At 58.1% G+C, this 113832-nt stretch carries 112 protein-coding genes and 3 pseudogenes (2 of these 115 cut by a window edge); 64 read left to right on the top strand and 51 right to left on the bottom strand.

What is annotated here, in order from left to right; translation table 11 throughout:
• Nucleotides 1-1390: the 3' portion of a fimbria/pilus outer membrane usher protein gene (locus OK411_RS14205; RefSeq protein WP_264365186.1), read on the top strand. 1070 nt of this gene lie to the left of the window's left edge; the window shows 1390 of its 2460 coding nt (coding positions 1071-2460); its start codon lies off the left edge, out of view; its stop codon occupies nucleotides 1388-1390.
• Nucleotides 1391-1526: 136 nt separating this feature from the next.
• Here OK411_RS14205 and OK411_RS14200 read toward each other — a convergent pair whose 3' ends face one another.
• Entirely contained in the window at nucleotides 1527-2432 is a 906-nt protein-coding gene (locus OK411_RS14200) for a LysR family transcriptional regulator (RefSeq protein ID WP_264365185.1), read from the bottom strand.
• Between the two features lie 110 nt (nucleotides 2433-2542).
• On the opposite strand from OK411_RS14200, the gene OK411_RS14195 reads away from it, so the two are divergent.
• Nucleotides 2543-3469, top strand: coding sequence for an alpha/beta hydrolase (locus OK411_RS14195; protein ID WP_264365184.1), 927 nt, complete (start codon nucleotides 2543-2545; stop codon nucleotides 3467-3469).
• Nucleotides 3470-3563: 94 nt separating this feature from the next.
• On the top strand, nucleotides 3564-3773 hold the full coding sequence (locus OK411_RS14190) for a hypothetical protein (protein ID WP_206420356.1): 210 nt from the start codon (nucleotides 3564-3566) through the stop codon (nucleotides 3771-3773).
• Nucleotide 3774: 1 nt separating this feature from the next.
• Here the strand turns inward: OK411_RS14190 and OK411_RS14185 are convergent, their stop codons facing one another.
• The gene (locus OK411_RS14185; RefSeq protein WP_264365183.1) at nucleotides 3775-4749 is read right to left on the bottom strand and encodes an NAD-dependent epimerase; all 975 of its coding nucleotides are present in this window, start codon (nucleotides 4747-4749) and stop codon (nucleotides 3775-3777) included.
• Between the two features lie 681 nt (nucleotides 4750-5430).
• On the opposite strand from OK411_RS14185, the gene rfaH reads away from it, so the two are divergent.
• From rfaH to OK411_RS14115, 14 genes are all read left to right on the top strand, one after another.
• Nucleotides 5431-5949: a transcription/translation regulatory transformer protein RfaH gene (gene rfaH / locus OK411_RS14180; RefSeq protein ID WP_110599474.1), complete on the top strand. Its 519-nt coding sequence runs from the start codon at nucleotides 5431-5433 to the stop codon at nucleotides 5947-5949.
• Nucleotides 5950-6000: 51 nt separating this feature from the next.
• Nucleotides 6001-7161 (top strand): outer membrane beta-barrel protein, encoded by a 1161-nt coding sequence (locus OK411_RS14175; RefSeq protein ID WP_122699309.1) that lies wholly within the window; start codon nucleotides 6001-6003, stop codon nucleotides 7159-7161.
• 12 nt (nucleotides 7162-7173) lie between these two features.
• A complete protein-coding gene (locus OK411_RS14170) occupies nucleotides 7174-7707 on the top strand; it encodes a polysaccharide biosynthesis/export family protein (protein ID WP_071172312.1) in 534 nt (177 codons plus the stop codon).
• A 2-nt stretch (nucleotides 7708-7709) separates the two neighbouring features.
• Nucleotides 7710-10019, top strand: coding sequence for a GumC family protein (locus OK411_RS14165; protein WP_264365182.1), 2310 nt, complete (start codon nucleotides 7710-7712; stop codon nucleotides 10017-10019).
• Between the two features lie 66 nt (nucleotides 10020-10085).
• Entirely contained in the window at nucleotides 10086-11477 is a 1392-nt protein-coding gene (locus tag OK411_RS14160; RefSeq protein WP_122704523.1) for an undecaprenyl-phosphate glucose phosphotransferase, read from the top strand.
• A gap of 46 nt (nucleotides 11478-11523) precedes the next feature.
• Nucleotides 11524-12882: a UDP-glucose dehydrogenase family protein gene (locus tag OK411_RS14155; protein WP_264365181.1), complete on the top strand. Its 1359-nt coding sequence runs from the start codon at nucleotides 11524-11526 to the stop codon at nucleotides 12880-12882.
• Nucleotides 12879-13586, top strand: coding sequence for a WecB/TagA/CpsF family glycosyltransferase (locus tag OK411_RS14150; RefSeq protein WP_264365180.1), 708 nt, complete (start codon nucleotides 12879-12881; stop codon nucleotides 13584-13586). The genes OK411_RS14155 and OK411_RS14150 overlap by 4 nt, the downstream gene beginning before the upstream one ends.
• A gap of 11 nt (nucleotides 13587-13597) precedes the next feature.
• Nucleotides 13598-14677: a glycosyltransferase gene (locus tag OK411_RS14145; protein ID WP_264365179.1), complete on the top strand. Its 1080-nt coding sequence runs from the start codon at nucleotides 13598-13600 to the stop codon at nucleotides 14675-14677.
• The gene (locus OK411_RS14140; protein ID WP_129998626.1) at nucleotides 14674-15780 is read left to right on the top strand and encodes a glycosyltransferase; all 1107 of its coding nucleotides are present in this window, start codon (nucleotides 14674-14676) and stop codon (nucleotides 15778-15780) included. The genes OK411_RS14145 and OK411_RS14140 overlap by 4 nt, the downstream gene beginning before the upstream one ends.
• Before the next feature lies 1 nt (nucleotide 15781).
• Nucleotides 15782-17089 carry an O-antigen ligase family protein gene (locus OK411_RS14135; RefSeq protein ID WP_264365178.1) on the top strand — a complete coding sequence of 436 codons (1308 nt, stop codon included), beginning with the start codon at nucleotides 15782-15784 and terminating at the stop codon, nucleotides 17087-17089.
• Nucleotides 17083-18012, top strand: coding sequence for a glycosyltransferase family 2 protein (locus OK411_RS14130; protein ID WP_264365177.1), 930 nt, complete (start codon nucleotides 17083-17085; stop codon nucleotides 18010-18012). The genes OK411_RS14135 and OK411_RS14130 overlap by 7 nt, the downstream gene beginning before the upstream one ends.
• Nucleotides 18013-18028: 16 nt before the next feature.
• Entirely contained in the window at nucleotides 18029-19447 is a 1419-nt protein-coding gene (locus OK411_RS14125; protein WP_264365176.1) for an oligosaccharide flippase family protein, read from the top strand.
• Between the two features lie 31 nt (nucleotides 19448-19478).
• Nucleotides 19479-20534 (top strand): UDP-glucose 4-epimerase GalE, encoded by a 1056-nt coding sequence (gene galE / locus OK411_RS14120; protein ID WP_264365175.1) that lies wholly within the window; start codon nucleotides 19479-19481, stop codon nucleotides 20532-20534.
• A gap of 30 nt (nucleotides 20535-20564) precedes the next feature.
• On the top strand, nucleotides 20565-22043 hold the full coding sequence (locus OK411_RS14115; RefSeq protein WP_264365174.1) for a family 16 glycosylhydrolase: 1479 nt from the start codon (nucleotides 20565-20567) through the stop codon (nucleotides 22041-22043).
• Nucleotides 22044-22051: 8 nt separating this feature from the next.
• Here the strand turns inward: OK411_RS14115 and OK411_RS14110 are convergent, their stop codons facing one another.
• Genes OK411_RS14110 through OK411_RS14095 form a run of 4 tightly spaced genes read right to left on the bottom strand, consistent with a single transcriptional unit; the run spans nucleotide 22052 to nucleotide 27328 of the window.
• Nucleotides 22052-23812: an ABC transporter ATP-binding protein gene (locus tag OK411_RS14110; protein ID WP_130902507.1), complete on the bottom strand. Its 1761-nt coding sequence runs from the start codon at nucleotides 23810-23812 to the stop codon at nucleotides 22052-22054.
• A complete protein-coding gene (locus tag OK411_RS14105; protein ID WP_264365173.1) occupies nucleotides 23809-25002 on the bottom strand; it encodes a beta-glucosidase in 1194 nt (397 codons plus the stop codon). The genes OK411_RS14110 and OK411_RS14105 overlap by 4 nt, the downstream gene beginning before the upstream one ends.
• Complete coding sequence (gene glf, locus OK411_RS14100; RefSeq protein ID WP_264365172.1) at nucleotides 24999-26171, bottom strand: UDP-galactopyranose mutase; 1173 nt, start codon at nucleotides 26169-26171, stop codon at nucleotides 24999-25001. The genes OK411_RS14105 and glf overlap by 4 nt, the downstream gene beginning before the upstream one ends.
• Nucleotides 26159-27328 (bottom strand): glycosyltransferase family 1 protein, encoded by a 1170-nt coding sequence (locus tag OK411_RS14095; protein ID WP_264365171.1) that lies wholly within the window; start codon nucleotides 27326-27328, stop codon nucleotides 26159-26161. The genes glf and OK411_RS14095 overlap by 13 nt, the downstream gene beginning before the upstream one ends.
• A 317-nt stretch (nucleotides 27329-27645) precedes the next feature.
• On the opposite strand from OK411_RS14095, the gene galE (OK411_RS14090) reads away from it, so the two are divergent.
• Nucleotides 27646-28671 (top strand): UDP-glucose 4-epimerase GalE, encoded by a 1026-nt coding sequence (gene galE, locus OK411_RS14090; RefSeq protein WP_264365196.1) that lies wholly within the window; start codon nucleotides 27646-27648, stop codon nucleotides 28669-28671.
• A 13-nt stretch (nucleotides 28672-28684) separates the two neighbouring features.
• Here galE (OK411_RS14090) and OK411_RS14085 read toward each other — a convergent pair whose 3' ends face one another.
• A complete protein-coding gene (locus OK411_RS14085) occupies nucleotides 28685-28999 on the bottom strand; it encodes a hypothetical protein (RefSeq protein WP_016774554.1) in 315 nt (104 codons plus the stop codon).
• Nucleotides 29000-29319: 320 nt separating this feature from the next.
• Here OK411_RS14085 and cyoA point away from each other — a divergent pair, with 320 nt between their 5' ends.
• From cyoA to OK411_RS14040, 9 genes are all read left to right on the top strand, one after another.
• Nucleotides 29320-30249, top strand: coding sequence for a ubiquinol oxidase subunit II (cyoA, locus tag OK411_RS14080; RefSeq protein WP_264365170.1), 930 nt, complete (start codon nucleotides 29320-29322; stop codon nucleotides 30247-30249).
• 3 nt (nucleotides 30250-30252) lie between these two features.
• Nucleotides 30253-32226 carry a cytochrome o ubiquinol oxidase subunit I gene (cyoB, locus tag OK411_RS14075; RefSeq protein ID WP_207807850.1) on the top strand — a complete coding sequence of 658 codons (1974 nt, stop codon included), beginning with the start codon at nucleotides 30253-30255 and terminating at the stop codon, nucleotides 32224-32226.
• 2 nt (nucleotides 32227-32228) lie between these two features.
• Nucleotides 32229-32843: a cytochrome o ubiquinol oxidase subunit III gene (locus OK411_RS14070; protein ID WP_024012803.1), complete on the top strand. Its 615-nt coding sequence runs from the start codon at nucleotides 32229-32231 to the stop codon at nucleotides 32841-32843.
• Nucleotide 32844: 1 nt separating this feature from the next.
• Nucleotides 32845-33183: a cytochrome o ubiquinol oxidase subunit IV gene (cyoD, locus tag OK411_RS14065; RefSeq protein WP_016774550.1), complete on the top strand. Its 339-nt coding sequence runs from the start codon at nucleotides 32845-32847 to the stop codon at nucleotides 33181-33183.
• On the top strand, nucleotides 33141-34166 hold the full coding sequence (gene cyoE / locus OK411_RS14060) for a heme o synthase (RefSeq protein ID WP_264365169.1): 1026 nt from the start codon (nucleotides 33141-33143) through the stop codon (nucleotides 34164-34166). The genes cyoD and cyoE overlap by 43 nt, the downstream gene beginning before the upstream one ends.
• Entirely contained in the window at nucleotides 34159-34419 is a 261-nt protein-coding gene (locus OK411_RS14055) for a metallothionein (protein WP_024012801.1), read from the top strand. Before cyoE ends, OK411_RS14055 begins: the two co-directional genes overlap by 8 nt.
• Entirely contained in the window at nucleotides 34416-35600 is a 1185-nt protein-coding gene (locus tag OK411_RS14050; protein ID WP_264365168.1) for an MFS transporter, read from the top strand. The genes OK411_RS14055 and OK411_RS14050 overlap by 4 nt, the downstream gene beginning before the upstream one ends.
• A 27-nt stretch (nucleotides 35601-35627) precedes the next feature.
• Nucleotides 35628-36302, top strand: a complete 675-nt coding sequence (locus OK411_RS14045) for a polysaccharide lyase family 7 protein (protein ID WP_123442600.1) — start codon at nucleotides 35628-35630, stop codon at nucleotides 36300-36302.
• A gap of 217 nt (nucleotides 36303-36519) precedes the next feature.
• The gene (locus tag OK411_RS14040) at nucleotides 36520-37929 is read left to right on the top strand and encodes an MFS transporter (RefSeq protein WP_413694511.1); all 1410 of its coding nucleotides are present in this window, start codon (nucleotides 36520-36522) and stop codon (nucleotides 37927-37929) included.
• Nucleotides 37930-37936: 7 nt separating this feature from the next.
• On the opposite strand, the gene OK411_RS14035 is transcribed toward OK411_RS14040, so the two are convergent.
• Nucleotides 37937-38065 (bottom strand): hypothetical protein, encoded by a 129-nt coding sequence (locus OK411_RS14035; protein ID WP_024012797.1) that lies wholly within the window; start codon nucleotides 38063-38065, stop codon nucleotides 37937-37939.
• Between the two features lie 133 nt (nucleotides 38066-38198).
• Nucleotides 38199-38750, bottom strand: coding sequence for a cytochrome b (locus OK411_RS14030; protein ID WP_264365167.1), 552 nt, complete (start codon nucleotides 38748-38750; stop codon nucleotides 38199-38201).
• Between the two features lie 175 nt (nucleotides 38751-38925).
• On the opposite strand from OK411_RS14030, the gene OK411_RS14025 reads away from it, so the two are divergent.
• Genes OK411_RS14025 through OK411_RS13990 form a run of 8 tightly spaced genes read left to right on the top strand, consistent with a single transcriptional unit; the run spans nucleotide 38926 to nucleotide 45435 of the window.
• Nucleotides 38926-39603: a thermostable hemolysin gene (locus tag OK411_RS14025; RefSeq protein ID WP_122750788.1), complete on the top strand. Its 678-nt coding sequence runs from the start codon at nucleotides 38926-38928 to the stop codon at nucleotides 39601-39603.
• Nucleotides 39593-41071, top strand: coding sequence for an AMP-binding protein (locus OK411_RS14020; protein WP_264365166.1), 1479 nt, complete (start codon nucleotides 39593-39595; stop codon nucleotides 41069-41071). Before OK411_RS14025 ends, OK411_RS14020 begins: the two co-directional genes overlap by 11 nt.
• A complete protein-coding gene (locus OK411_RS14015; RefSeq protein ID WP_136493458.1) occupies nucleotides 41071-41745 on the top strand; it encodes a TenA family transcriptional regulator in 675 nt (224 codons plus the stop codon). Before OK411_RS14020 ends, OK411_RS14015 begins: the two co-directional genes overlap by 1 nt.
• The gene (locus OK411_RS14010; RefSeq protein ID WP_136493459.1) at nucleotides 41732-42541 is read left to right on the top strand and encodes an SDR family oxidoreductase; all 810 of its coding nucleotides are present in this window, start codon (nucleotides 41732-41734) and stop codon (nucleotides 42539-42541) included. The genes OK411_RS14015 and OK411_RS14010 overlap by 14 nt, the downstream gene beginning before the upstream one ends.
• Nucleotides 42538-43182: a tetratricopeptide repeat protein gene (locus OK411_RS14005; RefSeq protein ID WP_264365165.1), complete on the top strand. Its 645-nt coding sequence runs from the start codon at nucleotides 42538-42540 to the stop codon at nucleotides 43180-43182. Before OK411_RS14010 ends, OK411_RS14005 begins: the two co-directional genes overlap by 4 nt.
• A gap of 11 nt (nucleotides 43183-43193) precedes the next feature.
• The gene (locus OK411_RS14000; protein WP_016774538.1) at nucleotides 43194-43856 is read left to right on the top strand and encodes a response regulator; all 663 of its coding nucleotides are present in this window, start codon (nucleotides 43194-43196) and stop codon (nucleotides 43854-43856) included.
• Nucleotides 43853-45223: an ATP-binding protein gene (locus OK411_RS13995; protein WP_110599423.1), complete on the top strand. Its 1371-nt coding sequence runs from the start codon at nucleotides 43853-43855 to the stop codon at nucleotides 45221-45223. The genes OK411_RS14000 and OK411_RS13995 overlap by 4 nt, the downstream gene beginning before the upstream one ends.
• Nucleotides 45220-45435, top strand: coding sequence for a hypothetical protein (locus OK411_RS13990; RefSeq protein ID WP_264365164.1), 216 nt, complete (start codon nucleotides 45220-45222; stop codon nucleotides 45433-45435). The genes OK411_RS13995 and OK411_RS13990 overlap by 4 nt, the downstream gene beginning before the upstream one ends.
• A gap of 18 nt (nucleotides 45436-45453) precedes the next feature.
• On the opposite strand, the gene OK411_RS13985 is transcribed toward OK411_RS13990, so the two are convergent.
• On the bottom strand, nucleotides 45454-46341 hold the full coding sequence (locus tag OK411_RS13985; RefSeq protein ID WP_016774536.1) for a universal stress protein: 888 nt from the start codon (nucleotides 46339-46341) through the stop codon (nucleotides 45454-45456).
• A 422-nt stretch (nucleotides 46342-46763) separates the two neighbouring features.
• Between OK411_RS13985 and OK411_RS13980 the strand changes: the two genes are divergently transcribed.
• On the top strand, nucleotides 46764-46994 hold the full coding sequence (locus tag OK411_RS13980; RefSeq protein WP_110599418.1) for a hypothetical protein: 231 nt from the start codon (nucleotides 46764-46766) through the stop codon (nucleotides 46992-46994).
• A 44-nt stretch (nucleotides 46995-47038) separates the two neighbouring features.
• Here the strand turns inward: OK411_RS13980 and OK411_RS13975 are convergent, their stop codons facing one another.
• On the bottom strand, nucleotides 47039-47959 hold the full coding sequence (locus tag OK411_RS13975) for a universal stress protein (protein ID WP_110599416.1): 921 nt from the start codon (nucleotides 47957-47959) through the stop codon (nucleotides 47039-47041).
• 233 nt (nucleotides 47960-48192) lie between these two features.
• Between OK411_RS13975 and fnr the strand changes: the two genes are divergently transcribed.
• From fnr to OK411_RS13960, 3 genes are all read left to right on the top strand, one after another.
• On the top strand, nucleotides 48193-48933 hold the full coding sequence (gene fnr, locus OK411_RS13970; protein ID WP_130900925.1) for a fumarate/nitrate reduction transcriptional regulator Fnr: 741 nt from the start codon (nucleotides 48193-48195) through the stop codon (nucleotides 48931-48933).
• Nucleotides 48934-49135: 202 nt separating this feature from the next.
• Nucleotides 49136-50476 (top strand): putrescine-ornithine antiporter, encoded by a 1341-nt coding sequence (gene potE, locus OK411_RS13965; protein WP_110599410.1) that lies wholly within the window; start codon nucleotides 49136-49138, stop codon nucleotides 50474-50476.
• Nucleotides 50477-50525: 49 nt separating this feature from the next.
• On the top strand, nucleotides 50526-51431 hold the full coding sequence (locus OK411_RS13960; protein ID WP_264365163.1) for an amino acid ABC transporter substrate-binding protein: 906 nt from the start codon (nucleotides 50526-50528) through the stop codon (nucleotides 51429-51431).
• Between the two features lie 41 nt (nucleotides 51432-51472).
• On the opposite strand, the gene OK411_RS13955 is transcribed toward OK411_RS13960, so the two are convergent.
• Nucleotides 51473-52384, bottom strand: coding sequence for a universal stress protein (locus OK411_RS13955; protein WP_024012774.1), 912 nt, complete (start codon nucleotides 52382-52384; stop codon nucleotides 51473-51475).
• Nucleotides 52385-52596: 212 nt separating this feature from the next.
• On the opposite strand from OK411_RS13955, the gene OK411_RS13950 reads away from it, so the two are divergent.
• Nucleotides 52597-53160, top strand: a complete 564-nt coding sequence (locus tag OK411_RS13950) for a GNAT family N-acetyltransferase (RefSeq protein WP_024012773.1) — start codon at nucleotides 52597-52599, stop codon at nucleotides 53158-53160.
• A 53-nt stretch (nucleotides 53161-53213) separates the two neighbouring features.
• Here OK411_RS13950 and OK411_RS13945 read toward each other — a convergent pair whose 3' ends face one another.
• The 4 genes from OK411_RS13945 to OK411_RS13930 form a co-directional block, all read right to left on the bottom strand.
• The gene (locus OK411_RS13945; RefSeq protein ID WP_038861627.1) at nucleotides 53214-54137 is read right to left on the bottom strand and encodes a universal stress protein; all 924 of its coding nucleotides are present in this window, start codon (nucleotides 54135-54137) and stop codon (nucleotides 53214-53216) included.
• Between the two features lie 100 nt (nucleotides 54138-54237).
• Entirely contained in the window at nucleotides 54238-55479 is a 1242-nt protein-coding gene (locus OK411_RS13940; RefSeq protein ID WP_264365162.1) for an MgtC/SapB family protein, read from the bottom strand.
• Nucleotides 55480-55524: 45 nt separating this feature from the next.
• Nucleotides 55525-55749 carry a hypothetical protein gene (locus OK411_RS13935; protein ID WP_264365161.1) on the bottom strand — a complete coding sequence of 75 codons (225 nt, stop codon included), beginning with the start codon at nucleotides 55747-55749 and terminating at the stop codon, nucleotides 55525-55527.
• 35 nt (nucleotides 55750-55784) lie between these two features.
• Nucleotides 55785-56858, bottom strand: coding sequence for an NAD(P)-dependent alcohol dehydrogenase (locus OK411_RS13930; protein ID WP_264365160.1), 1074 nt, complete (start codon nucleotides 56856-56858; stop codon nucleotides 55785-55787).
• Nucleotides 56859-57118: 260 nt separating this feature from the next.
• Here OK411_RS13930 and OK411_RS13925 point away from each other — a divergent pair, with 260 nt between their 5' ends.
• Together OK411_RS13925 and OK411_RS13920 are read left to right on the top strand one after the other, a co-directional pair.
• Nucleotides 57119-58045: a universal stress protein gene (locus OK411_RS13925; protein WP_123442611.1), complete on the top strand. Its 927-nt coding sequence runs from the start codon at nucleotides 57119-57121 to the stop codon at nucleotides 58043-58045.
• Nucleotides 58046-58476: 431 nt separating this feature from the next.
• Nucleotides 58477-58734, top strand: coding sequence for a hypothetical protein (locus tag OK411_RS13920; RefSeq protein ID WP_264365159.1), 258 nt, complete (start codon nucleotides 58477-58479; stop codon nucleotides 58732-58734).
• A gap of 13 nt (nucleotides 58735-58747) precedes the next feature.
• On the opposite strand, the gene OK411_RS13915 is transcribed toward OK411_RS13920, so the two are convergent.
• Entirely contained in the window at nucleotides 58748-58993 is a 246-nt protein-coding gene (locus tag OK411_RS13915) for a hypothetical protein (RefSeq protein ID WP_264365158.1), read from the bottom strand.
• A gap of 343 nt (nucleotides 58994-59336) precedes the next feature.
• Between OK411_RS13915 and OK411_RS13910 the strand changes: the two genes are divergently transcribed.
• Nucleotides 59337-60026, top strand: a complete 690-nt coding sequence (locus OK411_RS13910) for a hypothetical protein (RefSeq protein WP_264365157.1) — start codon at nucleotides 59337-59339, stop codon at nucleotides 60024-60026.
• A gap of 49 nt (nucleotides 60027-60075) precedes the next feature.
• Here OK411_RS13910 and OK411_RS13905 read toward each other — a convergent pair whose 3' ends face one another.
• Nucleotides 60076-60939: a hypothetical protein gene (locus OK411_RS13905; RefSeq protein ID WP_264365156.1), complete on the bottom strand. Its 864-nt coding sequence runs from the start codon at nucleotides 60937-60939 to the stop codon at nucleotides 60076-60078.
• A gap of 637 nt (nucleotides 60940-61576) precedes the next feature.
• On the opposite strand from OK411_RS13905, the gene OK411_RS13900 reads away from it, so the two are divergent.
• Together OK411_RS13900 and OK411_RS13895 are read left to right on the top strand one after the other, a co-directional pair.
• Nucleotides 61577-63550 (top strand): hypothetical protein, encoded by a 1974-nt coding sequence (locus OK411_RS13900; protein ID WP_264365155.1) that lies wholly within the window; start codon nucleotides 61577-61579, stop codon nucleotides 63548-63550.
• Nucleotides 63551-63830: 280 nt separating this feature from the next.
• The gene (locus OK411_RS13895; protein WP_264365154.1) at nucleotides 63831-64223 is read left to right on the top strand and encodes a hypothetical protein; all 393 of its coding nucleotides are present in this window, start codon (nucleotides 63831-63833) and stop codon (nucleotides 64221-64223) included.
• A 465-nt stretch (nucleotides 64224-64688) separates the two neighbouring features.
• Here the strand turns inward: OK411_RS13895 and OK411_RS13890 are convergent, their stop codons facing one another.
• From OK411_RS13890 to OK411_RS13870, 5 genes are all read right to left on the bottom strand, one after another.
• Nucleotides 64689-66065: a GntP family permease gene (locus OK411_RS13890; protein ID WP_122692702.1), complete on the bottom strand. Its 1377-nt coding sequence runs from the start codon at nucleotides 66063-66065 to the stop codon at nucleotides 64689-64691.
• Between the two features lie 89 nt (nucleotides 66066-66154).
• On the bottom strand, nucleotides 66155-66985 hold the full coding sequence (locus OK411_RS13885) for an amidohydrolase family protein (RefSeq protein WP_264365153.1): 831 nt from the start codon (nucleotides 66983-66985) through the stop codon (nucleotides 66155-66157).
• A gap of 28 nt (nucleotides 66986-67013) precedes the next feature.
• Nucleotides 67014-68303: an MFS transporter gene (locus OK411_RS13880; RefSeq protein ID WP_264365152.1), complete on the bottom strand. Its 1290-nt coding sequence runs from the start codon at nucleotides 68301-68303 to the stop codon at nucleotides 67014-67016.
• 133 nt (nucleotides 68304-68436) lie between these two features.
• On the bottom strand, nucleotides 68437-69168 hold the full coding sequence (locus OK411_RS13875; protein ID WP_264365151.1) for a GntR family transcriptional regulator: 732 nt from the start codon (nucleotides 69166-69168) through the stop codon (nucleotides 68437-68439).
• Nucleotides 69169-69553: 385 nt separating this feature from the next.
• Nucleotides 69554-72439 (bottom strand): RNA 2'-phosphotransferase, encoded by a 2886-nt coding sequence (locus OK411_RS13870; protein WP_264365150.1) that lies wholly within the window; start codon nucleotides 72437-72439, stop codon nucleotides 69554-69556.
• Between the two features lie 578 nt (nucleotides 72440-73017).
• Between OK411_RS13870 and OK411_RS13865 the strand changes: the two are divergent.
• The 3 genes and pseudogenes from OK411_RS13865 to OK411_RS13850 all read left to right on the top strand — a co-directional run bounded on the left by OK411_RS13865 (nucleotide 73018) and on the right by OK411_RS13850 (nucleotide 78438).
• Nucleotides 73018-74906: pseudogene (locus OK411_RS13865) on the top strand (ATP-dependent nuclease).
• Nucleotides 74903-76660: a UvrD-helicase domain-containing protein gene (locus OK411_RS13855; RefSeq protein ID WP_264365147.1), complete on the top strand. Its 1758-nt coding sequence runs from the start codon at nucleotides 74903-74905 to the stop codon at nucleotides 76658-76660. Before OK411_RS13865 ends, OK411_RS13855 begins: the two are co-directional and overlap by 4 nt.
• An 818-nt stretch (nucleotides 76661-77478) precedes the next feature.
• Nucleotides 77479-78438, top strand: a complete 960-nt coding sequence (locus OK411_RS13850; protein WP_264365146.1) for a hypothetical protein — start codon at nucleotides 77479-77481, stop codon at nucleotides 78436-78438.
• Nucleotides 78439-78627: 189 nt separating this feature from the next.
• On the opposite strand, the pseudogene OK411_RS13845 reads toward OK411_RS13850, so the two are convergent.
• The 4 genes and pseudogenes from OK411_RS13845 to OK411_RS13830 form a co-directional block, all read right to left on the bottom strand.
• A pseudogene (locus tag OK411_RS13845) lies at nucleotides 78628-79107 on the bottom strand (cation:dicarboxylate symporter family transporter); the annotation flags it as partial.
• Nucleotides 79108-80022: 915 nt separating this feature from the next.
• Nucleotides 80023-80793, bottom strand: coding sequence for a molybdopterin-dependent oxidoreductase (locus OK411_RS13840; protein WP_039760272.1), 771 nt, complete (start codon nucleotides 80791-80793; stop codon nucleotides 80023-80025).
• Entirely contained in the window at nucleotides 80790-81410 is a 621-nt protein-coding gene (locus OK411_RS13835) for a cytochrome b/b6 domain-containing protein (RefSeq protein ID WP_039760270.1), read from the bottom strand. The genes OK411_RS13840 and OK411_RS13835 overlap by 4 nt, the downstream gene beginning before the upstream one ends.
• 71 nt (nucleotides 81411-81481) lie before the next feature.
• Nucleotides 81482-82090: a hypothetical protein gene (locus tag OK411_RS13830; RefSeq protein ID WP_264365145.1), complete on the bottom strand. Its 609-nt coding sequence runs from the start codon at nucleotides 82088-82090 to the stop codon at nucleotides 81482-81484.
• 215 nt (nucleotides 82091-82305) lie between these two features.
• Between OK411_RS13830 and OK411_RS13825 the strand changes: the two genes are divergently transcribed.
• Nucleotides 82306-83001: a heavy metal response regulator transcription factor gene (locus OK411_RS13825; RefSeq protein ID WP_039760267.1), complete on the top strand. Its 696-nt coding sequence runs from the start codon at nucleotides 82306-82308 to the stop codon at nucleotides 82999-83001.
• Complete coding sequence (locus OK411_RS13820; RefSeq protein WP_264365144.1) at nucleotides 82974-84362, top strand: heavy metal sensor histidine kinase; 1389 nt, start codon at nucleotides 82974-82976, stop codon at nucleotides 84360-84362. Before OK411_RS13825 ends, OK411_RS13820 begins: the two co-directional genes overlap by 28 nt.
• Here the strand turns inward: OK411_RS13820 and OK411_RS13815 are convergent.
• Both OK411_RS13815 and OK411_RS13810 read right to left on the bottom strand, forming a co-directional pair.
• Nucleotides 84334-84840: a nuclear transport factor 2 family protein gene (locus OK411_RS13815; RefSeq protein WP_042609814.1), complete on the bottom strand. Its 507-nt coding sequence runs from the start codon at nucleotides 84838-84840 to the stop codon at nucleotides 84334-84336. The genes OK411_RS13820 and OK411_RS13815 overlap by 29 nt on opposite strands.
• Before the next feature lie 78 nt (nucleotides 84841-84918).
• Complete coding sequence (locus OK411_RS13810) at nucleotides 84919-85677, bottom strand: SDR family oxidoreductase (protein WP_264365143.1); 759 nt, start codon at nucleotides 85675-85677, stop codon at nucleotides 84919-84921.
• A gap of 168 nt (nucleotides 85678-85845) precedes the next feature.
• Here OK411_RS13810 and OK411_RS13805 point away from each other — a divergent pair, with 168 nt between their 5' ends.
• Nucleotides 85846-87357 (top strand): MFS transporter, encoded by a 1512-nt coding sequence (locus tag OK411_RS13805; protein WP_223631549.1) that lies wholly within the window; start codon nucleotides 85846-85848, stop codon nucleotides 87355-87357.
• A gap of 1 nt (nucleotide 87358) precedes the next feature.
• Here OK411_RS13805 and OK411_RS13800 read toward each other — a convergent pair whose 3' ends face one another.
• Nucleotides 87359-88219: a LysR family transcriptional regulator gene (locus tag OK411_RS13800; RefSeq protein ID WP_122704478.1), complete on the bottom strand. Its 861-nt coding sequence runs from the start codon at nucleotides 88217-88219 to the stop codon at nucleotides 87359-87361.
• Nucleotides 88220-88337: 118 nt separating this feature from the next.
• Between OK411_RS13800 and OK411_RS13795 the strand changes: the two genes are divergently transcribed.
• The 4 genes from OK411_RS13795 to OK411_RS13780 all read left to right on the top strand — a co-directional run bounded on the left by OK411_RS13795 (nucleotide 88338) and on the right by OK411_RS13780 (nucleotide 90881).
• Nucleotides 88338-89189 (top strand): NAD(P)-dependent oxidoreductase, encoded by an 852-nt coding sequence (locus OK411_RS13795; protein WP_042609811.1) that lies wholly within the window; start codon nucleotides 88338-88340, stop codon nucleotides 89187-89189.
• Between the two features lie 34 nt (nucleotides 89190-89223).
• Nucleotides 89224-89556, top strand: coding sequence for a chorismate mutase (locus OK411_RS13790; protein WP_042609810.1), 333 nt, complete (start codon nucleotides 89224-89226; stop codon nucleotides 89554-89556).
• A gap of 46 nt (nucleotides 89557-89602) precedes the next feature.
• Nucleotides 89603-90256, top strand: coding sequence for a hypothetical protein (locus tag OK411_RS13785; RefSeq protein WP_110599395.1), 654 nt, complete (start codon nucleotides 89603-89605; stop codon nucleotides 90254-90256).
• A gap of 232 nt (nucleotides 90257-90488) precedes the next feature.
• Nucleotides 90489-90881: a RidA family protein gene (locus OK411_RS13780; protein WP_009049394.1), complete on the top strand. Its 393-nt coding sequence runs from the start codon at nucleotides 90489-90491 to the stop codon at nucleotides 90879-90881.
• Between the two features lie 191 nt (nucleotides 90882-91072).
• Here OK411_RS13780 and OK411_RS13775 read toward each other — a convergent pair.
• Nucleotides 91073-91674, bottom strand: a pseudogene (locus tag OK411_RS13775) (terminase small subunit).
• A 317-nt stretch (nucleotides 91675-91991) separates the two neighbouring features.
• A complete protein-coding gene (locus OK411_RS13770) occupies nucleotides 91992-92324 on the bottom strand; it encodes a phage holin family protein (protein ID WP_110599393.1) in 333 nt (110 codons plus the stop codon).
• A gap of 515 nt (nucleotides 92325-92839) precedes the next feature.
• Here OK411_RS13770 and OK411_RS13765 point away from each other — a divergent pair.
• The 7 genes from OK411_RS13765 (at nucleotide 92840) to OK411_RS13735 (ending at nucleotide 97086) form a co-directional block, all read left to right on the top strand.
• Nucleotides 92840-93205: a pyocin activator PrtN family protein gene (locus OK411_RS13765; protein ID WP_093101815.1), complete on the top strand. Its 366-nt coding sequence runs from the start codon at nucleotides 92840-92842 to the stop codon at nucleotides 93203-93205.
• 11 nt (nucleotides 93206-93216) lie between these two features.
• Nucleotides 93217-93690, top strand: coding sequence for a hypothetical protein (locus tag OK411_RS13760; protein WP_110599391.1), 474 nt, complete (start codon nucleotides 93217-93219; stop codon nucleotides 93688-93690).
• A complete protein-coding gene (locus OK411_RS13755; protein ID WP_093101817.1) occupies nucleotides 93687-93893 on the top strand; it encodes a DUF4224 domain-containing protein in 207 nt (68 codons plus the stop codon). The genes OK411_RS13760 and OK411_RS13755 overlap by 4 nt, the downstream gene beginning before the upstream one ends.
• The gene (locus tag OK411_RS13750; RefSeq protein ID WP_264365142.1) at nucleotides 93894-94925 is read left to right on the top strand and encodes a tyrosine-type recombinase/integrase; all 1032 of its coding nucleotides are present in this window, start codon (nucleotides 93894-93896) and stop codon (nucleotides 94923-94925) included. It abuts the gene before it with no gap.
• A 422-nt stretch (nucleotides 94926-95347) separates the two neighbouring features.
• Nucleotides 95348-95557, top strand: a complete 210-nt coding sequence (locus OK411_RS13745) for a hypothetical protein (RefSeq protein ID WP_264365141.1) — start codon at nucleotides 95348-95350, stop codon at nucleotides 95555-95557.
• Nucleotides 95558-95639: 82 nt separating this feature from the next.
• On the top strand, nucleotides 95640-96365 hold the full coding sequence (locus OK411_RS13740; protein WP_264365140.1) for a hypothetical protein: 726 nt from the start codon (nucleotides 95640-95642) through the stop codon (nucleotides 96363-96365).
• 25 nt (nucleotides 96366-96390) lie between these two features.
• Complete coding sequence (locus OK411_RS13735; protein ID WP_264365139.1) at nucleotides 96391-97086, top strand: SOS response-associated peptidase family protein; 696 nt, start codon at nucleotides 96391-96393, stop codon at nucleotides 97084-97086.
• On the opposite strand, the gene OK411_RS13730 is transcribed toward OK411_RS13735, so the two are convergent.
• The 11 genes from OK411_RS13730 to OK411_RS13680 all read right to left on the bottom strand — a co-directional run bounded on the left by OK411_RS13730 (nucleotide 97083) and on the right by OK411_RS13680 (nucleotide 105864).
• On the bottom strand, nucleotides 97083-97313 hold the full coding sequence (locus tag OK411_RS13730; RefSeq protein WP_264365138.1) for a hypothetical protein: 231 nt from the start codon (nucleotides 97311-97313) through the stop codon (nucleotides 97083-97085). The two genes, OK411_RS13735 and OK411_RS13730, sit on opposite strands and share 4 nt — an antisense overlap.
• 188 nt (nucleotides 97314-97501) lie before the next feature.
• Nucleotides 97502-97762: a hypothetical protein gene (locus OK411_RS13725; RefSeq protein ID WP_264365137.1), complete on the bottom strand. Its 261-nt coding sequence runs from the start codon at nucleotides 97760-97762 to the stop codon at nucleotides 97502-97504.
• Nucleotides 97763-97998: 236 nt separating this feature from the next.
• Nucleotides 97999-98421 carry a cell wall hydrolase gene (locus tag OK411_RS13720; RefSeq protein WP_264365136.1) on the bottom strand — a complete coding sequence of 141 codons (423 nt, stop codon included), beginning with the start codon at nucleotides 98419-98421 and terminating at the stop codon, nucleotides 97999-98001.
• 59 nt (nucleotides 98422-98480) lie between these two features.
• Nucleotides 98481-98846, bottom strand: a complete 366-nt coding sequence (locus tag OK411_RS13715; protein ID WP_264365135.1) for a phage tail protein — start codon at nucleotides 98844-98846, stop codon at nucleotides 98481-98483.
• Nucleotides 98843-99160 carry a hypothetical protein gene (locus OK411_RS13710; RefSeq protein WP_264365134.1) on the bottom strand — a complete coding sequence of 106 codons (318 nt, stop codon included), beginning with the start codon at nucleotides 99158-99160 and terminating at the stop codon, nucleotides 98843-98845. The genes OK411_RS13715 and OK411_RS13710 overlap by 4 nt, the downstream gene beginning before the upstream one ends.
• On the bottom strand, nucleotides 99160-100143 hold the full coding sequence (locus OK411_RS13705) for a hypothetical protein (protein WP_264365133.1): 984 nt from the start codon (nucleotides 100141-100143) through the stop codon (nucleotides 99160-99162). The genes OK411_RS13710 and OK411_RS13705 overlap by 1 nt, the downstream gene beginning before the upstream one ends.
• Nucleotides 100144-100165: 22 nt before the next feature.
• On the bottom strand, nucleotides 100166-100846 hold the full coding sequence (locus OK411_RS13700) for a hypothetical protein (protein WP_264365132.1): 681 nt from the start codon (nucleotides 100844-100846) through the stop codon (nucleotides 100166-100168).
• A complete protein-coding gene (locus OK411_RS13695) occupies nucleotides 100846-101157 on the bottom strand; it encodes a hypothetical protein (RefSeq protein ID WP_264365195.1) in 312 nt (103 codons plus the stop codon). The genes OK411_RS13700 and OK411_RS13695 overlap by 1 nt, the downstream gene beginning before the upstream one ends.
• Nucleotides 101158-101165: 8 nt before the next feature.
• Nucleotides 101166-104732: a phage tail protein gene (locus OK411_RS13690; protein ID WP_264365131.1), complete on the bottom strand. Its 3567-nt coding sequence runs from the start codon at nucleotides 104730-104732 to the stop codon at nucleotides 101166-101168.
• 58 nt (nucleotides 104733-104790) lie between these two features.
• On the bottom strand, nucleotides 104791-105399 hold the full coding sequence (locus tag OK411_RS13685; protein WP_252878061.1) for a tail assembly protein: 609 nt from the start codon (nucleotides 105397-105399) through the stop codon (nucleotides 104791-104793).
• 42 nt (nucleotides 105400-105441) lie between these two features.
• Nucleotides 105442-105864, bottom strand: coding sequence for a hypothetical protein (locus tag OK411_RS13680; RefSeq protein ID WP_264365130.1), 423 nt, complete (start codon nucleotides 105862-105864; stop codon nucleotides 105442-105444).
• Between the two features lie 148 nt (nucleotides 105865-106012).
• On the opposite strand from OK411_RS13680, the gene OK411_RS13675 reads away from it, so the two are divergent.
• Together OK411_RS13675 and OK411_RS13670 are read left to right on the top strand one after the other, a co-directional pair.
• Nucleotides 106013-106723 carry a hypothetical protein gene (locus tag OK411_RS13675; protein ID WP_264365129.1) on the top strand — a complete coding sequence of 237 codons (711 nt, stop codon included), beginning with the start codon at nucleotides 106013-106015 and terminating at the stop codon, nucleotides 106721-106723.
• A gap of 210 nt (nucleotides 106724-106933) precedes the next feature.
• A complete protein-coding gene (locus OK411_RS13670) occupies nucleotides 106934-107197 on the top strand; it encodes a hypothetical protein (protein ID WP_252878058.1) in 264 nt (87 codons plus the stop codon).
• Here the strand turns inward: OK411_RS13670 and OK411_RS13665 are convergent.
• The 8 genes from OK411_RS13665 to OK411_RS13630 form a co-directional block, all read right to left on the bottom strand.
• Nucleotides 107187-107954 (bottom strand): C40 family peptidase, encoded by a 768-nt coding sequence (locus OK411_RS13665; protein ID WP_264365128.1) that lies wholly within the window; start codon nucleotides 107952-107954, stop codon nucleotides 107187-107189. The genes OK411_RS13670 and OK411_RS13665 overlap by 11 nt on opposite strands.
• 1 nt (nucleotide 107955) lies before the next feature.
• Complete coding sequence (locus OK411_RS13660) at nucleotides 107956-108705, bottom strand: phage minor tail protein L (protein WP_264365127.1); 750 nt, start codon at nucleotides 108703-108705, stop codon at nucleotides 107956-107958.
• A gap of 9 nt (nucleotides 108706-108714) precedes the next feature.
• A complete protein-coding gene (locus OK411_RS13655) occupies nucleotides 108715-109053 on the bottom strand; it encodes a phage tail protein (RefSeq protein ID WP_264365126.1) in 339 nt (112 codons plus the stop codon).
• A complete protein-coding gene (locus OK411_RS13650; RefSeq protein WP_264365125.1) occupies nucleotides 109053-112103 on the bottom strand; it encodes a phage tail tape measure protein in 3051 nt (1016 codons plus the stop codon). Before OK411_RS13650 ends, OK411_RS13655 begins: the two co-directional genes overlap by 1 nt.
• 27 nt (nucleotides 112104-112130) lie before the next feature.
• Nucleotides 112131-112433 carry a DUF1799 domain-containing protein gene (locus OK411_RS13645; protein WP_264365124.1) on the bottom strand — a complete coding sequence of 101 codons (303 nt, stop codon included), beginning with the start codon at nucleotides 112431-112433 and terminating at the stop codon, nucleotides 112131-112133.
• Nucleotides 112434-112450: 17 nt separating this feature from the next.
• Nucleotides 112451-112831, bottom strand: coding sequence for a phage tail assembly chaperone (locus OK411_RS13640; RefSeq protein WP_264365123.1), 381 nt, complete (start codon nucleotides 112829-112831; stop codon nucleotides 112451-112453).
• Nucleotides 112832-112833: 2 nt separating this feature from the next.
• Complete coding sequence (locus OK411_RS13635) at nucleotides 112834-113505, bottom strand: phage tail protein (RefSeq protein WP_264365122.1); 672 nt, start codon at nucleotides 113503-113505, stop codon at nucleotides 112834-112836.
• A 69-nt stretch (nucleotides 113506-113574) separates the two neighbouring features.
• Nucleotides 113575-113832, bottom strand: partial view of a DUF4128 domain-containing protein gene (locus OK411_RS13630; RefSeq protein WP_264365121.1) — the 3' portion only. The gene runs 162 nt beyond the window's last position; 258 of the gene's 420 nt are visible here — the last part of the coding sequence; its start codon lies off the right edge, out of view; the stop codon is at nucleotides 113575-113577.

The raw sequence follows: 113832 nt of genomic DNA, 5'->3' as shown, positions 1-113832 counted from the left end.
TGACAAACCGGCTTTCCTTGGGGGCACTTTCGCCTACGGCTTGACCAGCAATCTGACGGGCATTGCCGGCATTCAGGCGAGCAACGGCTTCAAGGCGCTGTCCATCGGTGCGGCGAAGAACACCTCGATTGGCGCGATGTCCCTGGACGTTACGCAATCGTCCAGCAAGGCATTCGGCAAAACCACCCAGGGCAGCAGTGTCCGCGCGCTCTATGCAAAGACCTTCACCGGTACCGATACCAGCTTCACCCTCGCCGCCTATCGTTATTCGACCGAGGGTTACCGCACGCTGACCGACCATGTGCAGGACACCAGCGCCGGCGCTACGCGGCGCGCGGGCAATGCCAAAACCCGTACCGACCTCACGGTCAACCAGACCCTTGGCGAAGCGCGCCAGTTCGGCTCGCTGTATTTGAATGCCAGTGACCAGCGCTATTGGGATCGCGGTGGCTCGCGCAGCTTTTCCGCCGGCTACAACAACAATTGGCGCGACCTGAACTACAACATCAGCCTGAGCAAAACCCAGGAATTCGGCGCACGCGGTGACACCAGCAACGACACGCAATTAAGCGTTTCAATTTCGTTCCCGCTCGGATCGACACCACGCGCACCGCGTGCCTACGTCTCCAGTAACCATCAGAACGCCGGTACCAGCACGCAAGCCGGGATCAATGGTTATCTGACCGAGGACAGCGACACCTACTATTCCGTGCAGACCGGGCGCAGCGTCCAGGGCGAGCGCTCTGGCTCGCTCAGTTTGAGTACCCGTACGTCGATGGGCGATCTGGGCTTTGGCTACAACCGAGGCAGCGGCTATGAGTCGCAGAACCTGAGTGCGGCCGGATCGATCGTGGCTCATGCCGGCGGCATCAATATGGGCCAGACCGTCGGTGAAACGTTCGGCCTGGTGGAAGTCCCCGGCATGTCGGGCGTCGAAGTCAGCAGCTATTCGGGTGTGAAAACCGGCCTGAACGGCTATGCGGTTCTGCCTAACGCGCAACCGTACCGCGTGAACTGGGTAACGCTGGACACGCGTAACCTGGGCGGTGAGATCGAGCTGGACAATGCCACCCAGCAACTGGTGCCAAGACGAGGTTCGGTGGTTCTTGCACGCTTCGAAGGCAGCAAAGGCAGACGCGTCCAGTTTGAACTGTACGATGTCAACGGCCAGCCGATTCCATTCGGCGCGGTGCTGTTGGATAGCGACGGCAAACAACTGGCATTGTCAGATCCGACGGGCAAAGCCCTGGCGCTGGTGACCAAAGATCACGGTGTCATCACCATCAAGTGGCAGGGCAAAAGCTGCCCCGTGCCATACAAGCTGCCGGAAAAGGTCGAAGGTTTGAACTACGAGCAATATCGGTTGGCTTGCTCTTCGAGCGCGAAGTAGACCGACCGCGAGCTTGTCACCCTACGTCCCCTCAACCAAAACTCAGCCCTGATGATTCAGGGCTTTTAATGCGCGCGGTTTGGACATTGCCGATCAATAACATCGGAATTTGCAAAACAGCTGCAAGCAACGGCAATCAGTCCCAAGGCACCGGTGACCACGCTTCCACCAGCCTGTCGATAAACAGCCGAATCTTCGGCGACAGGTGTCGCTTGCTCGGGTAAATCACCCGGATTGGCTCGGCAGCCTCAGCGTACTCAGCGAGCAACTGCACGAGCTTGCCACTGCGCAGGTCATCGTTGACCACATAGGATGGCAACGTCGCGATACCGAGGCCTGCCGCAGTCGCCTGATGCAAGGCTTCGGCGCTGTCCATTTGCAGCCGTCCGGCATGAATGACCGGCACAGGCTGACCATTGACGCGAAAATTCCACGGCAGCAATCGGCCACCGCTCACGAAGTGCAGGCACGCATGCCCGGCGAGATCTTCGGGTGTCTGCGGTGCCGGATGTTCATTCAGATAATCGGGCGAGGCACAGGTGATCATTTGCTGGTAAGCCACCGTGCGCGTGAGTAGCCCGGAGTCTTCCTTGGGCGGACCGATGCGAATCGCCAGATCGAAACCCTCGTCGATCAGGTCGACCAGCCGATCGGAAAACGTCGCGTCGATGGCGAGCGACGGCCAGTCTCTCAAGCAGCGCTCGATGTGCTGCACAACGTGCAGCCGGCCCAGTGCTACCGGCAGGCTCATGCGCAAGCGGCCGCTGGGCGTCGAACGGCGGAACGCCAAAGCCTCTTCGACCTCGTCCAGATCCTGCAAGATGCCCACACATCGCTCATACAGCACCCGACCATCGTCGGTCAGGCTCAGGCTGCGGGTGGTGCGGTTGAGCAGACGGACCTGCAGACGCGATTCGAGCCGCACGATCGATTTACCGACGGCCGAGCGGGTCAGCCCGAGTTGCCTGGCCGCCGCCGTAAAACTTCCAGTATCCACCGAGGCGACGAAGGCGGCGATGTCGTTCAGGTTATGCAGTTCCATGAGGCCTCCGGGTTTGGCATTCAGGCGGGTGGGCACCGGTTATGGGGAACCCTATTCCCCAATCATGAGCATAACATCTCGATTAGTTAAGCCATCACTAACGAGGTCATATGAACACTGAAGTAAAAGCAGCCGTGCAAACCTGGGCCAACAGCCTCAGCGATCTGGTGCCCGTGCTGAAGGGTATCGATACCACCACTAAGATGAGCGACATCCGCGATGCCTACGCAAAAATGCTCGGGCAGAATCAACCACCGGCTGGCGTGAGATTTGAAGCAGTCGACATGGGCGGCGTGCCCGCTACGCTGGTGACTCCGGATGAACTCAAGACCGACGCGGTGCTGATGTACATCCACGGCGGTGCCTACATCGTCGGTCGACCTGACGGCTACCACGGCATCGGCGGCAACTACGCAAAAATGCTCGGCGCGCGGGTGTACATGCCGGATTACCGCCTCGCACCCGAGCATCAGTTCCCCGCCTCCATCGATGACACTTTGCGCGCCTATGAGTGGTTGCTTGAGCAGAACATCGCCGCCAGCAAGATTGCCTTCGCAGGCGAGTCGGCGGGTGGCGCGATGGTGGTCAGCGTGATGGTCGCGGCAAAATCCAAAGGCTTGCCCTTGCCCGCAGTGGGTTCGTCCATCTCGCCATGGGCCAACCTCGAACACACCGGCGCCTCCATGAGCAATCGTGAAGGCCTTGACCCGCTAAACTCCAAGCCCGTGCTGGATATCCTCGCGCGAGCCTTTCTCGGCGACACCTTGGCCAACCATCCGCTGGCGTCGCCGGTGTTCGCCGACGTCACCGGACTGCCACCGATTCTGGTACAGATCGGCGAAAACGAACTGATGCTCAGTGACGCCTTGCGTCTGGCCAATCACCTGGCGGACAACCGCGTCCGGGTCAATCTTCAAGTGTGGCCCGGCATGTTTCACGCCTGGCATTTCTATGCGGGCATGCTGGCCGAGGGGCAGCAGGCGCTGGAGAGTTCGGTGCGGTTTATCGAGGCGGGGTTGATTGGGGCGGCTTGCTGATCAGACAGCATTCGCTGCTGATCGGCGACACTTCTGGCTGTATAGCTCGGCGCCTTGGCGGTATGGTGGTTTGCCGACCGCCGAGGAACCCTTAATGCCGAAAAAACCACCACCCCCTGACAGCAACCCCAGCGCAGCCGACATCGAACGCGCCATTCTGGCCTTGAACAAAATGGCCGAACGCCTGTGGGGCGATGGGCGTGAATCCGAGGCCAAGGCGCTGCTCGATGCACTGGATGCGTTGAACCGCGCCCTCGACCGGATCCGCATCGGGGAAAGTCGCAGGGCCGTCACCCTGCACTGAATCAGACCTGATAAAACTCGCGATACCACTGCACGAACGCTTGCACGCCCTGCTCGATCGGCACCTGCGGGCTGAAGTCGATGCAGCGTGCCAGCGCCGATACGTCGGCCCAGGTCTTCAGCACGTCGCCCTCCTGCATCGGCAAATAACGGCGCTGAGCCTTGATGCCCAATGCCTGCTCCAGGCATTCGACGAAGCTCATCAGCGCTACTGGACTGCCGCGGCCAATATTGAACAAGCGATTGGTGCCGCCCTCGGCGCTGATTGCGGGCGGTTTGTCGAGCAGTCGGAAAACCGCTTCGACGATGTCATCGATAAAGGTGAAGTCCCGCGCCATTTCGCCTTGGTTGTAGAGGTCGATGGCGCGCCCGTTGAGCATCGCTTCGGTGAATTTGAACAGCGCCATGTCCGGTCGCCCCCACGGGCCGTACACGGTAAAGAAGCGCAGGCCGGTGGCCTGCAAGCCGTAGAGATGGCAGTAACTGTGGGCGAGCAGTTCGTTGGCGCGTTTGCTCGCGGCGTACAACGAAACCGGTTGATCGACCGGATCGTCTTCTGCAAACGGCATCTTGGTATTGGCGCCATACACCGAACTGCTCGATGCATAGATCAAGTGCTCTGTAGGGTGACGACGGCACGCTTCCAGAACGTTGAGAAACCCGACCAGATTCGACTGCGCATAGGCATCAGGATTGTCCAGCGAGTAGCGCACTCCGGCCTGCGCAGCGAGGTGAATGACCTGTTTGTAGTGGCCGTGTTCGAACAACGCGGTCAAAGCGCTCTGATCGACAATGTCCAGCCGCTGGAACGTAAAATTGACCAGCGTCTGCAATCTCTGCAAACGCGCCTGTTTGAGTTTGACGTCGTAATAAGGATTGAGATTGTCGATACCCACAACCTCTAGCCCTTCGCGACATAAACGCATGACCGTGTGATAACCGATAAAACCTGCGGCACCCGTTACCAGAACACTCATGATTGCCTCGGCTCACCGGTTTGACTTCAAGAAATATGCAGCACGAACATTTACCCGCGAACGACCGTAACTATTCATAGACGACCTTAGTTACTCGGGCCAGCAGCATCCGACGCGAGGCATCTAAAATCAAAACTTCTTACGAACCGAAACATGTAAGATTGAAACTAATTTGCTATCACGCGCACCATCTAACCTCCGCGACTTCAACAACTTCGAAAAGTTTAAAAAACCCGACGAATAAATTTCACCTTTACCAATCAATAACCTACGTGAGATGGCCATCATCAGCGGATGAAAGGTAATGTTTTTGACTGTTAGCAATTGACAGCTTGCAAAGACTGGCCGATAACTAATCACTGCCCGACGAGCTCGCGCCGACGCACACTTTTCTGCTCTCCGGCTATTTATGTAATTGGATCCTGAAGGTCGCAACTGCGAACCGTGCGGTAGCTTTGCTCAAACAAAAGCGCGGACTCGTTATAGCCAAGACGGCCATGGATATAACAAAAACCCAATCAAGTTGATTCATTTTTGAAACACTTCTTCTGCCAATAAACATTGATGCATCTGGCTCGGCACTTTGCCTTGATCAGCCTACTACCTACTAGCAACATGACGGCTAGTCCCACGTTATCGGCCGCCCTGCTTACACGATCGCTATGTATGGAGTACTCCAGCATGCTAACGGTTTGCCGCAACGGTTCTAACTGGTATTTATTGCAGTGCAAGCCCCGCCAGGATGAACGGGCACAACTCAATCTGCAGCAACAGAACTATTCGACCTTTCGGCCGCAGCTGATGAGCGAGCGAAGTATTCGTGGCAAACGCCAACGAACACTGGAATCGCTGTTCCCCGGCTACGTGTTCATTGAACTGAGCCGAGACGATAACTGGGCACCGATTCGCTCGACCCGCGGTGTCAGCCGCATCGTCGAATTCAACCATGTGCCCGCCCGGGTCGACGAAGACGTGATTGCGCAACTGCGCGAACGCAGCCAGGAGTCGCTCGGTTTTCCTGCCGAACCGACACTCAAGCCCGGCGAACCTCTGCAAATCGTCCAGGGCCCACTGTCCCCGCTCGAAGGCGTGTTCCTGTCCATGCAGGGCGATGAGCGCGTGATGATCCTGCTCAATTTTCTCAACCGCCAACAGCACGTCAGCGTCCCGCTGAGTTACCTCGAACGCCAGCGACAATAGTCCGGATCCGCTTCGCCCTGACCCCGACCCCCTTAATCAGGAGCGTGATCCATGGCTCTGAAGCCTCGCTGTTCCCTGGTTTTAGTCGTCGCCTGCTGTGCCCCCGAAGCTGCCTGGAGCGTTGAGCCGCAAGCGATCAATGTCTACGGCTTCGATTTCACCCCGACCTTTGCCTTGTCGGAAAGCTACGACGACAACTTTCGCGAAGTCGAACACGATGTCGAATCGACCATGGTCACCCGTCTGGCGCCGGCCTTCGAGCTCAAGGCCGAGGACCGCAACAGCGCCACGCGGGTGATCTGGGAACCGACCCGCTACATCTATCACAGTGCCTCAGACGCTTCGAACACCGCCCAGCGCCTGCGCGCCGACAGCATCATGGAGTTCACTGATCGGCATCGTCTGAAACTCGAAGCCGAGGCGCGCAAATACGAGCGCACCACCTCGACCGCCGTCGACGGCATCAACGACAAGATCGAGAGTCAGCGCGTCGGCGGCGTCTACACCTTTGGCGCGCGCAGTGCGCTGAACCAGATCGACCTCGGCGCCAGCTACGCACAGCTGCGCTACGACAACTCCGATGGCATCAACGATGACAAGGAACGCAACACCAGCAATCTGACCAGCACCTGGTATCACCGCCTCGGCAGCAAAACCCGTGGCTTGCTCGAATACGACCACACCCGCTTCGATTACCTGCAATCGAACAGCCCGCGCAGCAGCCGCTCCGACGCAGTGCTGGCCGGTGCCGAGTGGGACATGACGGCGAAAACCACCGGCAAATTGCGTGTCGGTTACGAGCGCAAGAATTTCGACCAGAGCGGTTCCGACGACCTGAGCAACCCGACCTGGCAAGTGGATCTGGCGTGGAAACCGCGCACCTATTCGACCTTCACCTTTCTCGCCCGCCAAGCCATGGCCGAGGGCGACGACGGCTCCGACGCGGTGAAAGCCACCTTCACCCAGATCGGTTGGCGTCACGGCTGGACCGAACGCATCACCAGCGTTGCCGAAGTCGGCATGGGCCATTACGTCTACGAAGGCCAGGACCGTAGCGACGATTTGCAGGACTACAAACTCGGCGTGAATTACGCAATGCGCCGCTGGCTGGACGTCGAAGTTGCCTACCGCCACCGCGATAACGACTCCGATGCCGACAACGAAAGCTTCACCCGCAATGTTTTCCAGATCACGTTCGACGTCAGTCTGTAGGAGGGTTGGGCCATGCATACGCGCCTGATTTTATTGTTGTTGCTGCTCTGGACAGTGCCCACGGTGGAGGCGGCGGACACCGACACCAATTACCGCCTGGCCGCTGGCGATGTCTTGCGCATCATCGTGTTCGGCGAGCCGGAACTGAGCTTCAAGAAGATCCGCCTCAACGATGCCGGGACCTTCTCCTACCCGTTTCTCGGCGAAATCGTCGCCAAGGGCCTGACGCCCAATCAGGTCGAACAAAAAATCGTCGATGGCCTCAGGCAAGGCTATCTGGTCGATCCGAAAGTCAGCCTCAGCCAGATCGAATACCGCCCGTTCTACATCAACGGCGAGGTGCAGAAGCCCGGCAGCTACCCCTTCCAGCCCGGGCTCACTCTGGAAAAAGCCATCGCCCTGGGTGGCGGCCTGACCGAGCGCGCCTCAATGAAACGCGTGACGATTTTGCGCGGCAGTGGCGGCCCGCCGGTCACCGAGAACATCTCGCGCACCACCGTCATCGCCCCCGGCGACACCATTTCCATTGCACAAGGCTTTTTCTGATCATGGACAACAGCCCAAGCACCTACCTCGAACGTCCGCTCCAGGGCCACTTGCCAACGCAAGCCGCCGATGAGTCGGATACCCTTGATCTGCTGCACCTGTGGCGGGTGATCTGGTCGGCGAAGTGGAACATCGCCTGGCTGGTGCTGCTCAGTTGCGCGCTGGCCGTGGCGGCGCTGTCGTTCATCACGCCGCAGTACGTCGGCAGTGCGACACTGCTGATCAAGGACAAGACGCCGCCGGTGTTGAGTTTTCAGCAAGCCGCCGAATCCGGCGGTGCCACCACCACTGATTACTTGCAGACCCAGCAAGCCCTGCTGCAATCGCGGGAGCTGGCCGAGCGCGCCGTGCGCAAACTTGGCCTGACTACCAACCCGATCACCGATCCACGCCAGCAGGCGCAGAGTTGGTTCACCCCGCGCCAATGGCTGGCGGACCTCAATCGTGACCAGTGGCTGCCATGGCTGGACCTGTTGCCGCCGCCGAAGCCGCCAGCGACCGAAGAACAAGTGTTCAACGACGTCACGCAAAACGTGATGCTGCACACCAGCGTCAAGTTTGTCGGCAAGAGTCAGTTGCTGGAAATCGACGTCGAGTTGCCCGACCCGGCACTCGCTGCGGCGGTGGCCAACGCCCTCGCCCAGGGTTTTATCGACAGCCAGCAGGACACCAGCCTGAAGTCTTCGCAAAACAACACCAGTTGGATGAACACCCGCCTGGTCGAGTTGCGCGACAACCTGCGCGTCGCCGAAAACAAGTTGCAGGCCTATCGCGAAGAACAGGGTCTGGTCGATGTCGACGGCGTCGCCACCATCAGTGCCAACGAGCTGCAGATGACCGGCAACCGCATGATCGATGCGCGCCGCGACCGTGCTGAAGCGGAGAGCCAGTTCCGTCAGGCGCAAGCCTTGAGCAACGGCGACATCAGTCGTTTGTCCAGCGTGCCGGCAGTGCTGAGCAATCCGCTGATTCAGCAGTTCCAGGCCGATCTGGCCAAGGCCCAGGCCAAAGTCGAAGAGTTGTCGGGCCGCTACGGGCCGAAGCACCCGGCGCTGATCTCCGCCCGATCCGAACAACGTACGGCGGCCAACAGCCTGCGCCTGCAAGTGCAGCAAGTGGTTGCCGGTATCGAGCGCCAGTATCAACTGGCAGTGGCCAGCGAAGACGCCCTGCGCAAATCCTTCAACAGCAACAAGGCGCAGATTCAGGACATTTCGCGCAAGGAATTCCAGCTGCGCGAATTCCAGCGTGAAGTCGACAGCACCCGAGCGCTCTACGAAACCTTCGTCACCCGCCTCAAGGAAACCGCTGCCACTTCGGACATGGATTCGGCCAAGGCGCGCATCGTCGACCCGGCGATCGCGCCGCTGGAAGCGAGCAAACCGCGCAAGAACCTGATTCTCGCAATTGTTGCGCTGGTCGCGGCGGTCGTCGGCATCGCCCTCGCCTTCCTCTTCGATACCTTGAGCAACACCTTCAAGACCGACGACACCGTCGAGAGCCTGCTCAATGTGCCGCTGCTCAGCGTCGTGCCGCTGGTGATGAAAAAGAGCCGGCGGCAGCTGGCGCGGCTGTTCGAGGACAACGACCACCCGCGTTTCTGCGAAACCATCCGCAACCTGCGCACCTGGCTGATGCTGCAAAACAACGAACGGCCGGCGCAGGTGGTGCTGGTCACGTCTTCGGTGTCCGGCGAAGGCAAAAGCACCATTGCCAACAATCTCGCTTCGTCGCTGGCGCCGCTGGAACGGGTGCTGCTGATCGATGCCGACATGCGGCAGCCGACGCTGTCGCTGAACTTCGATTTCCCGCCCCAAAGCCCCGGCCTCTCCAACCTCATGGCCGGCAGCGCGCGGCTGGAAGACTGCATCCGCAGCGTCGGCAATCTCGACATGCTCCCGGCCGGCTGCCTGACGCCATCGGCACTGGATCCGTTCGAGGCACCGCGTTTGAAAGCCTCGAGTAGTTCAAGCAACGCCGTGGCGCCCGCTCAGGATTTGCTCAGCTCTCCACGCCTCGGTCGGCTGTTGCAGATTCTCAAGTCGCGCTACCGGCACATCATCATCGATTCGCCGCCGGCAGAAATCGTCAGCGACGCACTGTTGCTGGCCCAGCATTCCGATGCGGTGATCTACGTGGTCAAGGCGCAGAGCACGCCGGTCGGCCAGGTGCGCAAAAGCATCGCCGTGTTGCAGCAGAGTCAGGCACCGGTGTTCGGCGTGGTGCTCAATCAGGTCGATCTGCGCAAGGCGCGCAAGTACGGCCATGGCCATTCCCGTTCCTTCTACGACTACGACTTCGCCCCGCGCTGATCCTTCGGGCCGTGCCGCCCGGCAACAGCAAATCCTTCCCTGTTCGACGAATCGGAGATCGCGCCGATGACCTCGCAATATTCCGCGCAAATGGCACACCGTCGCGGCCTCACCTTCTGGGTGCAATGGCTGTGCGCAATGACCCTGGTCAACCTGTTGCTGATCGTGCTGGTGCACTGGCGCATCGGCGAGTTGCCCAGTGAATATCGGCTGCTGATCATCCTCACGGTGCTTGGCTCGATGCCGGTCTACGGCCTGGTGCAGGTCTACCACAAGCGCCATGGTCTGCTGGTCGGCCTCGGACGTTTGCTCGCCGGCTGGCTGATTCTGCTCGGGCTGCTGATGAGCATCGCCTTCGTCACCCAGACCAGCGCGTTGTTCTCGCGGCAAGTGGTGATTGTCTGGGCCGTGGTCGGTTTTCTCGCCCAGGCGGCGACGTTTCTGCCGCTGCATCTGTTCGTGCGCATGTACACCAAAATGATTTGCAACGAGCGCCGCGCGGTAATCATCGGCACCTGCCCGACCGCCCATGAACTGGCGCGCAAACTGCTCGACCCGGATCGCGCGCTGCTGCTCGGTTTTGTCGCGGCAAAAGCCGACAGCGGCCCGGCGCCGAGCATTCTGCCGCTGCTCGGTGAGGTCGAGGACATTCGCGAAATCATTACGCGGTTGCAGGCGCGGCGCGTGTACATCGTGCTGCCGATGGCCGAGGCAGCGACCATCGAAGCGTTGTACATCAACCTGCTCGACATGAACGTCGACGTGGTGTGGATTCCCGATCTGGGCAGCATGGTCCTGCTCAATCATTCGATCTCCGAGATCGAGCGGATGCCGGCGATCTATCTCAACGAAAGCCTGCTCACTTCGCACCCCGGCAGCCTGTTCTGCAAGGACCTGTTCGAACGCAGCGTCGCTGCGGTGGCGCTGATTCTGCTCAGCCCGCTGCTGCTCGGCGTGGCCATTGCGGTCAAGCTGACGTCGCCGGGGCCGGTGCTGTTCAAGCAGAACCGTCATGGCTGCGACGGCGAAGTGATCCGCGTGTGGAAATTCCGCTCAATGCGCGTGCACGACGATCAGCAAGTGCGTCAGGCCACCCGCGACGACGACCGCGTCACACCGCTGGGACGCTTTCTGCGGCGCAGCTCCATCGATGAGCTGCCGCAACTGTTCAACGTGCTGTTCGGCCACATGGCGCTGGTCGGCCCGCGCCCGCACGCAGTCACCCACAACATCTATTACACCGGCAAGGTGCGCGCCTACATGGCGCGGCATCGGCTCAAGCCTGGCATCACCGGGCTGGCACAGATCACCGGGCATCGCGGCGAAACCGAGACCGTGGAAAAGATGCAGCGCCGGGTCGCCCAGGACCTCAATTACATCAATCAATGGTCGCTGTGGCTGGACATCAAGATCCTGCTGAAGACGCCCTTCACCCTGTTCTCGAAAAACATCTACTGACAGCGGCCAGCGCTCTGGCCCACCCCGCCACGCATGAGGTTGTCCCATGAATGTGAGTGTATTCGGTATCGGTTATGTCGGACTGGTCCAGGGCGCCGCGCTGGCCGAGGTTGGCCACAACGTGCTGTGTGTGGATGTCGATGCGGCCAAGGTGCAGGCCTTGAACGACGGCACTCTGCCCATCTACGAACCCGGGCTGAAAAGCCTGGTGCGGGACAATCATCACAGCGGCCGTCTGCAATTCGGCAGTGATCTGGCCGCTGCGGTAAAGCACGGCGATGTGTTGCTGATCGCGGTCGGCACGCCGCCGGACGAGGACGGCTCGGCGGATCTCAAACATGTGCTCAGCGTCGCCCGCACCATCGGCGAGCACCTGCGCGGCGAGCAGATCATCGTCGACAAATCCACGGTGCCGGTGGGCACAGCGGACCGGGTGCGCGAATGCATCAGCGCCATCCTCGGCGAAAGTGGCCGTGGTGCACTGACCTTCGATGTGGTTTCCAATCCGGAATTTCTCAAGGAAGGTTGCGCGGTCGACGACTGCATGCGCCCGGACCGGATCATCATCGGCACCGACAGCCCGCGCGCCGAAGCGCTGATGCGCGAGTTGTACGAACCGTTCAATCGAAACCGCGAAAAAATCATCGTCATGGATGTGCGCAGCGCCGAGCTGACCAAGTACGCGGCCAACTGCATGCTCGCGACCAAGATCAGTTTCATGAACGAAATGGCCGGGCTCGCGGAAAAGCTTGGCGCCGACATCGAAATGGTTCGCCATGGCATCGGCTCGGATCCGCGCATCGGCTACCAGTTCATCTACCCCGGTATCGGTTACGGCGGTTCGTGTTTTCCCAAGGATGTGCGCGCGCTGATCCACGCCGCCCACGGCGTCGACATCGATGCGCGCCTGCTCCGCGCGGTGGAGTCACGCAACAACGAGCAGAAGAGCACGCTGTTCCACAAGATCGCTGAGCACTTCAACGGCGCGCTGGAAGGCAAAACCTTCGCGCTGTGGGGCCTGAGCTTCAAGCCCAACACTGACGACATGCGCGAAGCCCCCAGCCGCGTGCTGATGGAGGCGTTGTGGCGAGCCGGCGCCAGCGTGCAGGCGTTCGACCCGAAAGCCATGGAACAGGCGCAGCAGCTTTACGGCCCGCGCGATGACCTCTCGTTGGCGGGGACCAAAGAGGCGGCGCTGAAAAATGCCGACGCGCTGGTGATCGTCACCGAATGGCAATCGTTTCGCGCACCAGACTTCGAACTGCTCGCCCGCCAGTTGAAAAATCCGCTGATCTTCGATGGCCGCAATCTGTTCGATCCGCAACGCCTCAGCGCACGCGGCTTCACCTACATCAGCGTCGGCCGGCCAACCTGCGCCGCTGAAGCACAGGATCTCGCATCATGATCCGCCTGGAATTGCTCGACCGTTATTCGCCGGCCCTGCTGGAATCCAACCGGGCGTTCTCCTTTCTCAACTTCGCCTCGATCGGCAGCTTCATCCGCCAGCCGCCGCCGTCGCTGGCGTATTTCTGCGACGGCATGCTGATGTCCGGGTTCATGTCGCGCATCACCGGGCGCGCGGTGCAGCGGGTCAGTTTCGATTTCACCTCTATTGCCGACCCGGTGTTGCGCGAGTCCGAGCAGCGCGGCAAACGCGTCTACGTGGTCGGTGCGAAGCAGGCAGAGCTTGACCGCTTCGTGGAAAAACTCGGTATGCAGTACCCGCGCCTGCAACTGGTCGGCGCGCACAACGGTTACTTCGACGCCGAACAAGGTGCGGCAATCCAGTCAGACATCCGTCGGCAGCAGGCCAACCTATTGCTGGTCGGCCTCGGCGCCGGTCTGCAAGAGCGCTTTATCCTCGAAGCACTGCGCGGTGGTTTCAGCGGCGTGGCGTTCACCTGCGGCGGTTTCATTCGTCAGGAGGCCAATGCCAGCGAGCGTTACTACCCCGACGCGATCAATCGCCTGCACCTGCGCGCCTTTTACCGCATGTACCGCGAGCCGCACACGATCAAGCGCTACCTGCTCGACTACCCGAGCAATGCCCTGCGCCTGACCGAACTGATTCTGCGCCAGCAAGTGGCGATCAATGTCACCGCCCCATGAGGATTGTGCCGATGCATATTTTGTTCACGCTCAAGGATTACCAGACTGGCGGCGGCGTCGAGTGCGTGCAGCAACGCCTCGCCGAGCAGTTTCTGGCGGACGGTCGGCGGGTGAGTTTTTTCGTCATGAACGGCGACTCGCCCAACGTCGACGGCGCGCCAAGCATGGCCGGTGGCGGCAGTGGGCTCGCGGGCTGGCTGAAATCGATCGTGCTGCTGCGCCGCCTGATTCGCCGCGAAAGCGTGACGCACCTGATCGGCGCCAAGGAGCAGGCCAATCTCTGCACCTGGTTCGCCACCCTGGGCAGTCCCTGCAAAGTCATTTACACCCGCCACGCCGCGCTGGATTGCGCCGAGCAGAACACCGGGCGCGCCAGCCTGCGGCTGTTGTACGCGCTGTATCTGTGCGGCAGCGGCAAGGTGGTCGCGGTGTCCCACGGTCTGCGCCAGTCGCTTGCCGGGTTGATCCCGTGGGGGCGACCGCGCATTCGTTATTGCCCGAACGCAGTGATCAGCGAACAACTGATGCGTGCGGCACAAGCGCCGTTGCCAGGTGGTGTGCCCCATCATTACTGGCTGGGCATCGGCCGATTGGTGGAAACCAAGGGCTTTGATCTGCTGCTCGAAGCCTACGCGCTGGCGGCGCAACAACGCCCGCTGCCGTATCTGGTGATTGCCGGCGACGGCCCGTTGCGCGCTCAGCTTGAAGCGCAGGCGCAACGGCTGGGCATCGAACGTCTGGTGCATTTCACCGGGCATCTGCGCAATCCCTATCCGCTGATCCGTCATGCGCAGCTGTTGGTGCTCAGCTCTTTGCACGAAGGCTTGCCGACGGTGCTGGTCGAGGCGCTGGCGCTGGGCACTCCGGTGATCTCCACCGACTGCGGCAGCGGGCCGCGCGAGTTGCTCGACGATGGACGCCTCGGGCGTTTGGTCGGTGTCAATGATGTGCCGGCCCTGACCGAGGCAATGCTCGACAGTCTGGCCAACCGCGAACCGCCAGCTCCAGCCCGACATTCAGTCAGCGAAGCGATCCTGCCCTATACCAGCCAGTACGCCGCCCAGGCCTATTACCAGGTATGGAACCGATGAAAAAGCTGCTGATCATCCTCCAGGACCTCGGCGCCGGTGGCGCGGAGAAAATGATGGTGCGCCTCGCCGGCGCCTTGGTTGAGGCCGGCAATGAAGTCACGCTGCTGATGCTCACCGGTGCCGGCATCAATCAACCGGCGCTCGACCCACGGGTCAGGCAAGTGTTGCTCGACAGCCCGCGCAGCGCCGCTGCCGTGCCCGCGCTGATGCGCTTTTTGCGCAGCAATCGCTACGACGCGCAACTGGCGGTGCTCACTCATGTCAACGTCGTGGCGATTGCCGCCGCCGCGTTGTCCGGTACCTTGGCGCGGCTGCATGTCAGCGAGCGCAATGCCTTTTCGCGGGACAAGCACGTCAACCCGGCCCTGTCGGTCAAGCTCGCCTACTGGCTGGCGCCGTGGCTGTACCGGCTGATTCCCAACCCGGTGATCTGCGTGTCGCAAGGCGTCGCCGAAGACCTGGTCGACACCACCATCGCCCGCCCGCGCGATGTGACGACCGCTGACAACCCGGTGCTCGACAACGATTTTCGCGACAAACCCGCCGCCGCGCCCAGCCATCCCTGGCTGAAGGACAAAACCACCCCGGTAATCGTCGCTGTAGGACGCCTGGCGCAACAAAAAGGCTTCGACACCCTGATCGACGCCTTCGCCCGCCTGCCGCAAGGCGATGCGCGGCTGATCATCTTCGGCGAAGGCGCTTTGCGCGGCGAACTGCTGGCCCAGGCGACAGCGCTCGGCGTTGCAGAGCGTTGCGATCTGCCGGGGTATGCCAGCGACCCCATCGCCGAAATCGCTCGGGCCGATTGCTTTGTTTTGTCGTCACGTTTCGAAGGCAGCCCCAACGCCCTGGTCGAAGCCCTGTCGACCGGCACGCCGGTGGTAGCGACCCGCTGCCCGTATGGCCCGCAGGAAATTCTCGCCGATGGTGCCGTCGCGCCCTTGGTCGAGGTGGACGATCCGGCCGCCCTCGCCGCCGCGATCAGTGCGCAAATGGCCACGCCGCGAGCCGTGCATCGCCAGCGCCGCATTGATGCTGCCGCGCGCTTTGTCAATGCTCGCGCGGTGCAGACCTACCTCAAGGCGTTACTCGGGAGGCGCTGAGATGAACCGCCTGCAAGTGCGTTATTCGACGCTGGCCGATGCCTTCACCCTGTTCGGTGTGCTGTTCTACACGCAAGTGATCGGCTTCTTCCTGCGCCTAGGTAATGTGAGCACGCTGGACGATGCCCAGCAGGATCTGGAAGGCAATCTGGCCAATCAGGTCTGCGGCTTGCTGACCTTGCTGGTGCCGCTGTTTTTCTTCATCCGGCACAAGGTCTTCCTCAGTAAAAGCTTCTACCGGCAGAACCTGTTTCTGCTGCTGTTTCTGGGCTGCGTGGCCGCGTCGATCAGTTGGTCGAGCGAGCCAATGCTCAGTTTCAAGCGTTTCGTTGCGCTGCTCAGCGTGGTGTTTTTTGCCGGTTTTATCGCTTGGCGCTACAGCCTGGAACGCATTGCGTTTCTGTTCGGCTGTGTGATCGGTGCGGCGGCGTTGGTCGGCTTGATCTTCGCCCTGATTCGCCCGGACATCGCCTTTATTTCCGGCGGCATCCGTGACGGTGCGTTTCGCGGGGTGTTCGCAGAAAAGAATGCCGGTGCACGCCTGAACGCTATTGCGATCCTGTTGCTGCTGCCGATGATCCGCCAGCGCAACCCAATGGCCATGCTCTACGGCCTGTTCGCGTTGATCGCCATCGGTCTGGCGCAGTCGGCGACGGCGATTGCCTTGATCGTCGCCGGCACCGCCAGTTACGCCTACTTCATCACCCTGATCCGGCTGCGAATCAACCGCTCACTGCTGGCCTTCACCGCCGCTACGCTGGTGTTCTTCCTCTTGTGTGGGGTGCTTTACGCCAACTACGCCATGCTGCTGGAACTGGTCGGCCGCGACCCGTCACTCACTGACCGCACGCTGATCTGGGAGCTGTTGCAACCGCTGATCGATGCGCAATTTCTCAAGGGCTACGGTTTCGGCGCGTTCTGGGCCAGTGCCGATGCCGATGCGTTCATCACGCGCTGGGGTTACATCGGCAATGCCCACAGCGGCTACGTCGAAACCCTGCTCAATGGCGGCCTGATTCAGTTGGTCGCGCTGCTGCTGATGTTTGCCCAGACCCTGAGCAAGCGCTATCGGGCAATCACGGCGGATCAGTCGGCGCGCTATCAGGCCTGTGCGCTGGTGATCATCGGCCTGTTCGTCGTTACCAATTACGTCGCCTATGTGATTCCCAACTACCGCTCGGGCGAGTTCCTGATCTTCTGCGTGCTCAGCCTGACCTTCCGCCATCACCTCGTTACCCGTACCCAGCCGCTTCCAGTCGTTAAACCTCGGCCTATGCCCACCACTTTCCGGGAGCAACGCCCATGCTGAATGCCCCCTCGGCCGTCACCGTGTGTGTGGTGATTCCTCTGTACAACGCCGCCGCCAGCATTCAACGCACACTGGACTCGGTGTGCGCACAGACCCGCCTGCCGGACAAAGTGATTGTCGTCGATGACGGTTCCAGCGATGCCGGGCCAGAGATCGTCAAGCACTACGCCGCGCCCTTGCCCATCGTCCTGTTACAGCAGCCCAACCAAGGCCCGGCGAGTGCGCGCAATCACGGCGTGTTCAGCGCCGAAGAAACCTTTATCGCCTTCCTCGATGCCGATGACCGCTGGCATCCGGAGAAACTGCAAAAACAACTGGCGCTGCACGCGGAGTTGACCCGACAGGGACGCAAAGTCGGCTTGATCGATTGCTTTCAGATGAGTGAATTCAGCGACGGCAAACGCCAATTGGAAGATCGCCGCAAACACGGCGAGCACTTTGCCGATTTCATGCGCGAGAACATCATCAACGGCACCTCCGGCGTACTCGCCCTGCGCGAGATCATCGTCGCCATTGGCGGCTTCGATCAGAGCCTGCGCTTTGCCGAGGATCGCCTGCTGTGGACGCGCATCGCCGAAATCAGCGAGATCCACAGCGTGCCGCAGATTCTGCACTGGCGCGCTGTTAACGCCGCCAACATCACCGCGCAACCGCACAAGTATTACCCGCACAAGCTGCGCTTCATCCAGCTGTATCTGGCGCGTTACGGCACGCGGCTGAACAAACAGCAACGGATCTATTTCGTCCTCGCCAATCAAGCAGAATTTCTCAATGCGTTTTCCCGGCGCGGCGATCATCGACGGGTTATCGAAGTGTTCCGGCAGATGCTCGGACATTCGTGGCAGACGCTGTTTTTCTCCCGGGGCAAACCGACCCTGCGCTACCTCTACGCCTGCTTGAAAAACCTGGGCAACAGCCGCTGAATTCAGGGATCGCGCCATGGCCAACCGTCGCCTGATGACCCTCGTATGGATTTTCACCGAGAAGTTCGGCCTGATCTTTCTGTCGATGATTACCTTTGTCGTCTACGCGCATCTGCTGACGCCGACGGAGCTGGGTATTGGCACACTGATCATCGCCGTGGTCGAAGTGGTCGGCATTCTATTCTCGTCGATGCTGGAAGACCCGCTGGTGCGCCTGCAACGTGTCGAGGACAAACACATCAGCAGCGTGTTCTGGTTTGCCGTGCTGGTCAGTCTGCTATCGATTGCGTTGATTTCGCTGGCGGTGGTGCTGTATACGCCGTCCACCGCGCTGCGCTGGATGACCGCCGTGGCCTCGGTAAAAATCCTCTTCACCCTGATGGCGCGGGTGTATGTGGCGCAGATGCGCCGCAGCGGCAATTTCAAGTTGCTGGCCTCGCGCACATTGCTCGGCAAAGTCGCGGGCGGGGTTGGCGGTGTGGCTGTGGCGATGCTGGGTTTCGGCCCGTGGGCGGTGGTTGCCCAGGCGCTGATCATGGACGGCGTTTCCACACTGGTACTGATGCGCAGCGAGCGTCGGCGCATCGCTTTTCTGATTGATCGCCAGGTGCTGGGCGAAGTGCTGCGCGCCGGTCTCCCGGTCTGTGTCAACGTGATGAGTTCGCAAACCCTGCAACGTGGCGTCAACCTGATTCTCGGTCTCACCGCTGGCGCCCATGCAGTGGGCATGTTCAACCTGGCCATGCGCATCATCGACCTGCCGCGCTCGGCGATCTACAACGGCTTGATGAGCTACGCCTTGCCGGTGTTCGCCCGGCGCAGTGCCGAACCGGCGCGGCTGATAGGGGTAATCGGCGATTCCACGGCGATCAGCGGTTTCGTACTGACACCGCTGTTCTTCGGCATCGCCCTGACCGCCGAGGACATCATCCTGCTGATCTTCGGCGCGAAATGGGCCGATGCGATTCCCTTGTTGCAAGTGCTCGCCTGCACGGCGGCGCTGGGCAATCTGGCGCTGTATGCAACCACTGCGCTGGTGGCGGTCAATCGCACGCACTTGACCCTCAAGGCCGAAGTTGCCACCACCATGCTCGCGCTGGCGCTGGTGTATCTGCTCGGAGCGACCTACGGCGGCATGGCGGCGGCGCTGGCATTGCTGCTGCGCATGCTGCTGATCACGCCGCTGCAGGTACGCGGCCTGCACGCCGCCATCGGTTATGACTGGCGCTGCTTCTTTCAGTCCAGTTACCGCAGCCTGTTCGCCTCGCTGCTGATGGTCGTCGTGGTGCTGTGGACGTCGCGCCAAACCGGCCTGTCCGGCTACGCGCACCTGGCCGGCGACATTGCCATCGGCACGCTGACCTATGCCTTGGCCTACAGCCTGCTGCACCCGCGCTGGCCGCAAGAATTCAAGTTGGTGTTTACCGCCCGCTGAGCTGCATTTCCTCGCAATGGAGCACGTCGTCATGCGCAAAACCACGTTGATCACGGGCGGTGCCGGCTACATCGGTTCGCACACGGCATTGCAACTGATCGAATCCGGACACTCGGTTCTGATCCTCGACAACCTGTGCAACAGCAGCCGCGAAGCAGTCGCACGGCTGGAGCTGTTGAGTCACTCGCACGTCGATTTCATCGAGGGCGATACCCGCGACGCCGCACTGCTGGACGAGATTTTCAGCACCTACGCAATTGATGCAGTGCTGCACTTCGCCGGGCTCAAAGCCGTTGCGCAAAGCGTGCGCAGGCCGATGGATTACTACGCCAACAATGTGTTCGGCACACTGAACCTGTGTCAGGCGATGGCCCGCGCCCACGTGTTCAATCTGGTGTTCAGTTCCTCGGCCACTGTCTATGGCGAGCCGACTGTGATGCCGATCGTGGAATCGCATGGCACCGGCAAACCGGCGAACCCGTACGGGCGCTCGAAGCTGGTGATCGAAGAACTGCTCAGCGACCTCGCCCTCGCGGATGCACGCTGGAACATCGCTGTGCTGCGTTACTTCAACCCGATCGGCGCGCACCAGAGCGGGCTGATCGGCGAAGCGCCAAACGGTCGGCCGAACAATCTGCTGCCGTGCCTGACCGAGGTTGCCAGCGGCCAGCGCGCTGCGTTGACCGTGTACGGCAACGACTATCCAACCGTCGACGGCACCTGTATTCGCGACTACATCCATGTGCTGGATCTGGCCGAAGGTCATCTCAAGGCCCTACAGGTTTTGCAGGGCGATGAGCATGGCCTGCACGTATGGAATCTCGGTACCGGCAGCGGCTATAGCGTGTTGCAGATCATCAGCGCTTTCGAAGACGTCACCGGCCTGCGCATTCCCTACCGCTTCGCCCCGCGCCGCGCCGGTGATGTCGCCGAGTGCCGCGCCGATGCGAGCAAGGCCGGGCGCGAACTGGGCTGGCGCGCGCAACGCGAGCTGACGCAAATGCTCATCGACAGCTGGCGCTGGCAGACCAACAACCCCTGGGGCTACCGCCCGCAACCGGCGCCGCTGCTGGCGGTGGGCACTTGAACCGGGGCAAATCCACGTTAGGGACGACTCATGAAAAGATCACCATGCTTGCTGTTGGTTTTGCTGCTGCTGAGCGCTGGCGCCAACGCCAATATTCCCCAACCGGTGGCTGACGGACTGGTGCTGTGGCTGGACGGCAATGATCCGGCCTCGATGAGCCTCGAAGGGCAAAACCAGGTCGTGCGCTGGCTGGATAAATCCGGCAAGGGCAACGACGTCGCCGTCGACAACCGTGCAGCGACGACTTTGCCCACGCGCGTCGATAACGCCCTCAACGGCCACGGCGTGGTGCGTTTCAGCGGCACGGCGGCGTTCATGGGCCAGGCGATCCGCACCACCAAGGGCCCGGTGACAGTCTTCGTCGTCTCGCGGCGCTTGCCCGAGCAGGCCGGTGGCAAGGCCTGGCAGCGCCTGTTCAGCTCGCGGCCGCAACTGGCGGATAACGATAACGTCGCGCCGAATTTCGGCATCAGTGTGCAGCAGACCACCGCGTACGAGCCGGCGCTGGCGTTGCTGGAAACCAGTGACGTGCCGATCGGCCCGTTCGCGGTGGCGCGCAACGTGGTTGGCACCTCGGAAATCCTCCGCGGCGACATTGCCGAAGTACTGGTTTATGACCGCCCATTCAGCAGCCAGGAAGAACGCCGCAATGTGTTCGAGTATCTGGCGCAAAAGTGGGCGGTCGCCATTCCGCAACAGGTGGATGCGTGGACTCGCGTCGGTCCGCTAGGCCCGACCCCGACGCACGTTACGCCCGACCTGCCGTTATCGGACCAGGCCAATGCCGGCGGTTGGAAACGCGATACGCGGCTGTCCGACGAATTCAACGGCAGCGCGCTCGATGCCGAGCGCTGGCACGTCAACAACGCCACCGGCACCGATTCCCTCGGGCGCAAACCGGCGCTGTTTTTGCCGGAGAACGCCAAGCTCGGCAACGGCAATCTGAACATCACTTTCCGCAAACAGACCCTCCCGGAAAAATACGTCGCCCTAGGCTACAAGGATTACAGTTCGGCGATGGTGCGCACCAACGAACGGGGGATGTACGGCTATTACGAAGCCCGGGCGAAACCGATGAATTCCGCCGGTTCCAGTGCGTTCTGGCTGGCGTGGACCGGGCTGCCGGACAATGCCACGGAAATCGATATCTTCGAAATCGGCGGCAAGACCCGCAACGAAGCCTTTGATCGCCGGTACAACATGAACGCGCATGTCTGGGCCAGACCGCAGAATGATCAACACCTCAGCTCCGGCAGCACCTGGATCGCACCCTGGCGGCTGGCCAATACCTTTCATGTCTACGGCTTTGACTGGCAACCCGAGACCTTGCGCTGGTACGTCGACGGCGTGCTGGTGCGAGAGGCGAAAAACAACTACTGGCACTTCCCGATGCAAATCGTCTTCGACAGTGAAGCGATGTGGGACTGGTTCGGCGTGGTCGACGATGCTGATCTGCCGTCGGTGTTTCGCATCGACTACGTCAGGGTCTGGACGCGCTCAGCGCAATAGCAGCGCGTTCAACGGTTGTGCACCATCGCCTGCATCTGCCACAGCGTGCGGAACCGCCCTTGGCTTTCGCGCAGTTCTTCGGGAGTGCCGTCTTGGACGATCTCGCCGTCCTCCAGCACCAGCACCCGATCGAAGTTGGCGATGGTCGAGAGGCGGTGGGCCACGGCGAGTACCGTGCGGCCGCGCATCAGGTTGCTCAATGCGCGCTGGATGATCGCTTCGGAATCGGAATCCAGTGCCGAGGTCGCCTCGTCGAGAATCAGGATCGGTGCGTCTTTCAAAAACGCCCGCGCCAGCCCCAGGCGCTGGCGTTGCCCGCCGGACAACGTCACTCCCCGTTCACCGACAAGGGTGTGATAACCCTGCGGCAACGCCTGGATGAATTCATCGCAAAACGCCTGGCGCGCCGCATCGATGATCTGCTGCTCGGTAGCGTGCGGTTGGCCATAGCCGATGTTTTCCAGAATGCTGCGATTGAACAGCGCCGGTTCCTGCGGCACCACAGCGATCTGCCGGCGCAGGCTGTCCTGGCTGACCGAGCGGATGTCGCGGTCGTCGATCAGGATCACCCCGCTGCGCACATCATCCAGACGTTGCAGCAAACCGAGCAAGGTCGATTTTCCCGAGCCCGAGGTGCCGGCAATTCCGACGCTTTGCCCGGCCGGAATATCGAGAAAGAAATGCTCGAAGACCTTGCGCCCATCCGGGTAGGCGTAACTGACGTCGAGCATTTTGATGTGCCCGCGCGTCGGCGCCAGTTCCTCCAAGGCGTCGCTGAGCTCGTGGGGCTGGGCGACGATGCCCAGGGTTTCGCTGATGACGCCCATCTGCTGACTGGTTTCCACCAGTGCCAGCGCCAGTTCGCGCGAACCGTGCAGGATGCGGAACGTCAACGCGCTGACCATCACCACATCCCCCGCCGTCACCTGTCCCGCTCGCCAGAGCAGAATCGCCCAGCCGAGCATGCCGCCGGCCATAACGGTCAGGCAGATGTCGTGCAGTACCCGGGCTTTTTCCATGTACATCCAGCTGCTGCGGTGCGAATCGGCCTCGATGCCGATCTCGCGCTCCAGGCGCAAGCGCTCGCGTTCCCGCCCGGAAAAAGCCTTGATCGTCCATACGTTGGAAACCAGATCGACAATCTCGCCACCGACCCGCGCCGACTGCGACGCGAACGCGATGTGCCGGCTGCGCCCGCGCACGCCGAATATGGTAATCAGCGCGGCGACGACTATCACGCAACCGACCAACGCCAGCGCCATCGCACCGTGCACCGCCAACAGCAAGGCCACGGCGCCGATAAAATCCACGCATGGCGGCACGATACGCCAGGTCAGCCCGCCATACACTTTGTCGGCAGCGGCACCGATCGCCGAGACGCGATTGGCCAGCGAGCCGGAGAAATGCCGCCGGAAATAACGCATCGGGTGGCCGGTCAGATGATGGAACAGGTCGACGCGCAGATCCGCACAACTGCCGACGATGGTGTGGCAACCGACCCAACCGCCGAGGCGCCACAGCAGGTTTTCCATCACGATCAACGCCATGAACAGGCCGAACGCGTGCCAGACCTGTTCCGCCGCCGACCCGGCGGCCATGGCATCGACCAGCAGTTTCATGCCGTATTGAACCACCACCGCACAGCAAGCCGCGCCGATCACCAGTGCGACCATGGCGACGAAGTGCGCCGGGCGAATTCTTATGTAGCGCCATAAAAACGCAGCGGCTGACGCCGGCAACGGTTCATCGCGCCTGCGCTGAAAGTTCATCTCCCCTGCCCCTCAACACGCCGGCCATTGACCCGGCGCAGACTTGCGGCAATCCGCTCGGGCACTTGCGCCAGCTCGACGTGCAGCGGATGAAACGCTGCGCGCTCACCCTCGCCATCGGGATAGCCAAACACACCTGTGGGACAATACCGGCCATTGTCCCACCCCGGATAATCTAGAAACGGGTACCAGCAAATGCCCTGCACCGGCACACCGCGTTCGAGGGCCAGCAGCGTCTGCTCGACGATGTATGCCAGCCACGGCAGGCGTTCATCATCTTCGGCACCGGTTTCGGCGATCAGCACTGGCCGCTGATAGCGCTGGTGCAGTTCCTTGAGCATGCCCGACAACGGCCGGAAGTCGCGCTCGCCGCGAAGGATCCGTCGGCCGTGGAAATACCACTGGTTATGCGCATAGAAATTGGCGCCGACGATATCCAGGTAATGCTCCTGCCCACCCAGACCCGGCCATTCGCGGCCGGTGAGCAGATCCCATGCCTGAAATTGCGACAGCCGATAGGCCTCAGCGGCTTCGATATCGTCACTGCGCCGGGAACCGGCGATCACATGGATCAACGGATCGCACTGGACAAACCGCGCATTAGGCGCCTGTTCGCGTATCGCTTCGATCGCAGCAATGCTCGCCCGCACCAGTTGATGCTTGAGCTCCTGCGCGCGCCCGCGTGCGTTCGGATTGAAATACGCCACCTCGCCTCCCGCCCAACCCCAGAAGGAAATCTCGTTGATCGGCGAGTAGAACGGAACGCTCACGCCCTCGTCGGCCATCAGCTTCGCTGCAGCAGCGGCGAAGCGGGCGAAACGCTCGACAAATGCCGGGCGCCAGATATCCAGATCATCCGGGTAGCCGTAATGGCACAGATCCCAGACCACCTGCACTTGCTGCGCTTGTGCCGCTTTGAGCATCGGCAGAAAACTGCTCCAGTCATAGCGCCCGGGGCTGCGCTCGATCAGGTGCCAGCGCAAGCCGTCGCGGGCGCAACGGATGTTCAATCCGCTGAGTCGCAGGTAGTCCTTGTCGACCCAGCGCGCATGCCCGGTGTCGGCCAGCAGATCCAGGCGCCGACCGTCCTGGCGGCGCTGGCTGGAACATTCGAAACCGGCCATGACGAAGCTGCTGAAGATCGAAGACGCATCTGCGTCGGGCTCGTCGCCTTTCGGCTGCGCGGTCATGAAGCATCGATCTCGGTTTCAGCCGTGGTTTCTGCCTGCGCCGCCTGAATATCCCGATACAAGGCCAGCGCCTGGCCCACCACCTGATCCATGTTGTAGTACTTGTAGGTACCCAGTCGCCCGAGAAACGTCACGTTCGGCGTCTGCTCGGCGAGCGCTCGATAGCGTTTGTACAGCTCGGCATTCTCTGCGCGCGGCACCGGGTAATACGGGTCGCCATCGTCACACGGATATTCGTAAGTGATGCTGGTGCACGGGTGCGTTTGCCCGGTCAGGTGTTTGTATTCAGTGATGCGCGTATACGGCACATCCGGGTGCGGATAATTCACCACCGCCACTGGCTGATAGTGTTCCTGCTCGAGGGTCTGGTGTTCGAAGCGCAAGGACCGATACGGCAAACGGCCCAACTGGAAATCGAAGTATTCGTCGATCGGGCCGCAGTAGATCAGATGCGCGTACTGCACCTCGTCGCGCACCGCCTTGAAATCGGTACTGAGCAACAGATCGATGTTCGGGTGATCGAGCATGCGTTCGAACATTTGCGTGTAGCCGCCCGAGGGCATGATCTGGAAAGTGTCGGCGAAATAGCGGTCGTCTTCGCTGGTCCGCGTCGGTATGCGCGAAGTCACCGATTTATCCAGTGCCGAGGGATCCAGCCCCCACTGCTTGCGCGTGTATCCGCGAAAGAATTTTTCGTAGAGCTCACGGCCGATCTGATTGACCACGACATCTTCGGACGTGCGAATGGTCGCCACCGGTTCGGCGCGTTCGGCGAGAAACACTTCGGCTTCTTCGGAGGACATCGACAGGCCATAGAGCGAATTCAGCGTGGTCAGATTGATCGGAATCGGCACGAGCTTGCCGTCGACCTGGGCGAGGACTCGATGCTCGTAAGGTCGCCATTCGGTGAAGCGCGACAGGTAGTCGACAATGCGCTGGGCATTGGTGTGAAAGATGTGCGGACCATAGCGATGCACCAGCACCCCGGCCTCATCGTAATGGTCGTAGGCATTGCCGGCGATATGCGGGCGCCGATCAATCAGCAACACCCGGCGCCCCAATCCTTGGGCCAGACGCTCGGCGATGACACTGCCGGCGAACCCGGCACCGACGATCAGGTAGTCGTAGGCTTGGCCGGACTTTGCGCTCTCAAGGCTTATCGTAGGCATTCGATCTGCTCCTGCATGAAGCGGCTGGTGTTGTCCCACGACATGCCGGCGATTGCGGCATCGGCGCGCTGCAGAAATTCGATGGTGCCTTTGAGTGGCAAAGCTTTTTCGATCGCCTCGACGAAGGCCTCGGCAGTGTCGGCGATGAACACCGCGCCGCTCTCGCCGTAGCCGCTGATCACATCGTGAATCGGCGTCGACACCACTGGGCAACCGCCAGCGAGGTATTCGGGAGTCTTGGTCGGGCTGATGTAACGCGTGGAGGCGTTGAGGGCGAACGGCATCAGTGCCACGTCCCAGCCAGCGAGGTAGTCCGGCAGCTCGGCATATTGCTTGCCGCCCAGATAATGAAGGTTCGGCCGTTGCGGCAGCGTCTGCGGATCGATCTTCACCACCGGACCGATCAGCACGATCTGCCAGTCGGGACGCATCGCCGCCACGCGGTCAATCAATTCGATATCGAAGCGTTCATCGATCACGCCGAAAAAGCCCAGGCGTGGCCGCGCTATGGATGCTTGATCGGGCGGTTCCGGCAGTGCCTGCCGCGCCGCCGCGAAATGCGCGATGTCGACGCTGCTCGGTACCGGATAGGCATTACCGTGCTGGCGCTGCTTGACCTCCCACAGACTGAAGCCGCCGGTAAACACCACGTCAGCCCGGGCGAGCAGTTGCTGCTCCATGTCGATCAAGCGCGCCGGTGCGCCCATGAACGCCGACAGTTCATCCATGCAGTCATAGACGGTAACCCGAGCGTCGAGGTGCTCGGTAAACAGCAGGCTCATCGGCGTGAAATACCACAGCAAAAGATCGCCCTGAACGCGTCCGGCGAGGTGCTCATCGAGCAATTGCCTCTGCGCCTGCTCGATCGCCTCGCCACTCATGCCGATCGGCAATTGCGGCACCGCCACTTCTATTCCCGCCGCCGGATTCGAAAGCTCGAGTCTGGGCGTGGCGTCTTCGACAAATACCGGCTCTTCGAAAAACACCACGTCGTAGTGTTTGGCCAATCGCGACATGACGTGCTGCGGCCGTTGATAAACAAATCCCCAGCGCAGATGCGACAGGCACACCAACGTGGGTCGCACCTGAAGGGATGCTTCGACAGCATTTTGCGCGCTCGCCAGTGCAAGCGCCTCGGGTTGTTCTGCCAGGTTCATAGCCAGATCCTCATCAAAAAACAAGACGACTCAGTGCCGAGCCACCGGGCCGTCACACTTGTCGACACTGCAAGTGCAGGGCATTTCTCGATGAGGCCGTAAGGCTCTTGAAGGTTGGAATCGCGGCGTTCACACGACGTTCAGCCCAACCTTGAACACAGCCGATGAAGTGCACATACCGGCTGGCAAACAAGGTTGAACTTGCCGATCAATCCAGCCCCTACCGTCCAGAACAACCATGGTTTTCGCCGCCGCACAGGCGCATCGAAACCATCTACGAAACCATCGCCGATGGCGTCACTTGTGAGGGCGGGCGCATGATCTTGATTACGGGTGGTGCGGGATACATTGGTGCGCATGTCGCACTGCAATGGCTGGGCAACGGCGAGGATGTGGTGATCCTCGATAATTTGTGCAACAGCCAGCGCGCGGCAATCGAGCGCATCAGTACGCTGGCCGGAAAACGACCGGAGTTCATTCAGGGTGATGTGCGCAATCGACGACTGCTCGACAATCTTCTGCACGATTACCCGATCGATGCCGTGGTGCATTGCGCCGGGTTGAAAGCGGTCGGCGAAAGCGTGCGTGAACCTCTGCGCTATTTCGACACCAATGTCGGCGGCAGCCTGACGCTGTGCCAAGCCATGGCCCAGGCCGGAGTTTTCCATCTGGTGTTCAGTTCATCGGCCACTGTTTATGGCGACTGCGCCACCCTGCCAATCAACGAAAACTGCGCCACTGGCCAGCCGACCAACCCTTACGGCATGTCGAAACTGATGTCGGAAAACATCATGAAGAGTGTCGCCAGTTCCGACCCGCGCTGGTCGATCGGCCTGCTGCGCTATTTCAATCCGATTGGTGCGCACCCTTCCGGCCTGCTCGGCGAGGCACCCACCAGCACGCCCAACAATCTGCTGCCCTATCTGCTGGAAGTTGCCAGTGGCCAGCGGGCGCAGCTGTCAGTGTTCGGCAACGATTACCCGACCCCGGACGGCACCGGCATTCGCGATTATCTGCACGTCGTCGACCTTGCGCTCGGGCACGTCTGCGCGCTCGATGCCTTGCGCGATCGCCATGGTGTGAGCATCTGGAACCTCGGTACCGGGCGCGGCTACTCGGTGCTGGAGGTGATCAGCGCCTTCGAACAGGTCACCGGCATCAAGATCCCGTTGCGTATTGAAGCGCGGCGCCCCGGTGACGTTGCGCGCTGCTGGGCGGACCCGCAAAAAGCCCTCGAAGAACTGGGCTGGCAGGCGAGCCGCTCACTGCACAGCATGCTCGCCGATGCCTGGCGCTGGCAGTGCAATCAACTCGGCCAGGTTGACGTTCGCCAGGCCAATTGAAAGCTGCGCACGGTCACTCATTCTCATGGCCGTGCGCATCGGCACAGGACAATCGTCCGGACTCGCCGCCGGCGATTCGTTCTGCCTGATCGATGCCACGCTTGAGCGCGTCCTCGACTTCCCATTCCACGCCGGGCAATTTCCTGATGCGCTCGTAGGCGCACTCGCCGGTTGCGGTGTAAACGCTGATGAACATTTCGACGTCGCCATCATCGGCTTCCCGTGCCCGTACCTCGATATGACAGCCGTTTTCAACCTCTTCGGTATGGCACTTTTCCGCCTTTTCCGTCGCCTTCCATTTGTTGTAGGTTTCGCCGCGTTTGAACATGTCGTACTCCTGAACTCAACTCGCTCACGTCAAAGATCTTTCCTTTGGCGGAATAATTCCAAGGATTGCCAAGAGGCATTTTCAGCATAGCGCGTTGATTCGCGCCCGCCGTTTCGCTAGTTCAACCGTTCGTCAGCTTGCGTAACATTCTGTAAAACCAACGCCGGAATGCTCATTCAAAAAGTTCGAGGCCCAGGCGAGCTCAAGTACAACTCGTTATTCAGCCCAGTGTGATTAGCCGGTACAGAAACAGGGTTTTCTGTCCATGGCCAACTGTTGCCCGAAGAAAACAAGGATCGATATAAAGAACAGGAGCATGTATGAAGCGAACAATCAGCTATTGCCTGGTCTATCTCGCTACCAGCGTTCTGCTCGCCGGTTGCAACCTGGTGGTGTTCAACCCCAAGGGCGATGTTGCCCGAGATGAACGCGACCTGATCATTCTCGCCACGGGCCTGATGCTGTTGGTGGTGATCCCGGTCATCGTCATGACCTTCCTGTTCGCCTATCGCTACCGCGCGACCAACAAGAAGGCCCGTTATTCGCCACGCTGGGCCAGTTCGCACAAGATCGAAGCGGTGGTCTGGGGCGTGCCGTTCCTGATTATTTGCGTACTCGGCTGGGTGACCTGGGAAACCACCCATGCACTCGATCCCTATCGCCCGTTGGACTCCGACGTCCCGCACCTCAATGTGCAAGTGGTGGCAACGGACTGGAAATGGCTGTTCATTTACCCCGATCTGGGCATTGCCTCGGTCAATGAACTGGCGATACCGGTAAATACGCCGGTAAGTTTTACCGTCACTTCCGACGCGGCCATGACTTCATTCTTTATTCCGGCACTCGGTGGGCAGATATATGCCATGGCCGGCATGCAGACCAAGTTGCATTTGATCGCCAGTGAAATCGGCCAGTATCGCGGGATTGCTGCGAACTATAACGGCCACGGTTTTTCCGACATGCACTTCAGCACCCTGGCACTCAGCGGCGCTGATTACGAGGCGTGGGTCAACAAAGTCAAAGCGGCGCCCGGGCAACTTGATCAAGCCAGTTATGCCGAGTTGGCCAAGCCTTCAGTGGCGCACAAGATCACTTATTACTCGGCTGTGCAGGAGCGACTGTTTCTCGACATCGTCGACAAGTACGAAGGAATGAACAAAGCACCGCGCAAGAAGGAAACCCAGGTGCAAAGCAACAGCGACGATGTGCGCGTCAATCAACAACCGAGTCTGCTGGCCGAGGAGCGTTAAATCATGTTCGGGAAACTTTCATGGGACGCGGTTCCATTGCACGAGCCGATTGTCATGTACACCCTGGCTATCGTCGGCCTGATGGGTTTTGCCCTGGTCGGTACCGTCACCTGGAAGCGCAAGTGGGGCTACCTGTGGCGTGAGTGGTTCACTTCGGTCGACCACAAGAAGATCGGCTGCATGTACATCATCGTCGCGCTGGTCATGCTGCTGCGTGGTTTCTCCGACGCGATCATGATGCGTACCCAACAGGCCATGGCATCCAGTGGCGGGCCGGGTTATCTGCCGCCGGAACACTACGACCAGATCTTCACCGCCCACGGCGTGATCATGATTTTCTTCATGGCCATGCCCTTCGTGGTCGGCCTGATGAACATCGTCGTGCCGTTGCAGATCGGTGCCCGCGACGTCGCCTACCCGTTCCTCAATGCGCTGAGTTTTTGGCTGTTCGTCGTGGGTGCGGCGCTGGTGAACATCTCGCTGGGCGTCGGTGAATTCGCCCGCACCGGGTGGGTCGCCTACCCGCCCCTGTCCGAACTCGGCTACAGCCCGGGGGTCGGGGTGGATTACTACATCTGGTCATTACAGATATCCGGCATAGGGACGCTGTTAACCGGGGTTAACTTCTTCGTGACCATCCTCAAGATGCGCACCGAAGGCATGACCCTGTTCAAGATGCCGGTGTTCACCTGGAACGCCCTGTGCACCTCGATCCTGATTCTCGCTGCGTTCCCGATCCTTACCGCGACCCTGTTGATGCTGACCCTCGATCGATATCTGGGCATGCATTTTTTCACCAACGAGGCCGGCGGCAACCCGATGATGTACGTCAACCTCATCTGGGCGTGGGGGCATCCGGAGGTGTACATCCTGATCCTGCCGGCGTTCGGGATCTTCTCGGAGATCGCCGCGACCTTCAGCAGCAAGCGCCTGTTCGGCTATGTCTCGCTGGTGTGGGCGACGATTGCGATCACGATTCTGTCGTTCATCGTCTGGCTGCACCACTTCTTCACCATGGGCGCGGGGGCCAACGTCAACGCGTTCTTCGGCATCATGACGATGATCATTGCAGTGCCGACCGGGGTGAAAATCTTCACTTGGCTGTTCACCATGTATCGCGGCCGCGTGCGCTTCGAAACGCCGATGCTGTGGACGCTGGGCTTTATCGTCACGTTCAGTATCGGCGGCATGACCGGCGTGCTGCTGGCGGTGCCCGGCGCCGATTTCCTGCTGCACAACAGCCTGTTCCTGATCGCCCACTTCCATAATGTGATCATCGGTGGCGCGGTGTTTGGCTACATGGCAGGGCTGACTTACTGGTTCCCGAAAGCCTTCGGTTTCCGCCTCAACGACCGCCTCGGGCGCATTGCGTTCTGGTGCTGGCTGGTCGGTTTCTACTTCGCGTTCATGCCGTCTTACGTGCTCGGTTTCATGGGCATGACCCGACGCCTGAACCATTTCGACAACCCGGCCTGGCAACCGTGGCTGCTGCTGGAACTGCTTGGCGTCGGCATCATTCTTTGTGGCGTGTCCGCGCAGGCCCTGCAGCTCTACGTGAGCATCCGCAACCGCGCGAAACTGCGCGACCTCACCGGCGACCCGTGGGACGGTCGCACGCTGGAATGGGCCACGGCCTCGCCGCCACCGTTCTATAACTTCGCCGAGCAACCGAAAGTCAACGATCTCGACGCATATTGGGGCATGAAGGAACGCGGCGTCAGCACCCTCAGTCACACCGACTACCGCGCCATTCACATGCCGCGCAACACCTCCGCCGGCCTGGTGATCAGCGTCTTCGCGCTGATCTGCAGCTTCGCCCTGGTCTGGCATATCTGGTGGCTGGCGATCTTCGGTCTGGTCGCTTCGGTGGTGGCGATGATCGTGCGCAGCTATGACGAAGACATCGACTATTTCGTCCCGGCGCAGGAAGTGGCGCGGATTGAAAAAGCGCGTCTCAAAGACTTGGCGGAGGCTTGAACATGTCCAATATCGTTCTGGATAAAGACATCGCGCACAGCCATGAACATGGCCATGAAGACGCGGGCTCGATGCGCATTTTCGGTTTCTGGATCTACCTGATGACCGACTGCATCCTGTTTGCGACGCTGTTCGCAGGCTATGCCGTGCTGCGAGACAGCGTGGCTGGCGGGCCTTCGACCGTCGACATTTTCGAACTGCCCTACGTCCTTGCCGAAACCGCGTTGCTGCTGCTCAGCAGCATCACTTACGGCTACGCGATGCTGGCGATGAACCGCAATGACAAATCCCACGTGCTGCGCTGGCTTGGCGTCACCTTCGTGCTGGGTTGCGGTTTCATCGCCATGGAAATCAACGAATTCCATCATCTGATCGCAGAAGGCTACGGGCCGGATCGCAGCGGATTCCTGACCGCGTTCTTCACCCTCGTCGGCACCCACGGCGCGCACGTGCTCAGTGGTCTGGTGTGGATGGCGGTGTTGATGCTGCAAGTAAGCAGCCGGGGCCTGACCAACACCAATACGACACGCTTGAGTTGCCTGAGTCTGTTCTGGCACTTCCTCGATGTGGTGTGGATCTGCGTATTTACCGTGGTTTATCTGCTGGGGGTGGTGTGACATGTATAACCAGAGTCCGATTCATAGCAGTGCCGGCACCAGCCATGGCACTAGTCGTTCATACATGGTCGGTTTCATTATTTCAGTGATCCTGACCGTCATTCCCTTTGGCCTGGTCATGTACCCGACGTTGCCACGCAGCGTCACCGCTTGGGTGGTGGTTGCACTTGGCGTGGTGCAGGTCTTCGCCCACCTCAAATATTTCCTGCATCTGGACACCGCCAAGGAGCAACGCTGGAACCTCAGAGCGCTGATCTTCTCGGTGGTGATCATTCTTCTGCTGGTGGGGCTTTCGCTATGGATCATGGACAGCATTCACCACAACATGCTGGCGCACTGAAGCAATGGCGGCTGTCGCTGAATGTCGGGCTGGAACTGACCAAGCCCGGCATCATCGTCGGCAATCTGGCTTCGGTGTTCGGCGGCTATCTGCTTGCCGCCGGTGGCCGCCCGGTGTCCCTGGCGCATTTATTGGCCGCCCTGCTCGGCACCGCGCTGGTCATCGCTTGCGGTTGCGTGATCAACAACTGCGTCGACCGCGATATCGACCGGCGCATGGTGCGCACCTGTCATCGGGCGCTGGCCGTTCGCGCTGTGTCGTTGCCCAGTGCGTTTTGCTACGCGGCGGTGCTGGGTGTGATCGGCTTCGGTTTGCTGTGGCTCGGCACCACAGTGCTGGCCTGCGTGATGGCGGCTGTCGGTCTGATCGTTTATGCGGGCGTTTATACCTGCCTGATGAAACGCCGTTCGCACTGGGGCACGCTGGTCGGCAGCCTGTCCGGGGCCATGCCGCCGGTGGTCGGTTATTGCGCCGTGACCGGCAGCTTCGATGCCACGGCGCTGATGCTCATCGTGGTGTTTTGCTGCTGGCAGATGCCCCACTCCCACGCGATCACCGTCATGCGCCATGAAGACTTTCGTGCCGCCGGATTGCCGACGTTGACGCTCAGACAGGCACGACGCGAAATCAACCTGTACATGGTCGCGTTCCTGATCAGCGCGGCGATATTGGGCTGGGTGGCAGCTATCAATGTTTCTTATCCGCTGGTGGTGCTTGGCCTGGGCGGCTACTGGTTTTATCTGACGTTGCGACCGGTGCGAACCACCAATGCGAAAGTCTGGGCGCGGCGCATTTTCAGCGTATCGATCCTGCTGATCCTGGCGCTGAATCTTTCCCTCGCGTTGAACGCCGTACTGCCCTCGCCCTCTGCGCTCTACCGCTCATCGGGCGTGGCGGAAAATCATCAAACGCAGGTGCGGGGCGGGTTATCAGAATCGGTAACGACTGGCCTGACAGACCACCTGGAGGAAACCCATGGCTAACGATCCTTCAACAATTGATTGCGCCTGCCCGGGCTGCACCTGCAAATGCAGCGGCGAGCAAACCTTCGAGCGTGACGGCAAGCAGTTTTGCAGTCAGGCCTGCGCGGATCTTCACCCGAAGGGCCAACCCTGCCCGTCCTCGACCTGCCATTGCGAGCAGAACCTAGGGGCCGATGAGCGCAATGTCAGTGACTCGAAACTGGATCAGGCAGTCGAGGAAACCTTTCCCGCCAGCGATCCGATTTCACCGTGAGCCACAATCGACGCAGCCTCAATCTGGTCGCGGCAGCGTTCGCGCTGACCGCCTTGTCCTATGGCCTGGCGCGCTTCGCCTATGGACTGCTGCTGCCACAGATTCGTCAGGATCTGACGCTCAGCGTGACCGCTGCCGGATGGATCGGAGGCAGTGCGTTTGCGGCTTACTGTGTGGGCATCGTTGCGACGTTTGCCTGCAACGGCAAAGTCAGTCCGCGTGGGTTGACGGTGATGGCCGGCGCCGCTGCGACGCTGGGCATGGGACTTGTGGTTGTCGCTTCGTCAGGGCTGACGTTGGGCTGCGGTGTGGCGCTGGCGGGATTGAGCACGGGTCTGACTTCGCCGCCATTGGCCAGTGCGGTGGCAGCGCGTCTTGATGATGCAGATCGCCCACGGGCCAATGGTTTTATCAATGCCGGGACAGCGGCGGGCATCGTTTTTTCCGGTTTGGCGGCGATATTGGCAGCCGGGCAATGGCGCCAGCTGTATGCCCTGTTTGCCTTGATCGGCATCGGCGTCACGATCTGGCTCTGGTTTGCGGTACCGCGCCGGGTCGAGCGTGACGTCGCGCAGAACTTCTCGCTGGCAATGCTGCGTCGACCCGGCGTACTGCCTTTGTGCGCCAGTGCTTTCCTGATGGGCCTGGCGAGCACGGCGATCTGGACATTCGGTGCCGACATTCTGCGCAGCGAGGCTGGATTCTCAGATCAGTCGATAGCATGGGCGTGGATCGTCCTGGGGGCGGCGGGAATCAGCGGATGCATGACAGGCGTGTTCACCGGCCGATTCGGTGTCGTGCGTATTCAGCATCTGGCACTGGCTGGGATCGCCCTCGGGACATTGGGACTGTCGACCGCCTCGATATCAGCCGGGTCTGGCCTCGTCGCAATGTGCCTGTTTGGCGCGGCCTATATCGTTTCTTCAGGCGTTTATCTGCTGCAAGGCATCCGCCTGTTTCCGGATCGTCCGGACTTGGGACTGGGCATACCGTTTCTGGTACTGGCGCTCGGTCAGACCGCTGGCACCCCGCTTTTCGGCTCTGTGCTGGAGGCTGCCGGCATAATCGTTGCCCTCTGCGTTTTCGCGGCGGCCGCTTGCGCCGCCATGGTGCTGTGCCCAAGAGATGGTGAAAGTCCGCGCAGACAGATGTGCCAATCCACCGAAGGCTTGGGTCGCTAATGATTTTTATCGTCAGGAGTACAAACCATGGCCGTAAACATCAGCAATCTCACCCTCTCCACTCCGGTTCCCGTCTCGGCGAACAATCCGGTCGCACTGGAGCTCAACGGAGCCCAGGCGATCGCGCAATTCCCCAGTATCGTCACGATCCTGCCGGACGGATCACTGCAACTGTCCGCCCCCACCAAAGGCGCCTCGAGCAAGAGCACTCACCGCACCCGCTGCGAATGGAAGGAAGCGACCTACTGGTCGCTGGCCAGCGCCGCTGACCACCTCAACTATCAGGAGATGAGCGTGACCAAGGTCAACTCAGCGCAGAAAGTGGTGATCTCGCAAATGCATGTGAAAAACGACGACAGCCCGGCCATCAAGGTGTTCTGGCAAAAAGGCAACATCACCATGGGCTTCCGCCAGAGCTTCAATCAGACCACTCCGGTCAACACCACGGTGCTCAAGGGCGTGCCGCTGGGGGCGAAGTTCAAGATCACCATTCGCGCCAACTCTGCCGGCGTAGCTCGAGTCACCGTTGACTACAACGGCGTTGTCGGTACATCAGGTGATTTGCAGCTCGACTCAACCTGGAATTCGCAGGTGTTCAATTTCCACGGCGGGGTCTACAACCAGATCGACTACACCGACGCCACGCCGCCAGAGGATGGCTCGATCTGCATCATCAGTGATTTGTTGATTTCGCATACTTAGGCGCTGAAACGAGCAAGGGCCTGCGGCAGCTTTCGCTGGCAGGCCCTTGTCAGAGCTGAGCTCGATGTTGGGTTTTCAGCCTCCTCTTCGACTTCGAAATTGCCTGCGTCCTAACGTCGCAGCCTTCGGCTATTGGCAAATCCTGCGCAAGCCGTAGAATCCCGCGCGCTCTTGCAAGCGCGCGTCTGGTCACAGACGCGAACTTGCAGGGCTGGCCATGTCGTCCAACGCCACCGCCCTGCCCGATCGGCAGACATTTGCACAACACCTGTTCCAGCCTGGCAACCGCATGCGCAGAGGCGCACGTTGCGCTGTACGATTTCTTGAGGTTTTTATGTCTCCGCGTTTGCTGGCCATGGCGCTGGCGCCCCTGCTCGGGCTGTTCATTATTGCTCTGGGCAACGGTTTTCTGTCTTCCCTGACCACCCTTCGCCTGGACGCCGCCGGCGCCTCGGCGACGATGATCGGAATTGTTTCGTCGGCCTACTTCATCGGCCTGACGCTGGGCGCGGTGTTCAACGACCGGCTGATTCTGCGCATCGGCCATATTCGTGCCTACGGCAGCTTCGCCTCGCTGATTGCCGTGACGATCCTGTTGCAAGGTCTGTTTTATGACACCTGGGGCTGGCTGGTCCTGCGCCTGATCAACGGCTGGGCCACGGTCGGTGTGTTTCTGGTGATCGAAAGCTGGCTGCTGCTGGCCGGTGACGAGAAGATTCGCGGGCGCTTGCTCGCGCTGTACATGATCGTCCTTTATGGCGCTGGCGTTTTGGGCCAGGCGACGCTGGGAACCATTACCGGCATGAGCGACAGCGCGCCGTTCATGGTCGCCGGCATGCTCGCTGCGTTGTCGGTGCTGCCGATCGTGATCCTGCCGCGCGTGTCGCCGCTACTCGATCAGGTCGAGCCGCTCAAGCCCCGGCAACTGCTGGGCGTGACGCCGACCGGGCTGGTCGGCTGTTTCGGCTCGGGGGTGACCATAGCGGCGATCTACACCTTGTTGCCGCTGTATCTGCAACGCAGAGGTCTGGACGTCGGTGAAGTCGGCAGCATGATGGCCTGGACGATTCTCGGCGCGATGTTGCTGCAGTATCCGGTCGGACGCTGGTCCGACCGCACCGATCGCTTGCAGGTGCTGACCCTGCTGACGGTGGCGTGCACCGCGTTATCACTGGTGATTGTGCTGCTGCCGCTGTCTTCGACAATGCTCGCGGCAATGCTGTTTCTGCTCGGTGGCGGCGTCTTCGCGCTGTACCCGGTGGCCGTCAGCCACGCGGCCGACCGCGCCCCGGCCGAAGCGCTGGTGCCGATGATTCAGGGTTTGCTGCTGATCAACTCGCTGGGCTCGGCCATCAGCCCGATGATGATCTCGCCGGTGATGAATTCGTTCGGCGCCAACGGCCTGTTCTGGGTCTTCGCAGTGGTCAATTTGAGCATGGTCAGCTTTTTCTTCTGGCGCCGTGGCAAACGCCCGGTGCCGGCCAACCCCGCACCGTTCACGGCGGCAGCCACCTATTCGCCGACGGGTGCGGAGTTGCGGGTCACCGAGGATTTGCGCGTCGCCGCTGAGGAGCATCCGGCAATGATGGATGCGATCAGCGGGGAACTGGTGACGCAGCCACGGTGACCGCTGATCAGCAACTGCCCGGCGGGATGCCGTCCTTGTTGAAGTCCTTCAAGCGCTCGCGCTCTTCTTCGGTGGAATGCGCCGGGGTTGTTTGATCCGGTACTTCTTGCGGCACTTCGGTTTTTTCTTCAGTCATGGCTTTGCCCTCGTTGTCGATGCTATTTCGGCATCGGCGAGGGCTGGCAGTTCCGGATTTTCAGCTCCACCGCAGCCATGCTGCTTGAGTTGCGGCGAGCATTCCCTTCGACGAACGGCGCAAGATGCCTGCCTCAAGAGCGGGCACGCTCAATCAACATCCTCTGCAACGTGTTGTCCTTCACCCAGTAATGGTGGAACAACCCCGCCAGCGCGTGCAGGCCGATCAGCCAGTAGCCGGCACTGCCAATCCATTCGTGCCAGTACTTCAGTTGTTTGGCCAGGTCCGGATCAATAGCCACCGGCGCCGGCACATGGAAGCCGAAGTACGGAAACGGCTTATCGCCCGCCGCGAGCATCAGCCAGGCCAGGACAGGCGTGACAATCATCAATCCATACAGCGCCAGGTGTGTCAGGTGCGCGATTGCGGTCTGCCACGCCGGCGGCTTGGGGATAATCGGCGGACGCGGAGTCAGGCGGCCGATCAGTCGAATCCACACCAAGGCGAAGATGCTGGCGCCAAACAGGCCATGCAGGCCCATCAGCATGCTGCGCCCCTCACTGCCCTTGGGCAGATAGCCCTTGATTTCGACGCACGCATACACCCCGACGAACAACGCCAGCATCAGCCAGTGCAGAATGATTGAGAGTTTTCCATAACGGGTTACAGCGGTGTCGCGGATCATAGGAAACGCCTCGTGATTGTTGGGGAACGACGATCTTCTCGCTGGCCTACCGTGCTCGCCCAGCCTTAAGACAGTCTGAAGATTGGCGCTGCGGTTAACGGTTTTTCATCTTCAGACTTCGTTAAGAAATGGCTTGGATACTGCGCTCAAACCCATTGAGGGAGGCGCTCTGCCCATGCCCGAATTCGACTGGAACATCCCGCTGCCCTTGCGCTTCGGCGAGGCCGAATCGTTGCCGATGACGCTGAGAAACGCGTTGCCGGTGGACGAGTTGCGCGCGCCCTTCGAAGCCTTTATCCAGCAGCGCTTCCGCACGGCTCACGGTGCCGAAATCCGCCATTTCATGCCCGAGCTGTTCGGCATGCACAACAGCGACGGCCAGTTGTGCGCCGTGGCCGGGGTCCGTCGAGCGCATCAACAGGCACTGTTTCTCGAGCGCTATCTGGATGAACCGATCCAGTCGTTGATCAGTGCCGCCGCCGGTCGTGCTGTGGATCGCAAGGTCATTGTCGAAGTCGGCAACCTCGCCGCCAGCGATACCGGCAGTGCGCGCCTGAGCATCCTCGCCATCACCTATCTGCTGGCCATGGGCGGCCTGGAATGGGTGACCTTCACCGGCAACATCGGGCTGGTCAACAGCTTCCATCGCCTGGGTTTGAAGCCCGTGACATTGTGCGCCGCTGATCCACAGCGACTGGGTGACGAGCGTCAACACTGGGGCAGTTATTACGAAAGCAAACCCTGGGTGCATGTCGGCAACATTCGCGCGGGATTTGTTCATCTGCGCAATATTGGCCTGTTCACTCGCCTGGGTTTGCCGACTTCCGTTGAAGGAGCCTGCCATGTCGCTTGAAATGCAGCGCTTCCAGGAAACCCTGCGCGACCATGCCCGGCGCAATGACAACGCCTCAGCCCTGTGGGGCGACACGCTGAGAATAGATTACGCCACGCTGTATGCCGAGGTGTTGTATCGCCAGGAGCGGCTGCGCGATGAGCAGGTGCGGGTGATCGCGCTGGCGCTGGACAACGGCGTCGACGCGATGCTGTGGGATCTGGCTGTGTTGTTCGAAGGCTTGACCTGCGTAACGCTGCCGCCGTTTTTCAGTGCCGCGCAGCGCGCCCATTGTCTGGAGCAGAGCCAGGCCGAACGGGTGATCGCCGAGCCGGAACTGCAAGCCGAGCTGCTGGCGGCGGGCTATGAATTACGAGGTGAATTCTGGTGTCGCTCGTTCAATGGCCCGAGTCGTATGCCGGCGGGCACCGCGAAACTCACGTTTACCTCCGGGACCACCGGCACGCCGAAAGGGGTGTGCCTGAGCGCCGACAGCTACCTGCGCGTTGCCCGGGAGCTTGATCAGGCAAGCGCAGCCACTGGACCGGAGCACCATCTGGCGCTGTTGCCTTTGGCGATCCTGCTGGAGAACCTGGGCTGTTATGCCGCGCTGTACGCCGGTGCGGTGTTGAGCCTGCCAAGCCAGACAACCCTCGGCATTCAAGGCGCCAGCGGCATCGACGTTGCGCGCCTGCTCGGTTATCTGGCCAAGCGTGCGCCGGAGAGCCTGATACTCGTACCACAGCTTCTGCAAGTTCTGGTCAGCGCCGCTGAACAGAACGCTTTCGATCCGCAAACCTTGCTCTTCGCCGCGGTCGGTGGCGCGCGGGTGTCAGCGGATCTGCTGCACCGCGCGCAACGGGTCGGGTTAGCGGTTTACGAGGGATACGGCTTGTCCGAATGCGCCTCGGTCGTATGCCTCAATCGCCCCGGCGCACGCCGTCCGGGCAGCGTCGGGCGCCCTCTGCCTCATATCGAGGTGCGGTTGGCCGAGGACGGGGAAGTGCTGATCAAGGGTTCGGTGTTGCTCGGTTATCTGGGGGAGCCGGCGTATACCGATCAATGGTGGCCGAGTGGCGATCTGGGCGAGTTCGATCCGGAAGGTTTTCTTTATCTCAAGGGCCGCAAAAAACATCAATTCGTCACCAGCTACGGGCGAAACGTCAACCCGGAATGGGTCGAGTCGGAACTGACCCAGCGCCGCCACATCGCTCAAGCGTTCGTCTATGGCGAGGCGATGCCGCACAACCACGCCCTGCTTTGGCCGCATCGTCCGAACTGCACCGATGCCGAGCTGGCCGCTGCCGTCGCGGAAGCGAACGAGGCGTTGCCCGATTACGCCCAGGTGCATCAGTGGACGCGCCTGGCGCAGCCCTTCACTGCGGCCAACGGCCTGCTCACCGCCAATGGCCGGCCGCGCCGTGACGCCATCATCGCGCAGTACCGCACGCAACTGACCGAATCCGCCACTTCCGAGGAATCCGCATAATGAGTTTTTTCGACACCCTGCAAGAAGCCACGCAACGGGAACGCCACGAGCTGTTCAACCTGCCGATCATCGTCGATGCGTTGCAAGGCAAGGTCAGCCTCGACAGCTATCGGGCGTTTCTTGCCCAGGCTTACTACCACGTGCGCCACACCGTGCCGCTGATGATGGCTTGCGGTGCACGCCTGCCGACACGCCTGGAATGGCTGCGCAAAGCGGTGTGCGAGTACATTGAAGATGAATACGGCCACGAGCAGTGGGTGCTCAACGACATTGCCGCCTGTGGTGGTGATCGCGACGCCGTGCGCGATGGTCAGCCGTCGTTATCGATCGAGCTGATGGTCAGTTTTCTCTACGATCTGATCGCCCGGGGCAATCCGGTGGGTCTGTTCGGCATGGTAAACGTGCTCGAAGGCACCAGCATTGCCCTGGCCACCCACGCGGCGGGGAGCATTCGCGATCGCCTGGCGCTGCCGGAAACGGCATTCAGCTATCTGAGCTCCCACGGTTCGCTCGACATCGAGCACATGCAGACCTATCGGCGGTTGATGAATCAGCTGCAAGACCCTGACGATCAAGCGGCGGTCATTCATGCCTCGAAAGTCGTCTATCGCCTTTACGCCGACATGTTCCGTGGTCTGCCGCGCGACGCTGAGGTTCAACATGCAGCTGCATGAAGCCCGCGTGGTGCTGACCGGTGCCAGTGGCGGCATCGGCCTGGCCATCGCCAGTGCCTTGTGCGCCGCCGGTGCCAGGGTATTGGCCGTGGCGCGGCATCAGGAGGCGCTGCTGCCGCTGCTTGAGCGATATCCGCAGAACCTGTGCTGGGTAGCCGCCGACCTGACCTTCCTCAGCGATCGGCGCAAAGTGTTGGCCGCCGCCGACGCCATTGGCGGCATCAACCTGCTGATCAACGCTGCCGGGGTCAATCACTTCGCCATGCTCGAACAGCTCGATGACGGTGACATCAACGCGATGCTGGCGGTGAACATCAGCGCGCCAATCTGCCTGACCAAGATGCTGTTGCCGCAGCTCAAGCAGGCTGACAGCGCGATGGTGGTCAACGTCGGCTCGACCTATGGCTCGATCGGTTACCCCGGTTACGCCAGTTATTGCGCGAGCAAATTTGCCCTGCGCGGATTCTCCGAGGCATTGCGCCGCGAGCTGGCCGACACGCGGGTCAGCGTGTTGTATGTCGCGCCCCGGGCCACCCGCACCTCGATGAACAGCGCCGCTGCGCAAGCCTTGAACGATGCCCTCAAGGCCAGCGTTGACGATCCGCAGACCGTGGCGTCGGCAGTGATGCATGCGATTGCCGGCGATCGTCGTGACCTGTACCTAGGCTGGCCGGAGCGGTTTTTCGTCCGTTTGAACAGCTTACTGCCGCATCTGGTGGATCGCGGCTTGCGCAAGCAATTGCCACTGATCCGCCGTCTCAGTGAAAAACCTAACAACGAGGCTTCAAAGCCATGAAAAAACTTTCCACTTGTCTGCTGTTTGCCGCCCTCAGTCAAAGTGTCTGGGCGCTTGAGCCGGCTGATCAGCAACGTCTCACCGGCATCCAGCAGAACTGGGCGCACATTCAATACGAGGTGGCGGAAAAACAGCGCGCCGCGGCGTTCGAGCAATTGGCCAGCGAAACCAACGCGTTCACCACGCAACGTCCGAATGTGGCCGAAGCCTGGATCTGGAAAGGCATCGTCACCAGCAGTTGGGCCGGTGCCGAGGGCGGGCTCGGTGCCCTGGGCAAAGCCAAGGACGCCAAGGCGGACCTGGAAAAATCCCTGACGCTTGACCCCAAGGCCCTGCAAGGCTCGGCATACACCAGCCTCGCTGCACTGTACGACCGCGTACCGGGCTGGCCGATCGGCTTCGGCGACAGCGACAAGGCCGAGCAATTGCTCAAACAAGCCCTGCAGCTCAACCCCGATGGCATCGACAGTCTGTACTTCTGGGGCGACCATCTCTACCGTCAGAAGCGCTACGCTGAAGCCAAGGCAGCGCTGATCAAGGCCAGACAAGCCGCACCTCGTGCGGGCCGCGAAAGTGCCGATGCCGGGCGTCGTAAAGAGATCGACACCTTGCTGGTGGACGTGAACAAGAAACTCGACTGAAAGGAGTGCGCGTGCGTTTATTACTGATCGAGGATGACGTGGCGCTGGGTGAAGGCATTTACCAGGCGTTGGGTCGCGAGGGTTACACGGTCGACTGGCTCAAAGATGGCAGCAGCGCCTTGCACGCGCTGCTCAGCGAAACGTTTGATGTCGCCGTGCTGGACCTCGGCCTGCCGCGCATGGATGGCCTCGAAGTGTTGCGCCGCCTGCGTGACAGCGGTTCGAACCTGCCGGTGTTGATTCTCACCGCGCGCGATGCCACCGAAGACCGCATTGCCGGACTCGACGCCGGTGCTGACGATTACCTGGTCAAGCCCTTCGACCTCGCCGAACTCAAAGCCCGCCTGCGTGCCCTGTTGCGCCGCAGTGCCGGGCGCGCCCAGGCGCTGATCGAACACGCCGGCATCAGCCTCAACCCCGGCACCCAGCAGGTCAGTTATCAAGGCCAACCGGTCGCGCTCACCCCCAAGGAATATCAGCTGCTGCACGAACTGCTGTCGCCGCCGGGCCGGGTGATGACCCGCGATCAATTGATCCAGTTGCTTTACGGCTGGAATGAAGAAGCGGAAAGCAACACCCTCGAAGTGCACATTCATCACCTGCGCAAGAAGTTCTCTACCGACCTGATCCGCACCATCCGCGGCGTGGGTTATCTGGTAGAGGAACGTCGATGACCTCGATCCGCCGGCGCACGCTGACCCTGATCATCGGCCTGTTACTGGCCGGTCTGGCGGTACTCAGCCTCTTCAATGTGCATGACAGCAACCACGAAATCGCCGAGGTCTACGACGCGCAATTGGCGCAGAACGCACGCCTGTTGCAGGGCGTAATGCGTATGCCGATGGCGAGTACCGAGCACGCGCAGTTGTATCAGGCGTTCAATCAGGCTCTCGGGGAAGCCAAGCCCCGGGTTGACGGACATCCTTACGAAAGCAAAATCGCCTTTCAGGTGTGGAACCCGCAAGGCGAGGTGCTGGTACATACCGCCAGTGCGCCCTCCTTCACTGCGCCGCCGACGAGAACGGGGTTCAGCGATGTGGTCGATCTGAAAGGTCGGCAATGGCGAGCGTTCATGCTGGAAGACAAGCAGAACGGCCTGCGCATCTGGGTCGGCGAGCGCGACGATGTGCGCACCGACCTGGTCGACCGCATCGTACGCCACACGCTGTGGCCGAACATGCTCGGCAGCCTGATCCTCGCCGCGATGATCTGGCTGGCCATTGGCTGGGGGCTCAAGCCCCTGGCAGACATGGCGGCGACTCTGCGCGCCCGTCACAGTGGTTCACTTGAGCCGCTGCAACTGACGCCCCTGCCCAGTGAGCTGGAGCCAATGCAGGCAGCGCTCAATCGCATGCTCGCGCAGATTCAGGAAGTGCTCGGCCGGGAGCGTCGCTTTATCGCCGATGCCGCGCATGAAATGCGCACGCCGCTGGCGGTGCTGCGGGTGCATGCGCAAAATCTGCAGGAGGCCGGTACCGAAGAGGAGCGTCGTGAGTCACTTGAGTTTCTGATCTCCGGAGTCGACCGCACGAGCCGACTGGTCAATCAGCTGCTGACCATGGCGCGTCTTGAACCCAAACCAAATCCGCCGCCACTGCAACGCATTGATCTCAGCGAAACCGTACGCAACAGCCTGGTGCAATTGACACCGTGGTTGCTGAGCAAACACCTTGAGTTGATCTTCGAGGTCAGCGACCAACCGTTTCATGTCCTCGCCGACCCCGCCGCCATCGATATCGCGCTGAATAACCTGATCACCAACGCGGCGAATTTCTCCCCCGAACACGGTGCGATCACCGTGCACCTGAGCAAGTCTGATGGCTTCTGTCATTTGACGGTCGACGATCAAGGGCCGGGAATCGATGAATCGGACAGAGAGCGATTGTTCGAGCGTTTCTACAGCCGTGGCACGGCGCATGGCGCCGGGTTGGGGTTGACCATTGTCAACACCATCGCGGTGCGACTGAACGGACGGATTGAACTGACAAACCGCGCAGAGGGCGGTTTGAGGGCGACGTTATCGATTCCGGCGGGGGAATGATCATCCGATTGATTCAGCTGTATGCCGCCGGCCCCAAATACCTGCTGCTCAGCGCTCTGCTCTACGCGCCTGGCTCGTTGATTCAGCTGGGCACGTTGAAAACGCGCCAGGGCCAGCCGCTCAGCGGTCCGGAAACGGGTGTGTTGATCATCATCTGGGCCGTCGCGATTTACGCTGGCCGGATGTTGTGGGCCGGAACGCTGACTTTGTAAGGTGCACCAGCGTTTGCGCTAGACCGCCAGTACGCTGCAGGGAACCTGGTACAGAATATGTTCGGTGGTACTTCCCAGCAGTTTTTCCAGCCCGTGACGTTGAACCCTGCCCATCACAATCACGTCCACATCGTGCTCTTCGGCAAACTCACTGATCGCCGCCACGGGATGTCCCTCCCTGCTATGCCTGTGCTCGGCCATCACACCGAATTTCCTCGCCAAAGCGCTGTAATGCACTTGCAGTTCCTGGCGCCGGGCATTCATCAATTCCGAAACCGTCCAGTTGTTCACCACTTCATCCAGATAGTTTTGCGAGACGTCATAGGCATATAACAGGTGCAACTCTGCACCAAACTGAGTGGCGAAGGATGTGGCCTGTTCGACGATCCGGTCATTGAGAGCGCCCCCATCATCTTCGCTTGCAGCTACATCCACTGCCGCTACGACCTTGCGCGGCAGACCCGGGCCAGCAGCGCCCAACAAGTAGACCGGCACCGGACAATCACGCAGCAGCTGCCAATCCAATGGGGTAAACAAAGCGCGTTTGAGTAAGGATTCGTGCTGCACTTCCTTGATCAGCAAGTCGGGCTGGTTCACGGTGACGTGATCGAGGATCTCCCGTTTCATGTCTTCGGACCAGCCAACCTCCGTCGTCACCCGCAAACCTTCGGCTCGCAGGCTGGCAGCCTGGCTTGCCAGCCACTCGTGATGGTCCTGCAAATAGGCCGCACGGGCCCTTGCCCGATCCCCTTCCTCCAGCAGCGACAGGAAATCCCACCATTTGATCAAGGCTGCGATGTGCAGCGACGCGCCGCTGGCTTTAGCCAGGGCGGCGGCCTGGCTTATCGCCGGGGAATGGCGCAGGGCCGGGTTGATGATCAGCAACAAGTGTTGATATTGGCTCATGTTTGTCTCCAGAGAGATGGACGTCTGGGCTCATGTCACCCGCAGCTGACCCTGGCCGAAAGAATCAGACAACAACGCCAATCGAGGTTGCGCCATAGCCCGGCGACTTCCTTGATAAATGTCATATGCAAGGCCCCTGGTGCGCGTCCTCTCCCTGAAAAACCTGAATATCGAGGCTTGTCCACCACCCTTGCGCAAGCGCCTGGAAAACCGACAAAGCGGGGATGAAACTGGCGAGCGACATTGATCTGGATCAATCGCTGCGACGACAAACTGGATCGAAATAGAGTCATGATTCGGCTGCGCCCGCATCTCGGATCAGGGACAGTCACAAGCTGCTCGAACGCGTGAAAGTTACAGATGCGGCCACAGGGTGACAGGTCCGCAACCCACCCTCATTCTTGCTTTGCGAGGTTCACGGTATGGTCATTAATGATTCAGGGACAACCGCCAATGTCCCCGACGCGATCGATGACAGTGGCGCACTGTTTCACGAAGCCGATCGGCTCAGCGAACAGGCCTATGCCGTCCTTGAAGAGCCGTTTTCTCCAGACACCATGCACAAGTTCACTGAAGCGAGGAAACGTGCCGATGAGAAATATCGGCACGCCTGGCAACAATGGCATTACGCACACGGCGGGCGCAGTCACTGATTGATTACCCCCAACCGAATACCATCAACTGCTGCGATGACCGGTCAGGCTGTGGCAGGCATTGCCTTGACCATCATCAAACTGCAAGGAGCCCGGTTCATCAGGCATTCGGCCGTGCCGCCGATAAAGCCGTCCAGCGCTTGATGGTGACAGATGCCGAGCACCAGCAGGTCGAACGCGTTTTGCCGGGCGAAGTCTTCGATCACCCGGTACGGGACACCTGAGAGCAGGTGGCTGTGCTGTTCATCGAGACCATAGCGCTCGGCCAGCGTATCGAAGGCTTCCTGCTGAGTGTCGTTGATCGCATCGCACAAGCTGTGGTCCAGGCTCAAGTTCGGCACGCTCATCGCCGCATCACCCACCACTGACCAATTGGCGACGTTCAACAAGTGCAACGATGCATCGCATTTCGACGCCAATGTCGATGCAACGCCAAGTATCCGGTCATTGAGCCCTTGGGTCAGATCCTCGAGATGCGACAGGTCAATGGCCGCCAGCATCTTCAAGGGTTTCGGATGTGCGGCCTCGGTGACCAGATGCACGCAGGCGGAACAATCACGTACCAATAGCCAGTCCAACGGCTGGTGAAACGTTTGATTGAGCGCTGAAACATGGTGAGCGTCCTTGATCACCAGATCGACATGAAAGTCATTGATGTACTCAAGCACATGCGCCGGCGTGGCCCTGGCCCAGACCACTTCGGTGCTGACTTGCACGCCAGCGCCACGTTGAAACCGGGCCTGCTGTTCCAGCCACTGGCGATGCATCTGCAAATAGCCTTCACGCGCTTGCGCCATGGCGTCGTGGTCGATCAGGCCGGCCAACGCCAGGGACTGGACATGATCAAACGCCACGATGTGCAGCAACGCGCCACTGGCCCGAGCAAGTGCCTGGGCGCGATCAAACGCCGGGGTGCGGGTCATTTCGGCAGGTGCGATCAACAGAATGCGTTTGAGCCTGAACATCACGAGTGTTTCCAGTCAGCGCCATCGGACGATTCTGCAACTCTGCCAACCGCCACGCTTGATATGCATCAAGTCTCCCCATTAACCCTGCAATACAAGAGCGGCGAAGAGCCCGACGCTTCTGTGAGTTCCCTCCCCGCCGTTCGTCCGTAATCACGCTGACACGCCAAACGAAAAGTACATGCGCTGCGAAGACTTCTATGCTTATCACACTCATTGGAGGCTGCTAATCCATGCTTGAAGCCCACTCGCCCCCGCCGATTCTCAAAACTGCCTGTTCCAACTGCAGTGTGGTCGAGTTATGCCTGCCGCTTGGTTTGACGGGCCCGGAGGTCGAGCGGCTCGACACGCTGATCGTGCAGCGATACAAGGTGAAGAAAGGTGCCGCGCTCTACCGGACCGGGGACCCGCTGCGCTCGCTGTACGCCGTGCGAATAGGTTCGTTCAAGACCAGCGTGGTATCCGTCGATGGCCGCGAGCAAGTGACCGGTTTTCATATTCCCGGCGAAATGCTCGGGCTCGACGCCATCAGCATCGATCAACACGCGTGTACTGCGTATGCGCTGGAAGACAGCGAAGTCTGTCCGATTCACTTCGCACAGCTGGAAAAACTCGCGCAAAGCCTTCCCTCCCTGCAGCACAACCTCAACAAGTTGCTGAGCCGGGAAATCGTGCGCGATCACAGCATGTTGATGCTCATGGGCAACATGAACTCCGATGAGCGCCTGGCGGCTTTCCTGCTCAACCTCTCGCAACGCCTGAGCTCCCGTGGCTATTCCTCGAAAGAGTTCGTGCTGAAAATGCGCCGCGAAGAAATCGGCTCCTACCTTGGGCTGCGTCTGGAAACCATTTGCCGCGGCATTGCCCACTTGCGCGATCAGGGTTTGGTGGAAATCACCGCACGCGACGTAAAAATCCGCAACATGGACGGCCTCAAGCAGATGGTGTCGGGCTGCAACCGCCAGCAGCATTGAGCCCGTCCATGAGTTCCTGCCATGCCTTCGCCATCCCTCGGGCAAGCCATAACGAAGCGATGGGCGCGCTGTTTCGATGCACTTGAAATCACCTGTCTTTCTAACCGTTGAACGTCGCTTGAAAAGCTGCGTACTGCCGATGCCGGCAAAACCTTGTGCGTTGGCTGAGCGGTGATGCGTTGCGCAAATCGAGGGAACTCCGATGGCCGACTCAAGCAAGAAAATGAGCCTCATGGGGCTCACCACACTGGTGACGGTGAACATGATGGGCTCAGGCATCATCATGTTGCCGACGAGCATGGCCCAACTCGGGGCTGTTTCATTGCTGTCATGGATCGTCACCGCTGTCGGCTCGATGGCCATCGCGTACTGCTTTTCCCAGTGCGGCATCTTCTGCCTGCGCTCAGGCGGGCTATCCGCCTATACCGAAGAGGCGCATGCAAAGTCAGGCTTTTTTCTGTGCTCGTACCTGTACTTCCTGTCGCTGGCCATCGCCAACGTGGCGGTGGCCATTTCGGCAGTGGGCTACATGACGTCGTTCATGCCCTGGCTGGGAAGCGGCGCCATTCCTTTATTCGTTGGAACGGTAGGCCTGCTCTGGCTGACCACCGTGGCGAATTTCGGCGGCCCTGGCATCACTGGCAGGATTGGTGCGGTTACGGTGTGGGGGGTGATCATTCCCGTAGCGGGCTTGAGCATCATCGGTTGGTTCTGGTTCAAACCCGAGCTGATCATCGCCGCCTGGAACCCGAACCAACTGCCTATATCCGAGGCCATCAGCAAAGCGATTCCCCTCACGCTCTGGGCGTTTCTCGGCATGGAGTCGGCAGCCCAGGCCTCAGATGCGGTGGAAAACCCAAAGCGCACCGTACCGCTGGCCTGTCTGTTCGGGACATTGGGGGCAGCGGTGGTCTATGTGCTATCGACGACGGTCATTCAGGGCATTATTCCCAACGCCGAACTGGCCAACTCGTCAGCGCCTTTCGCGCTCGTTTATGCGCACATGTTCAATCCCCTGGTCGGCAACATCATCATGGCGCTCGCGGTGATGGCCTGTGTCGGCTCGCTGCTGGGCTGGCAGTTCACCTTGGCGCAAACGGCCAAGGTGACCGCTGATCAGGGCATGTTTCCGAAACTGTTCAGCAAGGTCAGCGCACGCAACGCCCCCATCGTCGGGATGCTGGTCTGCGGCGTCCTGCAGACCTGTATGGCGCTGTCGACCATTTCACCGAACGCGAGCGCGCAGTTTGGAAAACTCGTCAGCCTCGCGGCGGTGACCAACCTGATTCCCTATGTGACGGCAGCCACCGGGCTGCTGGTGATGATGTACAAAGCCAGAGTCAGCGCCGCCGTATACACGCGCAATACCCTGCTGTTAGTGGTTGCCGTGGCCTATTCGTTGTATGCGCTGTATGCCTGCGGCAAGGACGCGGTGTTCGGCGGCATCCTGGTCCTGGTGTTCGGCTACCTGCTTTACGGTTTCCTTGCCAAACGTTTTGTCGATGCCCCTGCGCCTGTCGGCCCCCGGCCTGATAACCCTTGATCGAAGTCTTCGGTACAGCACAGAAATCTGAATTCGAGGAACCGCGCGCATGAACGTGAAACTGACCAGAGCCCACCACCTGCTGCTCGTCTGCGTCCTTGCGCTGGTACCGGTAGTGACCCACGGCAACACGCTGGAGCGCATCCGTGCCAGTCAAGCGATCACCCTTGGCTACGTGCGTGACTTCATGCCGTTCAGTGATCAGGACGCCGATAAAGCCAGCGGCTATGCCATCGATCTCTGTCTGAAAATAGCCGACAAGGTCAGGATCGATCTGAATCTGCCGGCGTTGAAAATCCAGTACCAAGCGGTCTCGCTCAACGACGAGATGAACGCCGTCAGTTCCGGCAGGATCGACATTCTTTGTACGCCGACCCCACCCACGCTGGCGCGGCGCAGGATCGTCAGCTACTCGGTGCCGATTTACACCGCTGGCCTCTCGGCTGTGGTGCGCCAGGATGCGTCCGAAACCTTGCTCAATGTGCTGAATGGCAAAGTGGCCCATACCGGGCCAACATGGCGAGCCACGGTGAACCGTGGTCTGGCCAATCAGACCTATGCCGCCATCGCCGGCGGGGTCACGGAGACGTGGATACAACAGCAGATGCGATTGCTGGGTGTAGTAGCCGCGCTGGTCACGGTAGAGAACGCAGAAGCCGGTCTGAATCTGGTTGCCAATGGCAAAGCCGATGCGTTTTTCGCTGAACGCATGATGCTCAAGCATCTGCTGACCAGAAATTATCCATCGGGCAATCTGGTGCTGCTGGAGCGGATTTTCGAGTACGCACCGACGGCGATGGCAGTGGATCGAGAGGATGAGGATTTCCGTCTGCTGGTCGACACGGCGCTAAGTGAAATGTACCGATCCGGCGAAATTGAACAGGCATTCGACAAACATCTGGGCGGCGCCGGCGATGCGGCCAGGAAGCTGTTCAAGATCTATGCAATACCGTAGCGGGCCAGCGAACAGGCCGGCTCGCTACGCTGCGATCATGCTCACCGCACAGGCTCTTTCCTCACCGCCAGAATGCTCCCCGGCACCGAATACAAGGCGCGCTCGGTGGTGCTGCCGATCACGCGTTCGATGCCCACGCGATGAACCGTGCCCATCACCACCACGTCGGCCAGGTACTGCTCGACGAACTCATTGATGACCTGCACTGGATGGCCCATGACGAAGTGTCGACGCTCAGGGGGCACGCCGTGGCGATCGGCAAGGGCGACAAAAGCCTGATGCAGTGTCTGACGCAGTTCGTTCGCCAAATCTTCGTTCCAGCCACCGTTGACCACTGGCGCTTCGCCGTTGAAGGCAGCGGACAAATCGTAGGCGCAGAGCAGGTGCAACGGCACGTCGCATTGCAACGCCAAAGCGTTCGCCGACCGTATGATCACGTCGTTCAAGCCACTGATTTGGGTATCCGGATCGAACGGGTCCACGGCTGCCACGACACGATGCGGCAACGCATAGCGAATCTGATTGACCAGATGCACGGGAATCGGACACTCACGCAGCAGGTGACAATCGAGCGGCGTGATGAACACGCGCTTGAGCGCTGGTTCCAGTCGCACATCCTTGATCAACAGGTCGGGCTTGAGCACATGGACGGTCTTGAGGATGTCCAGCAGCGGATGGCTGGAAAAGACCACATCAACCGTGCCGTCCAGCCCCTGGTTGCTGAGTTGCTCGAGCTCATCGGCCACCCAGCGACGGTAGCGCCGCTGATAGCGCTGAGCATCCACGTCATCGATTTTTTCCTCCCACAGATGGGTGATCGGCACCGGCGAAACAAAGGCCCGCACATCCAGCGCCGCCCCGCTCGCCTTGGCCAGCGCGATGGCACGCAGCATCGCCGCTGATTGATGCAGCGTCTGGTCAGCGACCAGCAACAGACGTTCATATTGGCCCATCACACACCTCCGCTCGGCACCGGCGCGGTGGGCCGGCGGGCTTCAAGACTGCGCCCTCTCGCCCTTGCCCGGCGTTGATTTACATCAAGCCCGGGTCAATGAAAGAGGCGTCTGATGTAGATCAGATGTCGCCGTGGGCAACCGCGTAGAAGGAAGGCAAGCGGACGCTTTTTCACCGTCCGCCAGCCTTTCGAACCGGATGGAGAATGATCATGCTCACCGTCAAAGACCACAACGATCAGGCCGTGGCCGCTTATGCGGCGGTCGCCGGACAATACTGGATTGAGGCGCTCAAGGACGGCCGCCATGTATTGATCCGGCCCCTCACGGAAAAGGATCGCCTGCGCGAATACGACTTCATCAAGCGCCTGTCGCCCGAATCCAGGCACATGCGTTTTCTCGCCCAGATCAGCGAACCCGGCACCGCTCTGCTAGACCAGTTGATGGACACCGATAACAAACAGCGCACCGCCTTCATTGCACTGGTTCACGAGAACGGCAAGTTGATCGAAATCGGCATCAGCCGCTATGCCGGCACAGGCGCCCATCAATGCGAATGCGCGGTGACGGTCGCCGATGAATGGCAGCACCTGGGGCTGGGCACGTTGCTGATGGAGCATCTGATCAAGGCAGCCCGCCGCAACGGATTCCGCCAGATGTACTCGGTCGATGCCGCCAGTAACGCGGCGATGCGCGATCTGGCCAAAAGCCTGGGCTTCGAAACCCACAATGATCCGGACGACGCACGCCAGGTCATTCATCGTCTTGACCTGTAAATGAATCGCCCCGAGGTGAGTCGGCCAACGTCGCACCTCGGGGCGATCGTGTTTCAGGATTGCAGTGTGGGTTGCGGCTTGATCGCCAACACACTGCAAGGTGCCCGATGCAGCAGCTGTTCGGCGGTGGTGCCTAACAACTTGCTCAAGCCGTGGTGCTGCACTGTGCCCATGACAATGACGTCAATCTGCTTGTCGATGGCGAACCCGCAGATACTGCGCACCGGTGCGCCCTCGATGAAGTGCCGGCATGAGACCGGCACGCCGTGGCGCTCGGCCAAGGCCGTAAATGCCTCATGCTGCGCAGTGCCCAGCGCTTCATGAATCCCGGTGGCCAGCGGCAATGCGCCGAACCCCATGTCCGTGGCATAAACCGCCGTCCAGTCGTAAACATGCACCACATCTAGACTGGCATCGCACTGCGCGGCGAGTTGGGCGGCGGCATCGATGATCTGATCGTTGAACACGCAGTCCTGCTCTTCGCTGCGCAAGACATCGACGATGGCAAGCACACGGCGTGGGCGCGGATGGGTGTCGTCGGTCACCAGATGCACCGGCACCGGGCAATCGCGCAACAGTTGCCAGTCCAGCGGGGTGTAGAAAATACGCTCCAGCACGGACTCGTGCTGCACATCCTTGATGATCAATAGCAACGGCATTTCGTTGATGAACTGCAGGATCTCGGCGAAGGGATCCTGGACCCACATCACTTCGCTGGTGACCATGATCTGATGCCTCGCCAGCAATGAAGCCTGCTCTGCGAGCCACTGCCGGTGAGTGCGCAGATAACCATCGCGGGCGAGGCGGATCTGCTCGGGGGCAAACAGCCCTGCCACGGCCAGCGCCTGCAAGTAGTCGAAGGCCACGATGTGCAGCGGCAACTGCATGGCCTGGGCCAGTGCAGCCGCGCGCTCGAACGCCGGCGTGCGCTCCATGGCTGAAGGAGCGATCAACAGTAAACGCGGAGTCTGTGACATGGGATACCTCGGCATGCGGCCAGCCAGGAGAAACAGACTTCAGGGTGAATGCTGTGGCCATTGGCAGCTTGATCTTTGTCAGCAAGAGCACCGATCGCGCTCAAAACAGCACATTGCCCGTCCACATGGCCAAGGTCAGCAATACCTGGCCCGGGATCACGCAGGCAGCGAAACGCCTGCCGCCGCTGACCCACGCCACCACGCATTTGCTCACCGAGTTACTGCTGACGGCAATCAGCGCTGGCACCGCTATCGAGTCATAAGGCACCTGGCCCGCCTTGGCCAGGCTGGCGATGGACGCTGTGGCAGAGTGCGCATCGGCAAAGCCCGAAAGCATTGCGGTCAGCCACAAGCCTGCCTGACCAAATTGGCTGAGCATGGCCGAGGAGACGAATGTGATGCCGGTAAGGGTCAGTGTCACGATGACCGCGAGTTTCAGATTGAACGCTCCTGCCGTGTCGACCGGCTTGCTGCGGCTCCCTCGCGTGGGGTCGGGGAACATCAGGCAGGCGCCGTACAACATCGTAGCGATCAAGCCGAAGAGCAGTGGCGCCCATAAACTGTTCAGCAGATCCGCATCAACCATCGTCAGGATCAGGCCGATCTGTATCACCGTCGCGAGATTGGAAAAAATCGCCGCGGCGCTGAGGATGCGGATGTTGTCCGGTTCATGGGCAAGGCGTTGGCCCATGGTCGCGATCGTCACGGTACTGGAGGCGAAGCCGGATGCAATCGCGCTGATGACGTAGCCATAGCGCGAGCCCAGGGCGCGCACGGCAATGTGGCCGAACGCGCCGACCAGCATCAGCAACACCGTCACGGTACAAATGGTGCGCAGATTGATCGCGGCGTACGGGCCGATATATCGGTCCGGTGCCAAAGGCAGTATCACCAGCGCGGCGATCAGCAGGATCAGGCCATCACGCATTTCCGTTTCGGACAACTGGCTGTTGGCAAAGTGATGCAGCGCCTGGCGATACGCCAAAAGGCCCGCGATCACCACGCCAAGGGCAATGGCCAGCGCCGGCGCGGTTGCGCACAACGCGCCCAGGATCAGCACGGTGATCAACGCCACCTCGCTGGTCAGCCCAGGGTCGTCGCTTTGACTACGCCAGTACGCAACGCTGGTCAGCAACGTGACACAGCCGGCGACGATCCCCAGCAGCAGGCCACCGCCGACCTGTAGCGCGACATACCCCAACAGCGCGGTAATGGCGAACGTGCGCAAGCCGGCGCAGTGTCGCGCATCGCCAGTGCCCTTGTGCCGTTCACGCTCAAGACCGATGAGCATGCCGATCCCCAACGCCGCAGCGGCGCCGGACAGATCAAAAACCTCATTCATGATGGGTAGCGTCCCGCAGGATTTGCGCACCCTGCTGCACTCGGTTTATGGCGAGCATTCAACGCTTGCGCTGATGCGGCGAGCCGTTGCTGGCCTTGCTGGCAACGGCTGGGCAAACGCATTCGGCCACTCGTGAGGGGCGTTGATACGGGCCTCAAGCACCTCGACAAATTCCTGCGCAGCCTTAAGGGTCCTGAAGCCTACATCCCAGTCATCCATGTGCACGACCCAGCCGTGGGGAGCGTGTTTTTCAGTGATCTTGATGTTCATGGAAACCCCGGTTTCAGCGGCACGCCAAGGTGCTTTCAAGGAGTGATTGCGACTTTCATGACTCCGTCGCGTTGATGAGCGAACAACTCATACGCCTGCTCGATGTCGTCCAGTCTGAAACGGTGAGTCACCAGCGGTGACAGATCGACGGCGCCGCTCTGCACCACGGCCATCAGTCGACGCATGCGTTCCTTGCCGCCCGGGCACAGGGTGGAAACGATGCTGTAATCGCCCAGTCCGGCGGCAAACGCGCCGAGCGGGATGTGCAGATCGCTGGAATACACCCCAAGGCTGGACAAACGCCCGCCCGGACGCAGCACCCGCAATGCCGACTCGAACGTGCCTTGGGTGCCCAGCGCTTCGATGGACACATCCACGCCACGACCATCGGTCAATGCCATGATCTGCTCCACCACATTGCCGTCCTTGAAATTGACGGTATGGGTCGCGCCCAGTTGACGCGCCATGGCCATGCGTTCGGCCACCGCGTCGACACCGATAATCGTGCTGGCGCCCTTCAGCCGTGCTCCGGCCACGGCACAGAGGCCGATCGGGCCCAATGCAAATACCGCGACAGCGTCGCCGATGGCGATCTCGCCGCGCTCCGCCCCCGAGAACCCGGTGGACATGATGTCCGGGCACATCAGCACCTGTTCATCGCTCAACTCATCGGGGATCGGGCACAGGTTGGCCTGTGCATCCGGCACCAACACGTACTCGGCCTGGCAACCGTCGATCGTGTTGCCAAACTTCCAGCCGCCGATGGCCTTGAAGCCGTGCCGAGTGTCGGGGCCGTCCTGCGAGCCGCAGCCACACAGGCACGCGTAACTGTGCCCGCTGGGGGTGATGGCCCCGGCGATCACCCGCTGCCCTTCGACAAAACCGAGTACTTGCGAGCCCAATCGCTCAATGATGCCGACCGGTTCGTGGCCGATGGTCAGTCCTCTCGCCACTGGGTATTCGCCGCGCAGGATATGCACGTCGGTGCCGCAAATGGTGGTGGTGGTCACGCGGATCAACGCATCCAGCGGCCCGACCTCGGGAATCGGCTTGTCATCGAGCACGATGCGGTTTTTTTCATCGAATATTGCGGCTTTCATGGTGGCCATGATGGCTTTCCCTCCGCCGACAGGTGAGTGCAGAGCAGAGCTTGAGCCGCGGCGGCAGGGTCGTAGTTGATAATGGTCAACTATCCGCGGATCAGTGGTCTCGCTCGACCGTACATCCGCTCACGACTACGCGGTGATGTCTGGTTGATAAATATCAACCCCGCCCTGCTGGCTCGCTCCAGGATAAGCGCATGCCCCACTACTCACTGTTTCCAGGCATGCAGCGCAATGCCTGGGTGACTACCCTCGGGAGTACTGTCATGTCTGAGCAATCGCGTTTCATGCTGGTCGTGTCGCCGCTGATGAAAAACAGTCCGGCGTTCGACCGCGCCGCCGCACTGGCCAAAGCGTCGGATGCCGCACTGCATATTGTCGCGTTTGATTATCTGGAGGGCCTGGCGACCGCAGGAATGGTCAACGAGCAAGCCCTGGAGCAGATGCGCCTAGGCTATGTCGAACGCCATCATCAATGGCTCGAAGACCAGGCCCGGCCGCTGCGCAAGATCGGGGTGACCGTCACCACCGAGGTCGTCTGGGTGGACAATCCGTTGAAGGAAATCCTCATTCATTTGAAGGAACAGCCGATGGCTGTCCTTATAAAGGCTCTGGAGCACGAATCAGTTCTGTCGCGACTGATGTTCACCCCGCTGGACGTCCACCTGTTGCGCGAATGCCCGGTGCCGCTGCATTTTGTCAGCCACGCTCAAAACGCTCTGCCACGCCGAATCGTCGCGGCGGTCGACCCCTTCCATCGGGAGGGCCAATACCAGGGCCTCAACGATCGGATCCTGCGAGAAGCAGCAAGACTGGCCAGTGTCTGCAATGGCAGCCTGGACGTGATTTATGCCCATGACCTGTCATCGATCAGCGCTGCCGAGTTCGGCTTCAATAACGCGTCCGCGATCTTTTCTTCCACCGCAGCCAAGAAACTGTTCGACGCCCAAGGCGAAGCTTTCCAGGCGGTGGCTGAACGTAACAACATTCCGGCAGAGAACCAGCACATGATTGTGGGCGATCCCGCCAAGGTGCTTTCCAGCTATGCCGATGCGTACGACATCGATGTGATCGTAATGGGCCGCGTCACTCACCGAGGAATCGCCCGACTGGTTGGCAGTACGGTCGAGCATCTGTTGTACAAAATGCCTTGTAGTGTGTGGGTGGTGGCGCCGGAAACGCTTACTCGCTGATGGATGCAGTCGACGCTGAAGAAAGGAGTGGATTTCCAAGCACCAGACGGTGACGGAATGGCCAGTCAGGAGCGTGGAAAACATTTCCACGGCACAAAAAATAAGGGCTTGCATGACATATGTCATGCAAGCCCTTGATATTTATGGTGCCCGAAGCCGGAATCGAACCGGCACGCCCTTACGAGCGGGGGATTTTAAGTCCGGATTTTTCTAGTTAAAAATCATACACTTAGGATATTTATTTTTCCGCACACCATAAATCTCCTGTCCGTTTTAAGGTAATGAAACCAGCACCTCAAATTAATTTGCGGAAAGAACCCAGGCTGTCCAAAGCTTGCGTTCCAAAGGCAGGCAGACGAATGTCGGTCCGTAGTAATGGCTTTTGCTAGCGCGACTTAATTGACTGTTTCCAGTCCAAGGAACTTGGATCAATGAAGTCGGATCTGACGTGGTGGGAATGCCCGAAGCTGTCACTGCTTACAGCTTTACACGAACCCACGGAGGCCGTCATTTTCGGCGAAGCGTCCGACTGCAGTCTGGATGGCCCCGTCGCGCGCGCACCGGCATTCAGCGTGTACTGCCTGCCCAGACGAATTGACAGTCCCCAATCGGGACCGCTGTCGATCTTGGCTAAATTGCATTCGCGCACCGTCTATTCCTCGACCATCGCGCGCAACACCTCTTCTTGAATGCCATCATCGATCACTTTTTATCTTCCTGCCAGCGCGCCGTTGCACCGTTGGCAAGTACTTCATGCAACGCCTCACTGCTCGCCGCGTCCAGCGCCTCTATCGCCTTCAGTTTTAGGACAAATCCAGCGGCGCGATCACTGGCTTGCAACAACTCGTCAGGGCTAGCCGCCTGGGTGATGCAGGCTAGCACTTTGAGAATCTGAATCTTGATCGCTGGCGGCAGATCCAGCACCGCTAATACGTCGTTTATGCTCACTCCCACTGCGAGTCATTTATGTTGCCGGCGGTTTAATTGGCAGTCTGTGCTGCTCGACATCGAACAGCAGCGACCCGCCGGTGGGCTCGCTGCTGTCGTCAGCATTCGGCCTCTGCAACAACAGTCCACCGGGCAAGCCTACATGGATGGAGTAGGCTTTCTTGGGGCTTTGTAGGTAACGGTCAATTATGGGGTATCCCCGAAACTTTCGAAAATCTATGGTGCCCTAGTCATCACAATTAGCGACTCGAGGACCTCCCCCCTATGGAGTACTCCTTATACACATAAGCGTTTTTCGCTATAACTACTACAATTTTCTTAGGCAATTCATTGTGAGCATATTATGGATCCGAAAAAGCTATTTCACGACACTCGACTTGATGGTACCTGTGTTTATTGTGGTGCATTTCCTGACACAAGAGATCACGTCCCTTCGAAGGTTTTACTAGATGAACCATTCCCTTTGGCGCTTCCAGTAGTGCCGTGCTGCAAAACCTGCAATAACAGTTTTTCATTCGACGAGTTATACATTGCTTGCTTCATCGAGTGTGTCATTCATGGGACGACCGACCCTGAAAAGATGTCACGCACGAAGATAAAAAGGATATTAAATGAAAGACCTCGACTGAGAGAGACAATTGAAAAAAACAAAAAACAGAATGATCAAAATTTAATCTGGACCCCCGACAAAACCAAAGTAAACACTATCGTAGTGAAGCTCGCTCGCGGGCATGCGGCATATGAACTCAGCGAACCGCAGATGAGTGATCCTGAGTACATCCGAATAGCACCCTATGGAACACTTTCAGAAGAGGAGCTTACCAACTTCGAAAACTCACCCAACCAGAGTTTATGGCCTGAGATCGGCAGTAGAGCATTCGTTAATTCTGTAGTAGCGAACAATATCAATTTTGAGAACGGATGGAATATCATTCAAGACTCAACATATCGATATATGATTTCGCATGATGATGGCATCTGCGTAAAAATAGTAATGAGCGAATATCTATTTTGCGAAGTAATCTTCAGTTAAAATTCAATTAACAGGTGCGACCAAAGAAGACATAACAGCCCGCCCCGAATTACCTTAAATCAGCCGGAGTACTCTCCCCTACCTTGGAACAGGCAACTGCTGCTGCCATTAACGCTTCTAGAGTAAACCGACGATAAAATTTTATGAAACCCAAATAAAATGTGTAAGAGACAAAAGCCATACTCAAAACTGACACAACAATAACAAAAACATTGGCACCACTGTATATCAAATGCCAAAGCGCAACCCAAAATAGAATCACGAAATAAAACGTCAGCGTCCGCATCAAACCAAACAAAGCAACATAGTTTTGCATCTTTGGAACATGATTAACGGAATACTCGAGAGCGAAATGATAAACAAACAAAAAGTAATTTGTTTCTCTTACGGGCTCAATTGGGGGAGACTTTAGACCAGCATAACTAGATAGAATAAGTGCAACCTTGGTTTTTATAATGGTTTTCATCATAGGGTCAAGCTCCTTATTTACTAGACCTTTGACTCCCAAGATATAATTAACAAAAAAATCAACCACGCTTATTGGCAGCAAAACCAATGCGACCACCGCGATAATTAGATTTTTTTTAGCACTATCATTACCTGAAGTAAAATAACTATCCTGATAAATCCCAAGAAGTGTTTTTGATGGGAACCCATACATCCAATTCAGATGCTTTTCCACCGTCATTGCAGATAAAAAATTTATGAAGTGCCCGCTTATATAGGCAAGCAGAATCAGCGGAGTGTAGAGCTCCACCCCTTTCAGATCTGACACGCTCACAAACTTAATCAACGAGCTATCTTTTATAGCAGCATGAGAAAACATACTTATAAGCAAATAAACAAACAACGAACCAGGCACAAAATATCCAAGAAAATCATAAAAAGAAAACGGGTTCTGTTTAATATCCATATCCATTCCGCTTTTACAGTTTAAAGATACCGATTTAGAAAGCGCTATATGAGCTTAGCACTGAATCACGAAAAAAATCGTGCCCCTTGGATTTCGTTCAATTAACGCAGAAGCTTCGCCAGAAACTCATACGTTGCCAGCAGTTTCTTTTCAGAGCTAGAGGGCTGATTTCTATAACCGTCGGAGTAGCACGATTCCATCTGTTAGAGACGCTGCATTTCGTTCAAGAGTGCCAATCGCTGTAGTTGCGCTCATGGCAACGTCCGCTGCTCCATTCTCTGAAAGCCACTCGGTGGCCTCTTTTATTGGTACCGCCTGCGGTAACTACGCAGTGCCTTGGCATCGCCCTCAAACGTAGGTTTGCGCGTTGGTCAGAGACCGACCACGCTTCGAGAGGACTTGCAACAGCCTCTGCACTGGCTCTATGCTAAAAGCGTCTTGAAGAAGGGCTGCTAGCGTCGCCCTGAGTCGACCTCTAGAGACTGCATTTCGATCTCCCACGCGGTACCAGTTTCACCCTCCTGCAACGTTCTCCCATCGGAGTTCTGCGCATCGGGTTAGCTAGCGACTCATGCGTTGAATTAACCACTTCGGGCCACGGCTCGTTTTGGCTCACCTACCGAAATGGAGAAATTTCATGTCTCAAGTAGTTATCCTTTCTGCCACCGACGCTGAGCGTAAACGGCCGCTCGATATCACCCGTATCGCACTTCAATACCTCGCCCGTGGTGGCGTTGTTGATGCTGAGTCAGTTAACCAAAAAGCACACAAGGTTTTCGGATACCCGAGTGCCCATGCCATGCGTGCAGAAGCGGGCAAAATACCATTGCCTGCTCTAGGTACTATCACCCGCATGGACATTCATCTTAGGCTGACGAAGAACCTTCGAGACGTAGCTCAGGTTCCATTTCTCCCTGCATTCTGTGCCATAGAAAAAGCCAAGCTGCGCATTTTGGATATTGACCGGCGAACCGTTGAAGCGTGTGCCGAGGCTTCTCGTGCGGCTATTGAAGATAGCCGGCCGGGAATGAGAATCATGGTGGACAGGTATCACCGACGGGCAGAACCCTTAGAACCTAATCTACGTATCAGCAAACTGATCGCTGCGGGGGCACCTGGATATCGCCTCATCGTCCGCAAAGACTCCTTCGCCTTTGACTGGCCACTGCTCATTAAGGTGACCGAGGCGATCGACAAGACTGCAGGAAAAATCCTTGAGGGTGACCCACTGTTCGCCGACTGCAGCACGTCTGAAGAAGCTATCGATCGTTATCTACAGAACATTGTGGTGCCAGAGGCTTGGGTATCGATCGATGACTTGGTCAGCGATGGCCTTGAAATACCGCACCATGAGGTACTTGCTCTATACACGAAAGACGGACTCTACGTTGGTCGTGTCATTCACCATCCCGGGCTTAACGCTGTGATTCCAAAGCTTTTCTACACCGATGAAGAGCTGTCCGCCGGCATGGTCAGTTTTTTTAATGGTCGGCATGAACAGAATCTTGGTTTGGGGAGCATTGTGTTCGGTAGCAGTTACGCCATGAGATCTAACTCAGTCCGTTGTGATGAGCCTGTTTTTTTCTCCAGGACGGCTCCCACATTTGGTTTGAGCGTAAAAGACTATTCTGATAGACCCACCATCGACCCAAGAACGCTCGAGTTGTTGCCTGGTCTACGTTGCGGCTCCTCTGGCATAAAGTGGGCTATTGATGGGGAGAGAACGTTTCTTCGTAAGGGTGATCGCGATATGCACCTAGAGAGCTACGCCCCAACAGATAAGTGGCTATCCCCAAAAGACTTCCCATTGCTTTTTCCGCTAGACCAGAAGGCCTCAAATGTGGCGGCACCAAGTTCGTGGTCGGATCGCTTCAAAGAGACGTTGATTCTTCCTTCAGAAACAATCGAGTTCCAAAAGCGCGTTACCCAGAAAATTCGTCGTGATGTCGCAGAGGCCCGCCAAATTCTGGAGGAGCCGAATGAGCAGTCGGCGCTGCTTCGATTGCTGCTCGACCGCATCAGCGTGAGGCAGATCGAAAGCACTGCCGAGCGACTTGAGGCTACGTATTACACCCTGCCTGAAGGCACACCTGAAAGTGAACTAGATGATGAAAGAGAGCGCCTCGAAGCCCGGCGGCAGCAGGATCAGAAAAGCCTCCCGCGCTCGGTCGCTGCCTCGCTTAAAAACTACCCATTCCTCACCCAGTTTGGGCCAATGACTAATTGGGTTTTAACGCGTGAGACGCTTAGCGCTCTCAGTGATTGTAGTGATCAGAACATGCCTGTAGAAGTGGCTATTTGGGTGGAGCTGATTGTGCTGGCCAGCGCAGCCGCCGCCGGAAAACCAGCCATACAATTCCGCTTCAACCCAGCGATCATGGCTGTTGGCCGCTGGGCCGAAGGTCGCGCGAGTCTGGAAGAGGTTCTCGATTTGGCCTCTGTATTCTCGAGCTACCAATACTGGGCAGATCATCTGGAGGCGAAAGTAGCCTCAGTTAGCGCTGCGATATCCGAAGCAATCGACGGCCGTGAGCGTGCTCTAGAGCTGGGAGTGAAATATGCCGGTGAGAGAGTCATTGCGCGGCCATCAGGGCGTGTAAAAAAACAATAAAACCTTTGAATGGGCAGGGTTTGAGTTAGCGCTCTGCCGTTCAAATATAGGGCGATCACGTTTTGTGAGCGCCCCCTCTTTTTGGCAACCGAAAACTCGGCGGGCCGTGTTTCGAAAATCCGTGCCAGTACGTTAGGAGCTGAAATCGCCCGGCCCCGAGCATTGGAAGAGAATTGAAGGCATATCCGAGATACCATCATCTCATCAGCGGGGAACGTAGAAAGTCGTACCTTTGGTGCAAGCGTACGCAACCCAATGACTTGGACGAATGAGGTTTTACATGAAATCACTTGAACACATACTGATGGAAGTACTCGCAGGTTGGAATGGCGAACACGTCAGTGAACCAGTGCTCGCAGCTGTGCGCGAGCTTGCTACGGATGCTCGATTTGACGATATAACACTTTCTTTGAAAGCTTTTGTGGCACGCTTTGGCCGACAGTCTCTCGTTTACAGCGTGAACCATCTGCCAGGCGTGCTCCTGCACAACTATGTGTATCGCAGCACTGAGGCTTCGGCAGCAATCGTTGACGAGTACTGGCTAAATAATGAGGCTGGCGCTGCGATAAAGGCTGCGGCTTTCAAGGATGGTCAGCTAGCTATGGTAGTTTCAAAGATCATTCAAGACTTGGATGCAATGACGGTACTGGCCCTTAGCGACCGCTCTGAATGACGTTTACACACAATCAAAGCGGAATATTCCGGAGCCTAACCCATTGAAATAACTTATTTTAGTTATGGACTTGAAAACCGTCGACTGTAACAGGTCCATGAGTTCGAATCCCATCGCCTCCGCCATCTTATGTACGACAAAGCCCTGATTATTCAGGGCTTTGTCGTTTCTGAAACTCGCATCTCTTGGCCATCCCTTCCTTGATCGTTTCCGCATCTTTTCGGTCATTTCCGCAACCCTACTCTCTTCCGGCATCAATTGTTCGACCTTGACATGATGTGAGATGTGGCTGTCTTCAACAGGCAACTTTCTGCCAATAGCTGCCGCTCACGACCGCCTTCATTCGGCCAAAAGCGGTAGGTGAGGTACTGCGCGAGTCCAATCCGCTGCAACTGCCGCACCTGATCGACGGCCAATAAGGGGGTTCACAGATGGCGGCGTCCTGATTGACGCCGCCTCAGGTCATTACACGACCACGTTCAACAGCAACACCACAATCAAACCGACTACGGCGACGATCGATTGCACCACCGAAATGGTCTTGGTGGCTTCGCCCATCGTCATGCCAAAGGATTCCTTCACCATCCAGAAACCTGCATGGTTGGCGTAGTTAAAGAACAGCGAGCCGCAGCCAATTGACAAGGCCAGCAGCGGCAGGTTGAGGCTGGGATCAGCACCGGCAAGCGGCGCCAGCAAGCCGGCAGCCCCCACGATACCAACCGTGGCGGAACCGGTAGATACCGAAAGCAACATGGCGATCAACCAACCGAGGATCAGCGGAGGGAACGCCGACTGCTGAGTCAGGTGCACAATCGCATCGCCCACTTTGGCGCTGGTCAGCAGTTCCTGAAAGGCACCGCCGCCGGCGATGATCATGATGATCGAGGCGATTGGCTTGAGGCTCTTGCCCAGCGATTCTCGCAATTGCCCCGCATCGCCGCCGCGGGCGAGTACCAGACTGGCCCCGGCGAACAGCACGCCCAGCAGCATCGCTATCAGCGGATTGCCGAGGAAACCGGCCATTTTCAGCAGCGCATTGTCCTTGGCCAATACCATCTCGGCAACGGCATGGATCAGCATCAGGATCGCCGGCAGCAAGGCTGCCAGCACGCCAAGGTATACGCTGGGGCTTGGTTTATCGTCGGTTTTTTCAGCCAAGGTGAACTGATCCAGCAACACCTGATCTGGCCGAGTGCTCATGCGCGGGGAAATGAAGGCGCCATACAGTGGGCCGCCTAAAATCATGGCCGGGATAGCCGCCAGGAAACCATAGAGCATGGTCGGCCCGACCGAGGTTTTCAGCGCGGCGATGGCAGTCAACGGGCCAGGGTGCGGCGGGACCATACCGTGCATGGCGGCCAGTGCGGCAATCACCGGAACACCGACATAGACATACGCTGAACCCTTGAAGCGCGCCTGACTTTCCAGTTTGCGCGCCACGCTGAAGATCAGCGGCAGCATGATCACCAGGCCGACCTCGAAAAACATAGGAATACCAATCACAAACGCGACCATCATCATCGCCCACGGAATCATCCGATCCGATGTGCGCTTGAGGATGACCGCAGCAATCTGCTCGGTGACGCCGGCGTCAGCAAGAATTTTGCCGAGCATCGCCCCCAGCGCGATGACCACCCCCACTGCCCCCAGTGTCTTGCCGGCGCCGGCAACCAAGTGGGAGACGATGCCATCTGGCTCCATACCGGTTGCAAAGCCTACGCCGACGGAAACTACCAGCAAAGCCAGCAGCGGGTGCATTTTGAGGCGCGAGACGATCAGCGCTACCAGCACCAGGACGCTGATCAATGCGGTCAGTAACAGATCTATATCTAAGGGAGTCATGAAAGGTTCTCGGTTGGGCTGGTGCCCAAATTCTTGTAGTGGGTGAGATGAATGGCATCTGCAACGGCTAAGTTTCAGCGTTCGACTTCCTAAAAACCGAATAACCTTCGAGGCGCTTGCACCAGCAGCGAGTCGCTGGCTTGCGCCGAAAGTTCCAAGGCTTGCAACTGGTCGACGACGGTGGCGAAATCGATGCTTTGCTCATGCTGCGTATGCGGCCAGTCGCTGCCCCATACCAACTGATGCAGGCCGAAGCTTTGTTCCAGCAATGGTAATGCCCTTCGAGCGAAGTCAATGTTATGTTGTGGCGTACCTCCCAAACGATAGATTCCCGATACCTTGATCCAGATCGAACCTTTTGATCCGGCCTCAAGCAATTCACCAAACCCGGGCTGATCGAGATCCGCATTCGCGTCCGGCCGCCCAAAATGATCAATCACCAACTTCACGCCGAACGGCGTCAATTGCTTGATCAGGCCCGGCAGATCCTTGACTTCCCGGTGCAACTCAACATGCCAGTCGAGATCAGCGATATCGCTGAAAAACCCTTGCCAGGCACTGTCACGAAAATCAGGTAACGCCTTGCCGATCAGGTTCAAGCGCACGCCGACCACGCCCACTCGAGCCATGTCATTCAAGGTAGAACGTCTGACGCTTGGCTCCAGCACCACCACACCGCGCAACTGCTGCGGCGCTTGCTTCAACGCCGCCAACAGGTAGCTATTGTCGGTGCCAAGGAAACTGGGTTGCACCAATACACCGTGACTCAGACCATACGTTTGCAAATGCTCAAGGTACTGGCCAAGCGTGGCGTCGTACTCAGGGGTGTAGCGCCGTGCACCGATCAGATGCAGATCACGGTCGAACACATGGGCATGGGAGTCGATGCCGGTGATCGACTTGGAGCGGGTATCTGACATGGGTTTTATCTACTGAAGGTTAGGATCATCACGCCCGAGCGCGTTGATTGCCGTTGATACCGGCCGAAACGGAGGTGGCATTGGCTTCAAGGTCCCTGCCCCGGGTTTCAGGCAGGCACAGTGCGGCAAACACCGCCACGCCGTAGGCGATCCCGGCATCGATACCAATCGCCGAACCCAGCGACACGGAGTCACTCATGTGCCCGACCAGGAATGGAAATACAGCGGACAGCACCCGGCCAAAGTTGTAGCAAAAGCCAACGCCGGCGCCGCGTACATCGGCAGGGTAAAGTTCGTTGAAGAGCGCTCCCAGACTGGCCGGAATACCGGCGGCGAAGAACCCCAACGGGAACCCCAGGAACAGCATCTGCGTATTGGTCAGCGGCAAAAATACGTAGCACTGCACCGTGACCACGCAGCACAAGGCAAACAGCACAATATTTTTACGACGGCCAATGCGATCGATCAAATAGCCGCTGGCCACACAACCACACCAGAAGGCGAAGATGATCACCGCCAGATACGCGCCCGAGTTCAGCACAGAGAGATTGCGCTCGGTCTTGAGGAAGGTCGGCAACCAGGTCATTACCGCGTGATAGCCACCGTGCGCGCCCAGTCCCAGCAGCCCGCCAAACAGGGTCACGCGAATCAGTTCCGGGCGAAAAATGCCGGCGAGCGACTTGAAGAAACTCTGCGGGATGGCGTTGTCTTTTTGCAGACGCTGGAAGCTGTCCGGCTCCTCAACATTACGACGTACCCAGATGATCAGGAACGACGGCAGCAACCCAACAAGGAACATCACACGCCAGGCCATGTCTTGTGGCACAAAGGTGTAGATCAGCGTGAACACCCCGACCGCCAGGCCCCAACCCACCGCCCAGGCACTTTGCACAGTGCCCATGACCTTGCCGCGATACTGCGGATTGATCGTCTCGGCCATCAACACCGCGCCGGCCGCCCACTCCCCGCCGATCCCGAAACCCTGCAGCGCTTTGACGATCAACAGCTGATTGAAGCCGGTGACAAAGGCCGAGAGAAAGGTGAAGAACGAGAACCACAAAATCATCCACTGCAACGTGCGCACACGGCCATAGCGGTCAGACAGCGTCCCACCGACCCAGCCACCGAATGCCGAGGTGACGAGGGTAACGCCGCTGATCAATCCGGCATCGCCCTTTGTCAGCGCGAACGCGGCGATCAGCGCCGGAATCGCCAGACCGAACATTTGTACTTCCAACGCGTCGAGCGACCATCCGCCGAAGCAGGCCCAAAACGTTTTGCGCTCCCGAGGAGTGACTTGGCGATACCAGCTGAACATGATTCTTATCCTTATAGGTGTTACGCAAGGCAGCCGACAGCCAACCGCACCGCGACAGGGTCAGCTTTGGCAAACAAACAGAAATCGGGCGGCGATCTAGCCGCCGCAGAACGCTCCGCTACGCAGGCAGACGTCAGCGAATATCCACGCTGTAGCGGAAGTGCTCGGCGTGGCCGCGCGAGCGACGCCATTCCAGCGGGCTACCCGCGTAATCGCGGGCCAGACGCTCGATCACGATCACCGGGCTGTTGACCGCTACCTGGAGCAATCGGGCATGCACGTCATTCACCGATTCAGCGGTCAGCGTTTCTTCAGCCGATGCAACGACCTGTCCGCACACTTCTTCGTAGATCGGATACAGCAGCGGCCCTTCGCGACTGAGGTCGATTTTCAGCAGCGCCTGAAACCGCTGGCGGGGCAACCAGATTTCTTCGGCGAGCACCGGCTTAACATCAAGCAGACGCACACGGACAATACGAATGACCGGCGCATCGACGGGCAACCCCAGCGCTTGCGCTACGGCCGAAGGCGCGGCAACAGGCTCTATCGAGAGGATGCGACTCTCCGGGACCTGGCGCTCACCAGAAACAGTCTGGAATCGGAAGAAACGGAACAATGAGGATTGAAACTGCGCCCGACGAATGAACGTCCCTCGCCCTTGCTGACGCTCCAGAATGCCCTCACTGACCAACGCATCAATCGCCTTGCGCACCGTGCCGGTGGACAGTTGGTATTCCGCAGACAGCGCCGCTTCAGTAGGGATCGCCTCCCCCGGACGCCAGCGATTATTGGCGATCTGATCAGCCAATTGGTCACGCAGGCGTTGATACAGCGGCAGTCGGGCATCACTGGATAAAGAATTCATCGACTTTATTCACCTTGTTATCTAGTCATCTATATGAATATTGCGGCGAGTATTTGCCCAGATAACTTGCCTGTCAAGGAGGGGCTTTTCGTCCTGCTGACGAATGGCTGCCCCACTGCCCTTCTCATAGACATGCGGGTTTTCGCCGGCAATGTCAGATTCTGGCCGAATGCGAACAGTCAGGAGCGACAGCTATCGGCCAGAAGCGGACGTTCGCACCTGGCCGCTAACGGCCAACAGCGAACAGTCGAGATCAAAGCTAGAAGGAGCCCAGAACAGAGCAGACTCTGGGCTCGTGTTTTTCCCTCTCCTCAATAAGCAAAAGATAAACTGCTAGAAGAAGGCGAAGGTTGTTAGTTTCATCTATGGGAAAGGCTGCTTATATTTAGCGAGACGCACCAGCCTCTTCAATAAAAGGATTAATTATGGAAAGGCGATTTGGCAGAACGTGCGCCGACACCCAAATACCTTCAGCGACGGGCGTTTCATCATTGCTTTGTTCTATGGCAAGGACAACCGGAGCGCCCTTGCGCTCGCCTACCGCGATGGCCTCCTCAGCGACATTTGTCAAATGCACCATACGCCGCGCCATAGGTATTACTCCGTCCCTCACGATCCTATCGAGTACGGACCAGCTAGACCCGTGATACAAAGCAGTTGGTGTTCCCAATTTGATACCGGCATCGATAACGACTTTCAGTGTATGCCCGTAAAGAGCTCTAATTCGGCCGTCTCTTACCTCGAATCTTGGCTCGCCGGGATGTTCTGCAATAGCGAGTAAATGACTCGAATCCACTTCGAGTGAGCGAGCTAAATCCTCCATGCTCGCAAACCCTGTGTTATCCACAGGTATTCCGTTGCTCGGGCCGTAATGGCGGAGTTGATAGGCCATTGCCTTACTCAATCGCCTATGGTCATGGCTTGGCGCGGATTCAGTTGCTTCATTCTGTTCTATGCGGGAGAGAGCCTGAAGCAGTTCCCGCGCCAAATTTTGGATTAAGTCAGTGCAGCATTCTGAGATCAGGCCACAGAGCTCCCGCGCATGACGTCTCAGGTGCTTCCCCGCCTCTTTTTCCGTTCCTAGTCGCAGGGCCCGAGTAATAGCGAACCACCCGTATGCGACAATTAAGTCTGATTCACTAAGTGCATGGCCCATTCGGCTGAGATATCTTTTCATAAGCGCAATTCGCATGCGCCAGCCGTCCAAGTTCGCTTGTATAAGCGCATTATCTTCTATGAGTTGGACAACATCGTATCCAATCGGTATGAACTCACTAGACTCAAGATCAATGGCTACGATACGCCCAGCCGGGTCAACTATCCAGTTTGATGCATGACCGTCTCGTTTTCTAACCAGCGGTAGCTCTCCAGGAAAAAGTGTACGCAGGGAGTCTACAAAACGGTCAGCTTGTTCTTGCTCGAAGAGGCTCCTCGACCACATTTTGAGGTAGTCTTTTAATGGTCGCCATGCTGATTTACCCTCCGGAGGTCTTCCTGCAACGCTATGATAGATAGCGAGCAAGTCTGTGATCGGCTCTAGTACGGCTAAAGCCTCTTCCGCAGAAAGCTCGCTCACCAATCGTCCCGCTGCTCGCTGAGATACGTGTACCCATCGCCGCTCGTCTTCAGACGGAACTTCAACAATCGCGAGCGAACGAGGCACTTCAAACAGACTCGTATCTCCCCGAGAAGCGATCACCTTCCGTAACGAGGTCAACATCGCCGCCTCGTGGTCTGCCTTTTCTTTAGTGGTACGCTTGAAGACGAACGTTTCAGAAAGAAATCCGCGAGCGTCAGCAACAGCGAACACCTCGTTACGCCCACCCAAATTTGATCTTGCGTAGATTGGGGAATTTAAGGCTAGGATAGCTGCCTCACGCCAACTGCCTGAGGTATATGACGTTTCACCACCTGAAAGCCCATTTAGGTAGTCCTTCACTCGCGCTATACCGATTCTCGGAAGCGGCCAAGTGGGATGTTGATTACAAAGTTCAGAAAATATATCTTGAGCACGGTGAGCCAAGTTTAAATCGTCAGTTCGCTTAGCTACTGAAAGTGCCGCGGCTCCAGCCTCCCATTGGACGTGCCGATTAGACCGAACCATTTCAGAGAGTGACCTTGTTACATTTACGTACCTAGATAGATCATTAGGCTTAAGAAGATCTGATGGACCATCTACCATTTGACGTAGAAACTGTGCGCTCAACACGGCAGCTGGCAAAGACCCTCTATCTGTCAGCAGGTATTCTAAATTATTAATTACACATCTAATAATTCCCCACAATTTAGGAGAAGGCTGTGTAGCCATTAATGCGAGCAGTCCCCTTGGTATTGCCATCGACCTTGCTGGCAGACTCAACTGCGTCTGTTTGGCCGCTTCAACTATGGTGGATAGAACGCGGCAACGCGCTTCATCAACTGATCCCCTCGGGCGAGAGTAGGCCAGCTTACGTTTCGCTATCTTTAGCTGTTGGAGTCTAACGCTTCCAATGCCGGAGCCTGAGAGCAACGCTAGACGGAGGCGGGCCTCAACCTCAGCAAGTTCTGATCCCTCAACGATATTTGGATTCTCCGAAAGTAGCCTTAGCGCATCTTGCAGAAGGTTTTCGTCACCAGTTTGGTCAAATTGTTGAACCAAGAGCTCAAGTCGGTAAGTAAGTGTTTCAGGTTTCAGATTCCCAAGAGTCATAGACTCTTTAGAATAAGATAATGCTCTTGACACAGTGGCAGGCGAAACTTGAACCCATCGCCCGATCATTGCGACGGCAGTTGCATACTTACCGGTAGCTATTCGCTTAGCAGGTTCACCTAATTCTTGACTTTCGATGGAGAACCTAAATTCGGAAAGGGCAACCCGGTACCGTGCAATGGCTACGTCAATCTCATGACCTGCGAAACTTCCCTTAGCATCTTCATATAATGCGTCAGCGGTTCGATGTGCAATATTGGCTAATGACTTCGAAAAAAAGTCTATCCTAATAGACCTTAATGAATTATACATACCAACAGGGTTTCGTCGCATATGTTCAAGTATCAACATAAACACTGGCGATGGGGCTATCTCTTTATCTTTCAGAATTTTTCGCCACATCTCTGAGGCTGCAGCGTGTCCGTCCGCGTTGAAAAGTAAGAGTAAATCCGAATGCCTTGGGCTTGAGGTGAGCCAAACTGTTGAGGAGGGTGAGCCAAGGTAGCCAAGAGTACTAAGGACTTCTCCCAAGTTTGGCGCCCAAGCGTTCAATGCATTTAAATATTCTTCATTTGGCGTCATGATCAATCCATTTTCCACGAGCTGTTGAGGTTATTTCGATCACAAAAAAACAAAACTTTCTGTTAGTCCTGAGCTACATAATGCTTAGCTTCGATGCTCAGGGTTAAAGACTATTTGAACATTCAATGCGACTAACGGGATCCAGGCGTCCGGAAACGAGTGGGATCGTAGAGGCGCAACGCTACTATGGCTCAATCCACCTCGGTTACTGGCATTCCATCCACGCTGGATGTTTGGACAGCTAAATAGTATTTGGGCAACTGCTATTGCGCTCAGAAACGCCTTTGATCCGAGCACGTTCGAAAGACTCCTTTGGTCGATAGGTGTCATTCACGAACCACCGCAGTCGGCCACTAGCGACCATTGCTCACCTTGAAGAAATTGCGAATGTCACAGGCAGGGTTGATAGCGACATCAACTCTGGGGCGTGCACCTGGGTTGCCCTAAATAATCTAGTCATAACTCAGTGGCTAATGGCCTATGGACATCCCCAGAGCATTTAGCGACATTGGCAATTACCACCGGGTAAGCGCACGCCAGCGCACCTGCCAAGCGTTGAGTTGATGGGATGAGATTTAATGTACTTGAGACAGCTAGAGGTTGAGGGCTTCAAGAGTTTCGGCAGGCGTTTCACGGTTGAGTTTCATGAAGGGTTAAACGTATTGGTTGGGGAGAATGGGGCAGGTAAAACGGGCGTGATCAACGCGTTGCGTCAGCTGTTTCAGGATTCTGAGTCCGGTAAACGCTCGATCAGCGAGCGCGATTTTCACAAGTCGTTCGAGCTTGACGCCGCGCCTGCCTCCAGTTTCGCCATCACGGCGACGTTTGGCGACCTCAGTGTGTTCGAGAAAGTAGCACTCGACTCTTGGTGTGGTGAGCAGGACGAAGCGGTACTCAATCTGACCGTGCTCAACCGCGAGTTGCGCGGTCGCTACAGCCAGGAGCTTTGGGGTGGCGCAATCAGGACTGGAGCCTTCAATCAACAGACGCTGGAGCTAATTCACTGCATCTACTTGCCACCGTTGCGTGACGCAGAGCAGAAGCTGCGGGAGGGCCGGCAGTCCAGATTATCCCGGCTGATGAAGGCATTGTGCAAAGATCAGTTACAGGCGTGTGCTAAAACCCAAACATTGCATCCGCTTGAAGTAAAAGTCGCCGACTTCAATTCTCAGCTGGCGGCTGAACAAGACATTAAAAGGGCAAATGACCTGATATCCAGTAGTCTACGCGCCGCCTTGGGAGAAAGGTTGTCGCAAAACACTACGATCCAGTTTTCGGAATCCAACTTCACCAGGATCGTCGAAGGCTTGCGTTTGCTGTACTTTCCGAACGCGTCATCTGCCGAGCTGTCGCAGTTCCGCTCGCTGGATGAAAACAGCTTGGGCTACAACAACTTGCTCTACATTGCCTCCATCCTCGCCGAGTTGATCGTCGAGGATGGGGAGGGGCCGGGGGAGCGCACACTGCATAAGCTGTTGTTGATTGAGGAGCCGGAAGCGCACCTGCATCCGCAACTGCAAATCAGGCTGTTAAAGCACCTGCAGGAGGTGGCCCTCAACAAGAATATTCAAGTAGTAATCACTACCCACTCCACGGTGATTTCGTCGGCCGTCTCCATCAACAACATCATCCATATCAACGGCGGAGCTGAACCACTCGCCGTTCCTGCGCGTTTTTGCGGCCTGGCGGAACAAAGTCGACGATTTATCGACCGCTGGCTGGATGTCACCAAATCCAACCTGCTTTTCTCCAAAGGCGTCATCCTTGTCGAGGGCGTGGCAGAGGCCATTGCGCTGCCAGAGCTGGCGAAAATCGTGCTTGCTAATCGCGGCAAAGGGTTGAACACCTTGGAGGATTACGGGGTGTCAGTCATCAACCTCAATGGCATCTATTTCGCCCATTTCATGCAGCTGTTTTGTGAGGTTGATGGGCAGTTGCGCAGCCGTAACCTACCTATTCCCTGCGCGGGCCTCACCGACAAGGATCCGGCGAAAACCCATAAGGTGCGGGTACAGGACCGGTCGACGTGGCCATCAAACCGCACCCAGGGAATTTGGCCGCCGGAACAAATCCTGCTCTGGGCCTGATTCCCACCATAGCGACATCCCAATACGGGCGCTTGTTTAGTGGCGACCTTAAAACCTTTGAGTATGACTTGGCGATGACGGCAGGCAATCTGCAACTGATGCTGCAGGTAGCGTACGACAACTGGCCCACCGATGGCCCCGTCAAAGCTGCGTTCCAGGACATGCTCGCGGCCGATTTCGTGGCCCTGACCGAGGCGCAGAAAGCTGAATATGCCTACGAGCTTCTGGAGCGTATTGATTCTACCAACATGGGGAAGGGGCTTTACGCCCAGCTACTGGCCGACAAGCTCGAGCAGGGTGACTACGTCTTTGCCGTACCGCGCTATATCCAGCAGGCAATCTGTTGGGCCTGCGCTATTGCTGAGGAGGGATCTGAATGACCTTTCCGAGCGACGACCAACGTGGATATCTCGGTTCCTCCATTGACGACAATATTTACTTGGAGGCTTGTCCAGGGAGCGGGAAAACCGAGGTAATTGCTGCCAAAGTGGCACGCGAAATCGAGGGTTGGCAGGGCTATCCGGGGGGAATCGCACTGCTGTCGTTTGCCAACAGCGCGGCCAACGAGCTGAAGAGCCGGCTAATTGCTCATAGGCAACGGGCACCGGTGGCCTACCCGCACTGGGTGTCGACGATTGACAGCTTTATCCTCAATTGTCTCGTGGCGCCCGTCGCCCATCGGCTCACCGGATATGCTGGCAAAAACGACGACTTCCGGTTGAGGTTGGTCGATGCCACGTCAACGGTTTACATCAAAACCAAGTACGCCATCGAACACATCCGCGTTCCCGCCAACCAGTATGACTTGGATCTGGCAACGGGTAAGTTTGTCTTCCGAACGGGGGAACCTGGGCTGGACCGCAAGCTGAACGCCGTTGTATTGGCGGATTGGCAATTGCGTGACCTCAGGGAGGCCAAGACACGTTTTAAGGCGGCCGGTTTTGCCACCTATAGGGATGTTGAACACCTCGCCATCCAGGTCTTGCAGGAGGAAAAGCTGTCAACCTTTTGCGCACGACTTGCCCTGCGCTATCCATTTCTGGTGATCGACGAGTGTCAGGATCTTTCGGTTGAGCAGTTGACCATCTTGGGAGGGTTGCTGGGGCTGGGCGTGAAAATGCACATCGTGGGGGATCTCAACCAGTCGATCTATGGATTTCGCCATGCAGATCCCGCACGTGTCATGCAGTTCATCCGCGATCATGGATTCACCGGTCTGCAGTTGTGTCAGAATTTTCGCAGTTCTCAAGCCATTGTCGACCTCTGCTCCGAACTGGTGCCGGGAAACAAAATTCACGGCAATCCAACGATTCAGTCGGCTGCACCAGTGATTGTCGAATATGATGATTGTCCCTCGGAAGTGATGCCGCTGTTTATGAGCCTCAGTGACAGCTACGCGAACCGGGTGATCGTCTCGCGCGGTCATTCGACGCTGAGCCGGTTTTGCTCCGGTGCCAATGACCTGAACGATACCGAGCGTTTGGCACTGGCCTGCGCCTTGGCAGGCAATGATTCGGCAATCGCCATCCAGAAGTCGCTTGCGCTGTTTGGAGTGTGGCTTGCCAGCAAGTTGGAGTATTCGGCAAAACCCAACTCCTTCCATTGCCCTTTGGATGTCGAGTCCGAGTTGGAATGGCGCTTATTTCTTCATCAGGCTTTGGCATTTCTCACAATGACAGGCGCCTCAATCGCAGGCCAGCACTGGCGCGGGTGGTGCAAGGTCGCCAAAGCTCGTCTTTATGAACTGCCAAAGCAGGCCTTTGTCATCGCCGATATTGCCGTAGCAATAGCACCACTGACAGCACTTGGATTGCGTTCCCCCGCGGGCCTCGGTGAGCAATTGGTCACTCAAAGACTCTCATTGGTGACGTTGCAAGAGAGCAGCATCCGGTTGGCAACAATTCATGAGATCAAAGGCGAAACCCACGAAGCGACCATGCTTGTCTCAGCTTCCAAGCGAGGGGATCAGTCACATTGGGCCGACTGGATTGGTGATCGGAACTCAGAAGCGGCAAGGCTCGCCTATGTGGCGAGTTCAAGACCCAGAAATCTCCTAGTCTGGGCAGTCAAGAAATTGAAAGCCGCAGAGCGAACCACCCTTCAAGGGCTCGGGTTTCATGTAGCTCGGCGATAATCCGTCAACCGAAAGACGTCGCGCCTAGATAGTGTTTCGCAAGGGGCCACGGATTGGCTGCTACCTGCAGTCGTGTTCATATCTGGTCGTTTCTCAATGCCGTCCTGTCGGTTGGCTGTTATATCGAAAGCAACAATGAATTGCGGGCTCAGGGTTTGAGGCGTTCGCTTCCTTCCTTGGAGTGGCCACGCTGCAGCCTCGCACCGTTTCCGGCGCGCAGATCGGACGGTGGACGCAATGGTGGCGTTTTGCTAGTTTCGTTCTCGGTCAGTTCCATTTTCCACCGACAACGCGGGCAAGCCAGCATATGCGCACGATTTTAAAATACAGGACACGGGTCGGCACGTTCTTCATTGCTCAAGCGGCAGATGGCAGATTTCATCCAGTGTTCGATCACGAGAGTCTAGGCAGTTATCAGAGCATCCTGCACGCCATTGATGACTTGTCAAACGACGCCACCAGCTCCGTACTCCATCCAGAAACGTTTGAACTGCTGGACACTTCCACCCTTGGACTACCGGATGATCCTAGAGACTGGGAACGGGTATAGGTCCGTTCAAGTCGGGGGCTACCGCCACGTGAGCGGCCAAATTGAAAATGCCGCTGCGCAGCATCAGTCATCAGGCTCAAAAGCCAGTACCCAATGCCAAAGTCTGGGCAAGTGACGATCTCGATACTCTAAAAAGTGGTCCAGTTCCTGAACATTGATGTCGTGCGTTTCTGCAACTCCATTCAAGGGCGATCATTGCTCAACATCGCGGGTCGTTCAAATCCCTCTGTAAAAAACAAGCAGTACTTACACAGCAAATGGACGGAAAATGACAAAAGAAATTGAGCGGAGTCTCGAAGAAATTCATCGCCAGTTGAAAGGAGACGAGCGAGATCTGTCTAGCAATTCAGTAAAGTCGTTAAATTACTATGTGCGTAGCATCAGTCATCGTTTGACAGGGTTTCTAATCGCGCAAGAACGGGACCAGCAAAAGCATCGTTATAACCTCAGTTGGGCAATGGGGGTGATCGGTATAGTCGGTGTACTGTTAGCCATCGGCAGATGGGGAAATAGTGATATTGAGTGGATAGAGCACCACCGCTTAACGCTGCAACTGTGGGGCGTGACCTTGTGTACGATTTTTGTAGGTGTATCGCTGGAACGATCGGCCTTAATCAAATCGCTATGGAGTTTTTACATCACAAAACTAATCGTATCGATTATCTTGTCGGGCGCCATATTTTATGCTCGAGGTCGAGCGGCAGGTTTAGTTAATAGCGTTTTTCATGTTGACGCATCGGCATTCACTGTCACCTTGGTACTGACAACAGGGCTCGTGCTCTTTAAGTTGTTAATCCCCTTTGTATTGGCTTTGGCAACAATTACTGCCTTGGCTCATTTTTTGATTGTTTTGACTTGGATTAAAGCCAAGTGGGCGGGCGACGATGTGGAACTACCACCACTGTTTTCGCTACTGTTCATATGTGTGTCCAGTGTTATTTTGCTTTTTGGTTCGGGCTGGTCGAACGAAGAACTCAATGATTCAAGAATCTCAGAGAAAATCTACCTGATGGCCCATGCACTTGATTTCAATTACTCGCATGAGTGTGCCAACGTAAAAACCTCCAAACCTGTCGTTTTTCTGGGAAACACGCAGGAGTCCGTATTGGTCGCGCCTTTTGCTTTGGAGGATTTTGACTTTGCCACCTTTTTTGAAGCATCTGTGGTGGTACCTACTGACTTTGCTCGACAGAAGTGCGAGTACAAATCTCTCGAGGTCGACGACTGAGACGTGACACCCATGCAGATGTGCATTTTCAACTACAGCCACAAATGTTTGGGCTCTCGCGGTCGAGTACGTCAAACAGGCCAATTCAGTTAGAAAGGTGCCCATTGCCTGAGACTTAGCTGATCAAGTGATTTTGGAGAGAATACAGAAAAGGGCCCTTTGCGGGCCCTTCGTCATGAACAGTCTTCACTACAACTGCTGGGCACGAATGAATGATTGGAGCGCTGCCTCTGGGCTTCGGCCAAACACTCGGTGGTGTTCAGCTCTGGCGGTCTGCTCGGTGAACTCGCCTGACCACTTCGATACCACGACCGTTGCCACGCTGTTGCCGATGGTGTTGCAGGTGGCTATGGCCATCGACTTGAAGCGGTAGACGCCGAACAGCAGCGCCAGACCTTCCACCGGCAGTACGCCAATCGCTGTAACGGTCGCGGCGAACCCCACGAAGCTGCCACCGGATACCGCCGCCGCGCCTTTGGAGGTGACCAGCATGATCGCGATGGTGCCCAGTTGTTGTTCCCAGCTCATCGGCACCCCGTAGGCATTGGTGATGAACAGCACGCACAGCGACATATAGGTGGAAGTGCCGTCGAGGTTGAACGCGTAGCCGGTGGGCAACACCAGGCCGACGCTCTGTTTCGAGCAGCCGAACCTCTCGAGTTTTTGCAGCGGGCTTTCTCCTTTGAAGCGGCCGCCACTCAGCAAGCCAGTACAAAAACTCCAATGCGATGAGCTATCAAATCGATGATGAAGTCCATGACCCTTTCTCGCTGTCGTTTTTCCCTATGAACGTCAGTATGTCCGCTATTGGCCGAAAGCGGCCGTACACGAACGACTACTTTCGGCCAAAAGTAGCCCCTGATGGCGGGCTATAACTCTGTGATGCTTAGAATCAAAGGGGGATGACAGCGGAGTGGAAAAAATGGCTATAAGTCGACACTGCTTCATAAAACCACCTTCGCCACTATAGAAAAGCCATCGGGCCTTCTTCTTTAGGCTAACAAAATACTATTCGTTTATAGAGGTGAGAATTGGCGGTATCTGCTTCTCCCTTAATAATACTGGCCTACGGCGAGCAAGCTCTCGAGGCCCGTCTAATCGTAACCCCTATCCTCCGAATTTGACCGGTTGACGAAGGAGCTCTCGGCTGAAGAGGGATTGCGACGGCGAAAAGTCCGTATTCCAGGCGAACGCAGTGGCGCTCGAACAATCTCGGTCGGTACCCAGGTGACGGTTAGCGGCGAAAGAGCCACTGCAATGGCGAACGCATTCAGTCCCCCTGTGCCGATAACATCAGAGCAGATAGCCCTTTTTTCGCCATTGAAGGTACATGCGGCAAGATTATCAAAGAGCATCCGAGTGCGAGCTTTATCTGACTGTTGTAAAGGTGGCCTGGACTGAGCCTGCAAGAGAGATTGGAAATCTGCTCCATCACTCGTTGCCCGCATCCTGGGTTCTGATGTTGGCCAGTCGGATGGTGCTGGCGGTACTGCAGAAATACCGGTCATCGGCATGCCTCATATCACGCTTGGTGTCATGAATCTCGCCAGTGTTCCTGGCGTGACAGTTCCGTTCTTTGCTTCATCAGATCCCGCTGAACCAGTTGTAGCCCTGGTCTTCCCAATACCCGCCCGGGTTGTCGTTGCTGACGAAAATCTCGACAACATGCTTGGGGTTTTTGAATCCCAGTTTGGTGGGGACCCGAACCCTCAGCGGATAGCCGTACTCGGGCGGCAGCGCCACGTCAGCGTAATCCAGTGCCAACAGCGTCTGCGGGTGCAAGGCAGTCGGCATGTCCAGACTGGAGTAGTAACGATCGGCACATTTGAAACCGACAAATTTCGCTGTGGTGTCGGCGCCGATGTGTTCCAGGAAGGTTTTCAGCGGTACACCTCCCCATTGACCGATCGCGCTCCAGCCCTCAACACAGATCAGCCGAGTGATATCGCTGCGTTGCGGCAGCTTGCGCAAGCTTTCGAGTGTCCACGGCGCCTTGTCCCTGATCCGGCCGGAGACGGCGAGCGAGTAACTGGTCAGGTCTACTTCAGGGATATCGTCCTGACCATAGAAAGCGTTGAACGGAAACGGCTTGGTGATCTGCGCGCGGGCGAAGGTCGGCGCCAGTTTCCGTCCACTGAACAGCCACGCCTGGACCCGGTCGTTCCAACGCGACATGGCCCAAAGCACTTTGTCGACCTGATCGCCGTCCTGCAGGTTGCAACCGGTCAGCATCGACATCGCGCCAACCGTCAGGCCGGCCCGAAGAAAATGCCGGCGCTGAATGTTTTCCAGTTCAAGCTGTTGCGCAGGTTCAATCCTGACGCGCTGACGCGTTGTTATTTTAAATTCAGTCATGACCCATTTTTCTCGTTATCAGGCGTCCGCACTCCACCCGTGATCATTGGCACCAGGGTTTTTGGTACCAGAATCACCAAGACCAGGTGAATCACTACAAACGCTGCAATCATCGCCATGGCCGCAAAATGTACGTAACGAGCAACGTCATAGCCGCCCAGTAACGCGACCAGCTCTTGAAGTTGAACCGGTTTCCAGATCGCTACACCCGAGATCACGATCAGTACACCTGCCGCCAGCACGATCCAGTACATCAGGCGCTGTACTGCGTTATAGACACCCTTTTCATGCACCAGCCGAAAGCGCAAGGCATCGGTCAGATCATGCTTCAATGCGGCAATGCCGATGGGCAGCAGCTCACGTTTGAAATGACGACTGGCCAACCCGTACAGCACATAGATTGCGCCGTTGATCAGCAGCAGCCACATGAACGCAAAATGCCAGGCAAGTGCCCCGCCCAGCCAACCGCCCACGGTCAATGACACCGGAAACCTGAAACTGAACAGTGGCGAGGCGTTGTAGATAGCCCAACCGCTCATGAACATGCAGACCATGCAGGCCGCATTGAGCCAATGGGTGAGGCGAACCGGCCAGGGATGCAGTTTCTTCTGTCTCACGTGGTTCCCCTTGCAAGCCTTCCGTGTAGCGGAGCGTTGCCAGACGGCAACGCTCAAGCTTTCTCAGATGATTACATCGGTGGCTGGAAGCCATCCTTGCCGACTGCAATGCCGCGTGCGGTGCCATCTGCAGCGGGGAACACGACGATTTTCGTTCCTTTGACCAGCTCATCGGCTTTGCCTGGCTCGACGTAGGCGATAGGCACGTCATACGGCACGACGATTTGTTTCTCGCCGCCCTGGTAGTTGACGGTCAACGTGCGGCCGTCGGTTTTGGACAGTTTGCCAACGGTGCCGTTGGTCATGGTGCCAGTGCTGCCGTCTGCGTTCTGCCAACCGTAATGACCTTCGCCGCTGCCCTTGAGCCTGGCGTCGAATACCGTGACCTCAAGCGCCTTCAAGGTTCCGTTGGCCTGCGGGATGGCCGCCGAGCCGATGAAGCTGTCGGATTTGATCGAGTCGATATTGGCCTTCGATACCCGGCTGATACCGGTCTTGTCAGTCAGTCCGATCGTCTGCTGGGCGCCAGAGCGGACAGTGAAGGTCAGCGTGTTGTTGCTGACGCTTTCCACCGTACCGCGCAGTGGTTTGATGACCGGCATGTCGGCGGCGGTGGCAATGACGGCAGCGCTGAGCATCACCAAACCGAACGTGGTAGACAGGGCGTTTTTGAGTTGCATGGCGACGATTCCTCATGGGTTGATGTGTCGCCATCCTCGACCGCAGACCGGGACGTCACGATGACCGTCGAATGACATCTTTGTCATTCGCCAACCCTGACCATGTATGACAGAAATGTAACCGACTGCGCCCGCTCATCCCGTTACACTGCACAGCCGAGATACCGATGTCGCGGACTTAACCCCGTCATGAAGAAACCCGAGCGCGCCTGACGATGCATATCCTGCTGATCGAAGATGACACCAAAACAGGTGAGTACCTGAAAAAGGGGCTCGGTGAGTCCGGTTACAACGTCGACTGGACCCAGCATGGCGCTGACGGCCTGCACATGGCCTTGCATACGACCTATGACCTGATCGTGCTGGACGTGATGTTGCCCGGGATTGACGGGTTTCAGATCATCGAGCTGTTGCGCGCCAGACAAGACGTACCCGTGCTGTTCCTTACCGCGCGCGACCAGTTGCAAGACCGCATTCGCGGTCTGGAACTGGGCGCCGATGATTACCTGATCAAACCTTTTTCGTTTACCGAACTGCTGTTGCGCATCCGCACTATTCTGCGCCGCGGTGTCGTGCGCGAAGCCGACCATTTCCACCTTGCCGATCTCGAACTGGATCTGGTCCGGCGCCGCGTGACCCGCCAACAACAGGTGATCGTGCTGACCAACAAGGAGTTCGCCCTGCTCCATCTGTTTCTCCGTCGAGCCGGCGATGTGTTGTCCAGGACACAAATCGCTTCGGAAGTCTGGGACATGAATTTCGACAGCGATACCAACGTGGTGGACGTCGCTGTCAAGCGCCTGCGCAACAAGGTCGACCAGCCCTACCCGATCAAGCTGATCCATACCATTCGCGGTATCGGCTATGTCTGCGAGGTGAGGCCATGCGGTCCCGACGCCAACCCTCGCTGACGCTGCGATCGACCGTGGCGTTTGCCATGGTCGCGATGCTGGCCGTGGCCGGCGCGGGCTTCTATCTGTATCAGACGATGAAGGCCTCGGTATTGGTCTACAGCGATCACGCGGTGATGGGCCGTCTGGAGCATTTTCGCAAGCTCCTGCATTACGAACTCGCCATCGAAAAGCTGCGCGACAGCCCGCAGATTTTCAAGAACATGCTCGACAGCGAAGACGACATCTTCATCATTGAAGAGCCGGGGCAGCCACCGGTCATCCAGGTCAATCCACTCAACGTCACGTTGCCTGAACTGCCGGTGATCGGCCAGGACACAAAGCTGAGCGTCAGTGATCTGCGCAGCGGCGTGACCGACTCGGGAACAAGGCTGCGCGCCGCCTCCGTAGTCACGACGTCGGGTGGCCGTGTAGTCCGATTGACGGCCGCCCACCTTATGGGCAAGGAAATGGCGATGCTTGCAGCGTATCGCGAGCGCATCTACCTGGCCGTGGCCCTTGCCTTTCTGGCAACCGCGTTGCTGGGTTATCTGTTATTGCGTCGCGGGCTGCGTCCGCTGCGCAAAATGGCCGCCCATGCCGCAGCCATAACGCCTGAGCGTCTGCACAGCCGCATGGACAGCGCCGATACGCCGGTTGAACTGCAACAGCTGAGTGACGCCTATAACGCGATGCTTGATCGTCTTGCCCAGGGTTATCAGCGATTGACGCAATTTTCCGCCGACCTTGCCCATGAAATCCGCACGCCGGTCGGGTCGTTGATGGGACATTGTCAGGTTGCCCTTCGCCAACGCCGTAGCGAGGACGAGTATCAGGCGCTGATCGCTTCGAACCTTGAAGAACTCGAACGGATCTCGCGCATCGTCGAAAGCATTCTGTTTCTGGCGCGCGCCGATGAAGCGCAAGCCGTAGTGGAGCGCCAGCAACTGTCGCTGCATGACGAATCACAGCGCATCGCTGAGTATTTTGAGGGCTTGGCTGAAGAGCGGCGAATGAGCTTCCAAATAACGGGCGATGGCATCGTGCTCGCTGACCCCTTGCTGCTGCGCAGAGCGTTGAGCAACCTGGTGGCGAACGCTGTTCGCTACGCTTACGAGGGCACCGAGATTCTGATACGGGTATTGGAAACCCACGAAGGTGCCCGGATTGAAGTGGAGAACCAAGGGCCGGTGCTGGGCGACGAAACCCTGGGCAAACTCTTCGACCGCTTTTACCGTGGCGATGCGTCTCGGCACCAGAATTCCGACTCCTACGGGCTTGGCCTCGCCATTGTCGTGGCCATCATGCAACTGCATGGCGGCCACGTGGGTGTCGAACAGCCAAGGGCCGGGACTATTCGTTTTTCGCTGTCGTTCCCTTGAGCTGCTCGAACGGTGCAAACTGTTCTTCGCCCGCTGCGGGTACCCAATCTTTTAACGGCGTCAGGAAATGCATTTCAAAACGACGTGACAGGAACGCCCACTTTCCGTCCCGACGTTCAAACCTGTCGTGGTAAAGACCGCTGACTTGCACCGGGCCTTTTTCAATGTCATGAAACAGGCAATCCGCAGCTACCGTGCCCACTGCGCTGTCACCCTCGATTTCAATCAGCGGGTTGGCCATCCAGTGGTGCATATGGGGCATCTGGCGCCAGCTGTTTTGCGCCATCGCCAGGATTTCGTCACGGTTTCCAGCCTGGCCAAAACCCGGTAGATCCAGTGTCGACTCTTCGTGCCAGATTGAGCTAAGAAGCGAGGCGTCGATGCGGTCGAAAGCATTGGCGTAGGCGCTGATCAGCGACTCGATGGCGGCGCGACTTTCCAGGGCGTCCAGTCGAGCTGTCAGTTGTTCATTGTTCATGATGAGGTTTCCTGCAGGGGCTGCGCATAAGCGAGGAAGGCAGCCCTGCGCGAGGGCTGCGCTACGTTGAGCACGTGGTCAGATCTGCGACAGGCCGCCGTCGACCATCAACTCCACACCGTTGACATATTTCGCATCGGCAGACGCAAGAAACAGCGCCGACGAGGCGATTTCCTCAGGCTCGGCCATGTACCCCAATGGCGTGATCTGCTCGACGTGCTGACGCAGCGCGGCGACGTCGGTTTCGCTCATCTTCAAGCCGTTATCCATCAGCGGTGTGCGGGTGAAGCCAGGGCTCAGGACATTCGCTCTGATCTTGCGACCTTTGAGTTCGTTGGCCCACGTCCTGGCAAAGGAACGTACCGCGGCTTTGGAGGCGTTGTAGAGGCTCAGTCCTTCCATGCCATTGCTGGAACAGATAGAGGCCGTCAGCACGATCGAAGCGCCATTTTTCAACAATGGCATCAACGTCTGTACAGTAAAAAAGACTCCCTTTACGTTGATGTCGAACATGTTGAAATAGGCGGCCTCGGTGGTCTCGCCCAGCGGGTTCTTTTCACAAATACCCGCATTGGCAAACACTGAGTCCAGTTGATCGCCGTGCGCCTCAATCGTCGCCTTGAGCTCGTCCAGATCAACCTGGCGCGCGACATCGGAAATGACCGCGACCGCCCTGTCGCCAAGCTTGGCCACCGCAGCCTCCAGCGTGGCTGCAGAACGCCCGGTGATGTAAACGCGCCTGGCGCCCTCGGCAACCAAACCCTGTGCAATCGCAAATCCGATCCCGGTGGACGCGCCGGTGACGACTGCGACCTGATCAGCGAATTTACCTGACATAACTGACTCCTCGATTTCGGTTGTGTGGCTCGACTGGAACCACAGTGCGGCCATTTTGCGAGGAGGCAGGGGCGCAGCGGCACTGCCATAAATGAACATTGGCCGTTCATTTATGTGAGGCGTCAGCCAGGGTTTGATCGTTTAGATTGAAGTCAGCTTATTCAAAGCATGACTCGCAATCGAAAATATTCTGGAGCCGAAGGGTTTCAGAAAGGAGACCTTATGCCTGAGAAAATAGTAGCCCTTCCGGAACAGCGGCGCTGGCTGATGTTCGCCATCCTGTTGGTCGGTGCATTCTTGCCGCCGCTGGATTTCTTCATCGTGAACGTAGCGCTGCCTTCGATTCAGCAATCGCTGGGCACGGCCTCCTCTGCCGAACAGTTGATCATCTCTTCTTACGCGGCGCTGTATGCCGTGACACTGATCACCGGCGGAAGGCTTGGCGACATCTTTGGCCGCATGAGAATGTTCTTCGTTGGCCTGATTGGCTTTGCCGTCGCCTCACTGATCTGCGGTGTCGCCGAGTCACCCTGGGTGTTGATCGCCGGACGCTCGCTGCAAGGCGTGACGGCCGCTGTCATGGCGCCGCAGGCACTCGCTTCAGTGCAGGCGATATTCCCTGAGTCGGAAAAACCCTTGGCGTTGAGCCTGTACGGTGCGGTGTTTGGTTTGGCGTCGGTAGTCGGCCAGGCACTTGGCGGGATTCTGATCTCGCTCAACCTGATGAACCTGGGCTGGCGGTCGATATTTCTGGTGAATCTACCGATTGCGTTGCTGGTCATTCTGATCGCCATCCCCGTGGTCAAGGAAACCCGCGCACCCCAGACCAGCAAGCTGGATCTGGGTGGAACGCTGTTGTCGATGGTGACGCTTGCGGCGCTGATCGTTCCACTGATCGAGGGACGTGAAGCGGGCTGGCCGTGGTGGGCCTGGCTGTCGCTGGCGGCGGTGCCACTGCTGGCCTGGCTGTTCTGGCGCTACGAAGCCCGCTTGTATCAAGCGCAAGGCGCGCCGTTGCTGAACCCTGCTGCACTGCGTGCGCCCGGGCTGGGCCGGGCATTGCTGGTGGCGCTGACTTTTTACGCGATCGGCGTGTTCTTCCTGCTGTTTTCCATCTATTTACAGGGAGCGCTGCATACGAGCCCGCTCAGTGCAGGTCTGGTCTTTCTGCCATTCGGCGCTGGTTTCTTGCTGGGGCCGCTCGCCACCCATCTATTCCGGCGTTTGCTGGGGTCTTATGTGAATCCCTTCGGAATGGCACTCGAAGTGCTGGGGTTCGTGCTATTGGCCTGGCTCGTGGCGCACACGCCAACCGCCGTCACGCCCTCTGCGCTGTCCCTTGCCGTGATTCTCTTTCTGATCGGTTTCGGACAAGGACTGGCCCTTCCGACATTGATGCGCATGATCACTGGACGCGTGGCACCGGCGTATTCCGGCATGATTGCGGGCATCACCAGTTCCACACTGCAAATCAGCACGGCACTGAGCGTAGCGATCATCGGTGGCATTTTTTACACGCTTCTGGGCAAGGACACGGACGCGGCGGCCATCACCCACGCCTTCACCGTCGCCATACTGTGCATCGCTGCGTGTCTGGTGGTAGGCGCAGGACTGAGTCTGAGTCTGGCGCGCCAATCTGCTGCAGAGCTGCAAACGGCGGCCATGCAGCCGGCAGAGTGAATCAACCGCCTGCCTGAGTGCCAATCATGACGGAGGCCAGGTCGGCAAGCGCGCGCAGACTGTCCATCTGGCGCATGTCCTGGTGGTAGCCCATCCAAATGTCGCGGCCTGGTGGCGGTTCATCTGAATCGATCAGACGCAGCGCCGTCAACTGGTCGCCCAAAGCGCGGGGCAATACCGCGACGCCCTGCCCCTGCGCACACATTTGCGCCTGGACTGTGCGGCTGCTACTGGTAAACACGGTACGCGCCAGAGGGTAACGCTGCTGCAGCCACTGCACATCGGGATAATGAGACTGGGCAACACTCATGGTGATCAGACCCAGCCCGGCGCCCTGTGGCTCAGGGTCAGCAGATCCAACGGCTGCGTATAACCCGTAAGTCAGGGAGATCAGCTTGCGGTGCACGATATCGGGTTCGGTGAACGGAACGATTCGAAACGCGATGTCGGCGTCGCGGCGAGCCAGATCAAACAATCGATGCCCGGCAATGACCTCGGGCACGATCAATGGATAACGCCGGCCCAGTTCACTCAGCACCGGGGCCAGCACATAACAGGCGAACCAGTCAGCGCAGGAAATGCGCAGCACACCTTCGGGCTGTGCGCTGTCCCCCGCGAGGCGCCTTTCGATGGCCAACGCACTTTGCTCCATTTCCTGCGCGAGGCTGAGGAGCTTCTCGCCGCTGTCGGTCAACACGAGACCTTGGTTGGTACGCAGGAAAACGGGTTGGCCACTGAACTGTTCCAGCACCTGCAAGCGCCGCCCCACGGTCGGATGGCTGACCCCCAACAGCTTGGCGGCAGCCCCTAATGACCCGCTGCGGGCAATCGCGAGAAAGACCCGCACATCACTCCAGTCCATGCTCCGCCCCCGTACAAAAATGAACAGTGAGAGTGCAGCAATGGCAGTGCCGTAGCAATCCCGTGCCCGACATACTTGTCTGCATTCACCGTCGTCGAATACCAACCGGAGACTGCAAATGAAGATTGGTTTTATCGGAGTGGGATGCATGGGCAGAGCCATCATTCCACTGCTCGTCCGCGCTGGCCATCACGTCTCGGCATGGAACCGCAGTCAGGCGGCGATCAAGGATCTCGAAGGCATCAGCGTTATCGAAACGCCGGCCTCGGCGTTCCAGCAAGAGGTAGTCATCACTCTTCTGGCCGATGATGCCGCCGTCAGGCAAGTGCTGCTCTCCAGCGCTGTTCTGGAAACTGCAGACAAAGCTTGCGTGCATGTCGTGATGTCGACCTTGTCGCCTTCGCTGATGTTGGAGTTGCAGCGCGAACATGAAGCCGTCGGCATGCCATTGATCGCGGCGCCGGTCTTCGGCGTGCCCGCCGTGGCGGCCAAGGGCGAGTTGAATATCCTGGCGGCCGGATCGCAGGCCGCTGTCTCGACCGTCCAACCGCTGTTCGACCTGCTCGGGAAAAAAACCTGGTATCTGGGCGACCAACCTGAACAGGCCTGTATCGCGAAAATCGCCGGCAACATGATGATCACCCAAGCCATCCAGTCGCTGGGCGAAGCCAGCGGACTCGTTCAACGCCACGGACTGAGCCCTTCGATTTTCATCAAGCTCATGACCCAGACCCTGTTCGCCTGCCCCAGTTATCAACGTTATGGGCAGAACATCGTCAGCAGCAATTTTGAACCGGGATTCAAACTGTCGCTTGGCCTCAAGGATATGAATCTGGCGATCGATGCGGGTCGTCTCAAGGGGCTGGAGTTGCCAGCGGCGGATGCCGTGCGATTGAAAATGACGTCGGCGGTAGCCAGGGGAGATGGCGACAAGGACTGGTCGGTTTTTGCTCAGCAGACGAATCATTGAGAAGCTCTTTCGAACACCTGTCACGAGGTCATTCATGGAAAACTCCGACATCGCGCGTCAACTCTCAACATTCAGGAAAACCATCGACAATATCGACGCCGCCCTCATCCACCTGCTCGCGGAACGGTTTCGCTGTACCGATGAGGTCGGATTGCTCAAGGCCCGATATCAGTTGCCTGCGGTAGACGAGGCCAGAGAGCAGCAGCAATACCAGCGTCTGGCAGCACTTGCTCAGGAGGCCGAGCTGGATACGGCCATCGTGCAGAGGCTGATGCAGTTGGTCATTGGCGAAGTGGTCGAGCGCCACAGGCAGATCGCCGCCAGGCATGCCCCGGCACCCGCCAATAACCCTGACCCTCGGGCCTGACCCCGGCGCCACTTATCGAAGCAATCAGACAAACGAGCAGAACCGCATGAAATGGCCAACGATCGAGCAAATTCGCAGCTTCACCGATTTACCCTATGGCTACAGTTGGGATTACCTGAAACGTGAGGAGATCAATGTCGCGACAGATTTTTTCCGGACATGGTTTCCCTCCATTTCGGTGGGGTTGGCAAGCCCGTTTCTGGACCAGCAGTTCTACGCAGACAACGTGGTGCTCGAAGACGATCCGGATCGAGGCATATTCGCTACCGTCGTCCGCCAGAACGATGAGATTGTCGCTATCGCCACGTGGGAAAAAATTGACGGTGCTGACGTTATTTTCGGGCGGGTCGGCGCGGTAGCCAAACCGCACAGACAAGCCAGACTGGCCGTTGCGGCCCAGGACCTGGGAGAAAAAATCGGCACGTTCATGGGCGCGGGGCTGATCTATGGCATGGCAACAACCCGCACGCCGTATATGCAACAAGCACTGGAGCAAGCCGGTTACAAAGCGGTAGGGATAATGCCTGGCTTGGACCGGGAAGAAACAGCACCTGGAATCGTGCGCAGGGTTTACGAAGTCATCTACGTAAAACGGCTCGCACCACACGCCGACTTTCTCATTCCTGCCGGTCATAACCTTACCCCTACAGTCGCGCGACTTTACGCAGATATATTTCAAGGTGATGACGACACGAACTGACGAGCCAGCCTAGCAGCGAACCAACCATCGAAATGCTTCTGATCAGTAACGCTACCGGCTCGCGCCTTTTGCATCGATCGAGGTAGCCACATTAGGTAATGAGTTCAAAAAGACTCAGCAGCGGCTAAAAGCACCTGTGGGGTTGATTAATAGATGAGAAGTGAACTGAGTGGACGCGGCTCTGGCCCCTGAGTTAGCTTTCGTAACCGTTCTAACTTGGGGCTCCGCAATCATGACTGACCGTCAGATCATTGTTCCAGATGGCATGAGATTGATCTACGAGCGCGCGGGTTATGCACCAGCAGTAAAGGTAGGAAAAACTCTCTACTGCGCGGGTCAGGTAGGCAGGACGCCGGAATTATCCGTCATTGAAGAACCTGAGCAGCAGTTTTTAGCTGCATGGGACAATCTCCGGATCGTCTTGGAGGCAGGTGGCTGTAAATTTGAAGATGTCGTAGAAATGACAACTTACCACGTCGACATGCACCGTCACATGCCAATTTTCAGACGCGTAAAGGATAAAGTATTTCCGAGAAGCACTTGTGCATGGACCTGCATTGGTGTCAGTGAATTAGCTCGACCTGGCCTTCTCGTGGAGATCAAGTGCGTCGCAGTAGAGCGATAACCCTCTGACAAGAACCTGCATATCCAGGTCTTAAAATGGGTGACTACGCATGCGGTGGTAGATTCAAAATTACACTTGCCTGCTGCATCGGTAGGCGCGTGATAACACTTTACGCCGACGGCTAATACTGACTGCAAGCAGGCGCCAATCAATTCCGATGCGAGCAGAAAAATGCCTATCAGCGGATATCCTTAGCACTCGCTAAACGCAAATCCAAAGTCATCGCTTGACACTTGTGCCGCTTCGTTAAGTCGTTGGCGCAGCGCAGCCGTTAGCTGCCTCTCCACCACCCACGGATCCGACAGCGCGGCGAGTTGTGGCGCCAATTGCGGCGACAGGCTCATTAGCGAATGATTAAGCGATCGCGCCGTTTCAAAAGCGGCTTTCTGCACAAAGCTGATTTCCACCAGCTCCCCCTGCGCCTTGCGAAACTCCATCTCAGCCATCCGCGCCAAGTAGTGCTCGCGATGTGCACGCGCTTTCTGAAAGTCCGGGGACTGCCCTTGCGCGGGATCAACGGGCGGCGGCGCAGCCATGTTGGTCGGTTCGGATTGTGTAGCGACGTGGCTGTACACATTACGCTGAAGCCGCTCCTGTTGGTGGCGAGCAGCGACGGCAGCCTTGCTCGGGTCAGCGGTATCGCGGATCAATGCTTCGGTGGCCAGAACGTCGACCTGCTTGCCATTGGGGACAGGACCAGTCGACCGTTTTCCTTCAGCCAGGTGATGTAACTCGGTGAGCGGCCGATGTGTGCGGCGAAGGCGCTCTTGGATAGGTACGTGGCTGCGGTCATAAGCCCTCCTTTTCAGCGGCTTTTCAATGAATGCTTTCAAGATTTCAGTGGATTGAAATTTCAGTAAGCTGGTGGGCCTCCCACTAACAAGATCCCGCGGGTTTCCGACCCCGTGTCCTTTGGAAGTCCCCAGGGTCCCCGGCGGTTTTCCGCCCGGTCCGGTCGCTCGACTGCCATGCCCTGCCCCCATCCCTTTGGAAAGACGGACATCCCTGCAAAGGTTTCAGCTAGAGAGATCTCGCGAGTTCGATAACCCGTGTAGGGGGCGGCCCTCGGGGAGGACCCGTGAAATCTGCGCCCTACCCGGCCTGCCCGGCTCATGCCTTCGGCTCGGCCTCGCTCAGGTCGAGCCGCTTGGCGACCCAGCGTTCGTACAACCCGATGGCGACGTCCGCGCCGGCCATCGCTGTTAGGCAACCCAGGGCGCCCGCCGTCCAGATCGACAGGCCCGCGCCGAACAACAACATCATCGCCGACACCCCGCAAACGATGCAGGCACCGGACCGAAGTGCTAGCCGGCGCAATAACGCGCAGCCTCGCGCCCCATCCTTGTCAGCGCGCCACATCTCACCGGATACACCGCCAACCAATGACAGGGCAATCACCATCCAGATCGGCATCTCTGCCAGTGCCTGTTGCTCGTTCGTCATTGCCCTACCCCTTAAACAAAAAGACCCGGCGCATTGGCCGGGTCAGGTGGTAGGTGGTCTGCCGCGCTTTGCGGTCGCACCCATCGAAGATGGCCCCTTTTTACAGGTCGATTCTGGTGGCAGCAAGACCGTTTTAATGCCACCCGGTGAATGTGTGGCTTACGCCCGGTGAACGGCTGGCGAATGTCGGTGAATATCTATCCCGGCTGTCTTTTGCTTTTCTGGCGTCCCACGCGTCCCACCTCTCTAAAACTAGGTGGGACGTCCGAAAGCCCCGCAGATTGGGGCTTTGCCCCACCGTCCTACTTTTAACTCTCCTTTCTCGTGTATAGAGAGAATATTTAAAAACACGCGTGCGCGTGAACACGCGCATTGATGCCCGCTACGCATACACGGGGAGCGCAACGCCGCGCTCCTCGAAGTGCCCGAACATCTGCGCGAGCTGACCAGACGCCACTGCCTGAATGCCTGGAATCACCCGGCACGACAACAACGCAAGGAGGCTAGACAAGGCCATGAGTAACGCTGCACAGAATCCGCTTCGCCTGCATCCGGCGCCCGAATCGGCCACCGTCGAACTGCTCTATCGAATCTTCGGTGATGTCCTGATCCCGCTAGAAAAAGTCCGCGAGCAGTACTTTCGCAATCTCAACGAGCAGTCGTTCGTGACGGAGATCAACAGCGGCCGGATCCAGCTTCCCATAACCACGCTGGACACAAGCCGCAAGGCGTTGAAGTACGCGCACATCCGCCATGTTGCCTCGCTGATCGACATCCGCGCCTACAAGGCTGATGAAGATATGCAGCGACAGCAGGACGGCCAACGCCAAACGGCCCCCACACCACTGACGGCTGTCACCACCAGCCAACGACAACCCTAGGAGCACACCACATGATGACCCCAATACAAATCGGTGCACTGCTCATCCTGATAGCTCTGGCCGCCCTGCTGCTCTGGGGCGGTTACATCATAGGCCGCAGCGATGGCCTGGAGACCGGCCTGCGCGAGGGTGAAGACATCCAGCGCGCCGCAAGCGCCAAAACCATCCGCGAGCTTCGAGCCTCCCTGCAGTTCATCCGGGCCGATCACACTCGCTTGGCACAAACCTGCAAACGACTTGAAGCAGCTCCCCTCTTCTGCCCGGCCGAGCACCAGACGCTGGTCGCCATCGGCGAGTTGCTGCGGATCGCCGCCGAAACCTTCAGCGCCTTTGGTACCGGCACGAAGCTCGAGCGTGATGCCCGATCGATGCGCGAACAGGCACTTGCAATGGCTGCGCAGCTGCAACCAGGAATCGAGGGCAGCAAAGTCGCACAGCAAGCGCATTCGAAGCGCTCTGTATTTCCTAGCAAGGAGGCAGCATGAACATTCAATTTCTTAGCCATGAGCAGGTCTGCGAGTTGACTGGAGCCAAAACTAAAGCCGGTCAGATTACTGTACTGAAGCGTAATGGCATTCGTCACACCATCAAGCGCAATGGCTGGCCCTGCGTGATTGCCTCGGCGCTAACAGGGGTAACTACAAACGCACCAGAAGTTCCGACGTGGCAGCCACGCTTGGTGGGATAAATGGGACGAAGACCAACAAAGCCGGGAAGCATTCCTCGCCTACGCGAGAGAACACGCGGCAACACCACCTACTACCTTTATGACACTGGCGGGAAACCACGCAAGGAAATCCCGCTGGGTACAGATTACGGCCTAGCCATCTTGGAGTACGCAAAGCTCGAAAAAAGCCGCGTTTCTCAAGCTCTGACACAAACCGTACTTACCTTTGCGTACGTGGCCGAGCTTTATATGAATGAGGTGGTACCCACGAAAGCCCATGCCATCCAGAAGGACAACGCGCGCGAACTGAAAAATCTTCTCCTGCTCTTCAACGACCCACCGGCCCCTCTAAAAGCAATCGAACCGAAACATGTCAGCCAGTACCTTCGTCATCGCGGTAAGGCAGCTCCTATTCGTGCAAATCGGGAAAAAGCGTTACTCAGCTCCATTTGGAACTTCGCTCGCGAGAACGGCTACACATCCTTGGCAAATCCGTGCTCAGGCGTGAAGGGTAATAAAGAAACCGGTCGCGACATATATGTTGAAGACGACGTCCTTGCCCGAGCCTACCAGCATGCCGATCAACCATTAAGAGATGCTTTGGACCTGTTCTATCTAACAGGTCAGAGGGTCGCTGACACATTGAAGATGGATGAGCGCGACATAAAGGACGGAAAGCTCTCCGTCCAGCAAGGCAAAACTGGGGCTAAACGAAGGATCGAAATCATTGGTGAGCTCAAAGTCGTAATAGATCGAATCATGGCGCGAAAGACCGGACAGAAAATCAGATCAACACGCCTGGTAGTAATCGACTCTGGGCAGCCGATGACGACCAGCATGCTCAGAAAAAGGTTCGATGACGCCAGGGAAGCAGCCGGGATTCCAAAAGCAGAATTTCAGATGCGCGACCTACGAGCAAAAGCGGCCACGGATAAAGAGGAGTCAACAGGGAACATCAGAGAAGCTCGAGACCAACTTGGGCACACCACCGTAGGGATGACAGAACAGTACATCCGTATGCGGAAGGGCATGAAGGTCACCCCTACGAGGTGACTAACGGTCACGAATTGCGGAAAAGATTTTTTGATTGCGGAAAAAAGAACTAAGGGCTTGCATGAGGTATGTCATGCAAGCCCTTGATATTCATGGTGCCCGAAGCCGGAATCGAACCGGCACGCCCTTACGAGCGGGGGATTTTAAGTCCCGCGCCAGAATCAAGCGGGCTGCGGCTTTGATGCGATTTTTTGGGCCGCAATTAGAGTCGAAAGACTGAGATTCGCCCCAATGTTTTCGCATACCGAAAAATGATTGCGGCCCAAAAAAAGGGCCTTAATTTCACGTAAAAATTGAAACCCTATCGGGCACTGAGAAGCTGGCATTATGCCGACTTTGCATAATCCAGCGCTTTGCCCTTCTCCGGCGTTCTGCCGACATTGAATCCCCTGCTACTCTGGTTTCGTCCAAGGAGGAAACCAATGCCAAACTCTGATCTGCTCCCTTCCCTACTTTTCAAAATCAATGAAAACCAGCTCGCCCTTGAAGCCGCCATCATGGAGCTCACCCTCTGGGTCGAGCAGCGCGGATCCGCCGACGTCGCGGAAAACGTCCGCAGCTCTCTGGCCGCGCTCGATCGAAATGAAGGATTCATCAAAATGACCTTGGCTGTATTGATGGCGCCGGACTGACAGCTCGTCGCCTCACTCTCGCCCACGGGCTTCGCCTCGATTACTGTACATACATACAGCACTCGTACAGCGAACCCGTTTCATGAATTTCAACCAAGCAAAATCCCTTCGCCTTGATCGCTGGCGAGCCACTCTCGATGATCACGACTTCCGTATGCAAAGCCCCGAAGCGCACCGGGCGACCTTGCGAGAAATGGCGATGGATTTGCTGAGTGAAGGCCTGATCGACGAGCTCGAGCAGTTCGACATGAACGAAATGGCCGACGCAGCTTATTGGCACGCAGTGGAAGAACTGCAAAGCTTGCCTGGCCAGTACCGGGGCGCATCGAGCTATGACGTGGTGCACATCGACAACGGGGAGTTGCTTGGCACCATCAGTCGGTCAATATTCAACTTCGCAAAGAGTGAGCCGCGCGGCGCTTACTCTGGCTATGACGGAAAGGTGTACTCCGAACCCGACGGAGTTTGGTTGTCGCTTGGAATCTCTCGTAGGGTCGGAAAGATTGTCGGGTTGGCGATGGAGATGAACGGTTGCCGGTACCGACTTATTGAAACCGAGCGAATGGTTGATGGAGTGACCCACCACCCTCTCGCGGATGCTGACGTCTACCGGGCGCTCGTCGATGCGGCGCAGGTCGCTCAAGAGGAGCGGGATCTTCGGGCGTTTGAAAAGTTACGCCCTCACATCGAGTCGGCGGCGTTCTGCATTTGTCCTGAGTGCCTCGATCGCTTCGGTGCCAGGGACGACTGCACGACATGCGCCGGAAAAGGTTTTGTGACGAAGCCAGCGCCAGCGGGTCTACGCTGAATCAGATCCCCCCGAGGGCACGGCAATGTGCGGACGACTCACCCAATACAGCGGCATTCACGACTTCGTAGCGGCGCTCAGCATGCCGAACGCGCTGATCAACTCGGTGGGTGAGCAACCGCTCGAGCGGTACAACGCCGCGCCGACCACTCAATTGGCCCTCTTCCACCAGGAAGGTGAGTTTCTGCACGCGGACATGGTTCGCTGGGGATGGCGCCCGCATTGGGCGAGAGACCGCGCCGCGCCAATCAACGCCCGCGTGGAGAAAGTCGCCCACGGCCCGTTCTTCCGCGCGATCTGGCCGCACCGGGCCATCATCGCGATCAACAACTGGTTCGAGTGGGTAGACGAAGGTGGGCCGAAGAAGCAGCCCTACCTGATCAGGCATCGCGACCAGTCCCCGATCCTCTGCGCCGCGATCGGCCAGTACCCGAACGAAGAGCACGGCCCCGGCGAGCACGACGGCTTTGTAATCATCACCGCCGACAGCGCCGGCGGCATGGTCGACATCCACGACCGCCGCCCGGTCGTTCTCCCGCCAGAGCTCGCGCGGGAATGGCTGGACCCGGCCACGCCGAAAGAACGCGCCGAACAAATGGTGCTGCATGAGGGCGAGCCTTCCGAGGCTTTCGAATGGTTCAAGGTCGATCGCTCTGTAGGCAATGTCCGTAATCAGGGCCCGGATCTCATTAAGCCGATCGAGGAAAACAGCCCGTTCTAAGCCGAAGTCAGTGCTCGCAGGCGGTTTTCCGTCGCGTTGTCGAAGATCACATAGAGCTTATCGATCGTGGACTCGGTCAAGGCTCGCGCCGACTCCAGGCCATAAACGAACCCCTCAGCCCTGGCACCTGCCTTGGCTGCGATGATCATCGAATCTGCACGCGTAATCTCAGCCAGAAGCTTATCTGCGGCGCGCTCTATATTTGGACTCAGCTTTACACCATCCATATCGCCACCTCCAATTGGAAAGTGCCGAGAATAGCGAATGAGGGCGTTTGACGCATTATCGATGGTGATGCAAGACGACATACATGCTCTGCCCATATCTTCCGGTCCAGATTACGCACCTGCTAAAAATGGTGCAGATAGCATGTATATCCGCACCACCAGTGATGGAGCCGGTAATACCCTTCTAGCTACTCAGAACAGTTATCAACTCCTCCATCACAAACTTGACCATCCAACAAACATCTTGCTACACATGCTCCAAAACTTGCTTTACTACTACACCTCAGCGCACATTCCAGCTGACTTTTCAGTGCATGTATTATGTCATTTCTATCCATGGTAGTTATCGCGGACTCTTTCACATAAAGCACATAGCCATCGCCACTTACTTCAAATGTGATTTTCAAATCTTTTGCATTGGTAGATTCAGTTGCAATTATATCTGCCATGATCAATCCCTCATCTGCATTTAAATTTCGACCCCAGAGAGAAGATAGACCACCGAACAAAACTAACAACCCAAACCAAGCGCCTGACAATACCAATTAGAAATAGAAATCTCCTCCACAATATACAAACAGCCAAAACTTCTCACATATGAAACATATTTATTCTAACGACCTTCAAAGTGTAAAGTTGGCAAGTCACTCTTAAGCAGGAGCTTCTTTAGGGAAAATCTGTTTCGTCAGCTCACATCCTTGAAGAAGATGTGGTGACCGAGCTTGAGTGTCTGTTTGGCCGTCGCTGCCCAAGCCGGCGCCTTGATGCTGGTGGCGTAGTAATGCGTGGCGCCGCCGGTGGGGTCTGGCACCTTCCCGTCGATCACCTGGTCAGCAGCGATCCGGCATTGCGCCGACTCGCGGAACGTGATCTGCTTCACGCCGATCAGGAACTGGTAGTTCGGGTCGGTCTTATTCCAGCAGCTGAACTGGTAAGGCTTCTGGCAGACGCCGGCGTAACCTTCACCCCACCACGACCTCTCCTTTCCATCGAACACGCGGTTGCGGATCGTCCAGGCAACGGCTATCTGGCCGGTGGTTCCCTCGCCGCGCGCCTCACCCCACAGAGTGCGGGCGAGGATGTCTCGATCTTTCTCGGTTACTGGCATCACTTTTCTCCAGGCAAAAAAATACCCGCTCGATGGCGGGTTGCAGTTTTTAATGCGGCTCAGATCGATTCGGCCTCACTCAGTAACGGCGCAGCAATGATTTCCGGGATGGGCGGTTCCATCGGCCATATCGGCGCCTGATACCAAGTCGGCTGCACAGTGACCTTGCCCAGTGCAAACTTATAGGTCTTCCACGCTTTCAGGTTCAGCGTCAGTGCGGCCTGCTCGGCCTCGTCTTCTGCCGTGGCTTCGCCGATATCAATGCCGAAATTGATCGTATCGATGCGGTCTTGAATTCGCGAGATCTGGGCAATCGCCTGTGCATTTCGTGAGGCGAGCAATGCCTTCGCGGCTGCCAATTCAGCGGCCTGAATGGCGGCGTCCTTCATGGCCTTGGTAATCAGTTGAGTCCAGTCGATGTTCATGCTTGTTCTCCTGGCTCTGGCAGAGGCATGGGTAGGGGAATCGGGCCGTCACGCACATCCTCGAGCGGCGACGGGAATGCCTGCTCTGGGCTGTAATTGATCGGGAGCGGAAGGATCAGAGTAAGCTCAAGCTCCCCGTCGACGCGGCTGACATCGCCGGCAAACCATGTCGATTTGATCGCGACACTAGGCAAGGTGTCTCCCTCTGCAACGCGACTGAAGTCGAATTCCTCGCCATTTACAACGATGGCGTTTCCGCTACGGATAACGCTCAAGGTCGCATCCATGCGCATCGGTGAAAGATTAATACGCATCAAAACCACCTCCCTACTGCTATGAACGTGTAAGTGTAAGTGGCGAGCGGAAGTGCGACGGGGCTCAAGTGACGAATGATGCCGAACGTCCCGGTAGTCGGCAGGATTACTGTCTCGCTGAACCCCGGGTATTCTCCGCCAATAATCAGATGAGCCCAGGGAGCAACCGCAAAGTTAGCCGGCAGTGTGTCGGCGGGCCGATCAGCAGCCCCTTTCCAGTAGAGCCCACCCAGCGCACTACTGATTGCCACGATTACTGACTTCGTTGAAATACAGACCATAAAACCGTTGGCGAACTTCCAATATTCCCCATTGGCATTACTGCCGTACTCCATGAGCGCACCGGTCGGCACGCCTCCGGACTGACTGACAGTGCCCAGAATGGTCAGCCCCAATGCCGCCCGAGCGAGAGCGGGCGTAGTAGCACCAGTTCCCCCTTTCTCGATAGCAACGGCTTTATTCGTCCCGCTGAGATCTGCTTTGGTGGCCTGCAGCTTTCCCAGTGCCGACAAGATGGAATCGGTCGCCGCGACAGCTCCCGGCGTTGCGACATCCACGCCCGCCAGCGCGGTGCCGCGAACACCAGCCGCGGTCATGTACTTATTCGTCAGCCCCTCTGGCAGACCATCTGTATCAGTGAGATTTAGTTCATCACGAACGCCGGCGGTGGTTGGCGTGGTGCCCAGCACCGCCAGCACGCCGCCGTAGTCATTGAGGATTTTTCGCACCTGATCCGCCAGGTCCTTCTGATACCCCTGCACCGGCACGATCGAGTAAAGGCCGTCAGCTACTGTCGGGCCTTCGTAGTCCGGCGAGATCGACAAAGCTGTGTTGCTGGCGATGTTGGTCACCTCGTACCAACGTCCGTCCGGCCCGCGAAAGCCATCGCCAACCCGGCTGTTGGCAATAAACGCGGTGCCTGTGCCAATCACCGCATTGGAATTTTGGGTGACAGAAACCGTTCCTGATTTGTACCAGGGCATGGTGTGCATCCTATAAATGGGGTTATGCGGCTTGTTTTGCGAACACTGCCGGCAGGAAGAAAGCGAAGGGGTTCGATGCCGCAATGGTGATGGCGTAGAGCGTGTTGTTGGGGAAATCCCACCAGCAATAAAGATCGCGAGGGATTGCACTACCAGAGGTCATCGGCATGCCGAATGTGTTCAGCAACATGAACTCGTTCTCGGGGAAGTTGAACGGAACGCTGTAGAAGATTCGCGTCAGGCCCTGAGGGGTGGTGTCATAGCGAACATACGTCCAGTTCTGGAATGCTCGGGTAAACGTTGCGTTCGGAGTGCCTGAGTCAAAAAGCAGCTTGCCGGCGCCATCCCACAAGCGCATCCCGTATTGAGCAACAGGCTGGGCACCAAAGGCGGCAACAAAATAACGCCCATTCAGGCCGGCAACGCTGACGTCGTACGCCCTGACATAAAAGCCAGTCCAGTTACCCGCAGAGCCCAGAAGGCTCATCCGGCAAAGCCCCGCCACCCCATTGATAGTGTCCGGGCGCACGAATACGAGCGGAGGCTCTTGAGATGTGACTGGGCGTGCAAACGTGGTAATCGATCCAAGCCCAGACTCTTGGTTTGGTGCGTATCGCCCTGAAGCAATGACCATCAGCCGTGCAAACTCTGAATCCAAAGTCACGACGTTATTGTTGTTTGTGAACTGAACGCCGTAGCTCATCAGCTCCACCTCATTACTATCAAGCGCATGGTTCCGGACGATGTGGTGCTCGCCGCGTACGTCCGGGTGTAGTTGTAGACGCGGACGACTCCGTCGAGCATCTCGGTTTCGAACTGCATTTGAGTCTGGGGATAGGAACCGATTGGAACCACGATGGCCGTTCCGTTGCCAGGGCCTACACCGGGAACGGCGAAGTCCTGCGTTCCTTTGCTGGCTCCAAGCGCGAAGTTCACTTGCACTGAAAGCACGACGCGAATCGTGAATGAGTTCTCATCCAGCTGGAGCGCCCCATCGGCGCCCCATATCCTTATGCCGAAGCTCATGCGTTCAAGTTCCCCCACTGATAGCGCTTCACGCCGTTCTCATCGAACACCTTGCCGCCGTTGTTGTTGATGACCTGGCGAGCACCACCGCCCAGCGGGCTGTTCAACTCGAAGTTACCGGCCTTGTCGATGCGCCATCCCTGAACGCCGGCGATGTAGTTGTCCGACTGGATGAAGAAACCGATCTTGGCGTTTCCGATCGAGGCGTCCTGAATGAATGCCGAGTTCATGAACACCTGCCCGCCCTGCACTGCAAACGGCACTGCGATGGCGCCGCCGGCAATGGTGTTGACGATGGCGAAACGGTCAGCGCTGACCAGGAACTGGCTCTGCAAACCGGCACCGGTATTCTCGATGCCGAGGCCAATGCCCGCCGCGACGTACTGCCCATTCGCCGTGACCTGCATCTTCACCGACCACATCGTGCTCAGTTTGCCGGCCGTATCCGCGTAGGCTGTGGACGTCTGCTGAATGGCCGCCGAGTTTTGCCCCACGGAAACATTCAACTGCTCGATCTTCGTCGCTGTCGCCGATTCGTTGGTGGCCACCACCTCTTCCAGCTCGGTGATGTTCGCCGCGTTCTCGCCGATTTTGGCGTCGAAGGTTGTAATGCGCTTTGCCGTTGCTTCGTTCTCTGAAGCTCGAACCTTCGATTCGGAGGCGATCGCTGCGGTGTTGGTGTAGCTCTTGATCGCGTCCGCGAGATCGCCAGCACCGTCATCGTCTCGATAGGAAGCGCGAAGGGCTTCGAAGGCTGTGGCTTGAGCCGTGACCTCTCCGTCGAGTTCGATAATCTCAGTAGTGTTGGTTGCCACCTGCTGGGCAAGTCCGTTCGCAGTCTCAACGGTCTGCCCAACGTCGAGCCAGTAAAGCGGGTTCGGCGGTGGCATGTTGAGCGGCACCGGGCCGGTCGCCTGGTAGATCCGCTTACCCTGAACCACCAGGTCGTACTCTTCGTAGGTGGCTTCCGGGTCGTAGCCTTTCAGGCCGTCGAGCGCATCAATCTGCGCCTGAAGGCCCGGGATCTTGTCGATCTCGTCTCGCAGGTCCTGCCCCAGTTCCGTTTCGGTGATTTGCCCGGCGATCATCTCCAGAATGGCAGCAGCATCGGAGCTGGATTGCCCCTGCACACCAAGCCCGATCGGATACCACGGCCCGATGTTGCCGATCTTGTCGACGATGCGGCCCCAGAAATAGAAGGTCACGCCGGCGCGCAGGCCGAGCATGGAGAAATCGCTCTGCGGATAGGCCAGGTCTGTCAGCTTGGTCGCGGCCTTAAGATCGGTCGTCGGCCCGTACCAGATCTCCGTGCGCTGGCTGTCCTCGGCGCCAGCAGGGAATCCCCACTTGAGGTAGATGCCGAACAGCAGCGGCGTGGCAGTCAGGAACGCCAGCGCCGGGGGCAGCCCCTGCTTACCGCTGAGGTTGGTCAGGATCGAGTTGCGCCACGGCGACGTGATGTCGAAGGCGCTCACTGCGCGGACGCGAGCCACGTAGGCCCCGGCATAGATGCCGACCACGTCCACGTTGGTCATGCCGGTGCGTTGTAGATTGATCCAGTTGCCGCTGTCCTTGCGCCACTCCACGTCATAGCCGACGGCGCCATCCACGGCTGGCCAGCTGATGGTCATGGTGGCCACGGCCAGCCCCTGCACAACCGATGAAGTCGACGAAAGCGACACGCTCGCCGGCGCCGGCACAACGGTTATTGGAATAACGCTGATCGGGCGTTCTTCCAATCGTGCACCGGTGTCGATGAAAGCGAACTTGCTCGGTTCGAACTGGAGCGCGCTGATTTCGTAGTCGCCCTCGGTGGTGCGCTTGGTGCGCAGCACGCGATACAGTGGGATTGCCAGATCGTCCGCGTCGAGCGCCCATTGCAACTGCGCCACCGGAGACTCGCTGTAGGCTACCGTGACTGTCACCGCGCGCCCGTTCACGTTCTGCACTGTGCGACCTTCGGCGCGGCCGCCGGGGAGGTTGATGATCAGCCGGTCGCCGGCCTTGGCCTGGGTGTCGCGATCGAGGGTAATCACCCGCCCCGCCACCGCCGAGATCCGTCCGCCCACTTCCCGGCCAGCCAGCAGCGAATCCGCCACCGGGATGATGTGACCGGGCAGCGGGATTACACCCTCCATGCCAGTCTTGAACGAAACAGTGCGGTCTTGGTTGTTGCTGAGGATCGCCCACTTGCCACGGCGCTGGGCCTCGGAGGCACGAGTGCAGCCAATGGCGCTCAGCTCGGTCGGACGATCGCCATAGCGGCGTTGAAGATCAAGGTCAGCGAAGGGAATGACGTCGGTGTCGTAGTTGTTCGCCGGGTTGTCGTAGCTGACCAGCGCCCGGGTGTATCGCGTCTTCGCAGAGGCACTGCCGTAGGAGAACTTACCGTCGATCACGTTCGACCGGGTGAACACATAGTCGAAGTCCTGCGCGCGCGGCATGTCAGCCTGCATCACCAGTTGACCCTGAGCCCAGTACGTCATGCCCCGGTAAATCGCCGAGATGTCGCGCAGCAGCGACCAGGCATCAGCCTTGCCTTGCAAGTTCATGTCGCAAAGGAAGCGCGGCTCCTGGCCGCCCAGTCCGTTCGGCACCAGTTGGTCGCAGTATTGAGCGATGCGGTACAGCTCCCACTTGTCGACCATAAACGGCTTGATGCGCTTGCCAAGGCCGAAGCGGTCTTCGGTGCAGATGCCGTAGGTGATCCACGCCGGGTTATTGGTCCAGGCTGATTTCATCGAGCCATCCCACGTCCCGGTGTAGGTGCGCGCGATCGGGTCGTAGTTGCTCGGCACCATCCAGCGGCGCGCCTTGCACTTCACAGTGACGGCCGGGATGTTGGTGAACTGCTCGGCGTCGAATTCGATGTAGAGCAGAGCGGTATTCGGGTAGCGCAGCTTGGCGTCGATAACTTCGGTGTAACCGGCCACCAGCATGGTGTCGGCGATCTTGTTGGTGTTCTGGTTCGGGGTAAGGCGGCGCACGCGGATCTGCCAGCCAGTGGTGGCGTCCGGGAGATCGATGCGACGCGAGCGCTCGTAGCGCGTGGTGGTCTTGCCGTCGACAGCGTCCACCAGCACCTGCTGATAGGCTCCGCCGTCGGTGGCCACGTCAATTGCGTACTCAATTCGGTACCCGCCGACGTTGCCCTGGTCATCGGAGCGTTGCAGAGCCGGCCAGGCCAACCGCATGCGCACGGCGGAAAGCTGGGTGTTGGTGATCGAGCGCACCCACGGCGAATCGCTGCGCAGCTCAATGTTCAGCGACGTCTCGTTCTCAACCGAAGGAATGCCGGGGATGTACGTCTGATCCACCGAGCCCGGGCGCCAGTCCCACTTCACGTTCGGGAAATTGTAGTTGCCGCTGGCATCGCGGATCGGCGTGTTGTCCAAGTAGATGTCGTAATCGGTAGGGACGCTGTCGAACTCCCCCTCGCCCACGGCAATCAGCAGCTTGGCCAGGTTGGTCGAGCGCAGGCTGTCGCTGGCTTCGGTCGGCGACTTCGGCTTGCTGCTACCGCCCTTCTCGCCGTGGATATCGATCTGTGCTGCTGCGCCCATGCTTTCCTCCAGGCATAAAAAAACCGCCTCGCGGGCGGTGGGTGTGCTGCTGTCCTGATTACACTTTGTCTTCAGCCAGGATCGAGGCTGAGATGATCATCCCGCCCCACCGACGCTCGCCGATGCAGATCGGTACCGGGTTGCCGCTGGCCGTGGTGTTCTTGGCGCTGCCGAAGGCGTAGGACGGTGAGTTTTCGGGGGATGCGCTTTGCTTCAGGCCTGAGGCCTGCGGGCTGAGCATTTGGATCACGCCGCCGATCGCCATAGACGCGCCGGCCGCATACAAAAACGGCGATGCGGCTGCAAACGGAGTGAATGACAGTACATAGGCTGCGGCGATCATCACTGTGCCGATGATGGTCTGTAACCCGCCGGCACGCTTGCTGCCACCAATCACTGGAACAATGCGGATTTCCCGTGTACCGCCGAGATCGAATACCTCCATTCCGATGTTTGCGCGATTGCGGAAGATCGCAAACTTCAGTCCAAGGCGCTCCAGTCGTTTAATTTCCTCTGCGAAACCATCAATGGTCGCATTGAGCGCACGGAACACCTCCACGGCCGATCCGCAGTCGAGAAGGAATGGCTTGCTTCGAAAAAACTTCTTCGCAAGCGAGCCGGACAACATTACTTTCGTCATTGGCGTGCAGGTAATTGCTGAGCACATGCCATTCTCCAGGCAATAAAAAACCGCCCGGAGGCGGTCTGTTCAGAGAGTCGTGGGCAGTATGTCGATCTGCCCATCGCCTCCAGTGAAAATTCGGTATTTCTTGACTGCGCCGTCTTTCACGATCGCTTCCCGCTCCACTCGGGCCGCGCCCATGGAGCAGATTCCAGATCCGGTGTAAGCCGCACCGACTGAAACCGAATCAGGCGGTAGATAGAACGATGCTTTCTGGCCTGGGTCGAGCTTGGCGGCCTGCTTGCCATCGATGAAAACGGCCATTGAACAAAGGCTTCCAGTCTGCCCAGAGTCGCGGATCACTTGCAGCGTCCCATATACCCCAGATGGCTTGGACTGGTAGGCCGACAGCTGACTTGCCGGCGCCTGCTTGGCTTCATTGGAAAGCGTCGGCGAAGTCGCACACCCCGCCAACAGCGTTACCGCCAGCAACCCTACGAACAGTTTCATGCAGGCCACTCCTTTGCAAATAGGCATTGTAAGGTAGCACTGTCCGAACATCCAGCATGGATGAAAGCACAGTGGAAACACTGACAAGCACAATAGTAGCATCAAGCCATCAAATGATCTCATTACATCGTAAAGGAAGCGTTTAAACATGGATGGCTCTATACCTCCTACCGTATTTGTTGCTCTAGGCGTGATCACAGCAGCCCTTCTGACAGGAGTATTCTCCATAATGAACATGGTTAGCGCGAAAGAGAACAAAGTTTCTGAGTTCCGTCTCGCATGGATAGATGGACTTAGAGAGGAGATAGCCGAATACGCTTCGGCAGCACAAGAGCTTTCAAGAGCTTATAAGCCTGAGCGATTCAAGCCACACGCTACTCATACGGAAAAAGAATCACATGAGCTAAAAATCGAGTTTTTCAAAGAGACTCGTGAAGCATATGCGCGCGCTGTAGAAAACCTAACAAAAATACAGCTCCGGTTAAATCCGAAACATATAGCTGAAAATCCTGAAAGTTCTGAAGCGAAACTTATGGAAGCAGTGCAACGAGCCAGAAAAGTCGGAAATCGGGAATTTTCCGATGTGTTAAAAAACTGCAATGACATAAGAAATGCTGCCGCACCTCTTCTTAAAGGCACTTGGGACTCAGTCAAAAAAGGGGAGCCTGCTTATCGTCGATTCCGATGGTTTGCAATTCTACTTGTGACAGCAGGATTCATTGCCGTGATCGTATTCAGCTCGTATATCGGATACACCACTTACCAAGCGCACGAATTAAAGCAACGGAAACAGATGCTCATTCAGATCCTTGACGCAGAAAAAACATTGAAAGATGAGGTAAAAGCCCACCAAAAATAGAAAATCCCTGAAACATCCAATCTTAATGATACTCCCTTAATAAGGCTCCGTTTCGAACTTAGCTCAGACTGGAGCCAAGCCAAGTAATTATATTGCGCCCAGGCACCCGCTTCGAATCACGACTGAACCAAACTAGTAAACTCATGCAACCCCAAGAAATATCAACTTGAAGAGCGCGACCTCTTCAAACTATTAAAAGGACGTTCTTAAATGACACGTAAAAAATTCATATCTATACCAGAACATGAAAAAGCTGATTTTGATCAAGCGCAAAAAGAGGGATTAAAACGAACGTACGAAAGAGAGCATCCAGGCCTGTTAACCGCTATTACTTCATATAGCTTCGAATCCAAGGAAGGTAGCGTCTATAAAGGTGTGCAACGTTTCTTTTTTGAAAAACACACCACCGAAATTGACTTCTCTTACGACTCAATGGAGAAGACCTGGCGGGTGACAAGAGATTTCAATGACTGAATATCCCGGGGAACCGATGGCGTAAAATTAATCTGGTTTTATTCCACCACGGCCCGCCGAAGACAATGATCTCAGACGGCCTGCCGTACAGGTGGTGCAGCAGGAATGGCCCAGGCCCGAACGTCGCGGCATCCTCACCCGGCAAATTCGGATCAGCACCGAGGAAGATCCCGGCATGATTCGGGTGTGCCGTGCGCCCTACTTCCATCACGATCATGTCGCCACGCTGCGGCTGGTCGACGCGGTAGAAGCCGGCTGCCTCATAGTTCGCTTCGTACAGGCTGGTGTTGTCCTTGCTTTCCCACCAGCCATCGGCGCGCTTGAACGCCTCGAACTCCAGACCCCACTCGCGCTTGTACCAATCTGCGCAAACCTGCCAGCAATCCCAGGCACCATGGACGAATGGCCGCTTCAGCAGCGGCACTTCACCGGTGGGAACGATGGTGCGCAGGTCGCCTTCCGGCCAGCTCAGAATGTGCCAGGGCATCGCCGTCGCTTCGCACATCGCAAGGTCGCGCGGTGACGGCCTGCTGGTGGCGTCCGGATGTGAATGAATTACGCCGATTACTTCGCCTTCGTCTTCGGCCGCTGCGTACTGCTCAGGATCGATTCGAAACTCTTCGTTCGGCTCGGTCGAGACATTGGTGCAGGGGAAGTATTGTTGCTTGCGCCCGATCGCCAGCAGCAGCCCACAGCACTCTTTCGGGTACTCGGCCGCCGCGTGCGCCTGGATCGCATTCAAGATGTGCTTTCGCATGTCAGCTCCTTGCAATCAGGGATACAGCGGGGAAGCCGCCGAATGGCAGCGGGTTGCCTTCGCCGAAGCGCGGGATGCAGCCCTTGCCGAGCGTGGCGTCGCATTGGTCAAGTTCTGGGTTGTCGGTGATGACGCCGTCCTTCGTGACGTACGGGCCGATGTAGCCGCAGTTCGGCCCGCGATATCCACCGGTGAGGCACCAATGGCACAGCGTCGTGGCCTGCCGCCCGATCGACTCATTGCCCACGTCGCCCGGGCTGGCCAACTCCCAACTGACGTTTTCCCCGTCCTCGTTCGTTTTCTGGTCGATGTACCAGACCTCGATCGTCTCTTGTGTTGGGTCAGCCGTCGGGTTGCCGGCGGGGAAGTTCGCCGCGTCGAGGTAGCTGCCAAGCGTGTGGCGCATCGTCAGCTTGAACTCGAGCAGATCCTCGAATGCCAGACAGAGCGCAGTGATGCGCCCATTGACGTTGCCCACAGACAGGGTCGGTCGTACCGCCGTGCCGTCGCCGTTCGCCTCAATGCCGTCGATCTGCATTGGCCAGGCGCTGTACTCGTTGCCCTGCCAGTAGATGGCCTTCGCTGGCAGTTGGTCAGCATCGGCGCCAGCGGCGATCAACTCTGCCGGCGTATGCGGTATCGCGTGCCCGTGGAAGCGCAGAACGTCCGCGCCATACTCCGTGCCGTCCAATTCAAAGAGCAGCACTTCGCTGCCAGGCTCAAGCACCTGGATGTCACTGATCAGCGGCATGGTTGCCCCTTATGGATGGAATGCACGCTCGAACGTGGCAGTGAGTTTGAACACCCCACCGCCCATTGGCGTGGGAGCGGGATTTTTGCAAGTGAACAGCCCGAGCTCGCCGAGCGGCGTTGTCCAGAGAAACGCCTTTGCGCCAGCGTGCCGGTCGAGGAAGTCCATGATCTCCAGCACCTTGGCTTTCTGGCCGGCGCACGTAATCGGATAGGAGTCCTCTTTGTTGTTCGGTCCGTCGCCGACGTTCTGCGCGTAGCCGCCGCCGAATTTAGAGGTGCGCACCCGATAGGTGATTTCGGGTGTCTCACCGCGTTCGGTTGGCCAAGTGAATTTCTCGATGGCCATCAGGCCCTCCCATTTGCATTTCGGAAGCTCGTACCGCCAGCGCGCCAAGAATCAGCGACGGCCTTTTCCGCTACCGCCTGCATTTGCGATTGAAGGTTTTTCGAAAGCACTTGCTGGTCGATCTGCATGCCTTCAGAACCACGGTCCTCAGTTACTACCGTGACCGGCGCGTTGATGCTGATCGTAGTCCCAGAGCCGCCACCAGCAGCGAGAACACCGAGCTTGCCGCTGGAGGTCCGGGTCAGTGGCATGATCGCCTCCGGCCCTGCCTCCCCCATCACGCCCGTCCTGCCGCCGGCCATCCCGAAAGCTGTCGGCGTGCTGACGATGTTGTTGGTGAAGGCGCCGCCGTTGGCAAACATCTGCACACCCGACGACCAGGCACCGCCGAGCGCCTGAGGAAAGTAGCTGCCTGAGTATCCCGCCGAAGAAGCGCCGAGGTTCGACGACGTCGCACCGGCAGACCCAGCAGCCAGTCCATTGCCGCCCCCACCGCCAGTGAAGTAGCTGGTAGCCGCACCAACGAGACTGCTCAGCAGCGCCGAACTGGCCTGACGGGTCGCGATGCGCGCCATGTCCGCCAGAATCGACTTGGTGAAGTCAGCAAACGACAGCTTCCCGGTCATGGCGAAGTTGACGACTGCGTCTTCCATCGAGCTGAAGGCGTTACCGAACAGAGTTTTCGTCTGTCCGGCAATGTTGTTTGCCGAGTCCAGGTAATTGGCCCAGGCTGACGTCGCGCCCTTGGTCCAGTCCCCTTGAGCTTTCTCAACATCGGCGTAGTTCTGCCGGATCTGATCGGTTGCAGCCTTGTTCGCATCGGCGAGCGCTTGCGACTTGCGCGCGAATTCCTCCTCCGACATGTTGCGCGAAGGGTCAGATCGCTGGTTTTCGAGTTCCAGCGATTGCTGAGCAAACCGGTCTTGCTGGCTGTTTAGTTCGCCGTTTAGGGCGTTCTGCCGATCACCTTGGCCAACGCCAACTACCGCCCGCTGCCCTGCCAGTTCCAGTGCTTTCTGCTGCTGGCTCAAGGCCTGAACGTAGGAGGAAATCGCTCGTTCCTGTTTCGCCAACCTTCCGGTTTCGGTGGTAGCGAGCACTTCGAGCTGGCTGTCAGCTTCCTTTTGGGCCTTGACCATGGCGGCGCGAGCATCGGCAATTTTCTGGTCCAGCTGGATGCCTTGCGCGGCAGAGGTGGTCTTTTTGGCTTGCGCGGCTTCCATCGCGGAGATCTCCGCCTCATAAGCTGCGGTCACTTCGTCGCGCTCGTTGCCGATCAGCGCTTCACGCTTCAGGGCGTATTCGGCTTGAGAAACAAGTCCAGCCTTCTGCGCTGCGTCCAGTTCCTTCTGTGCGTTTTTGTATTCAGCGCTGATGGCTACCAAGTTGTTCTTGGCGTCGTTGAAGCTGGTCAGATCAACCTGGGCACCTGCCGTTTTCGCATCTTTGAACTGGTCGTTGATGTTCGCCAGGTTCTTGTCGATCGCCGCCTTATTCAGGCGAGGATCGTTCGGGGCGACCTTGCGGATGTCTTCAAGCTGACGCTTGTATTCCTTGATCGCCTCGGTGCGCTTCTGCTCGTTCGTCCATGCCGACTTGGTGAGAGCGTCGATCTTCGCCATCGACGAGACGGCATCGCCTTGGGCCTTCGCCTGCTCACCCTGCCACTTGGCGATATCGGCTTCTGCGGCCTGCTGGTCCTCCAGCATGTTGAGCCGATTTTGATAGAGGTCGATCATCTCCTGCTTGTTCTGGAACAGGCCTACGTCACCCGCCTGAGCGCCCGCCAAGTCACGGCGGGCTTGCTCGATATCAGCGCCGATATCGCTGCGCCCGATATTCTTTAATCCATCAGCAGCGCGAGCGACGGCGTTGTAGCCCCTCTCCCAAAAGCTCAGATTCTCGAGGATTCTCGGCGTGCGCTCGTTGATTGCATCGGCAAACGACTCAGTAGCCAGCTTCACGGCGCCGGCATGGTCGCCCTGCTTCTCCAGTGCCGTGATCTGCGAATAAACCGACGCAGTGAGATAGTGGTACTGCTCATTCAGTGCGGCAGATGCCTTGACCGGGTCGTCGGCGAGCTTGGCGAACTCCGCGACAGTCTCACTCACGGCTTTGCCGGTCGCTTCCTGCATCGACACCGCGGCTTGAGTGATGCCCGTAAAGCTCTCGCCAGCAATCTTTCCATTACCGGCCAGCAGCGCTAGAACCTCAGCGGCTTGCCCAGTTGTGCCGACAGTATTGCTCACCTGGCGCGCCATATCGCCGAGCTGTCCAGCACTCACACCGGCGTAATTGCCGGTGAGGATTAGCGATTTGTTGTAGCTGTCTTGCTCTTCGCTCCCCTTGTAAAAAGCGTATGCCAGCCCACCCATCGCGGCACTGGCCAGCGCCAGCGGGCCGAGAATCGCCAGCAAGCCCGCCGCGCCCTCACCCGCCCCGGCGCCCAACTGAGCAACAGCACGAACGCCGCTTCCCCAGTCGCCCGACGAGAGCGCATTCCCCAGCTGCACCACGTTTTCCTGCGCCTGGCGCGAGCCGAGCCGCAACTTTTCGAAGCCGGTCGCAGTTTTGTTGAGCTTGTCGTAGTCCTTGTCGATCTTGCCCAGGGCGGTGTTGTACTCGTCCTGGCTGATCCGGCCGGCATCCAAGTGTTTGCCCAGTTGCTCGATCTGAGTATCCAGCTTCGCCAGTGCAGCGCGGGCCGGGTCAATGGCGCCCAGCAGGCTATTCAGGGCCTTCTGCTCATCCATTGTCGACTTGGCCAGCGCCACCTGCTGCTTATCGAGCTGCGCAGAAATCTTGGCGGCCTCAGCCTCGCCATAAGCGCCGGTCTTGGTCAGCTTCGCCAATGCTTCCCGCTGTTTTGCGAGATCCTGCGTGGTCTTGGCGTTGGTAGAGAGCGATTTCTCCAGCGCCTGCATTTCGTTCATCAACGAAACGGCAGACTGCTCGGCGCGGCCGCCGGCCTTCGCCATTTCATCCAGGCTGGTTTTGGCCTGAATAGCGTCGGCCGAGTCGATCTTGACGCCGAGTTCTGCAATGTTCATCGACTCACCTTGAATAGATGCCCGCGTTTACGGGCTGTTTTCCCTTTCCTCTGCCATGACGCGCAGGGCTTCGCCTTCCAGCACCTGAAGGTCTGGGAAGATTTCAGCGAGTTTCTTTTTCTTGATGCCGAGGAAACCGGCCACGTCGCGGATGCTGCTGTAGTCGAGACCAATTGCGCCGCCGGCGCCGACACGCCACTGAGTGGACATCCTGTTGAACAGGAGGAAAGCAGGCCAAAGGCACGGCCAAACTTCGAATTCCTCTTCGATGTCCTCAGCGTCCAACCCGAATGCGGCAAGTTGCTCCGCATTCAGAGGAGGCTCATACATGGCGCGGGCGGCGCGAATCAGTTTCCCGTACGGGCCTTGGCGTAGGCCGCTTGGTAGGCATTTACCACGGCCTCGGTTGCACCGTGGCAAGACGTCACCAGCTCCTTGATGCCCTCGTCGTCGAACTTGTCATCGAACTCCCAGCCAACAACCAGATCCTTGATCTGCTGAACTTGATTTTCAGTGTCGACCGCAACGATCTGCGACATCGTAGGCTTGTCGCCGAACTGGTCGAGGCTTTGCTTTTGTCGCTGATTCCATCCATCGAACAGCGCGGCAAGTTCGATGCGGTCTCGATATTTGAAGGTGAATTCCACCTTCACTGGGTCTTGGCCAACTACCGGGACCATCACCGCACCGGTGAAAGTTGGCGCTTGCGCAATCTTGAACTTCGCCATGATCAGGCCCCGCCGCCAGCAGCAACCGGCGCGCGATACGCGGTGATTTCAGCGTTGATGGTAAAGCCAAAGGAAACGGCCGCACCTTCGTTGCGCACCAGCGTTGGGGTTTTGTTGAAGGACGCATAACCGGCGTAATAGATCGTTTTGCCGTTGGGCAGCGACATACGCAAGATGCGCACTTCTTTCTCTCGATCAGCCTTATCAAGCTCTTCGTACCAGGCCAGGCTGTCATCGTCAGCCAGTTGGAAAGCGAATGCCTGAGCATTCTTGGTGGTAGGGATTTGTTTGTCGCGGCGCGCTTCGAGTGGTGCGTAAGTCCAGTATTGCTGCTCACCGCCGGACATGGAGTTGCCGATCACCTGGTTGACCGCTACCCAGCCGGTCACTTTCTTCGCGGTACCGCCACTGATGCCATCGGGAAAGAAGGCAACGTTGGACGTGTCGATGCCTTCCAGGGTGAATGCGCCCGCCGCCGCGTTGGATACACGAACGGCGCGCTCGTTGATGTCCTCCCAACCGGAGGTGATCAGAAGGATGTCGCCATTGGCAAAGCCGTTTGCGGCACTGGTAGCGACACCCGGATTCGCGTTGCTGATCGCAGAAATCATTTTCGCGGCGGCGAATCCGCTGGAAATGGAAAGCGTCGCCCCGTTGGGGAAATAAACAGACATGGGTTTTCCTCTTTGCAGAAATGACGAAACCCGCTCAGAGGCGGGTTCAGGATTTGCCCAACGGGCGGGTTAGGGCGTGGTGTCGGACCGGTATGAGAACGACAGCGGGACGGCGTAGGTTGAGTCGCCAGTGATGCCTGGGCCGACGTCTACAGGTGTCATGGGCGTAACTACGAAACCGTTCTTCACGTCGCGCACATAAAGCGGAAATAACGTGATGATCTCGGCGGCAATAGGGTTGGTTTTTGCCTTACCGGTGCCGGCCGGGCAAATAATGCTCACCTGAAACACACCGGTATACAGTCGGTGGTCGCCGCCGAGCGTGTT

Source organism: Pseudomonas sp. RG1 (genome assembly GCF_025910115.1).
In the GTDB taxonomy this organism is placed as follows: domain Bacteria; phylum Pseudomonadota; class Gammaproteobacteria; order Pseudomonadales; family Pseudomonadaceae; genus Aquipseudomonas; species Aquipseudomonas atacamensis.
The sequence above is the reverse complement of the archived record's forward strand: the minus strand, read 5'-3'. Positions and strand labels throughout refer to the sequence as shown.

Coding starts and splice junctions, on each gene's coding strand:
- OK411_RS14200 (WP_264365185.1), bottom strand. CDS start 2,432: ATGGAACTGCATAACCTGAACGACATCGCCGCCTTCGTCGCCTCGGTG.
- OK411_RS14195 (WP_264365184.1), top strand. CDS start 2,543: ATGAACACTGAAGTAAAAGCAGCCGTGCAAACCTGGGCCAACAGCCTC.
- OK411_RS14190 (WP_206420356.1), top strand. CDS start 3,564: ATGCCGAAAAAACCACCACCCCCTGACAGCAACCCCAGCGCAGCCGAC.
- OK411_RS14185 (WP_264365183.1), bottom strand. CDS start 4,749: ATGAGTGTTCTGGTAACGGGTGCCGCAGGTTTTATCGGTTATCACACG.
- rfaH (WP_110599474.1), top strand. CDS start 5,431: ATGCTAACGGTTTGCCGCAACGGTTCTAACTGGTATTTATTGCAGTGC.
- OK411_RS14175 (WP_122699309.1), top strand. CDS start 6,001: ATGGCTCTGAAGCCTCGCTGTTCCCTGGTTTTAGTCGTCGCCTGCTGT.
- OK411_RS14170 (WP_071172312.1), top strand. CDS start 7,174: ATGCATACGCGCCTGATTTTATTGTTGTTGCTGCTCTGGACAGTGCCC.
- OK411_RS14165 (WP_264365182.1), top strand. CDS start 7,710: ATGGACAACAGCCCAAGCACCTACCTCGAACGTCCGCTCCAGGGCCAC.
- OK411_RS14160 (WP_122704523.1), top strand. CDS start 10,086: ATGACCTCGCAATATTCCGCGCAAATGGCACACCGTCGCGGCCTCACC.
- OK411_RS14155 (WP_264365181.1), top strand. CDS start 11,524: ATGAATGTGAGTGTATTCGGTATCGGTTATGTCGGACTGGTCCAGGGC.
- OK411_RS14150 (WP_264365180.1), top strand. CDS start 12,879: ATGATCCGCCTGGAATTGCTCGACCGTTATTCGCCGGCCCTGCTGGAA.
- OK411_RS14145 (WP_264365179.1), top strand. CDS start 13,598: ATGCATATTTTGTTCACGCTCAAGGATTACCAGACTGGCGGCGGCGTC.
- OK411_RS14140 (WP_129998626.1), top strand. CDS start 14,674: ATGAAAAAGCTGCTGATCATCCTCCAGGACCTCGGCGCCGGTGGCGCG.
- OK411_RS14135 (WP_264365178.1), top strand. CDS start 15,782: ATGAACCGCCTGCAAGTGCGTTATTCGACGCTGGCCGATGCCTTCACC.
- OK411_RS14130 (WP_264365177.1), top strand. CDS start 17,083: ATGCTGAATGCCCCCTCGGCCGTCACCGTGTGTGTGGTGATTCCTCTG.
- OK411_RS14125 (WP_264365176.1), top strand. CDS start 18,029: ATGGCCAACCGTCGCCTGATGACCCTCGTATGGATTTTCACCGAGAAG.
- galE (WP_264365175.1), top strand. CDS start 19,479: ATGCGCAAAACCACGTTGATCACGGGCGGTGCCGGCTACATCGGTTCG.
- OK411_RS14115 (WP_264365174.1), top strand. CDS start 20,565: ATGAAAAGATCACCATGCTTGCTGTTGGTTTTGCTGCTGCTGAGCGCT.
- OK411_RS14110 (WP_130902507.1), bottom strand. CDS start 23,812: ATGAACTTTCAGCGCAGGCGCGATGAACCGTTGCCGGCGTCAGCCGCT.
- OK411_RS14105 (WP_264365173.1), bottom strand. CDS start 25,002: ATGACCGCGCAGCCGAAAGGCGACGAGCCCGACGCAGATGCGTCTTCG.
- glf (WP_264365172.1), bottom strand. CDS start 26,171: ATGCCTACGATAAGCCTTGAGAGCGCAAAGTCCGGCCAAGCCTACGAC.
- OK411_RS14095 (WP_264365171.1), bottom strand. CDS start 27,328: ATGAACCTGGCAGAACAACCCGAGGCGCTTGCACTGGCGAGCGCGCAA.
- galE (WP_264365196.1), top strand. CDS start 27,646: ATGATCTTGATTACGGGTGGTGCGGGATACATTGGTGCGCATGTCGCA.
- OK411_RS14085 (WP_016774554.1), bottom strand. CDS start 28,999: ATGTTCAAACGCGGCGAAACCTACAACAAATGGAAGGCGACGGAAAAG.
- cyoA (WP_264365170.1), top strand. CDS start 29,320: ATGAAGCGAACAATCAGCTATTGCCTGGTCTATCTCGCTACCAGCGTT.
- cyoB (WP_207807850.1), top strand. CDS start 30,253: ATGTTCGGGAAACTTTCATGGGACGCGGTTCCATTGCACGAGCCGATT.
- OK411_RS14070 (WP_024012803.1), top strand. CDS start 32,229: ATGTCCAATATCGTTCTGGATAAAGACATCGCGCACAGCCATGAACAT.
- cyoD (WP_016774550.1), top strand. CDS start 32,845: ATGTATAACCAGAGTCCGATTCATAGCAGTGCCGGCACCAGCCATGGC.
- cyoE (WP_264365169.1), top strand. CDS start 33,141: ATGGATCATGGACAGCATTCACCACAACATGCTGGCGCACTGAAGCAA.
- OK411_RS14055 (WP_024012801.1), top strand. CDS start 34,159: ATGGCTAACGATCCTTCAACAATTGATTGCGCCTGCCCGGGCTGCACC.
- OK411_RS14045 (WP_123442600.1), top strand. CDS start 35,628: ATGGCCGTAAACATCAGCAATCTCACCCTCTCCACTCCGGTTCCCGTC.
- OK411_RS14040 (WP_413694511.1), top strand. CDS start 36,520: ATGTCGTCCAACGCCACCGCCCTGCCCGATCGGCAGACATTTGCACAA.
- OK411_RS14035 (WP_024012797.1), bottom strand. CDS start 38,065: ATGACTGAAGAAAAAACCGAAGTGCCGCAAGAAGTACCGGATCAAACA.
- OK411_RS14030 (WP_264365167.1), bottom strand. CDS start 38,750: ATGATCCGCGACACCGCTGTAACCCGTTATGGAAAACTCTCAATCATT.
- OK411_RS14025 (WP_122750788.1), top strand. CDS start 38,926: ATGCCCGAATTCGACTGGAACATCCCGCTGCCCTTGCGCTTCGGCGAG.
- OK411_RS14020 (WP_264365166.1), top strand. CDS start 39,593: ATGTCGCTTGAAATGCAGCGCTTCCAGGAAACCCTGCGCGACCATGCC.
- OK411_RS14015 (WP_136493458.1), top strand. CDS start 41,071: ATGAGTTTTTTCGACACCCTGCAAGAAGCCACGCAACGGGAACGCCAC.
- OK411_RS14010 (WP_136493459.1), top strand. CDS start 41,732: ATGCAGCTGCATGAAGCCCGCGTGGTGCTGACCGGTGCCAGTGGCGGC.
- OK411_RS14005 (WP_264365165.1), top strand. CDS start 42,538: ATGAAAAAACTTTCCACTTGTCTGCTGTTTGCCGCCCTCAGTCAAAGT.
- OK411_RS13995 (WP_110599423.1), top strand. CDS start 43,853: ATGACCTCGATCCGCCGGCGCACGCTGACCCTGATCATCGGCCTGTTA.
- OK411_RS13990 (WP_264365164.1), top strand. CDS start 45,220: ATGATCATCCGATTGATTCAGCTGTATGCCGCCGGCCCCAAATACCTG.
- OK411_RS13985 (WP_016774536.1), bottom strand. CDS start 46,341: ATGAGCCAATATCAACACTTGTTGCTGATCATCAACCCGGCCCTGCGC.
- OK411_RS13980 (WP_110599418.1), top strand. CDS start 46,764: ATGGTCATTAATGATTCAGGGACAACCGCCAATGTCCCCGACGCGATC.
- OK411_RS13975 (WP_110599416.1), bottom strand. CDS start 47,959: ATGTTCAGGCTCAAACGCATTCTGTTGATCGCACCTGCCGAAATGACC.
- fnr (WP_130900925.1), top strand. CDS start 48,193: ATGCTTGAAGCCCACTCGCCCCCGCCGATTCTCAAAACTGCCTGTTCC.
- potE (WP_110599410.1), top strand. CDS start 49,136: ATGGCCGACTCAAGCAAGAAAATGAGCCTCATGGGGCTCACCACACTG.
- OK411_RS13960 (WP_264365163.1), top strand. CDS start 50,526: ATGAACGTGAAACTGACCAGAGCCCACCACCTGCTGCTCGTCTGCGTC.
- OK411_RS13955 (WP_024012774.1), bottom strand. CDS start 52,384: ATGGGCCAATATGAACGTCTGTTGCTGGTCGCTGACCAGACGCTGCAT.
- OK411_RS13950 (WP_024012773.1), top strand. CDS start 52,597: ATGCTCACCGTCAAAGACCACAACGATCAGGCCGTGGCCGCTTATGCG.
- OK411_RS13945 (WP_038861627.1), bottom strand. CDS start 54,137: ATGTCACAGACTCCGCGTTTACTGTTGATCGCTCCTTCAGCCATGGAG.
- OK411_RS13940 (WP_264365162.1), bottom strand. CDS start 55,479: ATGAATGAGGTTTTTGATCTGTCCGGCGCCGCTGCGGCGTTGGGGATC.
- OK411_RS13935 (WP_264365161.1), bottom strand. CDS start 55,749: ATGAACATCAAGATCACTGAAAAACACGCTCCCCACGGCTGGGTCGTG.
- OK411_RS13930 (WP_264365160.1), bottom strand. CDS start 56,858: ATGGCCACCATGAAAGCCGCAATATTCGATGAAAAAAACCGCATCGTG.
- OK411_RS13925 (WP_123442611.1), top strand. CDS start 57,119: ATGTCTGAGCAATCGCGTTTCATGCTGGTCGTGTCGCCGCTGATGAAA.
- OK411_RS13920 (WP_264365159.1), top strand. CDS start 58,477: ATGAAGTCGGATCTGACGTGGTGGGAATGCCCGAAGCTGTCACTGCTT.
- OK411_RS13910 (WP_264365157.1), top strand. CDS start 59,337: ATGGATCCGAAAAAGCTATTTCACGACACTCGACTTGATGGTACCTGT.
- OK411_RS13905 (WP_264365156.1), bottom strand. CDS start 60,939: ATGGATATTAAACAGAACCCGTTTTCTTTTTATGATTTTCTTGGATAT.
- OK411_RS13900 (WP_264365155.1), top strand. CDS start 61,577: ATGTCTCAAGTAGTTATCCTTTCTGCCACCGACGCTGAGCGTAAACGG.
- OK411_RS13895 (WP_264365154.1), top strand. CDS start 63,831: ATGAAATCACTTGAACACATACTGATGGAAGTACTCGCAGGTTGGAAT.
- OK411_RS13890 (WP_122692702.1), bottom strand. CDS start 66,065: ATGACTCCCTTAGATATAGATCTGTTACTGACCGCATTGATCAGCGTC.
- OK411_RS13885 (WP_264365153.1), bottom strand. CDS start 66,985: ATGTCAGATACCCGCTCCAAGTCGATCACCGGCATCGACTCCCATGCC.
- OK411_RS13880 (WP_264365152.1), bottom strand. CDS start 68,303: ATGTTCAGCTGGTATCGCCAAGTCACTCCTCGGGAGCGCAAAACGTTT.
- OK411_RS13875 (WP_264365151.1), bottom strand. CDS start 69,168: ATGAATTCTTTATCCAGTGATGCCCGACTGCCGCTGTATCAACGCCTG.
- OK411_RS13870 (WP_264365150.1), bottom strand. CDS start 72,439: ATGACGCCAAATGAAGAATATTTAAATGCATTGAACGCTTGGGCGCCA.
- OK411_RS13855 (WP_264365147.1), top strand. CDS start 74,903: ATGACCTTTCCGAGCGACGACCAACGTGGATATCTCGGTTCCTCCATT.
- OK411_RS13850 (WP_264365146.1), top strand. CDS start 77,479: ATGACAAAAGAAATTGAGCGGAGTCTCGAAGAAATTCATCGCCAGTTG.
- OK411_RS13840 (WP_039760272.1), bottom strand. CDS start 80,793: ATGACTGAATTTAAAATAACAACGCGTCAGCGCGTCAGGATTGAACCT.
- OK411_RS13830 (WP_264365145.1), bottom strand. CDS start 82,090: ATGCAACTCAAAAACGCCCTGTCTACCACGTTCGGTTTGGTGATGCTC.
- OK411_RS13825 (WP_039760267.1), top strand. CDS start 82,306: ATGCATATCCTGCTGATCGAAGATGACACCAAAACAGGTGAGTACCTG.
- OK411_RS13820 (WP_264365144.1), top strand. CDS start 82,974: ATGCGGTCCCGACGCCAACCCTCGCTGACGCTGCGATCGACCGTGGCG.
- OK411_RS13815 (WP_042609814.1), bottom strand. CDS start 84,840: ATGAACAATGAACAACTGACAGCTCGACTGGACGCCCTGGAAAGTCGC.
- OK411_RS13810 (WP_264365143.1), bottom strand. CDS start 85,677: ATGTCAGGTAAATTCGCTGATCAGGTCGCAGTCGTCACCGGCGCGTCC.
- OK411_RS13805 (WP_223631549.1), top strand. CDS start 85,846: ATGACTCGCAATCGAAAATATTCTGGAGCCGAAGGGTTTCAGAAAGGA.
- OK411_RS13800 (WP_122704478.1), bottom strand. CDS start 88,219: ATGGACTGGAGTGATGTGCGGGTCTTTCTCGCGATTGCCCGCAGCGGG.
- OK411_RS13795 (WP_042609811.1), top strand. CDS start 88,338: ATGAAGATTGGTTTTATCGGAGTGGGATGCATGGGCAGAGCCATCATT.
- OK411_RS13790 (WP_042609810.1), top strand. CDS start 89,224: ATGGAAAACTCCGACATCGCGCGTCAACTCTCAACATTCAGGAAAACC.
- OK411_RS13785 (WP_110599395.1), top strand. CDS start 89,603: ATGAAATGGCCAACGATCGAGCAAATTCGCAGCTTCACCGATTTACCC.
- OK411_RS13780 (WP_009049394.1), top strand. CDS start 90,489: ATGACTGACCGTCAGATCATTGTTCCAGATGGCATGAGATTGATCTAC.
- OK411_RS13770 (WP_110599393.1), bottom strand. CDS start 92,324: ATGACGAACGAGCAACAGGCACTGGCAGAGATGCCGATCTGGATGGTG.
- OK411_RS13765 (WP_093101815.1), top strand. CDS start 92,840: ATGAGTAACGCTGCACAGAATCCGCTTCGCCTGCATCCGGCGCCCGAA.
- OK411_RS13760 (WP_110599391.1), top strand. CDS start 93,217: ATGATGACCCCAATACAAATCGGTGCACTGCTCATCCTGATAGCTCTG.
- OK411_RS13755 (WP_093101817.1), top strand. CDS start 93,687: ATGAACATTCAATTTCTTAGCCATGAGCAGGTCTGCGAGTTGACTGGA.
- OK411_RS13750 (WP_264365142.1), top strand. CDS start 93,894: ATGGGACGAAGACCAACAAAGCCGGGAAGCATTCCTCGCCTACGCGAG.
- OK411_RS13745 (WP_264365141.1), top strand. CDS start 95,348: ATGCCAAACTCTGATCTGCTCCCTTCCCTACTTTTCAAAATCAATGAA.
- OK411_RS13740 (WP_264365140.1), top strand. CDS start 95,640: ATGAATTTCAACCAAGCAAAATCCCTTCGCCTTGATCGCTGGCGAGCC.
- OK411_RS13735 (WP_264365139.1), top strand. CDS start 96,391: ATGTGCGGACGACTCACCCAATACAGCGGCATTCACGACTTCGTAGCG.
- OK411_RS13730 (WP_264365138.1), bottom strand. CDS start 97,313: ATGGATGGTGTAAAGCTGAGTCCAAATATAGAGCGCGCCGCAGATAAG.
- OK411_RS13725 (WP_264365137.1), bottom strand. CDS start 97,762: ATGGCAGATATAATTGCAACTGAATCTACCAATGCAAAAGATTTGAAA.
- OK411_RS13720 (WP_264365136.1), bottom strand. CDS start 98,421: ATGCCAGTAACCGAGAAAGATCGAGACATCCTCGCCCGCACTCTGTGG.
- OK411_RS13715 (WP_264365135.1), bottom strand. CDS start 98,846: ATGAACATCGACTGGACTCAACTGATTACCAAGGCCATGAAGGACGCC.
- OK411_RS13710 (WP_264365134.1), bottom strand. CDS start 99,160: ATGCGTATTAATCTTTCACCGATGCGCATGGATGCGACCTTGAGCGTT.
- OK411_RS13705 (WP_264365133.1), bottom strand. CDS start 100,143: ATGCCCTGGTACAAATCAGGAACGGTTTCTGTCACCCAAAATTCCAAT.
- OK411_RS13700 (WP_264365132.1), bottom strand. CDS start 100,846: ATGAGCTACGGCGTTCAGTTCACAAACAACAATAACGTCGTGACTTTG.
- OK411_RS13690 (WP_264365131.1), bottom strand. CDS start 104,732: ATGGGCGCAGCAGCACAGATCGATATCCACGGCGAGAAGGGCGGTAGC.
- OK411_RS13685 (WP_252878061.1), bottom strand. CDS start 105,399: ATGTGCTCAGCAATTACCTGCACGCCAATGACGAAAGTAATGTTGTCC.
- OK411_RS13680 (WP_264365130.1), bottom strand. CDS start 105,864: ATGAAACTGTTCGTAGGGTTGCTGGCGGTAACGCTGTTGGCGGGGTGT.
- OK411_RS13675 (WP_264365129.1), top strand. CDS start 106,013: ATGGATGGCTCTATACCTCCTACCGTATTTGTTGCTCTAGGCGTGATC.
- OK411_RS13670 (WP_252878058.1), top strand. CDS start 106,934: ATGACACGTAAAAAATTCATATCTATACCAGAACATGAAAAAGCTGAT.
- OK411_RS13665 (WP_264365128.1), bottom strand. CDS start 107,954: ATGCGAAAGCACATCTTGAATGCGATCCAGGCGCACGCGGCGGCCGAG.
- OK411_RS13660 (WP_264365127.1), bottom strand. CDS start 108,705: ATGCCGCTGATCAGTGACATCCAGGTGCTTGAGCCTGGCAGCGAAGTG.
- OK411_RS13655 (WP_264365126.1), bottom strand. CDS start 109,053: ATGGCCATCGAGAAATTCACTTGGCCAACCGAACGCGGTGAGACACCC.
- OK411_RS13650 (WP_264365125.1), bottom strand. CDS start 112,103: ATGAACATTGCAGAACTCGGCGTCAAGATCGACTCGGCCGACGCTATT.
- OK411_RS13645 (WP_264365124.1), bottom strand. CDS start 112,433: ATGTATGAGCCTCCTCTGAATGCGGAGCAACTTGCCGCATTCGGGTTG.
- OK411_RS13640 (WP_264365123.1), bottom strand. CDS start 112,831: ATGGCGAAGTTCAAGATTGCGCAAGCGCCAACTTTCACCGGTGCGGTG.
- OK411_RS13635 (WP_264365122.1), bottom strand. CDS start 113,505: ATGTCTGTTTATTTCCCCAACGGGGCGACGCTTTCCATTTCCAGCGGA.